103 protein-coding genes (2 of these 103 running past the window's edge) are annotated in these 113,075 nt (G+C 66.7%); 33 read left to right on the plus strand and 70 right to left on the minus strand.

All coding sequences use genetic code 11. From position 1 onward, the window contains the following. From ACSFB7_RS05570 to ACSFB7_RS05600, 7 genes are all read left to right on the plus strand, one after another. Positions 1-185, plus strand: the final stretch of a protein-coding gene (locus ACSFB7_RS05570; protein ID WP_435467834.1) for an IclR family transcriptional regulator domain-containing protein. 601 nt of this gene lie to the left of the window's left edge; only the last 185 of its 786 coding nucleotides appear in the window; its start codon lies beyond the left edge, outside the window; its stop codon occupies positions 183-185. Between the two features lie 97 nt (positions 186-282). Further along, the gene (locus tag ACSFB7_RS05575; protein WP_435467835.1) at positions 283-1,290 is read left to right on the plus strand and encodes a Bug family tripartite tricarboxylate transporter substrate binding protein; all 1,008 of its coding nucleotides are present in this window, start codon (positions 283-285) and stop codon (positions 1,288-1,290) included. 25 nt (positions 1,291-1,315) lie between these two features. Continuing rightward, positions 1,316-1,981, plus strand: coding sequence for a response regulator (locus tag ACSFB7_RS05580; RefSeq protein WP_435467837.1), 666 nt, complete (start codon positions 1,316-1,318; stop codon positions 1,979-1,981). Next, entirely contained in the window at positions 1,982-3,400 is a 1,419-nt protein-coding gene (locus tag ACSFB7_RS05585) for a sensor histidine kinase (RefSeq protein WP_435467839.1), read from the plus strand. Positions 3,401-3,419: 19 nt separating this feature from the next. Further along, positions 3,420-4,436 carry a Bug family tripartite tricarboxylate transporter substrate binding protein gene (locus tag ACSFB7_RS05590; RefSeq protein WP_435467841.1) on the plus strand — a complete coding sequence of 339 codons (1,017 nt, stop codon included), beginning with the start codon at positions 3,420-3,422 and terminating at the stop codon, positions 4,434-4,436. Between the two features lie 25 nt (positions 4,437-4,461). Next, positions 4,462-4,893: a DUF6194 family protein gene (locus ACSFB7_RS05595; protein ID WP_435467843.1), complete on the plus strand. Its 432-nt coding sequence runs from the start codon at positions 4,462-4,464 to the stop codon at positions 4,891-4,893. A gap of 113 nt (positions 4,894-5,006) precedes the next feature. Next, a complete protein-coding gene (locus ACSFB7_RS05600; RefSeq protein WP_435467845.1) occupies positions 5,007-5,471 on the plus strand; it encodes a DUF2846 domain-containing protein in 465 nt (154 codons plus the stop codon). Between the two features lie 112 nt (positions 5,472-5,583). On the opposite strand, the gene ACSFB7_RS05605 is transcribed toward ACSFB7_RS05600, so the two are convergent. The 4 genes from ACSFB7_RS05605 to ACSFB7_RS05620 are packed head-to-tail and all read right to left on the minus strand — an operon-like array spanning position 5,584 to position 9,598. Further along, complete coding sequence (locus tag ACSFB7_RS05605) at positions 5,584-6,807, minus strand: ROK family transcriptional regulator (RefSeq protein ID WP_435467847.1); 1,224 nt, start codon at positions 6,805-6,807, stop codon at positions 5,584-5,586. Further along, a complete protein-coding gene (locus tag ACSFB7_RS05610; protein WP_435467848.1) occupies positions 6,800-7,597 on the minus strand; it encodes an ATP-binding cassette domain-containing protein in 798 nt (265 codons plus the stop codon). Before ACSFB7_RS05610 ends, ACSFB7_RS05605 begins: the two co-directional genes overlap by 8 nt. Continuing rightward, positions 7,597-8,556, minus strand: coding sequence for an ABC transporter permease (locus ACSFB7_RS05615; RefSeq protein ID WP_435467850.1), 960 nt, complete (start codon positions 8,554-8,556; stop codon positions 7,597-7,599). Before ACSFB7_RS05615 ends, ACSFB7_RS05610 begins: the two co-directional genes overlap by 1 nt. Positions 8,557-8,596: 40 nt before the next feature. After that, positions 8,597-9,598 carry a sugar ABC transporter substrate-binding protein gene (locus ACSFB7_RS05620; protein WP_435467852.1) on the minus strand — a complete coding sequence of 334 codons (1,002 nt, stop codon included), beginning with the start codon at positions 9,596-9,598 and terminating at the stop codon, positions 8,597-8,599. Positions 9,599-10,058: 460 nt separating this feature from the next. Between ACSFB7_RS05620 and aspT (ACSFB7_RS05625) the strand changes: the two genes are divergently transcribed. From aspT (ACSFB7_RS05625) to ACSFB7_RS05635, 3 genes are all read left to right on the plus strand, one after another. Next, positions 10,059-11,747, plus strand: a complete 1,689-nt coding sequence (aspT, locus tag ACSFB7_RS05625) for an aspartate-alanine antiporter (protein ID WP_435467854.1) — start codon at positions 10,059-10,061, stop codon at positions 11,745-11,747. A 161-nt stretch (positions 11,748-11,908) separates the two neighbouring features. Next, positions 11,909-13,597 (plus strand): aspartate-alanine antiporter, encoded by a 1,689-nt coding sequence (aspT, locus tag ACSFB7_RS05630; RefSeq protein WP_435467856.1) that lies wholly within the window; start codon positions 11,909-11,911, stop codon positions 13,595-13,597. Between the two features lie 58 nt (positions 13,598-13,655). After that, positions 13,656-15,308 carry a bifunctional aspartate transaminase/aspartate 4-decarboxylase gene (locus tag ACSFB7_RS05635; protein WP_435467858.1) on the plus strand — a complete coding sequence of 551 codons (1,653 nt, stop codon included), beginning with the start codon at positions 13,656-13,658 and terminating at the stop codon, positions 15,306-15,308. 28 nt (positions 15,309-15,336) lie between these two features. Here the strand turns inward: ACSFB7_RS05635 and ACSFB7_RS05640 are convergent, their stop codons facing one another. The 9 genes from ACSFB7_RS05640 to ACSFB7_RS05680 form a co-directional block, all read right to left on the minus strand. Next, positions 15,337-16,512, minus strand: coding sequence for an MFS transporter (locus ACSFB7_RS05640; protein WP_435467860.1), 1,176 nt, complete (start codon positions 16,510-16,512; stop codon positions 15,337-15,339). A gap of 17 nt (positions 16,513-16,529) precedes the next feature. Next, entirely contained in the window at positions 16,530-17,645 is a 1,116-nt protein-coding gene (gene aroC / locus ACSFB7_RS05645; RefSeq protein ID WP_435467862.1) for a chorismate synthase, read from the minus strand. A 31-nt stretch (positions 17,646-17,676) separates the two neighbouring features. After that, positions 17,677-17,862 (minus strand): hypothetical protein, encoded by a 186-nt coding sequence (locus ACSFB7_RS05650; RefSeq protein ID WP_187109138.1) that lies wholly within the window; start codon positions 17,860-17,862, stop codon positions 17,677-17,679. A 51-nt stretch (positions 17,863-17,913) separates the two neighbouring features. Next, positions 17,914-19,497, minus strand: a complete 1,584-nt coding sequence (locus tag ACSFB7_RS05655) for an MFS transporter (RefSeq protein WP_435467864.1) — start codon at positions 19,495-19,497, stop codon at positions 17,914-17,916. After that, positions 19,494-19,862 (minus strand): YciI family protein, encoded by a 369-nt coding sequence (locus ACSFB7_RS05660; protein WP_435467866.1) that lies wholly within the window; start codon positions 19,860-19,862, stop codon positions 19,494-19,496. Before ACSFB7_RS05660 ends, ACSFB7_RS05655 begins: the two co-directional genes overlap by 4 nt. Beyond that, the gene (locus ACSFB7_RS05665; RefSeq protein WP_435467868.1) at positions 19,859-20,230 is read right to left on the minus strand and encodes a YciI family protein; all 372 of its coding nucleotides are present in this window, start codon (positions 20,228-20,230) and stop codon (positions 19,859-19,861) included. The genes ACSFB7_RS05660 and ACSFB7_RS05665 overlap by 4 nt, the downstream gene beginning before the upstream one ends. A 93-nt stretch (positions 20,231-20,323) precedes the next feature. Next, entirely contained in the window at positions 20,324-21,568 is a 1,245-nt protein-coding gene (locus ACSFB7_RS05670) for an RNA polymerase sigma factor (protein ID WP_435467870.1), read from the minus strand. After that, a complete protein-coding gene (locus tag ACSFB7_RS05675; RefSeq protein WP_435467872.1) occupies positions 21,565-22,041 on the minus strand; it encodes an SRPBCC family protein in 477 nt (158 codons plus the stop codon). The genes ACSFB7_RS05670 and ACSFB7_RS05675 overlap by 4 nt, the downstream gene beginning before the upstream one ends. Further along, positions 21,924-22,388, minus strand: a complete 465-nt coding sequence (locus tag ACSFB7_RS05680) for an ArsR/SmtB family transcription factor (RefSeq protein WP_435467874.1) — start codon at positions 22,386-22,388, stop codon at positions 21,924-21,926. The genes ACSFB7_RS05675 and ACSFB7_RS05680 overlap by 118 nt, the downstream gene beginning before the upstream one ends. Positions 22,389-22,492: 104 nt before the next feature. Between ACSFB7_RS05680 and ACSFB7_RS05685 the strand changes: the two genes are divergently transcribed. The 4 genes from ACSFB7_RS05685 to ACSFB7_RS05700 all read left to right on the plus strand — a co-directional run bounded on the left by ACSFB7_RS05685 (position 22,493) and on the right by ACSFB7_RS05700 (position 27,364). Further along, complete coding sequence (locus ACSFB7_RS05685) at positions 22,493-22,915, plus strand: cupin domain-containing protein (protein WP_435467876.1); 423 nt, start codon at positions 22,493-22,495, stop codon at positions 22,913-22,915. 223 nt (positions 22,916-23,138) lie between these two features. Further along, complete coding sequence (locus tag ACSFB7_RS05690) at positions 23,139-25,436, plus strand: TonB-dependent receptor (protein ID WP_435467878.1); 2,298 nt, start codon at positions 23,139-23,141, stop codon at positions 25,434-25,436. A 27-nt stretch (positions 25,437-25,463) separates the two neighbouring features. Beyond that, on the plus strand, positions 25,464-26,150 hold the full coding sequence (locus ACSFB7_RS05695) for a Fe2+-dependent dioxygenase (protein ID WP_435467880.1): 687 nt from the start codon (positions 25,464-25,466) through the stop codon (positions 26,148-26,150). Between the two features lie 176 nt (positions 26,151-26,326). Further along, complete coding sequence (locus ACSFB7_RS05700) at positions 26,327-27,364, plus strand: DUF2167 domain-containing protein (protein WP_435467882.1); 1,038 nt, start codon at positions 26,327-26,329, stop codon at positions 27,362-27,364. 6 nt (positions 27,365-27,370) lie between these two features. Here the strand turns inward: ACSFB7_RS05700 and ACSFB7_RS05705 are convergent, their stop codons facing one another. The 6 genes from ACSFB7_RS05705 to ACSFB7_RS05730 form a co-directional block, all read right to left on the minus strand. Continuing rightward, positions 27,371-28,159, minus strand: coding sequence for an enoyl-CoA hydratase-related protein (locus ACSFB7_RS05705; protein WP_435467884.1), 789 nt, complete (start codon positions 28,157-28,159; stop codon positions 27,371-27,373). Between the two features lie 326 nt (positions 28,160-28,485). Next, a complete protein-coding gene (locus ACSFB7_RS05710) occupies positions 28,486-29,316 on the minus strand; it encodes an SDR family NAD(P)-dependent oxidoreductase (protein WP_435467886.1) in 831 nt (276 codons plus the stop codon). Positions 29,317-29,356: 40 nt separating this feature from the next. Continuing rightward, positions 29,357-29,779, minus strand: a complete 423-nt coding sequence (locus tag ACSFB7_RS05715) for a MaoC family dehydratase (protein ID WP_435467888.1) — start codon at positions 29,777-29,779, stop codon at positions 29,357-29,359. Between the two features lie 19 nt (positions 29,780-29,798). After that, on the minus strand, positions 29,799-30,239 hold the full coding sequence (locus ACSFB7_RS05720) for a MaoC family dehydratase N-terminal domain-containing protein (RefSeq protein ID WP_435467890.1): 441 nt from the start codon (positions 30,237-30,239) through the stop codon (positions 29,799-29,801). Positions 30,240-30,250: 11 nt separating this feature from the next. Further along, the gene (locus tag ACSFB7_RS05725) at positions 30,251-31,435 is read right to left on the minus strand and encodes a lipid-transfer protein (RefSeq protein WP_435467892.1); all 1,185 of its coding nucleotides are present in this window, start codon (positions 31,433-31,435) and stop codon (positions 30,251-30,253) included. 44 nt (positions 31,436-31,479) lie between these two features. Further along, positions 31,480-33,039, minus strand: coding sequence for a long-chain-fatty-acid--CoA ligase (locus ACSFB7_RS05730; protein WP_435467894.1), 1,560 nt, complete (start codon positions 33,037-33,039; stop codon positions 31,480-31,482). A 137-nt stretch (positions 33,040-33,176) separates the two neighbouring features. On the opposite strand from ACSFB7_RS05730, the gene ACSFB7_RS05735 reads away from it, so the two are divergent. Then, entirely contained in the window at positions 33,177-34,214 is a 1,038-nt protein-coding gene (locus tag ACSFB7_RS05735; protein ID WP_435467896.1) for an AraC family transcriptional regulator, read from the plus strand. 50 nt (positions 34,215-34,264) lie between these two features. Further along, entirely contained in the window at positions 34,265-34,849 is a 585-nt protein-coding gene (locus ACSFB7_RS05740; RefSeq protein WP_435467898.1) for a GbsR/MarR family transcriptional regulator, read from the plus strand. Positions 34,850-35,162: 313 nt separating this feature from the next. Here ACSFB7_RS05740 and cydX read toward each other — a convergent pair whose 3' ends face one another. The 12 genes from cydX to ACSFB7_RS05800 all read right to left on the minus strand — a co-directional run bounded on the left by cydX (position 35,163) and on the right by ACSFB7_RS05800 (position 49,871). Next, positions 35,163-35,312 (minus strand): cytochrome bd-I oxidase subunit CydX, encoded by a 150-nt coding sequence (gene cydX, locus ACSFB7_RS05745; RefSeq protein ID WP_187109120.1) that lies wholly within the window; start codon positions 35,310-35,312, stop codon positions 35,163-35,165. Positions 35,313-35,327: 15 nt separating this feature from the next. Beyond that, the gene (cydB, locus tag ACSFB7_RS05750; RefSeq protein WP_435467901.1) at positions 35,328-36,482 is read right to left on the minus strand and encodes a cytochrome d ubiquinol oxidase subunit II; all 1,155 of its coding nucleotides are present in this window, start codon (positions 36,480-36,482) and stop codon (positions 35,328-35,330) included. Continuing rightward, positions 36,479-38,095 (minus strand): cytochrome ubiquinol oxidase subunit I, encoded by a 1,617-nt coding sequence (locus ACSFB7_RS05755; protein WP_435467903.1) that lies wholly within the window; start codon positions 38,093-38,095, stop codon positions 36,479-36,481. Before ACSFB7_RS05755 ends, cydB begins: the two co-directional genes overlap by 4 nt. 45 nt (positions 38,096-38,140) lie before the next feature. Beyond that, complete coding sequence (cydC, locus tag ACSFB7_RS05760) at positions 38,141-39,850, minus strand: thiol reductant ABC exporter subunit CydC (protein ID WP_435467905.1); 1,710 nt, start codon at positions 39,848-39,850, stop codon at positions 38,141-38,143. Beyond that, positions 39,847-41,541 (minus strand): thiol reductant ABC exporter subunit CydD, encoded by a 1,695-nt coding sequence (cydD, locus tag ACSFB7_RS05765; RefSeq protein WP_435467907.1) that lies wholly within the window; start codon positions 41,539-41,541, stop codon positions 39,847-39,849. The genes cydC and cydD overlap by 4 nt, the downstream gene beginning before the upstream one ends. A gap of 155 nt (positions 41,542-41,696) precedes the next feature. Next, positions 41,697-42,806 (minus strand): acyltransferase family protein, encoded by a 1,110-nt coding sequence (locus ACSFB7_RS05770; protein WP_435468092.1) that lies wholly within the window; start codon positions 42,804-42,806, stop codon positions 41,697-41,699. A 62-nt stretch (positions 42,807-42,868) separates the two neighbouring features. After that, complete coding sequence (locus tag ACSFB7_RS05775) at positions 42,869-43,831, minus strand: NAD(P)H-dependent flavin oxidoreductase (protein WP_435467909.1); 963 nt, start codon at positions 43,829-43,831, stop codon at positions 42,869-42,871. Between the two features lie 79 nt (positions 43,832-43,910). Beyond that, the gene (locus ACSFB7_RS05780; protein WP_435467911.1) at positions 43,911-45,701 is read right to left on the minus strand and encodes an acyl-CoA dehydrogenase; all 1,791 of its coding nucleotides are present in this window, start codon (positions 45,699-45,701) and stop codon (positions 43,911-43,913) included. Positions 45,702-45,776: 75 nt separating this feature from the next. Continuing rightward, positions 45,777-46,709 carry an electron transfer flavoprotein subunit alpha/FixB family protein gene (locus ACSFB7_RS05785; RefSeq protein ID WP_435467913.1) on the minus strand — a complete coding sequence of 311 codons (933 nt, stop codon included), beginning with the start codon at positions 46,707-46,709 and terminating at the stop codon, positions 45,777-45,779. A gap of 2 nt (positions 46,710-46,711) precedes the next feature. After that, the gene (locus ACSFB7_RS05790; protein WP_097200196.1) at positions 46,712-47,461 is read right to left on the minus strand and encodes an electron transfer flavoprotein subunit beta/FixA family protein; all 750 of its coding nucleotides are present in this window, start codon (positions 47,459-47,461) and stop codon (positions 46,712-46,714) included. Positions 47,462-47,597: 136 nt separating this feature from the next. Beyond that, on the minus strand, positions 47,598-48,878 hold the full coding sequence (locus ACSFB7_RS05795; protein WP_435468094.1) for a mechanosensitive ion channel family protein: 1,281 nt from the start codon (positions 48,876-48,878) through the stop codon (positions 47,598-47,600). Positions 48,879-48,917: 39 nt separating this feature from the next. Continuing rightward, on the minus strand, positions 48,918-49,871 hold the full coding sequence (locus tag ACSFB7_RS05800) for a histone deacetylase family protein (RefSeq protein ID WP_435467915.1): 954 nt from the start codon (positions 49,869-49,871) through the stop codon (positions 48,918-48,920). A 75-nt stretch (positions 49,872-49,946) separates the two neighbouring features. Between ACSFB7_RS05800 and ACSFB7_RS05805 the strand changes: the two genes are divergently transcribed. The 5 genes from ACSFB7_RS05805 to ACSFB7_RS05825 are packed head-to-tail and all read left to right on the plus strand — an operon-like array spanning position 49,947 to position 55,637. Further along, complete coding sequence (locus tag ACSFB7_RS05805; RefSeq protein ID WP_435467917.1) at positions 49,947-50,867, plus strand: AAA family ATPase; 921 nt, start codon at positions 49,947-49,949, stop codon at positions 50,865-50,867. Beyond that, positions 50,864-51,841, plus strand: a complete 978-nt coding sequence (locus tag ACSFB7_RS05810) for a DUF58 domain-containing protein (protein ID WP_435467919.1) — start codon at positions 50,864-50,866, stop codon at positions 51,839-51,841. Before ACSFB7_RS05805 ends, ACSFB7_RS05810 begins: the two co-directional genes overlap by 4 nt. Continuing rightward, a complete protein-coding gene (locus ACSFB7_RS05815) occupies positions 51,835-53,859 on the plus strand; it encodes a transglutaminase TgpA family protein (RefSeq protein ID WP_435467921.1) in 2,025 nt (674 codons plus the stop codon). The genes ACSFB7_RS05810 and ACSFB7_RS05815 overlap by 7 nt, the downstream gene beginning before the upstream one ends. Positions 53,860-53,913: 54 nt before the next feature. Next, positions 53,914-55,011 carry a lytic murein transglycosylase B gene (gene mltB, locus ACSFB7_RS05820; RefSeq protein ID WP_435467923.1) on the plus strand — a complete coding sequence of 366 codons (1,098 nt, stop codon included), beginning with the start codon at positions 53,914-53,916 and terminating at the stop codon, positions 55,009-55,011. A 5-nt stretch (positions 55,012-55,016) separates the two neighbouring features. Continuing rightward, entirely contained in the window at positions 55,017-55,637 is a 621-nt protein-coding gene (locus ACSFB7_RS05825; RefSeq protein WP_435467925.1) for an HD domain-containing protein, read from the plus strand. 3 nt (positions 55,638-55,640) lie between these two features. On the opposite strand, the gene ACSFB7_RS05830 is transcribed toward ACSFB7_RS05825, so the two are convergent. The 9 genes from ACSFB7_RS05830 to ACSFB7_RS05870 form a co-directional block, all read right to left on the minus strand. Next, positions 55,641-56,144, minus strand: coding sequence for a hypothetical protein (locus tag ACSFB7_RS05830; protein WP_435467927.1), 504 nt, complete (start codon positions 56,142-56,144; stop codon positions 55,641-55,643). Then, complete coding sequence (locus ACSFB7_RS05835; RefSeq protein WP_435467929.1) at positions 56,141-57,214, minus strand: beta-ketoacyl synthase N-terminal-like domain-containing protein; 1,074 nt, start codon at positions 57,212-57,214, stop codon at positions 56,141-56,143. Before ACSFB7_RS05835 ends, ACSFB7_RS05830 begins: the two co-directional genes overlap by 4 nt. After that, the gene (locus tag ACSFB7_RS05840) at positions 57,211-57,483 is read right to left on the minus strand and encodes an acyl carrier protein (protein WP_435467931.1); all 273 of its coding nucleotides are present in this window, start codon (positions 57,481-57,483) and stop codon (positions 57,211-57,213) included. Before ACSFB7_RS05840 ends, ACSFB7_RS05835 begins: the two co-directional genes overlap by 4 nt. Continuing rightward, the gene (locus tag ACSFB7_RS05845) at positions 57,480-58,640 is read right to left on the minus strand and encodes an ABC transporter permease (protein WP_435467933.1); all 1,161 of its coding nucleotides are present in this window, start codon (positions 58,638-58,640) and stop codon (positions 57,480-57,482) included. The genes ACSFB7_RS05840 and ACSFB7_RS05845 overlap by 4 nt, the downstream gene beginning before the upstream one ends. A gap of 16 nt (positions 58,641-58,656) precedes the next feature. Continuing rightward, positions 58,657-59,565 carry an ABC transporter ATP-binding protein gene (locus ACSFB7_RS05850; protein WP_435467935.1) on the minus strand — a complete coding sequence of 303 codons (909 nt, stop codon included), beginning with the start codon at positions 59,563-59,565 and terminating at the stop codon, positions 58,657-58,659. 336 nt (positions 59,566-59,901) lie between these two features. Next, positions 59,902-60,882 carry a BtrH-related acyltransferase DarH gene (gene darH, locus ACSFB7_RS05855; RefSeq protein WP_435467937.1) on the minus strand — a complete coding sequence of 327 codons (981 nt, stop codon included), beginning with the start codon at positions 60,880-60,882 and terminating at the stop codon, positions 59,902-59,904. Then, positions 60,879-61,274, minus strand: coding sequence for a DarG family dialkylresorcinol biosynthesis protein (locus ACSFB7_RS05860; protein WP_435467939.1), 396 nt, complete (start codon positions 61,272-61,274; stop codon positions 60,879-60,881). Before ACSFB7_RS05860 ends, darH begins: the two co-directional genes overlap by 4 nt. Before the next feature lie 2 nt (positions 61,275-61,276). Further along, positions 61,277-62,413, minus strand: coding sequence for a beta-ketoacyl-ACP synthase III (locus ACSFB7_RS05865; RefSeq protein WP_435467941.1), 1,137 nt, complete (start codon positions 62,411-62,413; stop codon positions 61,277-61,279). Continuing rightward, on the minus strand, positions 62,403-63,401 hold the full coding sequence (locus ACSFB7_RS05870; RefSeq protein ID WP_475545393.1) for a dialkylrecorsinol condensing enzyme: 999 nt from the start codon (positions 63,399-63,401) through the stop codon (positions 62,403-62,405). The genes ACSFB7_RS05865 and ACSFB7_RS05870 overlap by 11 nt, the downstream gene beginning before the upstream one ends. A gap of 128 nt (positions 63,402-63,529) precedes the next feature. Between ACSFB7_RS05870 and ACSFB7_RS05875 the strand changes: the two genes are divergently transcribed. After that, entirely contained in the window at positions 63,530-64,282 is a 753-nt protein-coding gene (locus ACSFB7_RS05875) for a tetratricopeptide repeat protein (RefSeq protein WP_435467945.1), read from the plus strand. Between the two features lie 19 nt (positions 64,283-64,301). Here the strand turns inward: ACSFB7_RS05875 and ACSFB7_RS05880 are convergent, their stop codons facing one another. The 8 genes from ACSFB7_RS05880 to glpD all read right to left on the minus strand — a co-directional run bounded on the left by ACSFB7_RS05880 (position 64,302) and on the right by glpD (position 73,107). Further along, entirely contained in the window at positions 64,302-65,009 is a 708-nt protein-coding gene (locus ACSFB7_RS05880; protein ID WP_435467946.1) for a hypothetical protein, read from the minus strand. A 194-nt stretch (positions 65,010-65,203) separates the two neighbouring features. After that, entirely contained in the window at positions 65,204-66,934 is a 1,731-nt protein-coding gene (locus ACSFB7_RS05885; RefSeq protein WP_435467948.1) for an ABC transporter substrate-binding protein, read from the minus strand. A 91-nt stretch (positions 66,935-67,025) separates the two neighbouring features. Next, a complete protein-coding gene (locus ACSFB7_RS05890) occupies positions 67,026-67,334 on the minus strand; it encodes a DUF2160 domain-containing protein (RefSeq protein WP_435467950.1) in 309 nt (102 codons plus the stop codon). 15 nt (positions 67,335-67,349) lie between these two features. Next, a complete protein-coding gene (locus ACSFB7_RS05895; RefSeq protein ID WP_435467952.1) occupies positions 67,350-68,162 on the minus strand; it encodes a carbohydrate ABC transporter permease in 813 nt (270 codons plus the stop codon). 72 nt (positions 68,163-68,234) lie between these two features. Then, positions 68,235-69,125, minus strand: a complete 891-nt coding sequence (locus tag ACSFB7_RS05900) for a carbohydrate ABC transporter permease (RefSeq protein ID WP_435467954.1) — start codon at positions 69,123-69,125, stop codon at positions 68,235-68,237. A gap of 148 nt (positions 69,126-69,273) precedes the next feature. Continuing rightward, positions 69,274-70,344, minus strand: a complete 1,071-nt coding sequence (locus ACSFB7_RS05905) for an ABC transporter ATP-binding protein (protein WP_435467956.1) — start codon at positions 70,342-70,344, stop codon at positions 69,274-69,276. A gap of 2 nt (positions 70,345-70,346) precedes the next feature. Then, positions 70,347-71,420, minus strand: a complete 1,074-nt coding sequence (locus ACSFB7_RS05910) for an ABC transporter ATP-binding protein (RefSeq protein ID WP_435467958.1) — start codon at positions 71,418-71,420, stop codon at positions 70,347-70,349. Between the two features lie 25 nt (positions 71,421-71,445). After that, positions 71,446-73,107, minus strand: coding sequence for a glycerol-3-phosphate dehydrogenase (glpD, locus tag ACSFB7_RS05915; protein WP_435467960.1), 1,662 nt, complete (start codon positions 73,105-73,107; stop codon positions 71,446-71,448). 122 nt (positions 73,108-73,229) lie between these two features. Here glpD and ACSFB7_RS05920 point away from each other — a divergent pair, with 122 nt between their 5' ends. The 3 genes from ACSFB7_RS05920 (at position 73,230) to ACSFB7_RS05930 (ending at position 77,674) form a co-directional block, all read left to right on the plus strand. Further along, entirely contained in the window at positions 73,230-73,997 is a 768-nt protein-coding gene (locus ACSFB7_RS05920) for a DeoR/GlpR family DNA-binding transcription regulator (RefSeq protein ID WP_435467962.1), read from the plus strand. 397 nt (positions 73,998-74,394) lie between these two features. Then, a complete protein-coding gene (glpK, locus tag ACSFB7_RS05925) occupies positions 74,395-75,888 on the plus strand; it encodes a glycerol kinase GlpK (RefSeq protein WP_435467964.1) in 1,494 nt (497 codons plus the stop codon). A gap of 265 nt (positions 75,889-76,153) precedes the next feature. Beyond that, complete coding sequence (locus ACSFB7_RS05930; RefSeq protein ID WP_435468096.1) at positions 76,154-77,674, plus strand: sulfatase-like hydrolase/transferase; 1,521 nt, start codon at positions 76,154-76,156, stop codon at positions 77,672-77,674. A gap of 54 nt (positions 77,675-77,728) precedes the next feature. Here ACSFB7_RS05930 and ACSFB7_RS05935 read toward each other — a convergent pair whose 3' ends face one another. The 4 genes from ACSFB7_RS05935 to ACSFB7_RS05950 all read right to left on the minus strand — a co-directional run bounded on the left by ACSFB7_RS05935 (position 77,729) and on the right by ACSFB7_RS05950 (position 83,741). Then, a complete protein-coding gene (locus ACSFB7_RS05935; protein WP_124457147.1) occupies positions 77,729-78,685 on the minus strand; it encodes an alpha-E domain-containing protein in 957 nt (318 codons plus the stop codon). A 14-nt stretch (positions 78,686-78,699) separates the two neighbouring features. Beyond that, positions 78,700-80,193: a circularly permuted type 2 ATP-grasp protein gene (locus ACSFB7_RS05940; protein ID WP_435467966.1), complete on the minus strand. Its 1,494-nt coding sequence runs from the start codon at positions 80,191-80,193 to the stop codon at positions 78,700-78,702. A 96-nt stretch (positions 80,194-80,289) separates the two neighbouring features. After that, positions 80,290-81,135 (minus strand): oxepin-CoA hydrolase, alternative type, encoded by an 846-nt coding sequence (locus tag ACSFB7_RS05945; RefSeq protein WP_435467968.1) that lies wholly within the window; start codon positions 81,133-81,135, stop codon positions 80,290-80,292. 197 nt (positions 81,136-81,332) lie between these two features. Beyond that, positions 81,333-83,741, minus strand: a complete 2,409-nt coding sequence (locus tag ACSFB7_RS05950) for a DNA internalization-related competence protein ComEC/Rec2 (RefSeq protein ID WP_435468098.1) — start codon at positions 83,739-83,741, stop codon at positions 81,333-81,335. Positions 83,742-83,939: 198 nt separating this feature from the next. On the opposite strand from ACSFB7_RS05950, the gene ACSFB7_RS05955 reads away from it, so the two are divergent. The 6 genes from ACSFB7_RS05955 (at position 83,940) to ACSFB7_RS05980 (ending at position 93,282) form a co-directional block, all read left to right on the plus strand. After that, the gene (locus tag ACSFB7_RS05955) at positions 83,940-87,470 is read left to right on the plus strand and encodes a transglutaminase family protein (protein WP_435467970.1); all 3,531 of its coding nucleotides are present in this window, start codon (positions 83,940-83,942) and stop codon (positions 87,468-87,470) included. Between the two features lie 62 nt (positions 87,471-87,532). Then, on the plus strand, positions 87,533-90,289 hold the full coding sequence (locus ACSFB7_RS05960) for a circularly permuted type 2 ATP-grasp protein (RefSeq protein ID WP_435467972.1): 2,757 nt from the start codon (positions 87,533-87,535) through the stop codon (positions 90,287-90,289). A gap of 32 nt (positions 90,290-90,321) precedes the next feature. Next, on the plus strand, positions 90,322-91,143 hold the full coding sequence (locus ACSFB7_RS05965) for a basic amino acid ABC transporter substrate-binding protein (protein ID WP_435467974.1): 822 nt from the start codon (positions 90,322-90,324) through the stop codon (positions 91,141-91,143). Between the two features lie 36 nt (positions 91,144-91,179). Then, positions 91,180-92,154, plus strand: coding sequence for a transglutaminase family protein (locus ACSFB7_RS05970; protein WP_435467976.1), 975 nt, complete (start codon positions 91,180-91,182; stop codon positions 92,152-92,154). Beyond that, the gene (locus ACSFB7_RS05975; protein ID WP_435467978.1) at positions 92,151-92,609 is read left to right on the plus strand and encodes a RidA family protein; all 459 of its coding nucleotides are present in this window, start codon (positions 92,151-92,153) and stop codon (positions 92,607-92,609) included. Before ACSFB7_RS05970 ends, ACSFB7_RS05975 begins: the two co-directional genes overlap by 4 nt. Before the next feature lie 76 nt (positions 92,610-92,685). Then, positions 92,686-93,282, plus strand: coding sequence for a nucleotidyltransferase family protein (locus ACSFB7_RS05980; RefSeq protein WP_435467980.1), 597 nt, complete (start codon positions 92,686-92,688; stop codon positions 93,280-93,282). Here ACSFB7_RS05980 and ACSFB7_RS05985 read toward each other — a convergent pair. The 6 genes from ACSFB7_RS05985 to ACSFB7_RS06010 all read right to left on the minus strand — a co-directional run bounded on the left by ACSFB7_RS05985 (position 93,254) and on the right by ACSFB7_RS06010 (position 100,047). Next, positions 93,254-94,267, minus strand: coding sequence for a hypothetical protein (locus ACSFB7_RS05985; RefSeq protein WP_435467982.1), 1,014 nt, complete (start codon positions 94,265-94,267; stop codon positions 93,254-93,256). The genes ACSFB7_RS05980 and ACSFB7_RS05985 overlap by 29 nt on opposite strands. Next, the gene (locus ACSFB7_RS05990; protein WP_435467984.1) at positions 94,264-95,187 is read right to left on the minus strand and encodes a hypothetical protein; all 924 of its coding nucleotides are present in this window, start codon (positions 95,185-95,187) and stop codon (positions 94,264-94,266) included. Before ACSFB7_RS05990 ends, ACSFB7_RS05985 begins: the two co-directional genes overlap by 4 nt. 106 nt (positions 95,188-95,293) lie before the next feature. After that, positions 95,294-96,640 (minus strand): MFS transporter, encoded by a 1,347-nt coding sequence (locus ACSFB7_RS05995; protein ID WP_435467986.1) that lies wholly within the window; start codon positions 96,638-96,640, stop codon positions 95,294-95,296. A 76-nt stretch (positions 96,641-96,716) separates the two neighbouring features. After that, positions 96,717-97,373 (minus strand): aspartate/glutamate racemase family protein, encoded by a 657-nt coding sequence (locus ACSFB7_RS06000; protein WP_435467988.1) that lies wholly within the window; start codon positions 97,371-97,373, stop codon positions 96,717-96,719. Between the two features lie 20 nt (positions 97,374-97,393). Then, positions 97,394-98,848, minus strand: a complete 1,455-nt coding sequence (locus tag ACSFB7_RS06005; RefSeq protein WP_435467990.1) for an MFS transporter — start codon at positions 98,846-98,848, stop codon at positions 97,394-97,396. A 356-nt stretch (positions 98,849-99,204) separates the two neighbouring features. Then, on the minus strand, positions 99,205-100,047 hold the full coding sequence (locus tag ACSFB7_RS06010) for a MurR/RpiR family transcriptional regulator (RefSeq protein WP_435467992.1): 843 nt from the start codon (positions 100,045-100,047) through the stop codon (positions 99,205-99,207). Here ACSFB7_RS06010 and ACSFB7_RS06015 point away from each other — a divergent pair. After that, positions 100,040-100,546: a hypothetical protein gene (locus ACSFB7_RS06015; RefSeq protein ID WP_435467994.1), complete on the plus strand. Its 507-nt coding sequence runs from the start codon at positions 100,040-100,042 to the stop codon at positions 100,544-100,546. The genes ACSFB7_RS06010 and ACSFB7_RS06015 overlap by 8 nt on opposite strands. A gap of 30 nt (positions 100,547-100,576) precedes the next feature. Here the strand turns inward: ACSFB7_RS06015 and ACSFB7_RS06020 are convergent, their stop codons facing one another. The 10 genes from ACSFB7_RS06020 to ACSFB7_RS06065 form a co-directional block, all read right to left on the minus strand. Further along, entirely contained in the window at positions 100,577-101,341 is a 765-nt protein-coding gene (locus ACSFB7_RS06020; RefSeq protein ID WP_435467996.1) for a sulfite exporter TauE/SafE family protein, read from the minus strand. Between the two features lie 67 nt (positions 101,342-101,408). Continuing rightward, entirely contained in the window at positions 101,409-102,320 is a 912-nt protein-coding gene (locus tag ACSFB7_RS06025) for a LysR family transcriptional regulator (RefSeq protein ID WP_435467998.1), read from the minus strand. A gap of 64 nt (positions 102,321-102,384) precedes the next feature. Then, positions 102,385-103,299, minus strand: a complete 915-nt coding sequence (locus ACSFB7_RS06030) for a LysR family transcriptional regulator (protein WP_435468000.1) — start codon at positions 103,297-103,299, stop codon at positions 102,385-102,387. A 39-nt stretch (positions 103,300-103,338) separates the two neighbouring features. Further along, positions 103,339-103,668, minus strand: coding sequence for a ferredoxin (fdxA, locus tag ACSFB7_RS06035; protein WP_435468002.1), 330 nt, complete (start codon positions 103,666-103,668; stop codon positions 103,339-103,341). An 18-nt stretch (positions 103,669-103,686) separates the two neighbouring features. Further along, positions 103,687-104,463: an enoyl-CoA hydratase-related protein gene (locus ACSFB7_RS06040; RefSeq protein WP_435468004.1), complete on the minus strand. Its 777-nt coding sequence runs from the start codon at positions 104,461-104,463 to the stop codon at positions 103,687-103,689. Further along, entirely contained in the window at positions 104,460-105,629 is a 1,170-nt protein-coding gene (locus ACSFB7_RS06045) for a CaiB/BaiF CoA transferase family protein (RefSeq protein ID WP_435468006.1), read from the minus strand. Before ACSFB7_RS06045 ends, ACSFB7_RS06040 begins: the two co-directional genes overlap by 4 nt. Next, positions 105,626-107,008: an FAD-dependent oxidoreductase gene (locus ACSFB7_RS06050; RefSeq protein WP_435468008.1), complete on the minus strand. Its 1,383-nt coding sequence runs from the start codon at positions 107,006-107,008 to the stop codon at positions 105,626-105,628. The genes ACSFB7_RS06045 and ACSFB7_RS06050 overlap by 4 nt, the downstream gene beginning before the upstream one ends. Before the next feature lie 52 nt (positions 107,009-107,060). Beyond that, a complete protein-coding gene (locus ACSFB7_RS06055; RefSeq protein WP_394476622.1) occupies positions 107,061-107,909 on the minus strand; it encodes an ABC transporter permease in 849 nt (282 codons plus the stop codon). Between the two features lie 10 nt (positions 107,910-107,919). Continuing rightward, a complete protein-coding gene (locus ACSFB7_RS06060) occupies positions 107,920-108,702 on the minus strand; it encodes an ABC transporter ATP-binding protein (protein WP_435468010.1) in 783 nt (260 codons plus the stop codon). 4 nt (positions 108,703-108,706) lie between these two features. Further along, positions 108,707-109,738 (minus strand): ABC transporter substrate-binding protein, encoded by a 1,032-nt coding sequence (locus ACSFB7_RS06065; protein WP_435468012.1) that lies wholly within the window; start codon positions 109,736-109,738, stop codon positions 108,707-108,709. A gap of 473 nt (positions 109,739-110,211) precedes the next feature. On the opposite strand from ACSFB7_RS06065, the gene ACSFB7_RS06070 reads away from it, so the two are divergent. Further along, positions 110,212-111,288 carry a response regulator gene (locus ACSFB7_RS06070; RefSeq protein WP_435468014.1) on the plus strand — a complete coding sequence of 359 codons (1,077 nt, stop codon included), beginning with the start codon at positions 110,212-110,214 and terminating at the stop codon, positions 111,286-111,288. Here the strand turns inward: ACSFB7_RS06070 and ACSFB7_RS06075 are convergent. Both ACSFB7_RS06075 and ACSFB7_RS06080 read right to left on the minus strand, forming a co-directional pair. Then, positions 111,260-111,793, minus strand: coding sequence for a hypothetical protein (locus tag ACSFB7_RS06075; protein ID WP_435468016.1), 534 nt, complete (start codon positions 111,791-111,793; stop codon positions 111,260-111,262). The two genes, ACSFB7_RS06070 and ACSFB7_RS06075, sit on opposite strands and share 29 nt — an antisense overlap. A gap of 181 nt (positions 111,794-111,974) precedes the next feature. Next, on the minus strand, positions 111,975-113,075 hold the 3' portion of the coding sequence (locus tag ACSFB7_RS06080; RefSeq protein ID WP_435468018.1) for a WD40/YVTN/BNR-like repeat-containing protein. The gene runs 1,098 nt beyond the window's last position; the window shows 1,101 of its 2,199 coding nt (coding positions 1,099-2,199); its start codon lies off the right edge, out of view; it ends in the stop codon at positions 111,975-111,977.

Consider the following 113,075-nt stretch of genomic DNA (forward strand, 5'->3'; position numbering starts at 1 on the left):
TGTCGGAGCAGCAACTCGACCTGAACTCGCGCGGCATCGCGGTGCCGCTGCGCGACCGGCACGGCGCGCTGGTGGGTGCGCTGAACATCACGATGCCGATGGGGCATGAAAGCTCCGAAGACGCGGTGGCGCGCGTGCTGCCGGTGCTGCGCGAGACGGCGCAGGCGATGCGCAACCTGATCTGAGAGCGCTGAAAGCTCAAAAGGCCGACTGACAGCATTCCGACAGCATCCGCCGGGCAGGATGCGCGCTTTCAATCAAAAGCGCTGGAGACAAAGCCCCATGTCCGACCTCTTTTCGAACGACACCGCAATGAACCGCCGCCACTGGCTGCAAGCCGGCGGCGCCCTCTCCCTGGGCGGCCTGCTGCCTTCCATCGCTTCAGCGCAAGACACCTGGCCGAGCAAGTCGATCCGCTTCGTCGTGCCTTTCGCGCCGGGCGGCAGCTCGGAGATCGTCGCGCGCTCCACGGCCGCAGAACTCTCGCGCACGCTGGGCCAGAGCGTGTTCGTCGACAACAAGCCGGGCGCGGCCGGCAACATCGCGATGAGCGAAGTGGCGCGCAGCACCGACCAGCACACGATCATCCTCGGCCACATCGGCACGCTGGCGGTCAACCCGTACATCTTTGCCAAGCTGCCCTACGACGCCAACAAGGACTTCAAGCCCGTGAGCCTGCTGGCCAAGGTGCCCAGCCTGTACGTGGTGCACCCTGATGTGCCAGCGAAGAACCTCAAGGAATTCATCGCGTACGCCAAGTCGAAGCCGGGCAAGCTGAGCTACGGCTCCGCCGGCAACGGCAGCGCCGGCCACCTGGCTTTCGAGTACCTGAAGATGACGGCCGACGTGTTCATGCTGCACGTGCCCTACCGCGGCACCGGCCCGATGGTGACCGACCTGCTCTCGGGCCGGCTCGATGCCTCGGCCATCGGCGCGGCCGCCATCATTCCCTTCATCAAGGCGGGCAAGGTGCGCTGCATCGCCACCGGTTCGACCAAGCGGCTGCCGCAATTGCCCGACGTGCCGACAGTGGCCGAGCAAGGTTTTCCCGGCTTCGAGATGACGCAGTGGTACGGCATGCTGGCACCGGCCAATTTCACGCCGGCCAACCTGGCCAAGCTCTCGGCCGAGACGATGAAGGCGGTGAAGTCGCCCGACTCGATGCAGCGGCTCACGGCCGATGCGGCCGAAGCTGTCGGCAGCACGCCCGAGCAGTTCGCACAGTTCATCGCGGCGGAGCAGGCGCGCTGGCAAAAGGTGATCGCAAGGGCAAACATCAAGCCTGATTGAGCGTTTCACGCTCTAGCATCGCGCCATGCGCATCCTGCTGGCCGAAGACGAACACACCCTGGGCACCTGGCTCTGCAAGGCGCTGGAGCATGCGGGCATCCAGGTCGAATGGGTGGACGACGGACGCCTGGCCGACCGCGCGCTGCAGCAGCGCGAACACGATGCGCTGGTGCTCGACCTGGGCCTGCCCGGCATGGACGGCCACATGGTGCTGCAACGCCTGCGCGAGCGCGACCAGCGGCTGCCGGCGCTGATTCTCACGGCACGCGATTCGGTGAACGAGCGCGTCGCCTCGCTCAACGCCGGTGCCGACGATTTCCTGGCCAAGCCCTTCGCGCTGGCCGAGCTGGAGGCGCGCCTGCATGCGCTGGTACGCCGCGCGCGCGGTGTCGAACATCCGCGCCTGGCTTGCGGCCCGCTGGTGTACGACGGCGCGCGGCGGCACTTCACGCTGAACGGCGAAGCACTCGCGCTGTCGCCACGCGAGCTGGCGGTGCTGCGCGTGCTGGTGCAGCGCAGTGGCGAGCCGCTGTCGAAGCAGCAGATCCTGGAGCGGGTGTTTTCCGACGACGAAGAAGTGCACCCCGAGGCGGTCGAGGTTTTCGTCTACCGGTTGCGCAAGCGGCTGGACGGCAGCGGCGTGCGCATCGTCACGCTGCGCGGGCTCGGCTATGTGCTGGAAGCCGACTGAGTGAGCGTCTTGCCGCGCCTGCGTGAACGGCTGCGACGCGCGAGCCTGTGGCAGCGGCTTGCGCTGCTGCTGTTCCCTGCCCTGCTGGTGGTGACGGGCCTCGAACTGTGGATGACGCGGCACGACGCACTGGCAGCCGCCAACGCGGCCTACGACCGCTCGCTGCTGGGCGCGCTCAAATCCATCGACGCCAACATCTCGACCGCCTCGGGCGGCCTCTCGGTCGAGCTGCCGTACACGATGTTCGAGTTCTTCGAGCTGACGGCCAGCGGCCAGGTGTTCTTTCGGGTCGCGACCTCCGACGGGCTGGTCGAACTGGGCAGCGCGGACCTGCCCGCACCGCCCGTCGAACTGGCGATGGGCGTGCCGGCCTTCTACGACGCCACCTACTTCGGCGAAGCCGTGCGGCTGGCCGCCTACCGGCGCGACCTCGACCGCGCACCGGCCGGCAGCGCGGGCCGCAGCGTGCTGATCCAGGTGGGCGAGAGCACGCGCTCGCGGCAGGAGTTCAGCGCGCGCTTCGTGCGCAGCGCGGCGCTGCGCGACGGGCTGGTGCTGGCGATGCTGCTGTGCGGCACCGCATTCGCGCTGGCAGCGGCGTTGCGCCCGCTGTCGCGGCTGGCGCGCGAGGTGCAGGCGCGCACGCCCGATGACCTGACGCGCATCGCCGAGGCCGATCTGCCAGCCGAGGTGCGCCCGCTGGTGGCGGCGGTCAACCAGCAGATGTCGCGCACGCAAGACCTGGTGACGCAGCAGCGCCAGTTTTTGGACGATGCATCGCATCAGTTGCGCACGCACCTGACCACGCTGCAGATGCAGGCCGACTACGCCCGGCGCGAACAAGACCCGGCGCAGGTGCAGGTCGCGCTCGATGCGCTGGGCACCGAGATCGGCCGCGCAACGCGCAGCGCGCAGCAACTGCTGGCGCTCGGGCGCAGCGACACGGTGTCCATCGAGCCCGCCGAAACCGATCTTGCGGCGCTGCTGCGCGAAGTGGCGGTCGACCTGCTGCCGCTGGCGCGTGCCAAGCGCATCGACCTGGGCATTCATTCGCCCACGCCGGAATTTCAGGCCGTCGCCGACCGGGGGCTCATGCGCGAGGCATTGAGCAACCTGGTGACGAACGCCATCGCCTACACGCCCATCGAGGGAACGATCACGCTCTTCGCCGCGGGCGATGCGGCCGGCTGGAGCCTCAATGTCGAAGACGACGGGCCCGGCCTGAGCGACGAAGAACGCGCCGCGCTGGGCCAGCGCTTCCGGCGCGGCGCGCGTGCGGGCAAGGGCGGCTTCGGGCTCGGGCTGGCCATTGCGCGGTCCATCGCGCAGCGGCACCAGGGCGAATTGCGGCTCGAATCCCGCGAGGCCGGCACGGGCCTGCATGCGATCATCTGGTGGCCTCGCCCCGCCGCTGCCTGAGCGGCATGCCGCAACACCCATGCAGCCCATCCCCGCCACCCGCCGCCATGCCCTTCGCGTGCTGTCCGCGCTGCTGATGCCGTGCTTCGGCCTGCGCGCAATGGCGGCGGACGATCCCTCGCAAGGCCCCGCCGAATGCGTGATTCCAGCCAAGGCCGGCGGCGGTTTCGCATTGACCTGCGCACTCGCGCGCGATGCATTGCAGGCCGTGCGCCCCGCCCGCCCGCCGCTGGAGCAACGCTATCTGCCGGGTGGCATCGGCGCCGTCGCCTTCGACCGCATCGCCACCGGGCGCCTCGGCGGGCCGGGCACGCTGGTGGCGTTTTCGAGCGGCTCGCTGCTCAACCTCGCGCAAGGCCGCTTCGGTCCGCATCCGCCATCGGCCGTGCGCTGGATCGCCACCCTGGGCACCGACTACGGCGTGATCGCGGTGCACCGCGACTCGCCCTACAAGCGCTTGCAGGACCTGGTCGCTGCGCTGCGGCAGGAGCCGTCGCGCATCGCCTTCGGCGCGGGCGGCACCGTCGGCAGCCAGGACTGGGTGAAGGCCGCGCTGCTGGTGCGCGCCGCGGGGCGCGACCACAAGGCCATGCGCTTCGTGTCCTTCGAGGGCGGCGGCGATGCGCTGGGCGCGATGCAAGGCAAGCACGTCGACGTGTTCCCCGGCGATGCGGCCGAAGCCCTGCAGGCCATCGAAGGCGGCGCGGCGGTGCGCCTGCTGGCCGTGCTGTCCGACAAGCGGCTGGGCGGCGCGCTCACCGGCGTGCCGACCGCGCGCGAGCAAGGCGTGGACCTGGTGTGGCCGACCGTTCGCGGCCTCTACCTGAGCGCGGACGTGCCCGAAGCCGCTGTGCGCGCCTGGACCGCAGCCTTTCGCGAAGCGAGCGCCGCGCCCGGTTATGCCGCGTTGCGCGAGCGGCACGGGCTCTATCCCTTCGACCTGACCGGCCCCGCGCTCGACGACTACGTGCAGGCGCAGATCAAGACCTACCGCCAGCTCGCGGACGAACTGGGCCTTCGGCGCTGGCATCCCTGAACGGAACGCAGGCAAGATCGCGTCCATGACCGAAGACGCCATCACCGAACACTTCATCGACCTTCTGCCCGGCGGCCACTTTCAGGTGGCCGACGACAACACCTTCTTCTTCCACAACGCGGACAACAGGTTTCCCTTTGCCACCATCGTGACGAAGGACAGCGAATTCGACAGCGCCTCGAAGCTGGACCGCCCTGGGGTGTTCCGCCTGAATATCGGCGTGGGCAAGGAGACCTTTCGCGCGCTGTTCGGCGAGCCGGATGCCGCTGCTGGCGTGGACTACGCCGCGTTGGACAAGCTGATGCCGCATCCGGTGTACGCAAAGATGTACTGGGTCTGCGTCATCAATCCGAGTGCGAAGACCTTTGCGGTGGTGAAGCCGCTGATCGTGGAAGCCCGCAGCCTTGCGGTCGCGAGATTCCAGGAACCCCAACTTCGACGCGAATCCGAGGTCTGACTTCAGCTTACGCATTGAAACAAAAAGCATAATGCCCCCGCTCGCGACAGCACTGCCGCGAGCGGCCGGGTCGAGGGAGTACCCGGTCTTCTGTACTCAACCGAAATCAAAAAATGAAGATCAATCACAAGAGCAGCATCGTCGTCCTGTCGGCGCTGCTGATGACAGGCTGCGCCTCCGTCAACATGGCCAGCAAGGAAGAGAGCGACAAGGCCAAGCAATTCAGTGCGCCGGCCGAAGGGAAATCCGGCCTCTATGTTTATCGCAACAGCTTCGTGGGCAAGGCCTTGAAGAAGGACATCTGGGTCAACGGCAAATGCCTGGGCGAGAGTGCATCCGACGTGTTCTTCTACACGCAGGTCGACGGCGGCAAGAAGAACAAGATCGAAACGGAATCGGAGTTCTCGCCCAATTCCATGGAGGTGTTCATGGACGCCGGCAAGAACTACTTCGTGCGGCAGTTCATCAAGATGGGCGCTTTCGTGGGCGGCGCCGACCTGGAGCAGATTCCGGAAGAGCAAGGCAAGGCCGATGTGGCCAAGCTCGGCCTGGCGCAGTCGGGCACCTGCAGCAAGTAAGCAGTGTCCCTGGGGACGTCGCCGTCCCCAGGCACTTTCCACGCCGGCCTTCGCCCAAGGAATGGGCGGCCACCAGGGCGTGCATGAGGTGCGTTGCGACGTCGGCGGCCTCTCAGGCAGCCTTCAGGAACACATCGTGATCCGGCGCGAAGTTCGCATGCAACGGCAACATCGCTCCGCCTAACGCACAAGCCTGTGCACCCGCCCTGCCCCCATGCAACTGCGGGCACCACAGCCCCTCCCAATTGCATTGCGCGAGTGCTTCGCGCGTCTGCTCCAGCAGGGCATGGAGCAATGCGCGCGACATGGAACCGTCCATCACCACGTCGGCCAGATCGAGCACCGCGGTGCTGCTGACGATGGCATGCGCCAGTGCCAGCGAGGCGGAGCCGAGCCAGGCCTGCGTCGCGGCGGCAAACGGCGGTTGCAACGCACGGTCGTCATAGGCGGCCGTCGGGTCCAGTCCTTCGTCCTGCAGCCGCTGCTCCAGCTCCCACAGCGAGGCCTCGGCCATCACCTGCGGCGGCAGTGCGCCATCGGCGCGCGCCGATTGCATCGGCAACGAAGCCAACGCCCCGGCGTTGCTGTGTGCGCCCGTGTGCAGGTGCGAGTTGATGACCAACCCACCGCCGACGAATGTGTCGACGAAGATGTACAGAAAGCTCTTCAGGTCGTGCCCGCGTCCGCCGACCAGTTCGGCCACGCAGGCGGCCACCGTGTCGCGCGCAAAGCTCACCGGCACCTCGGTGCGCGCCCGCACTTCGGCCAGCAGATCCATCTGGTTCCACTCGTCCGACTGCGCTTTGGAAAGACCCAGCGTGCGGTGCCAGCCACCCAGCAGGAACGGCGCAGCCAGGCCCACGCCGACGTTGCGCGCGGCCAGCGAACCAAGCCCGTCGCGCAGCCGGTGGATGTGCTGCGCGATGGCGGGCAGCAGCGCATTTGCATCCGGGAAGTCGTAGCTCATCGCATGGCGCTCTCGCACCTGCGCCGTGAAGTCGATCAGCAGCCATTCGGCGCCGCGCCGCCCGACCTTGATGCCGATGGCAAAGGCACCATCAGGGTTGAGTGCAAGCGGCACGGAAGGCTGCCCGATGCGCCCGCGCACGCGGCTCTGCTTGACGATCAACTGGTCTTCTTCGAGCCGCGCGGTGATGAGCCCGATGGTCTGCGCGCTCAGCCCGGTGAGCCGTGCGAGGTCGGCCTTGGGCAGGCTCGTGTGAACGCGCAGTGCCTGCAGCACCACGCGCTCGTTGAACTGGCGCATGCCGACCTGGTTGGAGCCGCGCGGGCGCAGCAGGTCGGGTGGGCGCGCAGTGGCTTCTGCATCAGGCATGCGCCTCCGCGGGCAACTGGTCGGCGGTCATGGCGCCGGTCATCACGGCCACCGTGTCGCTCATGCTGATCTTCTTGGGGTTGAGCACGGCCGCGCGCTTGCCCAGGCGCGCCACGTGGATGCGGTCGGCCACCTCGAACACATGCGGCATGTTGTGGCTGATGAGCACCACGGGCAGGCCGCGATCGCGCACGCGGCGGATCAGCTCCAGCACCATGTTGCCTTCTTTCACGCCGAGCGCGGCGGTGGGCTCGTCCATGATGACGACGTGCCGCGCGAAGGCCGCGCTGCGCGCCACCGCCACGCACTGGCGCTGCCCGCCCGAAAGCGTTTCGACCGCCTGCGTCATGGACTGGATGCCGACCTTCAGGTCGGACATGCGCGCCATGCTTTCCTGCAGCATCTTCTTCTTGTCGAGCATGCGCAGCACGTTGCCCAGGAAACCGGGGCGGCGCAGTTCGCGGCCCAAGAACAGGTTTTCGTAGATGGTCATGGCGGGTGCCACGGCCAGGTCTTGATAGACCGTCTCGATGCCGGCGCGGCGCGCATCGAGCGGATTGCGAAAGTGCACGGGCGCACCGTCGAGCAGGATCTCACCCTGGTCGGGCACGACCGCGCCCGACAGCGCCTTGATGAGTGACGACTTGCCCGCGCCGTTGTCGCCGATCACCGCGAGAATTTCTCCTTCGCGCAGTTCGAAGTCGACGCCGTCGAGTGCGGTGACTTGTCCGTAGCGCTTCACCAGGCCCTTGGCCTGCATCACGAGTTTGGGGTTGGCGACTGTGTTCATCAGCGAGCCCCCTTGCGCGAGAGTTGATCGGCTGCCACCGCAAGAATCACGAGCACGCCCGTCACCAGCACCTGGTAGATCGACGACACGCCCATCAACGTGAGCCCGTTGCGGAACACACCCACGATCAGCACGCCGATCAACGAGCCCAGCACGATGCCGCGTCCGCCGAACAGGCTGGTGCCGCCGAGCACCACCGCCGTGATGGCGTCCAGGTTTTCGGTCTGGCCCGCATTCGGGTCACCCACGCCGGTGCGCGCCACCGACAGCAGCGAGGCAATGCCGTAGAGCACGCCCGCCGCCACATACACGCCGAGCAGCACGCGCTGCGTCGGAATGCCGACCAGCCGCGTGGCTTCTGCGTTGTTGCCCACTGCGTAGATATGGCGCCCCGCCGCCGTCTCGCGCAGCACGAACCAAGCAAGCGCATAGAGCGCCACCATCAGCACCGAGCCCCACGCCACTTCAGCGCTGCCGATGGCGAAGGTGGTGCCCAGCCCCGTGAGGCCGGTGGGCAGGTCGGTGATGGTCTGCGACGACGAGTACAGCTGCGTGATCGCGAAGGCGATGTTCAGCGTGCCCAGCGTCACGATGAAAGGCGGCAGCTTGATGCGCGTGACCAGCAGGCCGTTGAGCAAACCGAACAGCGTGGTCACGCCGATGCCGCAAAGAATGGCCACCGGCACCGGCATGCCCAGCTCGGTCGCGAACTTGGTCATGATGATCCCGCCCAGCGCCATCACCATGCCGCACGACAGGTCGATGCCGGCCGTGAGGATGATCAGCGTCTGGCCGATGGCGATGACGCCGACCACCATCACCTGCTGCAGGATCAGCGAGAGGTTGCCGCCCGTCAGAAAGCGGTCGGACTGGGTCGCAAAGAAGATGCATGCGCCAAGAAGGGCCAGCCACGGCCCCAGGGCGCCCCACGGAATGTGGTGCGTTGCGGATTTCGCCATCGATGTGTTCTCCCTGGGGCTCTCTGTTCTGTTCGCTGGTTTACTTCTTGCCCCAGCACAGCTCGGCGCCGGTCTTGGTGTCCTTGCTCTCGACGCCCGCCACGCTCTTGCCGGCGATCAGCGTCACGCCGGTGTCGACATAGCCCGTGGCCTTCTTGCCGGTCTTGGCGAACTCGACGCCTGCGGCCACGCCCATGGCTGCCATCTTCAGCGGGTACTGCTGCGAGGTCGCGGCGATGATGCCGGCGTTGGTGTCCTTGATGCCCTGGCAGCCGCCGTCGACCGAGACGATCATCACGCCCTTCTCTTTGCCCGCGCGCTTCAGTGCGTTGTAGGCACCGGCCGCGGCGGGTTCGTTGATGGTGTAGACGAGGTTCACGTCGGGCGCCTTCTGCAGGCAGTTTTCCATCACTGTCTGGGCCTTGGCCTGGTCGCCGTAGCTGTCGGCCATGCAGACGATTTCTGGCGCCTTCGACAACTCGTTCGACTTGGCCTCGTTCGCCGGCAGGCCGAAGCCCTTCATGAAACCGTTGTGGCGTTGCGCGCCCACCGGGTGGCCCGGCAGCAGGTCGAGCGCGACGATCTTGGGCGTCTTGCCGGCCATCGCGGCCTTGGCGTATTCGCCGATCAGCACGCCGGCGGTGTAGTTGTTGGTGGCGAAGAGCGCATCGGTCGCGTCCGGTGGATCGGCCGGGCTGTCGAGTGCGATCACCATGATGCCCTTGTCGCGCGCCTTCTTGATGGCGGGCACGATGGCCTTGGCATCGCTCGGCGTGATGAGGATGGTCTTGGCGCCGGCCGCGATCATGTTTTCCATCGCAGTGATCTGGCCCGCGTTGTCGCCGTCGGCCTTGCCCGCACCCGACAGCAGCTTGGCGCCGAGCTTCTTGGCTTCTTCCTGCGCGCCCTCTTTCATCTTCACGAAGAAGGGATTGGTCTCGGTCTTGGTGACCAGGCCGATGATGGGCTGGTCGGCCGCGAAGGCGGCGGATGCGGCCAAGGACATGGCCGCCATGGCCAGGATGGAACGGGAGCTGAACATGGTTTGTCTCCGTAGGCAGGCGGCCATGCGCCTGCGGTCTGTTGAACCGGATGCGTGCCCTGCAAGAAGGCGCGGCATCCGAACGCAGGAGGACTATCGGTCAGCGAGGCGACTAAATCAAGCGGCTTTAGTTATCGGAAACCCGGAGGTCGTACGGGCCACATTGCCAATCCGAATCACCTTTCGGATCAGCGCGAGAAGCGCTGATCGACGATGGCGCCGGATGCTTTGCCTGGCAAGAGCCCGTATGAAAACAGGCGGCGCATCACATCGGTTGAATTGGCCATATCGATGGCGTCAGAACAAAGTTCGCCCTCTTCCACCCGATGCAAGACAACCGATGTACATGGGCCTCACACCGGCATTTAACCTTTGCGAAACGGTCTTGCGCATTGTCCGAATCCCGACAGAATGGTCTGACCAATTCGGTAATTGCCATTTGCAACGAGAGGAACGGCGGGTGATCGGTGAGCTGACCGGAATACTTAGAAGCCAGCCCGAAATAGCACTCTTCCTCGTGCTCGCCATCGGCTATGCAGTGGGCCAGATCCGCTTCGGCCCGATCCAGCTCGGCGGCATCTGCGGCACGCTGATTGCCGCGCTCGTTGTCGGCCAGCTGGGCATCACGCTCGACGACAGCGTGAAGAACGTGTTCTTCATGCTGTTCATCTTCGCGCTCGGCTACGCAGGCGGCCCGCAGTTCTTTGCCAACCTCGATGCCAAGGGCTTGCGGCTCGGCTTGCTGTGCCTGGTCGAAGTTGTCGTGGTGCTCGCGCTGGTGCTGGGCGCCACGCTCCTGCTGTCTCTCGACCAGGGCACGGCCGCAGGTTTGATGGCCGGGGCCGCGACCGAATCGGCGGTGGTGGGCACGGCGACTGATGCCATCTCCAAGCTCGCCCTGCCGCTCGCGGACATCCAGCAGTTGCAGGCCAATGTGGTCACGGCTTATTCGATCACCTACGTGTTCGGACTGATCGCGATCGTGGTTGCCACGAGCCAGATTTTTCCGCTGCTGCTGCGTGTCGATCTGCGCGCCGAAGCCGACAAGCTCTGGAAGACGATGGGCGGTGGCGGCGACGACCCCGACGCTGCAAGTGCCACGCCCGAAATGGTCGGCCGCGTGTTCAAGGTCACGGTGGGCCAGGGCCGCACAGTCGGCGAACTGACGGCCATCTTCGGCGGGCAGGCCCACATCGAGCGCGTGATGCGACGTGGCCAGAGCCTGACCGTCGAACCCACGCTGCGACTGCAGGCCTTCGACCAGGTGCTGGCCATCGGGCGCCGCGCCGCGCTGGTCAACGTGGCCGAGTTGCTGGGCCGCGAGTTCGCGGACACCACGGCCTTCGATGCGGTGGTGGAGACCACAGAGGTCGTGGTCAACCAGCGCGAATGGTTCGGCCGCGAACTGCGCGCGCTCGATGCGGCCTTGCCGCCCGCCGTGCAGATCGTGGGGCTGGCACGCGACGGCCATGTCATGCCGCTGCTGCACGACGTGAAGCTGCAGCGCGGCGACGTGCTCAAGCTCTATGCACCCGTGGCGGACATGAACAAGGCGCTGCCGCTGGTCGGCGACCGCGTGGTGGTTTCCACGCGCAGCAACATCAGCTTCGCGGCCATGGGCATCCTGCTCGGCGTGTTCATCGGTGGCTTCAGCGTCAAGCTCGGCGGCATTCCGTTCTCGCTCGGCACCGGCGGCGGCGCGCTGCTCACCGGGCTGGCCTTCGGCTGGTACCAGGCGAAGAACCCGCATCGCCTGAGCGTGCCGCCCGATGCGCTCGCGCTGATGAAAGACCTGGGCTTGGCAACTTTCATCGCCTGCGTCGGCCTGGCCTCGGGGCCGCAGGCGCTGACGTTGATCAAGAAGTTCGGCATCGCGCTGCCGCTGGTCGGCGTGGCCGTTGCGGTGGTGCCGGCAACCATTTCGCTGTTCGTCGGCCACCGGCTGCTCAAGCTCGAAGCGCCCGTGCTGCTCGGCGCCATTGCCGGCCAGCAATGCAGCACGCCCGCGCTGAGTGCCGTGCAGAACGCTGCCGGCAATGCCACGCCGCTGCTGGGCTACACGATCACCTATGCCATCTCGAACGTGGTGCTGCCCTTGATGGGCCCGTTGATCGTGGCCCTGGCGGGGGTGGTGCATGCGGCGAAGTGAGGTATTGGTATTGGCTCCTTCCCCTTCCGGGGGAAGGCTGGGATGGGGGCAAGCGGCGCTTGTGCAACACGGCTGCGTCCGAGCGATGGCCGTCGTGCCCCCACCCCAACCCTCCCCCGAAAGGGGAGGAAGAAACACAGGAACCTGAAAGGACTTGACCCATGGAATGGCTGCATGAACTCTTCAAGAAGTCGCCGGAGATGGCGCTCTTTCTCTCGCTGGCGGTCGGCTACTGGATAGGCAAGATCAAGTTCGGCAAGTTCCAGCTCGGCGGCGTGGCGGGCTCGCTGCTGGTGGCCGTCATCGTGAGCCAGGTGGGTGTGCAGATCGACGGCGGCGTGAAGGCGGTGCTGTTCGCGCTGTTCATCTACGCGGTGGGCTTCGAGAGCGGGCCGCAGTTCTTCAGCTCGCTCGGCAGGCAGTCGGTGAAAGAGATCATCCTGGCGGCGGTGATGGCGGCCACGGGTCTTGCGACGGTGGTGATCATGGCCAAGCTGTTCGGGCTCGACAAAGGCCTGGCCGCAGGCGTGGCAGCCGGTGGCCTCACGCAGTCGGCCATCATCGGCACGGCCAGCGATGCCATCGGCAAGCTCGGGCTCGCGGCGGCCGAGACGGCGCGGCTGCAGAGCAACGTGGCCATCGGCTATGCGGTGACCTACGTGTTCGGCTCCTTCGGCGCCATCATCGTGTGCGTCAACATCCTACCCAAGCTGATGGGCCGCACCATCCGCGACGACGCCATCGCCGCCGAAACGGCCATGCAGGCCGGCGTGAAGGTGCTGGGCCCTGACCAGGAAGAAGCGGCGCCCTCGCTGGTCGGCCGCATCTACGAGTTGACGAGCGAACCAAAGCGCACGGTGGCCGACATCGAGAACGCGAATCCGGCGACCACCATCACCATCGAGCGGGTGAAGCGCGGCGGCAAGTTCATCGAGGTCAGCCCCGAACTGATGCTGCACCAAGGCGACATCGTGCTCGCGGTCGGCCGGCGCGATGCGGTGGTGAGCAGCGCCCCGCTATTGGGCAAGGAGGTCTACGCAGTCGACGGCATGGAACTCACCCTGCAAAAGCGCGAGATCGTGCTGACCAACAAGCAGTTCGACGGCAAGACGGTCGACGAGATCCGCAAGGCCACCGCCGGCGGCGTGCGCCACGGCATCTTCGTGACGGAGTTGAGCCGCATGGGCAAGGTGCTGCCGATGCAGCCCGACACCGTGGTGCAGACCGGCGACCTGGTGTCGATCTTCGGCGCCGAGCAGGATGTGAAGCGCGTGGCCGCCATCGTCGGCGACGTGATCGTGCCCAGCGCCAAGACCGACTTCGTGTACCTCGGTGCGGGCCTGGTGGTGGGGCTGCTGGTCGGCCTGTTGAGCGTGAAGGTCGGCAACATTCCGCTGACGCTGGGTGCCGGTGGCGGCGCGCTGCTGTCGGGCCTGCTGTTCGGCTGGTACCGCGCCAAGCGCCAGACCTTCGGCGCACTGCCGCCGAGCGCGGTGCAGTTGCTGAAAGACCTGGGCCTTGCGGGCTTCGTGGTGGTGGTGGGCCTGTCTTCGGGCCTGCAAGCGGTGGAGACGATCAAGCAATTGGGCCTGACCATCTTCGGCGTGGGCGTGGTCGTGACCATCGTGCCGATGCTGCTGACCATGCTGTTCGGCCGCTACGTGCTGCGCTACAGCAACACGGCCATCTTCGCGGGCGCATTGAGCGGCTCGCGCAGCGCCAACCCGGCCTTCGGCGAAGTGCTCGACAAGGCGGAGAACACCACGCCCACCGTGCCGTTTGCCATCACCTATGCGCTGGCGAACGTGTTCCTTACCTTGCTCGGCCCGCTGATCGTGGCGCTCGTCTGAGCGCGGCACGCGGCCACCTTTTTTCTTCTTTCGTTTTCTCTCAACCAGGAGCTTTGCAATGGATTTCAGCGACGTGAAAAAACTCGGTGGCCTGAGCCCCTTCGAACTGAAGGATGCCCTGATCCAGGTCGCCAAGCAGAGCGACCGCCTCATGCTCAATGCGGGGCGCGGCAACCCGAACTTTCTGGCGACCACGCCGCGCCACGGCTTCTTCCAGTTCGGACTGTTCGCGATGACCGAGAGCGAGCGCTCGTTCATCTACATGGAAGGCGTGGGCGGCTTTCCGCAGCGCGAAGGCATTGAGTCGCGCTTCGAGATTTTTGCCAAGTCGCACGCGGGCGAACCGGGCACGCGCTTCATCGAGGCAGCGGTTTCGTATGTGCGCGACCAACTCGGCCTGTCGGCCGGCGACTTCATCTACGAGATGTGCGAGGCCATCCTCGGCTGCAACTACCCGGTGCCCGACCGCATGCTGCGCCTGTCCGAGATCATCGTGGGCCAGTACATCCACAAGGAGATGATCGGCACGCACCCGTTCGTGGGCAAGTTCGACATGTACGCGGTCGAGGGCGGTACCGCCGCCATGACCTACCTGTTCAACAGCCTGCGCGAAAACCACCTGCTGCAACCCGGCGACACCATCGCGCTGGGCATGCCGATCTTCACGCCGTACATCGAGATTCCGCACCTCAACGACTACCAGCTGATCGAGGCGCTGATCGACGCACCGCCCGAGAACAACTGGCAGTTCACCAAGAAGGAGCTGCAGAAGCTGCTCGACCCGAAGGTCAAGGCCTTCTTCCTGTGCAACCCGAGCAACCCGCCCTCGGTGAAGATCAACGACGAGGTGCTGGGCTACATCGCCGACATCGTGAAGCAGCGGCCCGACCTCATCATCCTCACCGATGACGTGTACGGCACCTTCGCGGACAACTTCCGCTCGCTGTTCGCGATCTGTCCGCACAACACCATCCTGGTGTATTCGTTCTCCAAGTACTTCGGCGCCACCGGTTGGCGCATGGGCGTGGTGGCCACGCACGAGGACAACATCCTCGACCGCCAGATCGCGGCGCTGTCCGAAGCCAAGCTGGGGGAACTCGACGCGCGCTACAGCTCCATCACCACCGAGCCGCGCAAGCTGAAGTTCATCGACCGGCTGGTGGCCGACAGCCGCACCGTGGCGCTCAACCACACGGCCGGGCTCTCGACGCCGGTGCAGGCGCAAATGGTGATGTTCTCGCTGTTCTGCCTGATGGACGAACCGGACGCGTACAAGAAGTCGATGAAGCACATCGTGCTGCGCCGCAAGGAGGCGCTGTACCGCGAGCTGGGCCTGCCGCTGGAGCTCGACCCGAACTCGGTGAGCTACTACCACCTGCTCGACCTGCAGGACATCGCCACGCAGATGCATGGCGAGCGTTTTGGCAAATGGATCGTGACCAAGCTGCAGCCGAACGAGGCACTGTTCCGCATCGCCGAAGAAACCAGCATCGTGCTGCTGCCGGGCCGCGGCTTCGGCGGCAAGCACGCGTCGGGCCGCGTGTCGCTGGCCAACCTGAACGAATACGACTACGCGAACATCGGGCGCTCGCTGCGCAAGCTGGCGTCGGAGTACTTTGCGGTGTTCGAGAAGGAGAACGGGGGTGGGCGCACGGCCAAGGGCGGCGGTGCAGCCAAGAGCAAGAAGCCAGGCAAGGCCGGGAAGAAATAGATCTGTACGCCGGGGCAACCGCCTGCGGTCAGCCCCGGCTTTCGCGCTCCTGCCTGTCCAGCGTCACCACCCGCCAGGCGCACAGGCTACCCACCACCGCGAGCAGCGCCGCCAGCGCAAACATCGTCCGGTAGCCGAACTCCTGCGCCACAGCCCCGCCGAGCAGCACACCCAGCACCCCGCCGAAGCCATAGCCGATCACAGTGAACAGCGCCTGCCCTCGCCCGCGCAACTGGCCGGGGAAGCGGCGCGACACGACGGCGATGCAGGTCGTATGGTGCGCCGCGAAGCTCAATGCGTGAAGCCACTGGGCCACGATCAGCGCAGCGATGAAGCCGCCCAGCCCGGCCGTGAGGCCCAGCCGCGCGACGGCGGCAACGCCGCACAGCAGCATCCAGCGCGGCATCGGCAGCAGGCCGATGAGGCGGCCCTGCAGGAAGAACCAGACGATCTCCGCCACCACCGACAGCGCCCACAGCAAGCCGATGGTGCTCTTGCTGTACCCGATCGAGTCGAGGTAGAGCGAGAAGAAGGCGTACACCGAGAAGTGCGACATCACCTGGAAGAACAGGGCCGCGAAAAACCACCGCACCACCGGGTTGCGCATCACCGGTCCGATGGGCATCTTGACGGCATCGTGCGCCGCCGGCGGCTCGCGCAGGTCGGGCAGCTTCATCGTCGCGACCAGCACGATGGCCAATGTGCCGGCGGCCCAGAACGGAAAGTGCTTCATGCCGAAGCGCTCGAACCATTCGCCCGCGACGAACACCGTGACCAAAAAACCGGCCGAGCCGCACAGCCGGATGCGCCCGTAGCGGCCCCAGTCGCCGGCCACCAGTTGCGCCATGGCCGCTTCGGTGAGCGACATCATCGAGCTGGTGTGGGTGAACATCACGAGCAGCACCAGTGCGAGCCACCATGCACCGCCGTGCCACCACAGGCCGAAGGAGCTGGCCAGCGCCACCGCCGCGCTGAAGCGCAGCAGCTTCACGCGCTGCCCGGTGTGGTCGCTCAGCGCGCCCCAGGCATAGGGCGCGAACACCCGCGTGATCGACTGCATCGAAGCCAGCAGGCTGATGGTGAAGATCGGCATCCCCAGGTCCTTGAGCCACAACGGCAGGTAGGGATTGAAGAAACCGATGTGCGCGAAATAGCTGGCCGACAGGCCAGCGAATGCCAGCAGATGACCGCGCCCGGCGGCCACGGACGCCGGCGCGGACACTACAGGAAGGACGCTTGTGGCGACGTGGCTTCGGTCTTCTCGCCGCCGGCTGGCGACGGGTCGCCGCACTGCGCGCGGTTGCGCAGCACGTGTTCGATGACCACCAGCGCCAGCATGGCCTCGGCGATGGGCGTGGCACGGATGCCGACGCACGGATCGTGGCGGCCCTTGGTGACCACCTCGACCGGGTTGTTGTGGATGTCGATGGACTGGCGCGGGCTGATGATCGAGCTGGTGGGCTTGATCGCGATGCTTACCTCGAGGTCTTGCCCCGAGCTGATGCCGCCCAGGATGCCGCCGGCGTTGTTGGTGACGAAGCCGGTCGGCGTGATCGAGTCGCCGTGCGTGGTGCCGCGCTGCGTGACGCTGTCCCAGCCGGCGCCGATCTCGACCGCCTTCACTGCGTTGATGCCCATCATCGCGTAGGCGATTTCGGCGTCGAGCTTGTCGAACAGCGGCTCGCCCAGGCCCACGGGCACGTTCGTCGCGGTGACGCGGATGCGCGCGCCGCACGAATCGCCGGCCTTGCGCAGGCGGTCCATGTAGGCCTCGAGTTCGCTCACATCGGCGATGGGGGCGAAGAAGGGGTTGTTGGGCACGTGGTCCCAGCTCTCGAAGGGAATGGTGACCTCGCCGATCTGGGTCATGCAGCCGCGAAACACCATGCCGTATTTTTCGGCCAGCCATTTCTTGGCGACCGCGCCGGCCGCCACCATGGGCGCCGTGAGGCGGGCCGAAGAACGGCCGCCGCCGCGTGGATCGCGGATGCCGTATTTCTTCCAGTAGGTGAAGTCGGCGTGGCCGGGGCGGAACTGCTGGGCGATCTGCCCGTAGTCCTTGCTGCGCTGGTCGGTGTTCTGGATCAGCAGCGCGATGGGGGTGCCGGTGGTCTTGCCCTCGTACACGCCGGACAGGATCTGCACCGCATCGGGCTCCTGGCGCTGGGTGACGTGGCGGCTGGTGCCGGGGCGCCGGCGGTCCAGGTCGCCCTGGATGTCGGCCTCGCTCAGGGCCATGCCCGGGGGGCAGCCGTCGATGACGCAGCCGATGGCCGGGCCATGCGACTCGCCGAAATTGGTGACTGCGAAGAGTGTTCCGAAGGTGTTGCCGCTCATGGCGGGATTATCCCCACAAAGCGGCGGCCACTCAGTCCGTCGTGTTTTCCATGCGCCGGGTGAGCGTGCCCAGTTGCAGCTCGATGGAGAACAGCCGCTCGTTCAGCACGGCCGTCTGCAGCCGGATCGCCTCGATGATGGCCTTGGTCTGCGGGTCGGTGGTTTTCTCGGACAGCTCCGCCAGGTCGTGCAGCTTCTTGCGCAGTTCGTTGCTCATGGAAGGCTCCGGTGATCTATCGCGTCGTGGGAGCCCCAGTATGGGGTTTCGTCAGCGCTCCGGCAATGCGGTGGCACCCGGTGCCACGGGCGCCGCCTCCCCGCTGGCGCCGGTCCCGCGCAGGCGGACGGCCACCAGCCCTCCCACGAACAGCAGCACCGCCGCGCAGATGCCGGCGGTGAGGCGCAGGCCGTGCATCAAGGCGCCACGGGCCGTGTCGAGCAGTTCCGTGCCCGCACCGCCGCCGAGCTGCCCCGCCAGCGCGACCGCACCGCCGAGCGTGCTGCGCGCCGCCTCGATTTCGGCCGTGCCGGCCAGCCCCGCCGGAATGGCGTCGGCCATGGTGCCGCGGTAGATGGCCGCGCCGATGCTGCCGAGGATCGCGATGCCCAGCGCACCACCGAATTCGGAACTGGTCTCGGAGATCGCCGAGGCCACGCCCGCCCGCTCCGGCGGCGCGCTGCCCACCACGAGGTCGGTGGCCAGCGTGAACACCGGCGCCAGGCCGAGCGAGGAAATGACCGCGCTCGTCACCATCCACGCCAGCCCGTCCTGCGCCGGGAGCACGACGAGCATGCCGAAGCCCAGCGCCGCCACCGCCAGCCCGCCGCCCATCACGAAGGCCGGGCGCATGCGCCGCGCCAGTGCCGGCACGACCATCGAGCCGACGATGAAGCCCCCCGCGCTGGGCATGCTCCACAGGCCGGCATGCAGCGGCGACAGGCCGAGCACCAGCTGCAGGTACTGGGCGTTGTAGAGAAAGATGCCGAACATCACGAAGCAGGCCAGCATGTAGGCGCCGAGCGAAACGCTGAAGGCCGGCAGGCTGAACAGCCGCAGGTCGATCATCGGGTTCGGCAGCCGCTTCTGCCTGCGGATGAACACCCAGCCGAGCACCGCGCCCACCGCGATCGACAGCAGCGACACCACATCGGGCCCATGTTCCGCCGTCTGCTTGATGCCGTAGATGACGGTCAGCACCGCAGCCAGCGACAGCGCCACGCTGAGCAGGTCGAGCCGCGCCGCGTCGGGGTCGCGGTACTCGGGCAGCAGCATCGGGCCGAGCACCAGCAGCAGCACCATCACCGGCACGCCGATCAGGAACACCGAGCCCCATGGAAAGAACTGCAGCAGCACGCCGCCGATCACCGGGCCGATGACGGCACCCGCCGAAAAGCTGGAGATCCACACGCCGATGGCCACGGTGCGCTGCGCCGGGTCGAGAAACATGTTGCGGATCAGCGAGAGCGTGGACGGCGCCAGCGTCGCCCCCGCCACGCCGAGCAGCGCGCGGGTGGCGATGAGCATGTTGGCGTTGGTGGAAAACGCCGCCAGCATCGAGGCCACGCCGAAAGCCGCCGCGCCGATCAGCAGCAGGCGGCGCCGGCCGATGCGGTCGCCCAGCGTGCCCATGGTGACCAGCAGGCCGGCCACGAAGAAGCCGTAGATGTCGACGATCCACAGCAGTTGCGAGGCCGTGGGTTTCAGCTCTTCGCTGATCGCCGGAATCGCGAGGTTCAGGACCGTGAGGTCCATCGAATAGAGCATGCACGGCAGCGCGATGACGGCCAGGCCGGTCCATTCGCGCGCGGTGGCGCGGGCGGGAGGCGATGCAGCAGCCTTGGCAACGTTCATCGACCTCCCTCGCTGGGCGCGAACGACTTGACCGGCCGCACCTCGATGCTGCTGAAGCGCGCCGATGGAATGCCGGCCGCGAGCTGCAGCGCTTCTTCTTCGCTGTCGGCCTCGACCAGATAGAAGCCGCCGAGCTGCTCGCTGATTTCGGCGAAGGGGCCGTCGGTGACCGACAGTTGGTTGCGGCGCATGCGCACGGTGGTCGCCGTGTTGGCGCTCTGCAATGCTTCGGATACGACGAGCTTGCCGCGCTCGTGCAACTGCGCGTCGTAGTCGATGTGTTCGTTGATGTACATGTCCATTTCTGCAGGCGAGAGGTGGCTCGTCTGGTCTTCGGTTCCGTAGATCAGGCAAAGGTATCTCATGCGGCATTCCCCTCTGTATTTCCCATGATTTCGATGGGCCGGACTTCGATGGCGCCGTAGCGCGCCATCGGGATGTGGCCGGCGATCTGGATCGCTGCGTTCAGGTCGCGGGCCTCGATCAGGATGAAGCCGCCGAGCTGCTCGCGCGCCTCCGCGTACGGGCCGTCGACATGCGAGCGCTTGCCGTTTCGCACCTGCACGACCTTCGCGGACTTGACCGACCCCAGCGCTTCGGCGGCAATGAAGTGCCCGCTCTTTTCAAGCTCGCGGTCGTAAGCCATGGATTGTTCGTTCAGCGCCCTGAGTTCGTCGGGCGGCATCGTGCGGAACACCGCTTCGTCGCAATGAACGAGGCAGAGGTATTTCATGCGGACTCTCCTTGCAGATTGAATGTGGACACCAGTGGTCGATTGGCAATCGCCGGAATCGACAAGTCAGCGCGGCGGGCGTAGAAAAAATTTCTAGGCCGGCAACGACGCGAGTTGCCGCTCCAGGAATTGCCGCTCGGGCAGTTGGCGGGCCAGCGACAGGGCGCGCCCGTAGGCGGCGCGCGCGTCGTCGATGTGGCCGAGGCGGCGGCACAGTTCGGCACGCGCGCCATGCGCCAGGTGGTAGCCGGCGAGTTCGCCGCGCGCGAGCAGCGCGTCGATCAGCGCCAGCCCGGCCGCCGGGCCGTCGCGCATGGCGATGGCGGCTGCGCGGTTCAGCTCGGCCACGGGCGATGGGTCGAGCCGCAGCAGCACGTCGTAAAGCCCGACGATCTGCGGCCAGTCGGTGGCATCGGGGCTACCGGCTTCGGCATGCACGGCGGCAATGGCGGCCTGCAGCGTGTAGGGGCCGAAGCGGCGGGACAGCAGTGCGCGCTCGACCAGCGCCGCGCCCTCCTCGATCTGGCCGCGATGCCAGAGACTGCGGTCTTGCGCATCGAGCAGCACGATGTCGCCTTCGGGTGAAGTGCGCGCGGCGCGGCGCGAGTCGTGCAGCAGCATCAGAGCGAGCAGGCCCAGCGCTTCGGGGTCGGGCAGCAGGTCGACCAGCAGGCGGCCCAGACGGATCGCTTCCACCGACAGGTCGGCGCGCGTGAGGCTGTCGCCCGACGAGGCCGCGTAGCCCTCGTTGAACACGAGGTAGACCACGCGCAGCACCGCATCGAGCCGCTCGGGCAACTCGGCCAGCGCGGGCACCTGGTACGGGATGCGGGCATCGCGGATGCGTGCCTTGGCGCGCACGATGCGCTGCGCGACGGTGGGCGCCGGCACGAGAAAAGCGCGAGCGATTTCCTCGGTGGCCAGGCCGCAGACCTCGCGCAGCGTGAGCGCAACCTGTGCATCGGGCGCGAGTGCCGGGTGGCAGCAAGTGAAGACCAGGCGCAGGCGATCGTCTTCCAGGTCTTCGGTGTCGTCGTCCCATGCGGGTGCGGGGTCGGCCAGCGCGGCCGTGTGCTCGGCCGCGTCGTCCCAGGCCGTGAAGCGCGCCTGCCGCCGGATGCCGTCGATGGACTTGAAGCGCCCGGCCGACACCAGCCAGGCGCGCGGGTTCGCGGGCACGCCGTCGCGCGGCCATTGCTCCAGCGCACTGCGAAAGGCGTCGTGCAGCGCTTCTTCGGCCAGATCGAAATCGCCGAGCAGGCGCACCAGCGTGGCGAAGATGCGGCGCGACTCGGCGCGGTAGATCGCATCGACGGTGTCAGCGACAGATGACGTCATGCAGCCCCGTTGCCTTGGCCGAGCCAGCCTTCGAGCTTGACGAGGGCACCGGTCCAGCCGTGGTTGTGCGCGTCGCGCGCGGCCGCGTCGAAGAACTGCTCGTGCATCAGCACCAGCTCGCAGCCTTCGGCGTCAGGCTCGATCCGCACCGTGACGCGCGACTCGCGCTCCGGCGTGCTGCGCCAGGCCCAACTGAAGACCAGCTTGCGGTTGGGCACAAGCTCCAGGTAGATGCCGCTCACGTCATGCGTTTCGCCATCGGCCGCGCGCATGACCACGCGAAAGCGCCCGCCGACGCGCAGGTCGACTTCGGCCAGCGGCACCGAGACGATTTCATCGGGGCCGAACCAGAGCTTCAGCGCTTGCGGGTCGGTCCACGCGCGCCAGACCTTGTCGGGCGAGACGCGGTAGTGCCGGCGGAGGGTGAGCGAGGGGCGCTCTTGTTCGGCTCCTCTGTGGGCAGGGTTCGCCATTCGGTCTCCTCTTGGTGATAGAGAAAGCGCGCCAGCGCATCGAGGCGGCCGGTCCAGAATTTCTCGTAGCGCGACAACCACACGGCGGCCTCCTGCATGGGCCGCGCCGACAGTTCGCAGCGCACGACGCGGCCCTCTTTCGTGCGCGAAATGAGTCCCGCGTCTTCGAGCACGCGCAGATGCTTCATGAAGCCGGTGAGCGACATGCCATGCGGCTGGGCCAGCTCGGTCACGCTGAGGCTGCGCTCGCCCAGGGTTTCGAGCACCGTGCGGCGCGTGGAGTCGGAGAGCGCGGCGAAGACGGCGTCGAGGGAGGCCACATCGGCCGGGGCTTCTGGGTGAACCATGCGGTTGAGTATCTGGAGGCGAGGTGGAGGCGTCAAGCGATCTCGGGAACGCTTTATGCGTGCTGCAACGCAGCACACAACCACCACCTGAAAAGGAGCCGCCCATGCTGGACCGTACCGCCACACAGTTCTCCCACGTGAAGCCCGGCGACACCGAATTCGTCTCAGGCGGCCTGCGCGACTTTTTCCTGTACCGCGATCTCGGGATTGCGGAGGCCACCAACGGCAAGGTCATCGCGCATCTGGTCAAGGCCAACATGGCACCGGAAACGGGCACCGGCTGGCACCGCCACGAGGCGGACTTCCAGATCGTGATCATGATCAAGGGCTGGGCGCGCTTCATGTACGAGGACAAGGAAACGCTGGTCGAGGCCGGCGATGTGGTGCACCAGCGGCCGGGCATCCGGCACTTCCTGTTCGACTACTCGCCCGACATGGAGTACCTGGAGATCGTCTCGCCGGCGGACTTCAAGAGCATCGACGTCGAGCCGGTGTGCGAGATTCCGCCGCCGACGCCCTGGAAGTGATTCAGGGGCTCCAGGCGCACATCCGGCCACACGGACAAATCGAAATCTGTCTTCCACCTGACTTGTAAGGTAAAGATGAAGCGCTGTCTCTGAAGCCAGACAGCGCGTCGGCAGGCACTTCAAATAAGAGCGATTCGCAGTCAGAATTTCCGCCAGTGGTGCTTTTGTTTGCACTGCATGACCGGGCGCCGTCGCCCGTGCCCCCTTCCGGAAAGCCTGCTCCATGACCCGCCCCTACCGCCCGATGCGCCGCCGCACGCCCGTTGCCCTGGCCCTCGTCGGCTTCTTTTCCTCATTGCCCGCCGCATTTGCACAGCAGGCCGTGCAGCCCACGGCGCCCAGCGCGGCATCGGCGCCCTCGCCCGCTGCCGGCACCTCGGTGCCGGGCACGCTGCGTGAAGTGCAGGTCCAGGGAGCGCAAGACAAATCCAGCTTCGGCGCCAACCCATCGTCGCTGAGCCGCCTGCCCGCGGACCTGCGCGATGCGCCGCAATCCATCACCGTCATCAACCAGGCCGTGATGCAGTCGCAGGGTGCGACCTCGCTGGCCAGTGCGTTGCGCAACGTGCCCGGCCTCACGATCGGCGGCGCAGAAGGCGGCCAGATCGGCACCAACATCAACCTCAACGGTTTCTCGGCACGTACCGACATCTTTCTCGATGGCGCACGCGACCGCGCCCAGTACTACCGCGACACCTTCGCACTCGAATCGGTCGAAGTGCTCATGGGCCCGTCGTCGATGCTGTTCGGCCGGGGCTCCACCGGCGGCGTGATCAACCAGGTCACCAAGAAGCCGTCGCTCACGCCCGCCGGCGAGGTCTCGGTGTCGGCCAGCACGACCGGCCTTGTACGCTCGACCGTCGACATCAACCGGCCGATGTCAGACACCTCGGCCTTCCGCATCGCGGCGATGGGCCAGCAAGGCGATGCGAGCACGCGCGACCAGACCAAGCTGAAAGACTTCGGCCTCGACGCCTCGGTCAAGTTCGGCATCAACACGCCGACGCAGGTCACGCTCTCGGCGCTTGTGCAGCACAACCGCGACATGCCCGACTACGGCGTCTCGCCGCTCAACGGCCGTCCGGTGAAGGTCGATCGCGACACGGCCTACGGCTTCAACGACGACCGCACGATCTCCGACATCCAGGCCTACAGCGCCGTGGTGCTGCACAAGCTCACGCCCGACACCTCGATCCGCAACCAGACCCAGTACAACGACGTCACCACCGACGCACGCGAGACCGCGCCGCAAAGCATCGGCACGCTGTCGGCCAAGGGCGTGTTCACGCCCTTCTCCACCGGCACCACCGCCGTGCCGGCCGCCGCGTTCAGCACGCTGCCGCTTCAAAGCCTGTGGGTGCGCCAGCAAAGCCATGACCGCACGATCCACGACAAGTCGCTCTTCAACCTGACCGAACTCAACACCAAGTTCGAGACGGGTTCCATCAAGCACACGCTGCTGGTGGGCCTGGAACTGGGCCACGACACCTACAGCAACCAGGCCTACTACCGCAACGGCACCTGCGGCGGCGTGGCGCTGAACCCGGCGGGCGGCACCAGCGGTTATGCGGCCTGCACGCCGCTGCTCTCGCCGTTCCAGAGCAACACGCCGATCACCGCGCCGTCGCTGCCCGGCAACCTGGCCACGGCCAGCGCCAACACGGTGGCCGGCTACTTCAACGACACGCTGGAGCTGAGCCCGCAGTGGAAGCTGGTCGGCGGCCTGCGGCAGGACCACTACAGCGCGAACATCCAGAACACGATTTCGACCGCGACCACGCTCGCAAGCGAAAGCCAGACCGTCAACTTCACCAGCGTGCGTGCCGGCGCCATCTGGCAGCCGACACCCGAGCAGTCGTACTACGTGTCGTACAGCACCTCGTTCAACCCTTCGCTCGAACAACTGGTCGCCACCACCGGCAGCACGCAACCGCTGCCGCCGCAGAAGAACAAGGCCTACGAGTTCGGCGGCAAGTGGGACATGAACGACGGCAACCTCTCGCTGACGGCGGCCGCGTTCCAGATCACGCAGACCAACGCGCGCTCGCAGAACAGCGACGGCACCTACAGCGCCACCGGCACCGTGCGCGTGAACGGCGCACGCGCAGGCATCGCGGGCCGCGTGACCGACAAGCTGCAACTGTTCGGCGCCTACACGCACCTGGACGCCTCCATCATCGAAGGCATCGCGCCCGGCACGCTCGGCAAGACGCCCGCCAACACGCCGAAGGACGCGGCCAGCCTGTGGGCCACGTATGCCATCACGCCCGAGTGGGAAATCGGCGGCGGCACCACCTACAGCGCGAAGCGTTTCGCCAACAATACCGACCTGGTTCAGGTCGGCGGCTATGCGCGGCTGGACGCGATGGTGGCTTACCATCAGCCCAAGTACGACATCCGCCTGAACGTGTTCAACCTGGCCAACCGCCATTACTACGACGCGCTGATTCCATCGGATGGCGGTCGCGCGGTACCGGGTTCGGGCCGCGCCGCCACAGTGTCGTTCACCTACCACCTCTGAGCCTGCGGGCGGGAAGATCGATTCGCCATGCTGGTGTGCATTCCCGGTGTTCTGGATCGCGAGGCGCTCGCGGCGGTGCGTGCGCGCCTCGATGCGGCCGGCGATGCGTGGGTCGATGGCCGCGTCACCGCGGGCCATCAGGGCGCGCCGGTCAAGTTCAACCAGCAGATCGATGAAGGCTCGACGGTGGCGCACGAATGCCAGGCCATCGTGGCCAGTGCGCTCGAACGCCACCCGACCTTCATCAGCGCGGCGCTGCCGAACCTGCTGTATCCGCCGATGTTCAATCGCTACAGCGAAGGCATGCGCTTCGGCCTGCACGTGGACGGCGGCGTGCGCATCGACCCGCGCACCGGCCGCAAGCTGCGCACCGACCTGTCGGCCACGCTCTTCCTGTCGGATGCCGACAGCTACGACGGCGGCGAACTGCAGATGGAAGACACGCACGGCATGCAGACCGTGAAGCTCGCGGCTGGCGACATGGTGCTCTACCCGGCCACCAGCGTGCATCAAGTCACGCCCATCACGCGCGGCGTGCGCGTTGCCTGCTTCTTCTGGGTGCAAAGCCTGGTGCGCGATGCCGGCGACCGCGCGCTGCTGTTCGACATGGACAACGCGATCCAGCGGCTCAACCAGAGCAATGCTGACGAACCGGCACGTCGCACGCTGGTGGGCACGTATCACAACCTGCTGCGCAAGTGGAGCGACACCTGACAAGGCGTGAATAAACCTACTGCGCGCCCCGATCTCGCACCTGCGGTCCTCACCGTACAAAGTACGGCTCCGGTCCTCGATGCAAGCTCGGCGCGCTCGCTACGGTTTCTTCACACCTTGTGCGCTAGATAAACTCTCTCCGCTCGAAAAATCGATAACAACCGAGGAGAGAGAACTTGCGTATTCACACTGCCCGCCTTACGGCCGGCTTGCTGCTTGCGTGCGCCGCTTTTGTGGCCCACACCGTCCATGCCGCATCGCCGTCCGACAGCACTTCAACCACCACAGCAGCCGCTTCCGCAGCCAGCACGCTGGAAGCCGAACAAGAGGCCGCCTTCAAGGCCGCAAAGGCCGTGCAGAAAATCGGCCCCGCCGAAATCGCCCTGCGCGACCAGGCCCATCTGCACCTGCCGGCCGGCTACGTCTGGGTGCCGATGCCCGCCGCCGCGCAGTTGATGCGCAGCATGGGCAACCGCACCGACGACACCTTCATCGGCGTGATCTTCCCCGCCGACGACGCCGACTGGATGGCCGTGGTGAAGTTCGTCAAAGAGGGCTACATCAAGGACGACGACGCCAAGGACTGGAACGCCGACGACCTGCTCAAGAGCCTGAAGGAAGGCACCGAGGCCGCGAACGAAGAGCGTGCCAAGCGCGGCATTCCAAGCATCGAGGTCACGGGCTGGGCGCAGAAGCCGCAGTACGAAGCCGAGACGCACCGCCTCGTGTGGTCGGCCCTGTCGAAGCAAAAGGGCGGCACCGACAGCAACCAGGGCGTGAACTACAACACCTACGCGCTGGGCCGCGACGGCTACCTGAGCCTGAACCTCATCACCAACGCGAAGGACCTCGACAAGTACAAGCCCGACGCCGCCAAGCTGCTCGGCGCGCTGCAGTACGACGACGGCAAGAAGTACGCGGACTTCAACTCGTCCACCGACAAGGTCGCGGCCTATGGACTGGCTGCGCTGGTGGCGGGCGTGGCGGTGAAGAAGCTGGGCCTGTTCGCACTGGTGCTGGCCTTCTTCGCCAAGTTCGCGAAGCTCGCCATCGTGGCGGTCGGCGCAGCGCTGTGGGGCATTGCGAAGGTGTTCAAGAAGAAGGAACCCGCTGTCGTCGCCACGGCGCCTGTGGACGACAACTTCAACGCCACAAGCACGAGCGCTGGCACCAGCGGCATCAACAACGAGCCCCCGAAGCCGCCGACCGCCTGATCCGCTTCAGCGGCCGGTGAAGCGTGGCGCCCGTTTGGCAACGAACGCCGCCACGCCTTCTCGTGCATCCGCGCTGCCCGCACGTTCGTGCAGCAGCTTCTGCTCCATCGCGAAGTGCGCCTCGATCGGCCGGCCCGGCGCACCGGCGCACAGTGCCTTGATGCCCGCGAACGAGGCACTCGCGCCATTCGCCAGCCGCATCACCAGCGCTTCGGCTGCCGCTGCGAGTTCAGTATCTGGATGGACCGCATCGACGATGCCCCATTCAAGGCAACGCCGGCTGTCGATGGCGTCGCTGAGCATCAGCAGTTGTTGCGCCCGCACCGGCCCGGCACGTCGCGCGAGAAAGTAGGAAGCCCCCGCATCGGGTGACAGCCCGATGGCCGCATACCCCGTGCGCAGCTTCATCGACTCCGCCGCCAGCACGAAGTCGCCGCACAGCGCCAACCCCACGCCTGCGCCGCCCGCAGCCCCGTTCACGGCGACGACCAGCGGTGCCGGGTTCGATGCCAGGCGCAGCAATGCGGGATGCAGCCCGTCCAGGATGTCGTTCACCAGCTCGGGCAATTTCTCGCCCGCGGCAACGAACTCATCGATGTCGCCGCCTGCGCAGAACACGCGGCCCTCGCCGGTCAGCAGGATGGCGCGCGGCTTGTGTGCCAGTACCTCGTCGACCGCGCGCACCAGCGCACGGGCGCTCGGTGACGACAGTGCGTTCGCGCGCTCGGGCCGCTTCAGCACGATGCGGCCGATGTCGTCTTGCACGCTCCAGGCGATGCCTTCGCTCAGATTCATCTTGGTTGCTCCGCTGTGGATTGGGTTGCTTGGTTTGCTTGTTTTAAGGCTTTTATTCGGGGCGAGTGCGAATGACACCAGGTGCTCCCCTCCGCGAATGTCCCCCGCTTCGCTCCTCCTTTATTTCGCTGCGGGGAGCACCTGGTGTCATTCGCACAGGGACAGACCGTGCGTTTGCGGCCGATCAACCAGTGCTCTGAGCGCTCGCGCCGATACGGGGCTCTTTTTCGCGAAATAAAGGAGGAGCGAAGCGGGGGACATTCGCGAAAAAGAGCACCGTGTCGGCGTGAGTGTCGCCCTGAAGAACAGCAGCCCTTGAAAAACCCTCAGATACCAGTAAGCCCCCCGGTACACATCAAAGTCTGCCCACTCACATAGTCCGACTCAGGCGTACACAGCAGATACACGGCCCCAGCCGCTTCCTCAGGCGTACCGCCACGCCCCAGGGGAATGGACTGCTCCATCATCGCCAAGAGCCCAGGGTTGATACCAACCTTGATCTCACGCCCCTCGATGTTCGCAGTCGACGCTTCAGCCGCGCTCGCAGTCAGCCGCGTCTGGATGAAGCCGAAGGCCACGCAGTTGACCGTGACGTTCATGCGTCCCCACTCCTTGGCCAGCGTCTGCGTCATGCCGACGATGCCGGCCTTCGCCGCCGAATAGTTGGTCTGCCCCGCATTGCCGAACAGCCCCGCCACCGACGAGATATTGACCACCTTGCGCACCACGCGCTGGCCCGCCTCGGTCTCGGTCTTCGACAGCGCACGGATCACCGGCTGCGCCGCGCGCAGGATGCGGAACGGCGCCGTCAGGTGCACGTCGATCATGGCGTACCACTGCTCGTCGGTCATCTTCTGCAGCACGCTGTCCCAGGTGTAGCCGGCGTTGTTGACGATGATGTCGAGGCCCTTGTATTCGCTGACCGCCGTGCCCACGAATCGCTCCGCGAAGTCCGGCGCCGCCACGCTGCCGACGCAGGCCACGGCCTGTCCGCCGGCGGCGCGAATGGCCTGCACGGTTTCTTCGGCCGGTGCGGCGTCGAGGTCGTTGACGACGATGCGTGCGCCTTCCGATGCGAGCTTGAGTGCGATCGAGCGGCCGATGCCACGGCCCGATCCGGTGATGAGTGCGACCTTGCCGTCGAGCTTGGTTGTCATGTCCTGGTTTCCTTTACTTCTTCTCTTCTGCTTGAATGGATCAGCGCAGCGCCACCAGCGCTTCGCCGGCGATGCGGACCTGGCCGTACTGGTTGGCGCTTTGCACTTCGACGCGCACGCAGCGCTCTCCGTTGTGCTCCAGCTTCTCGACCACGCGGCCGGTGCATTGCACCGCGTGGCCCAGGTGGGTGATGCCCTGGAAGCGCACGTCGAAGCGGCGCAGTTGCGACTGCGGCGCCCACTGCGTGAGCAGCCGCCCGAGCCAGGCCATACCCAGCATGCCCTGCGCGAACACGTCGGGCATGCCGGCCTTGCGCGCGAAGTCGGTGTCGATGTGGATGGGGTTGTGGTCGCCCGAGGCGCCCGCGAACAGTGCGAGCGTGGTGCGGTTGACCGCTGGCAACTGCAGCGCGGGCAGTTCGTCGCCGATCTTGACGGCGTCGTAGGTGGTGATGGCGTTCATGGCATTTGCGTTCTCTTTGTCAGTGCCGGCAGACGATCACCGTGCGCAGCTCGGCCACGAGTTCGTCGCGCTGGTTGGTGGCGCGTGAAGTCTTGACGACGAATTCGAGCGCGCCGTTCTTCTTGTCGTAGATGTCGCTGATGGTGGAGCGCACCGTCACCGTGTCGCCCACGCAGGCGGGGCGGTGGTAGCTGAAGCTCTGCTCGCCGTGCAGCAGCTTCGACAGCGGTATCTGCAGGTCGGTGAGCAACCGGTCCGAAGCGCCGGAGTCCAGCTCCGCCGCAAACAGGAAGGTGGGCGGCGCGGGCAGGTCGGGGTAGCCAGCGTCGCGTGCGGCGGCGGCATCGGTGTAGACCGGGTCGGTCTCGCCGATGGCCTTGGCGAAGAACTGCAACCGGGTGCGCTCGATGGGGAGCACCGATGCGGGCAGCGCGTGGCCGATCCATTTCTTGTCGATCATGGGTTCCGGCCTCAGACGCGTTCGTACAGCGTGACCACACAGGCGCCGCCCAACCCGAGGTTGTGCTGCAGTGCCATGCGCGCGCCTTCGACCTGCCGCTTGTCCGCTGTGCCGCGCAGTTGCTGGACCAGCTCCGTGCATTGCGCGAGCCCCGTGGCGCCGAGCGGATGCCCCTTGGACAGCAGGCCGCCCGAAGGATTGGTGACCACCTTGCCGCCATAGGTGTTGTCGCCATCGACCACGAACTTCTCCGCACCGCCCACCGGGCACAGGCCCAGCGCCTCGTAGCTGATCAGTTCGTTGTGCGCAAAGCAGTCGTGCAGCTCGACCACGTCGATGTCCTGCGGGCCGACACCCGCTGCGTCGTACACCTTCTGCGCGGCTTCCTGCGCCATGCTGAAGCCGACCACCTCGCGCATGTCGCGGCTCTCGAAGGTGGTGGCGCGATCGGTGGTCATGGCCTGGGCCTTGATGCGCACGCTGCGGTCCAGCCCGTGGCGCTCCGCGAAACGGGCCGAGCAGATGATGGCGGCGGCCGCGCCGCAGGTGGGCGGGCAGGCCATCAGCCGCGTCATCACGCCGGGCCACATGACGGGCGCGGCCATCACCTCGTCTTCGGTGACGACGGTGCGGAACAGCGCCAGCGGGTTGTTCGACGCATGGCGGCTGGCCTTGGCGCGGATCTTCGCGAAGGTGGACATCTGCGTGCCGTACTGCTGCATGTGGGCCAACCCCGCGCCGCCGAAGTAGCGCAGCGCGAGCGGCACCTGCTCGTTGCCGACCAGCTCGTCGGTGATGCTCTCGAAGTGGTCGAAGGGACTCGGCCGGTCGTTGAATATCGCGCCCAGTGCGCCGGGGCTCATGTGCTCGAAGCCAAGCGCGAGCACGCAGTCGGCCGCGCCGCTGGCCACGGCCTGGCGCGCGAGGAACAGCGCGGTCGAGCCGGTCGAGCAGTTGTTGTTGACGTTGACGACCGGAATGCCCGTCATGCCCACCTCGTACAGCGCGCGCTGGCCGGCGGTGGAGTCGCCGTACACGTAGCCCACGTAGGCCTGCTGAATCAATTCATAGCCGATGCCGGCGTCCTTCAGCGCGGCGTTGGTGGCATGCGCGGCCATCTGCGGATAGGGCTGGTTGGCGCCGGGCTTGGTGAAGGGGATCATGCCGACCCCGACGACGTGGACGTCTTGGCTCATGGAGGACTCCTGGAAGTTGAATGGATGGAAAAAGAAGAAAGGCCTCAGGCGACGCTGCGCTGACGGCCCTGCCAGAAAGGTTCGCGCAGCTTGGTCTTCAGCACCTTGCCGGCACCCGACAGCGGCAGCGCATCGAGCACCGCCACGCTGCGCGGGCATTTGTAGTTGGCGATCAATGTCTTGCAGTGGGCGATGAGTTCTTCGGGCCGGATGCCCTGCCCCGGCTTGAGCACCAGCGCGGCGTGCACCGCCTCGCCCCACTCCTCGCTCGGAATGCCGATCACCGCGCAGGCGGCCACGGCCGGGTGCTGGGTGATGGCGTTCTCGACTTCGGCCGAATAGATGTTCTCGCCGCCGCTGATGATCATGTCCTTGAGCCGGTCGACCACGAAGATGTAGCCGTCGTCGTCCATGTACGCGCCGTCGCCGGTGTGCATCCAGCCGTCGCGCACGGCGGCGGCCGTCTGCTCGGGCTTGTTCCAGTAGCCTTGCATCACGTTGGGGCCGCGCACGGCCACTTCGCCCACGGTGCCGCGCGGCACTTCGGCGCCGTCCGCATCGACGATGCGCACCTCCATGCAATAACTCGCGCGCCCGGCCGAGCGCAGCTTGCCCAACTTGCGGCCCTGCGCCGTGTGGTTGCGCGCCGGATTGATGGTGGCCAGCGGCGACAGCTCGGTCATGCCGTAGGCCTGCACGAAGTCCACGCCCGGAAAAGCGTCGATCGCGCGGTTCAGCACCGCCTCCGAGATCGGCGAAGCGCCGTAGGTGATGCACTTCAGGCTGCTCAGGTCGCGCGGCTGGCGCATCGCGGGGTGGTCGACCAGCATCTGGATCATCGTGGGCACCAGCAGCACGTGGGTCACGCGGTCGCTCTCGATGGCGTTCAGCACAGCTTCGGGGCTGAACGCCGGCACGATCGAATGCGTGTTGCCCTCGAACCAGTGCGGCATGGCGAGCCCCATGTCGGCCAGGTGGAACATGGGCGCGGCATGCAGGTAGCCGCCGTCGGGTGGCGCCAGGTGCTCGGCATGCAGCGCCAGCCCCGAGCTGCACATGTTGGTGTGGCTCAGCATCACGCCCTTGGGAAAACCGGTGGTGCCGCCCGTGTAGAAGATGCCGGCCAGGTCTTCGTCGCGGCGCACGACATCGGGCACCGGCACGGCCTCATCGATCAGCCGCTCGTAGCCGAGCATGCCGGGCGGCAGCGCACCGTCGCCGCAATAGATCACTTCGCGCAGGCTCGTCGCCTGCCCGCGCATCTGCTCGACCATGCCCTTGAAGGCCTCGTCGACCAGCAGGATGGAAGAGCCCGAGTCTTCCAGTGAATAGAGAATTTCCGCGGCCGACCAGCGGATGTTGCAGGGGTTGAGCACACCGCCGCCCCAGGGCACGGCCATCTGGTATTCCAGGTAGCGGTCGGAGTTGAGCGACAGCATCGCGACACGGTCGCCCGCCTGCATGCCTAGCTGCTGGAGCGCACCCGCCAGGCGCGCCACCCGGTCGACGTATTCGTGAAAGCTGCGAGCGCGGCCGGCAAAACGCACGGCCACCTTGTCGGGATGCTGCTGCACGCTGCGGTGCAGGGCCTGGGTCATGTACATGGTTTGTCTCCGTCTCTTTTTTTCTGTTGCCGAATGGTAGGAACCAGGTTCCGGCCCGGCGATTGCGCTTCGCTTCGTTCGCATTGCAGAAAACGTCAATCGACACGGTGGCATGCTTGGGGTCTGATCGCTGCGCCATGCTGCAACCGCCCACCACCATTCCGATCGCCTTCGTGCAGGGCATGCTCTCGGGCATCCGCGCCCGGGGCGGCGCCGCGCCCATCGACGTCGATGCCGCGCTGGAAGACGCCGGCGTTGCGCCGGCGCTGCTCGAAGAAATGGGATCGCGTGTCACCGCCGAGCAGTACGTCGCCCTGTTCGCGCTGCTGATGGACCGGCTGGACGACGAAGCCCTGTGCCTCCTCACGCGCCGCCTGCGCCGCGGCAGCTTCGCGCTGATGACGCGTGCCACGCTGGGCGCGCCCACCTTCGAGGTAGCGCTGCGCCGCGTGGCCCACACCTTCAGCCTGCTGCAGGACGACCTGACGCTGGTGCTGCTGCGGGAAGGGCCGCTCGCGGGTTTCGGCCTGCAGCTCAACGACCCGACCGCCACGCACCAGAACTTCCTGCACGAGCTGATGCTGCGCGTGTACTGGCGGCTGTTCGCCTGGCTGCACGGTGGCCGGCTGGCGGCACGGCGTTTCGATTTCGGCTTCGAGCTGCCGCACTACGCCGACGGCTATGCGAAGGTGTTTCCCGGACAACTGCAGTTCGGGCAGCCCTGCTCGGCTGTGTGGTTCGACAGCAGCGCGCTCGACACGCCGGTGCTTCGCGACACGCAGGCGATGAATGCGTTCCTGGCGGCGGCGCCGGCCAATGTGATCCTGCCCCGGCTGGCGGAACAGGCGGTGAGCGCGCGCGTGCGCTCGGTGCTGCAGCAGAACCGGCCCGCCTGGGCCGATCTGGCAACGACCGCGAAGGGACTGAACATGTCGGTCAGCACTCTGCAGCGCCACCTGGCGACGGAAGGCACCTCGTTCCAGTCGCTGAAGGACCAGTTGCGGCGCGACCTGGCCATCGTGCGGCTCAACACCAGCACCGTGCCGCTCGCGGCGCTGGCTGAAGAGCTGGGTTTTGCGGACAGCGCGGCTTTCCAGCGAGCCTTCAAGACGTGGACGGGCGGCGCGCCGGGGTCGTACCGGCGGCGCTCGCCGCACGGCTCGCCGACGGATTGAGTTTTCGGAAACTTCCGAACTTCCAGCAATCCGGCGCGACAATCCGGCGCATGCCCAACTCCTCCGACCTCCCTTCCCTCAACCGCCAGTTCGTCGCGCACTTCGGCGAGATGGGCAGCAAATGGGGCATCAACCGCACCGTCGGGCAGATCTACGCGCTGATCTTTTTGTCCGAGCGCGCGCTCAATGCCGACGAGATCGCAGAGCTGCTGGAGTTCTCACGCTCGAACGTGAGCATGGGTTTGAAGGAGCTTCAGGCCTGGCGCCTGGTGCATCTGCGGCATCACCCGGGCGATCGCCGCGAGTACTTCGAGGCGCCTACGGACGTGTGGGAAATCTTCCGTGTGCTGGCCGAGGAGCGCCGCCGCCGCGAGATCGAGCCCACGCTGTCGATGCTGCGCAATGCGCTGCTCGAATCGCCCACGAGCGACGCCGAACGTCACGCGCAGGAGCGCATGCGCGAGATGCACGAGCTGATCGACCGGCTCATGAAATGGTTCGACGACGTGCAGCGGCTGTCGCCCGAAACCGTCATGAAGCTGATGGGCATGGGCGCGACCGTGACGCGGGTGCTGACGCTCAAGGACCGCCTGAGCGGCGGTGCTTCGAAGAAGAAAACGCCCGCTGCTGATTGATTCTTCGGGCCCGGGGGAGCGTTCACGTTTTGGGGCTTGCTGTTCAGGGCGACGCTCCCGCCGACACGGTGCTCTTTTTCGCGAATGTCCCCCGCTTCGCTCCTCCTTTATTTCGCGAAAAAGAGCCCCGTATCGACGTGAGCGTTGGACAGAGCGGTCGTTGATCGGCGAAGCACCAGCAGCGTGTCCATGTGCGAATGACACCAGGTGCTCCCCGCAGCGAAATAAAGGAGGAGCGAAGCGGGGGACATTCGCGGAGGGGAGCTCCTGGTGTCATTCGCACTCGCCCTGAACAAAAGCCTTGAAAAAAACCTCAGAGCCGCTCTTGCCCTTCAGATGATTCAGGCATGCCGAGCTTTTCCTTGCGGATGGCGTCGTCGTCCATGAGTTCGTACCACATGGCGTTGAGTACGGCGAAGGCTGCTGCCAGCGGCAGGCCGAGGATCCAGGCGAAGTACCACATGTTTTTTTCCTCCGTTCAGTAGGCGTGACCGCTGTCGTCGCGGATGGCCTTTTCATCGACCTTGCCCCACAGCACGTGATAGACCCAGGTCGTGTAGGCCACGATCAGGGGAATGAAGAAGGCCGTGACCACCAGCATGATGAACAGCGTGAGATGGCTCGACGATGAATCCCACACCGTGAGGCTGGCGCGCGGATCGATCGACGACGGCAGGATGAACGGGAACATCGACGCGCCCACGCTCAGGATGATGCCGGCGATGCCCAACGCCGCCGTCAGCAGCGCCAGCACCGGGCGGCGCAGCACCAAACCGAGCAGCGCACCCAGCGCACCGACAAAGCCGACAACAGGCGCTGCGAGCGTCCACGGATGCGAGGCGTAGTTGGCAGTCCATGCCCCCGCATGCAGCTCGACAGTCTTCAGCAGCGGGTTCGATGGCCCGACCGTATCGACCACGCTGCTGATGCGATAGCCGCCGATGCTCGTGGCGAGCAGCACGCCCGCCAGCGCATACAGCGCAATCGTGAGCACCGACGCGACGATGCCGTAGGTGCGCGCGCGCTCGGCCACCGGCCCTTCCGTCTTGAGCAACAGCCATGCCGCACCGTGCATCACGAGCATGGCCACCGACACCAGCCCGCACAGAATGGCGAACGGATTCAGCAGGCCGAAGAAACCACCGTCGTAGAAGATGTGCATGTCGGTGCCGAAGCGGAACGGCACGCCCTGCAGCACATTGCCCACGGCCACGCCGCAGATCAGCGCGGGTACGAAGCCGCTGAAGAACAACACCCAGTCCCAGCGCGCGCGCCACTGCGGCGACTCGCGCTTGCTGCGGAACTTGAAGGCCACGGGCCGCAGGATCAGCGCCGTGAGAATCACGAACATCGCCAGGTAGAAGCCCGAGAACGACACGGCATACAACTGCGGCCAGGCCGCGAAGATCGCGCCGCCGCCCAGGATCAGCCACACCTGGTTGCCTTCCCACACGGGGCCGACGCTGTTGATGACGACGCGGCGTTCGATGTCGTTGCGCGCCGCGAACGGCAGCAGCATGCCGCTGCCCAGGTCGAAGCCGTCGGTCACGGCGAAGCCCACCAGCAGCACGCCGATCAGCAGCCACCAGATGAAGCGCAGGGTGTCGTAGTCGAGGAGTGTGTGAAGAATCATGCGGCGCTCCCGGAAGAAGACGAAGAAGCAATGGCGGCGTGCGCCGGCGGAACGTGCGAGCGTGCGTCGCCCTCATCGGGCGAGTGCTCGGCCTCAGGCCCCTTGCGGATGGCCTTGAGCATCAGCTTCATCTCGATGATGAGCAGCGTGGTGTAGATCGCGATGAAGCCCGCGAGCGTGAGCAGGAGCGTCTTCACGCCCAGGTTCGACACCGCCACCGCCGTCGGCAGGACGCCTTCGATCACCCAGGGCTGGCGGCCGAACTCCGCCACCAGCCAGCCGGACTCGATGGCAATCCACGGCAGCGGAATCGCGAACACCGCGACCTTGAGCAGCCACCGGTAGCGGTCGAGCATGCGGCGCGCCGAGAGCACGAAGAAGGTGCCGGTCAGCAGGATCAGCAGCATGCCGATGCCGACCATCACGCGGAACAGCCAGAACAGCGGCGCCACCTGCGGCACGGTGTCCCATGCGGCCTTGCTGATCTGTTCGTCGGTGGCGGTACGCGGATCGTCCACGTAGCGCTTGAGCAGCAACGCATAGCCCATGTTGATACCGTTGTCCTCGAAGTCGCCGCGCACGCCCTGCGTGACCTTGCTGGGGCCGCCGGCCTCGCGGATCTTCTGCAGTGCGTCGTAGGCCTTCAAGCCTTCGCGGATGCGGGCCTCAGCGCGCTTCACCAGTTCGTCGATGCCGGGCATCACGGTGTTGAGCGAGCGCGTACCGATCAGGCCCATCACGGCGGGAATGTGGATCGCGTAGTGCGTCTCGCGTGCCTCCTGGTCGGGGAAGCCGAGCACGGTGAAGGCCGCGGGTGCGGGTTGCGTTTCCCACATGGCTTCGATGGCGGCCAGCTTCATCTTCTGGTGCTCGCCCGACAGGTAGCCGCTTTCGTCGCCGAGCACGGCAACCGACAGCGCGGCGGCCAGGCCGAACGAAGCGGCCACGGTCATCGAGCGCTTGGCCAGCGCGATGTGGCGGCCCTTGAGCAGGTACCACGCCGACACGCCGAGCACGAACACGGCCGCGCACACATAGCCCGCCGACACGGTGTGCACGAACTTGGCTTGCGCCACCGGATTGGTCAGCACCGCGGCGAAGTCGGTCACTTCCATGCGCATGGTCTGCGGATTGAAGGCCGCGCCCACGGGGTTCTGCATCCAGCCGTTGGCAATCAGGATCCACAGCGCCGAGAAGTTGGAGCCGATGGCCACCGCCCAGGTGGCCGTCAGGTGGCCCACCTTCGAGAGCTTGTCCCAGCCGAAGAAGAACAAGCCCACGAAGGTCGCTTCCATGAAGAAGGCCATGAGCCCTTCGATGGCCAGCGGCGCGCCGAAGATGTCGCCGACGTAGTGGCTGTAGTAGCTCCAGTTCATGCCGAACTGGAACTCCATCACGATGCCGGTGGCCACGCCCATCGCGAAGTTGATGCCGAAGAGCACGCCCCAGAATTTCGTCATGTCGCGCCAGATCACGCGGCCGGTCATGACGTAGACCGTCTCCATGATGGCAAGGATGATCGAGAGCCCGAGCGTGAGCGGCACGAACAGGAAGTGATACAGCGCCGTGACGGCAAACTGCAGGCGCGATAGCGCAACGATGTCGAGGTCCATGGGTGGTTTTCCTTTTTGTTCCCTGTTCTGTTTTCTGATCCGGATTCAATCGGGGCGCAGGCTGCGCAATGCGGCATCGAAGGCCTCGCTGCCGCGTGGCAGCTCGCAGACGATGCGACCCTGCGCCATGCACACGAGGCGGTCGGCGAGCGCGGCCTCGCGGCGCAGGTGCGTGGCGATCAGCACGGTGCGCGGGCCGGCCTGTTCGGCAAGGCGATGCAGCACGTCGTGGGCAGTGGGCGCATCGAGCGCTTCGGTGGGTTCATCGAGCAGCCAGAGCGGCGTGGGGCGCAGAAGCAGTCGTGCGAGTGCGAGCCGGCGCGACTGGCCGCCCGAGAGACCGAGGCCGCCTTCGCCCAGGCGTGTGTCCAGTCCTGTGGCGAGCGCGCGCACGTCGCGATCGAGGCCGGCGGCTTGCAGCACGGCCCACAACTGCGCGTCCGTGGCACTGGGGTCGGCGAGCCGCAGGTTGTCGCGCAGGCTGTCCTGGAAGAGTTCGGTGCGCTGGGTCAGCAGACACGATGGTTGCGCATGCACGCTGCCCGACCGTGGCGTGATTTCGCCAGCGATGGCGGCGAGCAGCGTGGACTTGCCGGTGCCGCTGGCACCGATCAACGCTACGCGCTCGCCCGCATGGAGGGTCAGCGAGACATTGCTCAAGACCTGGGTGTGGCTGCCGGGGTGCGCGACGTGGATGTCGATCAAGCGCAGTGCGACTTGCGGATCGTGTTCGGCCGGTGCGGCCTCTTCATCGTCTTCTTCTGACGCCATGCGCGGTGCCAGACGGCGAACGGCCAGCCATGTGCGGCCCGCGTCGAGCGCACCGCGGCGCAAGGCGGCGAAAGGTTCGGTGGCGGTGAGCGCGATCAGCAGGGCCAACGCAGCAGCCGGTGCGCCGATCAGGCCCTCGTTCACCAACGCACCCACGGCCAGAAGCACGCCTACCAAGGTCAAGCTGCCTGCGCTGCCATAGGCAAAGCCGGCGGCGGCTTCGAGCCGGTTCAAGGCCAGATCGGCCTTGGCGAGATGCATGTCGGCGTTCATCAATGCCTCGCGCTGCGCGTCGATGCGGCCCGCCATCACGAGGTCTGTTTGCCCCGCGACCAGATCGACGGCACGTGCGCGCAATGCCTCGATGGCATGTGCACGCTGCACAGCCGGCCGCCGCGCACGCCTGGCCACCAGCAACGCCATGCCCCAACCGACGACCACCAGCCAAAGCCCGAGCGCCAGCCCCATGCCCACATGCATGAAGCCGAGCACGACGCCTGCGAGCAATGCAGCACCCAGCGCGGCCGCTGCGGGCACGAGCAGCCGCAGGTAGAGCGATTCGAGCGCGTCGATGTCGGACGTCAGGCGAAACAGCAGCCGCGCCGGGCGCATCAACAGTTCGCGCGCGGCCTCGGCCTTGGCCCAGCCACGGAACAGGCGCACGCGCAGCGAGGCCAGCACCGAGAAGGTCGCGTCATGGGTCACGAGCCGCTCGCCATAACGCGATGCCGTGCGGCCCAGCGCCAGCAGGCGAATGCCGGCCGATGGCATGAACACATCGAACGTGAAGGCCGTGGCCGTGTGCAGGCCAGCCAATGCGGTCGCGGTGATGAACCAGCCGGAAAGGCCCAGCAGCGCCATGCCCGCGAGCACGGTGATCGCCGCGAGCAGGCCACCGAGCAGCAGCGCGCGCGGCTGTGCGGCGAAGAAGGGGCGCAGCACCAGGCGCAGATCGCGCCAATGGGTGGAGGGCTGGCTTCTCATGCGGCCTTCTCCATCGTTTCGGCGCCGAGGCTCACCACGCGGTCCATGCGCGCTGCGAGCACTGGGTCATGGGTTGCGACGAGGAGGGTCTTGCCTCGCGCCAGGGCCACCAGCGCATCGGCCACGCGCTCGGCTGTCTCGGTGTCCAGATGCGCCGTAGGCTCGTCAATCAGCAGCAGGTCGGCATGCGGATGCACCGCGATGCGCGCCAGCGCGAGCCGCACGGCCTCGCCGCCCGACAGGCCGTTGCCGCCCTCGCCCAACGTCACACCGGGGTGCGCCTGCGCGACGTCTTCGAGCGAGGCGAAGTGCATGGCTGCGGCGACTTGCGGCGTGTCGATGCCTGTGCGTCCCAAGGCGACGTTGGTTTCGACCGAGCCGGCGAACACGTGGGGCGACTGTCCCATCCACGCCATCCGCTGGTGCAATGCGGCCACGGTGTGGTCGGTGAGCGTCACGCCGCCGATCGATATGTCGCCGCTGCCTGCGGGCACCAGTCCTGCGAGCAGCGACAGCAAGGCCGTCTTGCCCGAGCCGCTGGGGCCCGTCAGCGCGACGTGCTCGCCGGGCGCGATGCGAAGTTCGTAGCCGTCAAAGACTTCCTGCGACTCGCCCGGCCAGGAGAAGTGCAGGCCGTGGACGGCGATGGCGGGTGCGGAACCGGCACTTGCCGAGCCCGTCGCGGCGCGTGTCACTGCGGCATTCGCACCGGGCAGCGGCAGTTGATTGCGCTGCAATTGATCGAGCGCCTGCAAGGCCGCCTCTCCCGCTGCCCGGTCGTGCCAGACCGCAGAGAGTTCGCGCAACGGCTCGAAGAAGGCCGGCGCAAGCAGCAGGATGAACAGCCCCTCGCCCAGGCTCAGTTGCCGGCCCCACGCGCCGAAGTTGAGTGAACCCAGCAGATAGAAACCGACGTACGCCGCCACCATCGCGACGCCCAATGCAGAGAACAACTCCAGCACGGCCGAAGAAAGGAACGCGATGCGCAGCACGGCCATCGTCCGCCTGCGCAGCGACTGCGCGGCGTCGCCCAGGCGCTGTGCCGTGGCGTCCACCGCGCCGAGCGCGCGCAATGTGGCCAGGCCGCGCAGGCGATCGAGCAGGAAGGCGTTCATGCCACCCATCTCGACCATCTGCGCCTCGCTGGCGGCCTTGGCGCGCCAGCCGACGATGGCCATGAAGATGGGAATGAGCGGTGCCGCGAACAGCAGCACCAGCGCAGCCACCCACGAAAGGCTCGCCACGGCGCAAAGGATGAAGATGGGCACGACCATCACGCGCCAGCGCGCGGGCTGGTAGCGCACGAGGTACGGCACCAGCGCCTCGGCCTGCTCGGCGAGCACGCTGGCCACCTGTCCTGAAGGCGCACGGCCGCGGTCCATTGGCGAGCCGCCAGCCAATGCGGCAACCGTTTGCGCGCGCAAGGCCGAGAGTTGCGCCCTGGCACGGCCGAAGGTCCGGCGTGCGCCCCAGGCCTCGCAGCCTGCCCGCAGCAGCCCCAGCGCCAGGATTAGGCCGGCCGGCCACAGCACGGCTGCCATGCCCTGCCCCGATGCAAGCCCCTGAACCGCCATCGCCAGCAAGGCCGCCTGCGGCAGCCACAAGAGCGCGGCGGCGCCTTGCACCACGCTGCCGATGTCAGGCGACGCGACGGCCCGTACTGGCGATCGTGGTGGCGAGTGCTTGGTCATTCCTTGGTTTCGTGTATTTTCAGTATTTACTGAAATTTCCACAATCATACCGAAGACGGAGGCAACTGACGAAACCGGAGCCTGCCCGCTCCGGGCCGCCAGCGCAACCCGTTCAAGAAGATTCGACCAAGGCGCCTACGCTGGCGCCGGGCTCGTTAATGAGAAACGACTATTCCGCTGACCAGCAATGCGGCAAACAGCGTGAAGACCGCGCGCCAGGACGCGGGACGCACTTCCACCCAGCGGTGCAGCAGCGCCGCGGCCGCCACCGAGAGCCCGAAGGTCACCACCAGCCCGGCCGCGTCGAACCACGCGCCGTGCGGCCCGGCATTCGCGACCAGCGCATTCATCGCGAGCAGCACCGGAAAGTGAATGAGGAACAGCGAATAGGACATGCGCCCCAGCCGCTGCAGCGGCACCGCCGCCATCGGCCAATGCGCCGGCGAGAGCCAGTGCCGGCGCTGGGCGATGGCGATGAGCAGCGCGGTGACAAGCGCGATGGCGATGCGGCTGCGCCAGTCGATGGCGAGTGCACCCGCCCCCACCAGCGCCAGCAACGCGACCGCGCTCTGCCAGGTGCTGAAGCGCGTTGCGCGCCCGATCCAGAACACCAGCATGCCCAGGCCATAGGTGCCGAAGAAATAGAACGCGGTGTCGTCCAGCCCCGCGTTGCGATTGAAGAGCGCGAGCGAAGCCACGGCCAGCCCCAGCACCAGCGCCACCGGCAGCCAGCGCGCCCGCGCATTCACCGCCGCCGAACCGGAACGCTGCAGCATCGCGGGCAGGCCGACCAGCGTCAGCGCCAGCGCAAAGAGCTGGAAGTCGATGGCCACGTACCAGACGCCGGTGGACAGCGACTCGTAGCCCAGCAAGTCCTGCAGCAGCAGCCCATGCGCGATCAACTGCCCCATGGTGGGTGCCGCGGGCACCACTTCTTCGTCGAGCCACGGCCGCACCAGCGCCGCGACCAACACGCACACCGTGAGCGCCGCCAGATACGGCATCACCAGCCGGCCATAGCGCTGCAGGATGCGGGCAACAGGACGGTCGCCGCGCAGCAGGCCGTCCGGCGCCAGGCTGGACGCCGCGAGAAAACCTGCAATCACCAGGAACACCTGCACCGCCAGCCGCCCTTCGTTCGCCAGCCAGGCGAAGAAATCGGGCGCGAGCGCATACGCGCCGGCCGGCATCGGGCCGTAGCGCGACAAGTGATGGCCGACGATCACCGCGCAAGCGATGCCCTTTGCCGCGTCGAGCAACGGCATGCGCCCCAGCGAAGATGAAGACGCGGACCTGCTGGCAGGCAGCAGGTCGCCTGCTAGCGTGGTCAAAGCGCCAGCCGTTGCCTTGCTTCCTCGTATTCGCGCTTGAGCTTCTCGATGAAGGCTGCGGCGCTGGCCACCTCGGTCACGGCACCGATGCCCTGGCCTGAGCCCCAGATATCTTTCCAGGCCTTGGCCTTGCTGCCTTCGCCGCCGCCGAAGTTCATGGTCTTCACGTCGCCTTCAGGCAGGTTCGCCGGGTCCATGCCGGCCTTGACGATGCTGGGCGCGAGGTAGTTGCCGTGCACGCCGGTGAACAGGCTCGAATAGACGATGTCGTCCGAGCTGCCATCGACGATGGCTTGCTTGTAGTCGTCGCTGGCGCGTGCTTCTTCGGTCGCGATGAAGGCCGTGCCGATGTAGGCGAAGTCGGCGCCCATGGCCTGTGCGGCAAGCACCGCGCCGCCGGTGGCGATGGAGCCCGACAGCGCGATCGGGCCATCGAACCACTGGCGAATCTCCTGCACCAGCGCGAAGGGGCTCTTCACGCCCGCATGGCCGCCGGCACCGGCCGCCACGGCGATGATGCCGTCGGCGCCCTTCTCGATCGCCTTCTGCGCGAACTTGTTGTTGATGATGTCGTGCAGCGTCACGCCGCCGTAGCTGTGCACCGCGTCGTTCACGTCGGTGCGCGCGCCCAGCGAGGTGATGACGATCGGCACCTTGTACTTGACGACCATTTCCATGTCGTGATCGAGCCGGTCATTGCTCTTGTGCACGATCTGGTTGATGGCGAACGGCGCGGCGGGCTTGTCGGGGTTGGCCTTGTTGTAGGCGGCCAGCTCTTCAGTGATCTCGATCAGCCACTCTTCGAGCTGCGCCGCGGGGCGCGCGTTGAGCGCCGGCATCGAGCCGACCACGCCGGCCTTGCATTGCGCAATCACGAGCTTGGGGTTGCTGATGATGAACAGCGGCGAGCCGATGATCGGCAGCGGCAGGTTCGCGAGGACGGGGGGCAGCTTGGACATGTTGTCTCCGGAAATGGGTTTCGGTTTTATAAGAGAGCAAGGCCTCTGTCGCCCGTCAGATGGGCGACAGGGAGGCGGCTCAGAACGCGTCGAGCGCCAGGGCCGTGACGCTCTCGGCGCCGTCCACGATGCTGTCGCGGATGCCCGGCACCTTGTTCAGGATGTGCTCGGCGTAGAAACGCGCGGTGGCGATCTTGGCGAGCATGAAGTCGGTGTCGAAGCTGCGCGAAGCCAGGTCCTGCGCAATGATCAGCGAACGCGCGAGCTGCCAGCCGGCCACGAGGTTGCCCGCGAGCATCAGGTACGGCACGCTGCCCGAGAACACGGCGTTCGGCGATGCCTTGGTTTGTCCTGCGACGAAATCGACCACGTCGATGAAAGCCAGGCGCGCGGCCGTCAGGCGCTTGAGCACGGCAGCAGCAGCCGGGTGATCGCTCTTTGCCAGCTCGGCTTCGGTCTTCTCGATCTGCGCGGCGATGGCCTTGGCGGTCTGGCCGCCGTCGCGCGCGGTCTTGCGGCCCACGAGGTCGTTGGCCTGGATCGCGGTGGTGCCTTCGTAGATCGTGAGGATCTTGGCGTCGCGGTAGTACTGCGCCGCGCCCGTCTCTTCGATGAAGCCCATGCCGCCGTGCACCTGCACGCCGAGCGAGGTCACTTCGAGGCTCATCTCGGTGCTGTAGCCCTTGACCAGCGGCACCATGAATTCGTAGAAGGCCTGGTTCTGCTTGCGCGCATCGGCATCGGGATGGTGATGCGCGGCATCGTAAGCGGCGGCAGCCACCGAGGCCATCGCGCGGCAGCCTTCGGTGTAGGCACGCATCGTCATCAGCATGCGCTTGACGTCGGGGTGATGAATGATGGGCGCGCTGGCGTTGATCGAGCCATCGACCGGGCGGCTCTGCACGCGGTCCTTGGCGTAGGCCACGGCGTGCTGGTAGGAGCGCTCGGCAATCGCGATGCCCTGCATGCCCACGGCGTAGCGGGCCGAGTTCATCATGATGAACATGTACTCGAGGCCGCGGTTCTCCTGGCCCACGAGGTAGCCGATGGCACCGCCGTTGTCACCGTACTGCAGCACGGCTGTCGGCGAGGCCTTGATGCCCATCTTGTGCTCGATGCTCACGCAGTGCACGTCGTTGCGCTCGCCCAGCGAACCATCCTTGCCGACCATGAACTTCGGCACCACGAACAGGCTGATGCCCTTCACGCCTTCAGGCGCGCCGCTCACGCGGGCCAGCACGAGGTGCACGATGTTCTCGGCCATGTCGTGCTCACCGTAGGTGATGAAGATCTTGGTGCCGAACACCTTGTAGGTGCCGTCGGGCTGCGGCTCGGCGCGGCTGCGCACCATGGCCAGGTCGCTGCCGGCCTGCGGCTCGGTGAGGTTCATCGTGCCGGTCCACTGGCCGCTCACGAGCTTTTCGAGGTACACGGCCTTCAGCTCGTCGGAGCCGGCGGTGAGCAGCGCCTCGATGGCGCCATCGCTCAGCAGCGGGCACAGCGCGAAGCTCATGTTGGCCGAGTTGAGCATTTCGCCGCAGGCCGCGCCAATGGTCTTGGGCAGGCCCTGGCCGCCGAAGTCGGTCGGATGCTGCAGGCCTTGCCAGCCACCTGACACGTACTGCGCGAACGCTTCCTTGAAACCCGGCGTGGTGGTGACGGCACCGCCTTTGAACGACGAGGGGTTGCGGTCGCCTTCGATGTTCAGCGGCGCCACCACGTCCTGGTTGAAACGCGCGCACTCCTCGAGAACGGCCTGCGCGGTTTCGAGGCCGGCGTCTTCGAAGCCGGGCAGCTTGGCGATCTCGCCGATGTTGGCCAGGTGCTCGATGTCGAACAGCATGTCCTTGAGGGGTGCGGTGTAGCTCATGGTCTTGTCTCCAGATACAGCAGATGTAGAAAGGGCATCGCGAACGATGCCCTCTGGCTCATTGCGTCGATACGGTCAAAGCGCCTTGACCAGTTCGGGCACGGCCACGAACAGGTCGGCCACGAGGCCGTAGTCGGCCACCGAGAAGATCGGCGCTTCTTCGTCCTTGTTGATCGCCACGATCACCTTGGAGTCCTTCATGCCGGCCAAGTGCTGGATCGCGCCCGAGATGCCGGCTGCGATGTACAGCTGCGGCGCGACGATCTTGCCCGTCTGGCCCACTTGCCAGTCGTTCGGGGCGTAGCCCGCGTCGACGGCTGCGCGGCTGGCGCCGAGGCCCGCGTTGAGCTTGTCGGCCAGCGGCGCCATCACTTCGGTGAACTTCTCGGCGCTGCCCAATGCACGGCCACCGGAGACGATGATCTTGGCTGCGGTCAGTTCGGGGCGTTCGCTCTTGGTGACTTCACGGCCTACGAAGCTGCTCTTGCCGCTGTCTGCGACGCCTTCAGCGGTTTCAACGGTGGCGTTGCCACCGGTCGCTGCTGCAGCGTCGAAGCCGGTCGTGCGAACCGTGATCACCTTGGTCGCATCGCTGCTCTGCACCGTGGCAATCGCGTTGCCGGCGTAGATCGGGCGCTCGAAGGTGTCAGGGCTGTCCACCTTGGTGATGTCGCTGATCTGAGCGACGTCCAGCTTGGCGGCCACGCGCGGTGCGACGTTCTTGCCGTTGGCGGTCGAGGGGAACAGGATGTGGCTGTAGTTGCCGGCGATGGCCAGCACTTGAGCTGCAACGTTCTCTGCGAGGTTTTCAGCCAAGCTCGGGCTGTCGGCGGCGATGACCTTGGACACGCCAACGATCTGCGCGGCGGCCTTCGCTGCTTCCGCCGCGTTGGCACCAGCCACGAGCACGTGGACATCGCCACCGCAGGCGATGGCTGCGGTCACGGTATTGAGGGTGGCCGGCTTGATGCTGGCGTGGTCGTGTTCGGCAATAACAAGTGCGGTCATGTTCAGATCACCTTCGCTTCGTTCTTCAGTTTGTCCACCAGCGTTGCAACGTCAGGCACCTTGATGCCGGCACCACGCTTGGGCGGCTCGCTGACCTTCAGGGTCTTCAGGCGCGGCTTGACGTCCACACCCAGGTCTTCAGGCTTGAAGACGTCGAGCGTCTTCTTCTTGGCCTTCATGATGTTGGGCAGCGTGACGTAGCGCGGCTCGTTCAGGCGCAGGTCGGTCGTGATGACGGCCGGCAGCGTGAGGGAAATGGTCTCCAGGCCGCCGTCGACTTCGCGCGTGACGGTGGCCTTGTCGCCTGCGACTTCGACCTTGGAGGCGAAGGTGGCTTGCGGCAGGTCGGCCAGCGCAGCCAGCATCTGGCCGGTTTGATTCGCGTCGTCATCGATGGCTTGCTTGCCCAGGATGATGAGCGAGGGCTGTTCCTTGTCCACCAGCGCCTTGAGCAGCTTGGCCACAGCCAGCGGCTGCAGCTCTTCGGTGGTTTCAACGAGGATGCCGCGGTCGGCGCCGATGGCCATGGCGGTGCGCAGGGTTTCCTGGCATTTCGCATCGCCACACGAAACAGCGATGACTTCAGTGACCACGCCCTTTTCCTTCAGGCGAACCGCTTCCTCGACAGCGATCTCGTCGAAGGGGTTCATGCTCATCTTGACGTTGGCAATGTCCACCCCGGTGCCGTCGCTCTTGACGCGCACCTTCACGTTGTAATCGACGACCCGTTTGACAGGCACAAGAACCTTCATTGACTTGACTCCATTGGATTGCAAAAAGGGGGCTTCGAGGGCAACCGGCCATTCTAGGACGCGACCTTGCAGCCTCTCCATTCTTCTCGTCGGCATTGGCTGCCGATAGAAAAAGAACGATCGTGCTTTTCCTCGATTATAAAACAGCGTCGGGCGCTGGCGCGACTCCCGGCGGCAAAGATGCCACGTGCAGCACCCGCTGCGGGTAGGGAATGTCGATGCCGGCGCCACGCAGGCCTTCGAGAATGGCGACGTTGATGGCCGAGCGCACGTTGTCCTTGCCCTTGTCAGGGTCTGCGACCCAGAAATTCAGGGTGAACTCCAGGCCATCGGGCGCGAAATTGAGGAGATAGGCAACCGGCGCCGGGTCGGTCATGACGCGCGGCTGCGCCTTGGCGGCCTCGCACAAGATGGACTGCACCTGCGCCACATCGCTCTCGTAGCCCACCGCGATGCTGGTCGTGATGTTGAACTTGCGGTCGGCCAGCGACAGGTTTTCCACCCGGCTGGTGATGAGCGACTCGTTCGGCACGATGGCCTCGCGCCCATTGCCTGCCCGAATGAGCGTGTAGCGCGTCTTGATGTCCGTGATACGGCCTTCGAAGGTGTCGACCTTCACGTTGTCGCCGATGCGGATCGAGCGCTCCAGCAGGATCACGAAGCCGCTCACGTAGTTGGCCGCCAGCTTCTGCAGGCCGAAGCCCAGGCCCACGCCGAGCGCGCCGCCGAGCACCGACAGCGCCGTCAGGTCCACGCCCACCGCCGACAGCGCGAACAGCAAGCCGACCAGCAGCAGGAACGCACGCACCGCGTTCGACGCCACCTTGCGCATCGAAAGATCGGTGACGGCCTCGCGCAGGATGCGCTTTTCGATGGTGCTGGAAATCCACAGCGCAATCACCATCACCAGCCCCGCCGACAGCACGCCCTGGAAGATCGTCTGCAAACTCACGCGTGTCTTGCCGAAGGCCAGCGTGATGTTGTCGAGTTCGGCCAGCACCGGCGGCAGCAGCCCGACGATCCACAGCACGGCCGCGATCCACGCCAGCCAGGAGATCGTGCGCTCGATCAGCCGCACCAGGTTCGACGCGGGAAACACCGCGCGCAGCACCCGCGCGAACAGTCGGATCACCACGAGCGACAGGAACACCGACACCGCGATGCGCAGCACCAGCACGGGCTGCAATTCGATCACCGCGCGCCGCGCCAGGTCGGTCAGCACCAGCGACAGCAGCGGGAACAGCAGGCCGTCGAAGGTGCGCTCGCCGAACCAGATCGAGTCCTTGGGCTGGTCGCGCCCGAACCATTTGCAGACGGCCCAGGCCAGCGCCACGCAGGCCACCAGTGCGGCAAGTTCGATCGAAAGGCCGCGCGCATCGACCTGGCTCAATCGTTGGGTGAAGTCGTTGAAGTTCATCGATTGGGAAAACATGGCGCGCGAATGACGCCGACTGCGTTACAGGTCCGCGAGAACGCGAATGTGGGCTTCGACGCTGCGCGCCAGCGCATCGAGGTTGTAGCCGCCTTCGAGCATCGACACGATGCGCCCGCGCGCATGGCGCTTGGCCACATCGTGCACGCGGCCGGTGATCCAGGCGAAGTCGTTTTCGTTGAGGCCGAGCTGGCCCAGGTCGTCTTCGCGATGAGCATCGAAACCGGCGCTGATGAAGAGCATCTGCGGCTTGAATTCCTCAAGACGCGGCATCCAGACCGCCTCGATCATCTCCCGCACGTCCATGCCCCTGGTGTAGGCCGGGATCGGCATGTTCAGCATGTTCGAGGCCGGGTGCTCGGTGCCGCTGTACGGATAGAACGGATGCTGGAAGAAGCCGACCATCAGCACGCGCGGGTCGCCCGAGAGAATGTTCTCGGTGCCGTTGCCATGGTGCACGTCGAAATCGACGATGGCCACGCGGTCCAGGCCATGCACATCCAGCGCATGCCGCGCCGCGATGGCGATGTTGTTGAAGAAGCAGAAACCCATCGCCTGCTCGCGGCAGGCATGGTGGCCCGGCGGGCGCACCGAGCAGAACGCGTTTTCTATATCGCCGGCCATCACCGCGTCGGTCGCGGCAATGGCGGCGCCGGCGGCGCGGCGCGCGGCCAGCAGGGTGAAGCGGGTCAGAACGGTGTCGGGGTCGACCTGCGCATGGTCGGGGCCGCCGGCGGGCTCGTCGGCCACCAGGCGCTGGTGCAGCTCTTCGAGGTGCTCGACGTGCGCCGTACTGTGCGCCCGGGTGAGCTGCTCAAGGGTGGCCAGCGGCACGTCGCACTGTTCGAGCGCATCGCCCACGCCGGTCAGCAGCAGGCGGTCTTCGATGGCATCCAGTCGACCGGGGCACTCGGGGTGCCCGTTGCCCATGTCGTGCTTCCAGAAGTCGCGGTGTGTGAAGTAGCCTGTCTTGCCCATGTCTCTGTCGCGTCTAGACCTCACGCGGCATGGGGCCGCAAGGTCTTACGGTATCGTTTGCATATGGATACAAATATGGACGTTGCTGCGAAGCTAGCCACTTTGCTGAGTCAGCTTAACACGGTGATCGTGGGCAAAGAGGCGCAGGTGCGCGACTGTGTAGCCTGCCTGCTGGCGGGTGGACACCTGCTGATCGAGGACGTTCCGGGGGTCGGCAAGACCACCCTCGCCCATGCGCTGTCGCACACCTTCGGTTTACATTTTTCGCGGGTGCAGTTCACGGCCGACCTGATGCCGGGCGACCTGTCGGGCGTGGCGATCTACGACCGCGGGCAGCAGGCCTTCGTATTCCACCCCGGGCCGATCTTTGCCCAGGTGCTGCTGGCCGACGAAATCAACCGCGCCAGCCCCAAGACCCAGAGCGCGCTGCTCGAAGCGATGGAAGAAAAGCAGGTCACCATCGAAGGCGAGACGCGCCCGCTGCCCACGCCCTTCTTCGTGATCGCCACGCAGAACCCGCAGGACCAGCTCGGCACCTTCGCGTTGCCCGAATCCCAGCTCGACCGCTTCCTGATGCGGATCTCGCTCGGCTACCCCGACCGCGCCGCCGAGCGCCAGTTGCTCTCGGGCATCGACCGCCGCGAAATGCTGGCCGGCCTGCCCGCCCTGCTGACGGCCGGCGAGCTGATGGCCATTCAGCAGCGCGTGCAGCAGGTGCATGCGGCCGAGCCGCTGCTCAATTACGTGCAGGACCTGATCGCGGCCACGCGTTCGGGCCGCTGGTTTTTGCAAGGCCTGTCGCCGCGCGCCGGCATTGCCGTGCTGCGCGCCGCCAAGGCGCAGGCACTGCTGGCCAACCGCAACTACGTCGCGCCCGACGACGTGCAGGCCGTGCTGCCGCAGACGATCGCGCACCGCCTCACGCCCGTGGGCGATGCCGGCCGGGGCGCCGTCGAGCAGGTGCGCGCGATGATCGCGGCCGTGCCCTTGCCGTGAGCCGTGCAGGCGCTCTCCGCTCGCGCATCGACGGCTGGTTCCTGTCGCGGCGTCCGCCCTCGGACACGCTGGAGTTGACGCAGCGCAACGTCTACATCGTGCCCACGCGCGCCGGCTGGACGCTGGCCGCCACCCTGCTCGTGCTGCTGGTCGCCTCGATCAACTACCAGCTCAACCTGGGCTACCTGCTCACATTCCTTCTGGCCGGCAGCGTGGCCGTGGGCATGCATGTGTGCCACGGCACGCTGCGCGGCCTGGCCATGCACATGGTGCCGCCCGACGCGCACTACGCAGGCGCCGCAGCCGTCTTCCGGGTGGTGCTGCACAACGCGCGGCGCAGCGTGCGCTACGGCATCGGCATGGCCGTGCGCGGCAGCGGGCAATGGGCCTGGACCGATGTGCCGGCCGAAGGCACGTCCACCGTCGAGATCGCGTTCCGGCCCGAGCGACGCGGCCTGCACCCCGTGCCGCCGCTGACAGCCGAGACCCGCTTTCCGCTCGGCACCTTCCGTGTGTGGACCGTGTGGCGGCCAGCGGCGCAGATGCTGGTCTACCCCGCACCAGAGGCGCATCCACCGCCCTTGCCACCGGGCGAGCCGCTGTCGGGGCCGGCGGCGCTGTCCGCCGCACAGCGCGCGCACGGGGCCGGTGAATATGACGGCGTTCGCGCCTACCGGCGCGGCGATCCGCTGAAGCTGGTGGTCTGGAAGAAGGCCGCGCGGGCACAGGCGACCGGCTCGGAAGACCTCGTCAGCCGCGACACGCAACAGACGCAACGCGAAGAGCTGTGGCTCGACGCGCAGGTCACCGGGCTGGCGGATGGCGAAGCACGGATTTCGCGGCTCTGTGCCTGGGTGCTGATGGCCGACCGGTTGGGCGTGGACTATGGCGTGCGCGTGGCAGGCCGGGTCGTGAAGCCTTCGCAAGGGGAAGCGCACCGAAGGGCTTGCCTGGAGGCGCTGGCGCTATGTTGAAGAAGCTCCTGCAACAGCTCGCGGCCCTCCCCAGGGATGCCAGGGACACGCTCTTCCTGCTGGCCGTCATCGCGCTGATCGTTCTTCCGCAGGCAGAAAACCTGCCCTGGTGGTGCACGGCCATCACCGCCATGGTCCTGCTCTGGCGCGGCAGCCTCGCGGTGCAGGCGCGCCCGCTGCCCAGCAGATGGTGGCGGGTCGCCCTGCTCGCGCTGACGCTCGCAGCCACCTACGCCACCCACCGCACGCTGCTGGGCCGCGATGCCGGCGTCACGCTCGTCGTCATCCTGCTGGCCCTCAAGACGCTGGAGCTGCGCGCCAGAAGAGACGCCTTCGTCATCTTCTTCCTGGGCTTCTTCGCGATGCTTACGAACTTCTTCTATTCGCAGTCGCTGCTGACCGCTTTCACCATGCTGCTCGCGCTGCTCGGCCTGCTCACCGCGCTGGTCAACGCGCACATGCCGGTAGGCCGCCCCCCGCTGATGCAGGCCGCGCGCACCGCCGGATGGATGGCCCTGGCCGGCGCGCCGATCATGCTCGCGCTGTTTCTCTTGTTCCCGCGCTTCGCGCCGCTCTGGGGCACGCCCAGCGACGCCATGGCCGGCCGCACGGGGCTGTCGAACACCATGCGCGTCGGCACCATCGCCGAACTCGCGCTCGACGACAGCATCGCCGCACGCGTGAAGTTCGAAGACAACCGCGCGCCGCCGCAAAGCCAGCTCTACTTTCGCGGCCCGGTGCTCGCGCAGTTCGACGGCCGCGAGTGGACCGCCCTGCCCTCGTGGATGCGCGGCGCCCAGTGGTCCTCCAACCTGCGCGTGAGCGGCGAGCCGGTCCGCTACGAAGTCACCCTCGAGGCCAACAACCGCCCCTGGCTGCTGACACTCGATGCCGCGCTGCGTGCGCCCGAAGCGGCGGGTATCGAGGTCACGGGCACACCCGATCTGCAATGGTTCGCGAACCGGCCGATCAACGACCTGGTCCGCTACAAGGCCGAGAGCTACACGCAGTTCCGGAGCGGCCCGATCAAGCGCACCGGTGGCCAGTTGCAGGCCTACCTGTCGCTGCCGCCCGGCACCAACCCGCGCACCGCCGCGCTGGCCGCCGAGATGCGCAACGACCCGGCGCTGCACGAGGCCACCATGCAGGCCTTCGTGCAGGCGGCGCTGAAACGCCTGCGCACCGGCGGCTATACCTACACGTTGGAGCCGGGCGTCTATGGCAACGACACGGCCGACGAGTTCTGGTTCGACCGCAAGGAAGGCTTCTGCGAGCACATCGCCTCGGCCTTCGTCGTGCTGATGCGCAACCTGCAGATACCGGCGCGCATCGTGACCGGCTACCAGGGCGGCGAACTCAACAGCGTCGACAAGTACTGGATCGTTCGCCAGAGCGATGCGCATGCCTGGGCTGAAGTCTGGCAAGAAGGCGCGGGCTGGGTGCGCGTCGACCCGACCGCGTCGGTGGCACCGGGCCGCATCGGGCAGATGCAGCGGCTGGTGCAGCAACCGGGCCTGTTCGCCGGCGTCATCGGCGCGATGAGCCCCACGCTCGCGCAGAACATCCGCGCCGCGTGGGAGGCTGTGAACAACGGCTGGAACCAGTGGGTGCTCAACTACACGCAGAGCCGGCAGCTCAACCTGTTGAAGAACATCGGCTTCGAAGCCCCCAGCCTCGAAGACCTGGCCTATGTGCTGCTCTACCTGCTGATCGGCGCCAGCCTTGCCGGCGCGGCCTGGACGCTGTGGGAGCGCAGCCGGCACGACCCGTGGCTGCGCCTGCTGGGCCAGGCGCGCGCACGCCTGGCCAAGTCGGGCCTGCGGCTGCCCGAGACAACCCCGCCTCGCCAGATGGCGCAAGAGGCCGATGCCCGCTTCGGCCCCGCCGCGCAAGCCGTTCGCGACTGGCTGCTGAAGCTCGAAGCCCAGCGCTATGCCAAGGCCACGCCAGAGACACTCTCGGCCTTGCGCCGCGAGTTCCGCCGCCTCAGCTGGCCTGCCGCAAACCCGCGCGGCTGAAACCACATGTGTCTCTGAAGAGAGGCCGCGCACACGAACGGCACAATCAGGCCCATGCGATTTTTTCTCTCCACGCCGTCCCGCTCTCTCGCGGCAGTCGCCCTTCTCGCCGCCTGCTGCGCTTGGTCCACAGCGGCTGTAGCCCAGAAGTCCTCCAATGGCCGCGTGGCGAGCAATGCCGTGCGCGGCACCATCCCCTACGCCACGCGCGACGACGCGATGCGCTTCGCCGACGAAGTGGCCGAGCGCCGCGGCCTCGACCGCGACTGGGTGCGCGCCACCATCGGCAACGCGCGCTTTCTGCCGAATGTGCCGCGCCTCATGCTGCCGGGCCCGGTCGGCACGGTGAAGAACTGGCAGACCTACCGCAGCCGCTTCATCGACCCGGTGCGCATCGCGGCCGGCGTGCGCTTCTGGCGCGCCAATGCCGACACGCTGGCACGGGCCGAGCAGGTGTATGGCGTGCCGGCGGAAATCATCGTCGGCATCATCGGCGTGGAAACGATCTACGGCCGCAACATGGGCAACTTCCGCGTGATCGACGCGCTGGCCACGCTGTCCTTCGACTTCCCGCAGGGCCATCCGCGCGCGGCCGAGCGCGAGGCCTTCTTTCGCGGCGAACTCGAAAGCTTCCTGAGCACCGAGAGCCGCACCTCCGACGACCCGCTCACACCGCTGGGCAGCTACGCCGGCGCCATGGGCATGCCGCAGTTCATGCCCAGCAGCATCGCCAAGTACGCGGTCGACTTCGACGGCGACAGCCGCATCGATCTCGTCAACAACCCGGCCGACGTGATCGGCTCGGTCGCCAACTACTTCAAGGCCTTCGGCTGGAAGCCGGGCATGCCCGCGATCTACCCGGTGCACTTCGACGAAGCGCGGCTGCAGAAGGCGCTGCTGCTGGCGCCCGACATCCTGCCGACCTTCAGCGCCGACAGCTTCGTGGCCGCGGGCGCGGTGCCCGAGGGCGACGGCATCCGGCACAAGGGCCTGCTCGCGCTGGTCGAGCTGCAGAACGGCGCCGACGCACCGCCGACCTACGTGGCTGGTACGCGCAACTTCTACGTCATCACGCGCTACAACTGGAGCAGCTACTACGCGATGTCGGTCCTTGACCTCGGGCAAGAGGTCAAGGCCGCGATGGAACAGTAAGCGCCATGACGCCCGAGGCGCTGCACGCAAACTGGACCGAGGCCTGGCAGGCGCTCGGCGTCGCGTCCCCCGGCGATGCGCTGTGCACCGAGCTGCAACAGCGCTACAGCGAGCCGCAGCGCCACTATCACACGATGCAGCACCTGGGCGAGTGCCTCGCGTGGTTCGAGCGCGAGAAGGCCAATGCCGAGCGCCCCGGCGAAGTGGCACTCGCGCTCTGGTTCCACGATGCCATCTACGACGTGCACGCACACGACAACGAAGCGCGCAGTGCCGACTGGGCGCATCGCGCCTTGACCGATGCGGGCGCGAACGAAGCAACCGCCGCACGCGTGCACGCCCTCGTCATGGCCACGCGCCACGACGCGGTGCCCGAAGGCCGCGATGCGGAACTGCTGATCGACATCGACCTGTCGATCCTCGGCGCCGACCGCGCGCGCTTCGACGAATACGAACGCCAGGTGCATGCCGAGTACGCCTTCGTGCCCGAAGACGTGCGCCTGCCGCGCCGCCGCGCGATCCTTCAGCGCTTTCTGGATCGCAAGGCCATCTACGCCACGCCACGCATGCATGCGCAGCTCGAAGCGCAGGCACGGCTCAATCTGCAGCGCTCCATCGCGGGCTGAAGCTCAGGCGGGCACCAGCCGCCACCATTCGGAGCGCGGCAACTCGCCATTGCGCTCTTCTTCCACGATGCCGAACAGCAGGCCGCTGTTCGACGCGCCCAGCTTCGACAACTGCAACAGGCGCTGCGGATCGCGGCACAGCATGAAGCTCGCATCGCCCTGCCATTCGAGGCAACGGCCCACCTCGGCCAGCATCAACGCGGGCTGACTCTGCATGAAGGTGAACGGCATCGGCAGGCCCGCGTCGAGCTGCGCCAGCCCCGCGTGCGTGGCACCCCAGGCACCGCGCAGGCTGGCCACGCGCAAGCGCGCGTCGATGGGCAAGGCGGCCTCGCCTGCCGCATCGAGACAGCAGCGCGCGCCATACATCGCAAGCTCGGTCCACAGGCCGACACGGCGCGGGCGGCGGCCGATGCGCCTTGCCAGATCGTCACGCCAGTCCGCAGTCGGCGGATGCGCTACGAAATGCGCGACGGTGCGCCAGTTGGTTGCGGTGCCGGTGGTCATGCGTTGTCGCAATCCCTTAGCACCAGCGAGGCATGTCCGCCGCCAAAGCCGACCACATCGAGCAGGATGTTGCGCAGCGCCCGCGGTGGCTGTTCGCTCAACGTGATGCCCAGTGCCTCATCCAACGGATAGTCGATCGTCGGCCAGACGCCGCCTTCGATGCAGCCCACCAACAGGGCCAGTTCCGCCGCCCCCGCCGCGCCGAGCGTGTGCCCGATCGCCGCCTTGAGCGACACCAGCGGCGGCAGCGGATCGAATACCTGCTTCAGCGCCTCCACCTCGATCGCATCGTTGATGGGGCTGCCCGCAGCCTGCACCTTGATGAGGTCGACGTCTTCAGGCCGCAACCCACTTTGCGCCAACGCGCCACGGCACATCGCATGCATCGCGCTGGCTTCCGTGCCCGAAGGGTTGCGCCCGTCGACCACGTTGGCGCCACCCGCAAGCAGCCAGCGCGCCGGCTTTGCACGCAGGCGCAGGGCCGCCACGGCCTCGCCCAGCACCAGCCCCTTGCGCCCGGCGCCGAAAGGCTGCGCGCTGTCGGACGCCAGCAGTTGCATTGCGCCGAAACCGGCGACCGTGAAACGGTTGTCGGCTTCGACGCCGATCACCAGTGCTTCGTCTGCATCGCCGCTACGAATGAGATCGCAAGCCGCCAGCACAGCGTTGAGCGCCGAGGTGCAGGCCGTCGAGACGGTGAACACCGGCCCCTGCCAATCGATCGCGGCCGCCACGACCTCGGCAAAGTCCTGCAGGTCGCCGCCAAGCCGCAGGTCTTGCACGGCGTGCTCCATGAAGCCGATGTCGAGCGAGGACGAGGCCACGAACAGCGGCGCGCCGCGGGCACCCCATTCGCCGGTCTGCGCGACCACGCTGCGCAGGGTGTTGCGCAGCCGCTGTGTCCAATCGCCCTCTTGTGCCGGCAGTGTGTAGACCGGCCAATGAATGCCCTCGGCGACAAGCACCGACGTGGGCGGCACGCCGCCGCGCCGCAGCGCATCGAGTGCGCTCGGCATGTCGCGGCCCAGCACACAGGCCAGGCCCACGCCGGCCAGGTAGACATCGCTCATGCCTTGCCCGCTTGCGCGAGGTGTTCGGCCAGATGGGCGATGGACGTCATGGCCCGGCGCGTTTCCTTGCTGTCGGGCATGCGCACGCCGAAGCGCTGCTGGATCGTCATCGACACCTGCAGCGCATCGAGCGAATCGAGGTCCAGCCGGGCCTCGGGCCCGAACAACGGCTCGTCGTCGGCAAGGCCACCGGGCGGCGCCTCTTTCTCGACAGCTTCGAGCACCATCGTCTTGAGGCTGGCAATGAACTCGGCGGAAACGGTGCTCATGAAGAAGTGCGCCTGCGAAACAGAAAGACAGCCAAAAGGAACATCAGCGCCGCGAACACGACCAGCCGGCCGATCTGCGGCAGCGCATCGGCCACGCCGCCGCCACGCAGCAGCACGGTCAGCAGGGCTTCGAGCCCCCAGTTCATCGGCGAGACCTCGACCAGCCGCTGCATGAAGCCCGGCATGACGAACTTCGGCACCATGATGCCGCCCGCCGCGGCCATCAGCACATTGACCATCGGCCCGATGGTCGCGGCCTGTGCGTGCGTGCGCACCGCGCAGGCCAGCACCAGTGACAGGCTCACCGCCGCCAGGCTCACGGCCGCGAGCGACAGCAGCAGCGCGCCCCAATGAATGCCCACTAGCGACAGCGCATCGCCACCGATCAGCGGCATGAACCAGATGCCCGCCGCCAGCATCAGCACCGCCTGCAGCGCGTTCACGCCCAGGTAAGGCAGCGCCTTCGAGGCCAGCAGCATGAAGCGCGACACGCCCAGGCTCTGCAGCCGCCCCAGCGCGCCCGAACTGCGTTCCTGCACGAACAGGCTGGACAGCGAAGCCACCACGAAGAACATGCCGAAGACCAGCCACGCCGGCACGTTCTGCTGCACCGAGGTCGGCCGTGGTCCGGTGGTGGAAAAGCGCTCGGCATGCACCATCGCCTGGATGGACGCATCGGGCGCGGGACCGGCCGTGCCGGGCACTGCCAATGCAAGCCGCGCCTTGAGTTCACCCGAAGCGCCGATGAGTTCGGCGCGCAGCGCGTTGAACAGGTTCGCATCGATGCCCGGCTCTGTCAGCAACTGGATGCGCGCCTCGGTCGACAGCGCCGCCGATTCCAGCTCTTGCGACAGGCCCGGCTCCATCACGATCACGTACTTGAGCGAGCCGTTGCGCAGCCGCGCCTGCCAGTCGGTGCCCAGCGGTTGCGGTGCGCCGTGGTTGCGCTGCCAGAGCTGCTGCAGCCACTTGGCGGGCGTGGCGGTGTCGCGCATGTCGATCGCGTAGCTCAGCTCGGCCAGCGGCGGACGGTAGATGTCCTTGAGCGTGAGCGACATCAGCACGATGAAGACCATCGGCATCAGGAACAGCGCCGCCAGCCCGTGCATGTCGCGCACGAGGGCGAGCAGTTCTTTCTTGATGAGCGCGAAGAGCATGTGCGTGTGGGATCGGTCAGTCGCGCAGCGAGCGGTGGGTGAGCGCCATGAAGAGCTGCTCCAGGTCATGCCGGCCGAACTCGGCGTGTCGCACCGCGATGCCTTCGGCTTCGAGCTTGGCCAGCACCGGGCCGGGCCCGATGCCTTCGTTCAGGTGAATGCGCCAGTGCACGCCGCCCTGCTCCACTGTGCCAAAGCGCGAGATCATTTCCACGCTGAGCCCGTCGGCGGCCAGCGTGAGCAGCATCGCGCTCTTGGACAGCAGTTCGTCGAGCGAGCCTTCGCGCAGCACGCGGCCACGGTCGAGAATGGCCACGCGATCGGCGATGGCCTCGATTTCTTCCATGTAGTGCGAGGCATAGATCACCGCCGCACCCGCCTGCGCAAGGCTCTTGATGGCATCGAGGATGAACGCGCGCGACTGCGGATCGACGCCCACGGTGGGCTCGTCGAACAGCATCAGCTCGGGTTCGGGCAGCAAGGCGATGGCGAGATTGAGCCGTCGCTTGAGGCCGCCAGACAGCCGCTCCGCGCGTACGTCCGCGAACTGTTCCAACTGCGAAAAGTGCGTGCAGGTTTCGATGCGCGCTTTCTTCCGTGCGCCCGACAGGCCGCCAGCCGCTGCAAAGCACGCGAGGTTTTCGGCCACGGTGAGCATCGGATAGAAAGCCTGGTCCTGCGGTGCCACCGCGATGCGTGTGGGCGTCTTCGCGCGCACTTGCTTCAGCGGTTGGCCGTCGATACTGATCTCACCCGACTGCACCGCGAGCGCACCCGACAGATGCGAGATCAGCGTGGTCTTGCCGGCGCCGTTGGGGCCAAGCAGGCCCAGCACGCAGCCCTTCGGTACCGTCAGCGACACCTCGGCCAGTGCGGCTGCATCGGCGTGTGGATAGCGGTAGCTGAGGTTCTTCAGCTCTAGCATCGGGGCGCCATTCGGTTGCTGTTCTGGGCGCTGCTGTTTCGGGGCTTGTGCGAATGACACCAGGTGCTCCCCTCCGCGAATGTCCCCCGCTTCGCTCCTCCTTTATTTCGCTGCGGGGAGCACCTGGTGTCATTCGCACAGGGACACGCGGCTGGTGAACCGCTGATCAACGACCGCTCTGTCCAGCGCTCGCGCCGATACGGGGCTCTTTTTCGCGAAATAAAGGAGGAGCGAAGCGGGGTACATTCGCGAAAAAGAGCACCGTGTCGGCGTGAGTGTCGCCCTGAACAACGCACGTCAAACACAACGCGACGAACGAAACAACAGGACGCCATCTCAGGCAACAGCAGCCTTGAGATCACGGAAAAAGCTTTCTTCCTGCTGCGCCTGCTCGCGCAACTTCGCGGCCAGCGCAGCAGGGTCAACCGCCTCGCGCCCCTTCACCATGCGCGCCGCCTTCAACGCAAAGGCACGCCAGCCGTCGCCAATCGCAGTGAGCCGGTCAGACATCTGCAGCAGTTGCGGCTTGTCGAGCAGTTGCGCTGCTTCCTGCAGGAAGCCCGCGTAGATGAAGCGAAAGCCAGCGCCGCCCGTGCCGATCTCTTCCTGCATGCGGACCAGATGGCCGATGAAGTCGACGCTGCGCGGGTCGGTGGCCGACAGGCGCTGCATCCGGTTGGCCAAGGTGCGCATGCCGCGCACGCCGACGATGGGAATGGGTGCGAGCATGTTGCGCACCGTCTTGCGGATGGCCTTGGTCACCGAGGCCGCATCGACCGCCTTGCGTTCGATGGCCTGCGGGTAATACATGAGGCCCTTCGGCGCGAGCACGCCCTTGGCGAAGCGGGCGCGCGAGAGGTCGCTGCTCGGGCAACGCACCGGCTCTTCGAACACCGGGTCGCTGATCAGGTAGTCGTCGCCGTCCTTGCCGTACACCAGCAGGTTGTGCGCGTTGAAGTGAAAGCGCATGTTCGGCGGAAAGTACGGCAGCCAGTAGACCGAGGTCTGCAGGCCGACGATCTTCCCGCTTGCCAACAACGCATCGAGGCGCTGTTGTCCGGCTTCGGGGCTGCGGAAGGTCTCGAAGCTGAAGCGGGCGGCCATCGGCGCCAGCAGGCCCTTGATGATCGCCTTGGGCGGCATGCGATACGAAATGAGCGGCAGGCCCGACAGCTTGATGAATGGCAGGTACGCAAACGACAACGCCGACGACAAGCCCAGCGCCATGCTCTCGGTCATCGGCGCGCCGTGGTGGCGCATCAGGCTGGAAATGACGCCGCTCTCGCAGTGCGCCGCCTGTTGGTGTTGGAAGTTCACGGCAGGCCTTGCAAGGTGGAAACGGGCAGGCCCAATGCGTCGCCGTAGCGCGCGAGTTGGACCTGCGACAGTGCGGCGAAGTGGCGCGGCTGCAGATGACGACGCACGCGCCATTGCCAGAAGCCGCTGGTCTGCGACAGCAGCGCCACGTCCATGCGGCGCTCGTACATCCAGTATTCGAGTGGCGAGGCGACGCCGGCTTTCACGCGCTGCTTCGCGGCTTGCGCTTGTTCGACGAGCACATCGACTGCGTGGCTGGTCACGATCTCTTCCGCCTCCCAGCCGCGCGACGTGGTGGTGACGACGCGGCCCTGCGCGTCGCGCGCGTACATCAGCTTGGAATGGCCGTCGAGGGTTGCATTGCCCTCTTGCGGAACTGCATCGATGTCCATGGCTACACCGCCTCCATGTAGATGAAACCGCTGGAGAAGCGGCCGCTTTCGGGCACGAACATCAGCAGCTTCTGGCCCCGCTGGATGCGGCCCGAACGGAACAGCTCGTCGAGCATGATGTAAGGCGATGCCGACCCTGTGTTGCCCTTGCTCGCGAGGTTGCTGAACCAGCGCTCGCGCGGAATGTGCAGCCCCAGCGATTCGAGGCACTGGCTCACCGGCTCGACAAAATAGTGTGATGAGAGATGCGGCAAGAACCAGTCGATGTCCTTCGACTTCAACCCACGCCGTTCGATCACGGCCGCAAGCGGCTCGCCCAGCGTGGCGCGCACGATGTTCTCGTTGAGCAGGCGCACGTCCTGCTTGACGGCAAAGGTCGATTCGCGCTGCCAGTCCGAAGGCGCGAAGCGCGCCCAACCGTCGAGTCCGCCTTCGGCATTCTTTTCGGCACCTGCGTACATGCACACCGGCAGTTCGTGCGCGGCAGACGACAGATCGATCCATTCAACGCGCAGCGACAGCGGCCCGCGCGGCTCGCGCTCCAGCAGCACGGCGCCGGCACCATCGGACAGCATCCAGCGCAAAAAATCTTTCTCGAAAGCCAACTCGGGCCGCGCCTCTAGCGCTTCGAGCTTGTGTTCGAGTTCTGCTTCGAAGTTGGCGCCGCGCATCACGGCCGATGCCAGTTCGGAACCGGTGGCGACCGCGCGCCGCGCATCGCCCGCGCGCACCGACAGCCACGCGTGCTTGAACGCGGCGGTGCCGGCCAGGCAGATGCCCGCGCAAGCCACCACTTCGAGCCGGGGCCAGCCGAGTTCGCCGTGCACCATCACCGCGTGGTTGGGCATGAGCTGGTCGGGCAATGAGGTGCCGGTGGCCAGGCAATCGACCGGGCCGATGTCGTCGCCCAGCGCGCGAATGGCCGACGCGGTGAGCTGCGCATTGGTCATGGCCAGTTGGCCGGTGGCGCGGTCGATGGCGTAGTGGCGCGACTGGATGCCGTTGCTGCGAAGAATCAACCGCCGTGCACGCGAGGCCTTGCCGCCGATGCGGCCCAGGACGTCTTCGATCTCTTCATTGCTGACCGGGGCAAAGGGCAGGAAGGCGGCAGTGCGGGTCAGGAAGACATCAGTCGTCATAGAGGTGGGAGCGGTCCGTGGCAGAGCCCGACGGGCACTCGAATTGGGCTGTCATTTTAGTCAGCCACCCTCTGAGAAAAGGTCTAAAGATCGCCTGAAGCGTCAGGCTGACCGGAACCACCGTCACGATCAGTACCAGCAAAAAGAGCACGTACAGCAGCAACAGCGGTTTGCGCGGCCACGCGCCGGGCCCGCCGGCCGCCATGATGAGCTTGCCCCACAGGTAGAAGCTGCGGGTGCCGGCCTTCTCGCTGATCAACAGTCGCGCATTGGCCTGCACCGCGCCCAGGCCGGCCAGCAGCGGCTGCGTGCCGCGCTCCAGACTGTTGTGCAGCGCATCACGCAGCGCACGGCCGAAACGGCCGGTACTGCGGATTTGTCCGGTACTGAGCCCTGCATCGGGCATGCCCCAGAAACCGCGCTTGCGGCCCCAGATCAGCCAGGCCGGCGTGGTGAAGAAGGTGGCGAGCGTGGGGCCGGGGTCGGTCAGCACCACGTTGTCGATCAGCCGTGCGCCCACGTCGTCGAGCATGCCCTTGAGTTTTTCATGGGCCAGCAGCCACATGTTGCGGCAGGCGATGACCGTCACCACCGGCTTGCCCTTGAGCAGGCGCGCCGCCACGGGGTGCTTCAGAAAGGCGGTGACGGGCTGCGACGGCGCAAGAAACCACACCTGGTAGGGCAGGATGACGAGATCGAAGTCTTCTTCGCCCGTGAGCGACAGCGGCGCCAGCGGCGGCGGCTTCATGTGGGCCGATTCCGGAAAAGCGTCGAAGAAGGTCAGGAAGGGCCACGGGAAAGGAAAGGGCTTGTGCAGCCGCAGCGTTTCCTCGTGCACGTGGATCGACGGGTCGGCGCGCAGCGGCGCGACGATCTGCTCTGCCACGCTGCCAAGCTGGCCCGACTGCGAGTAGTGAATGACCAGGACACGCTTGGCGCGCGGGGCGCTGTCGGCGGAGGCGGAAGGGCTGGGGGAGCTTGAAATCACGTGCGGTGGCGGTTCGAGGGCCGTCGAATGTAAGCCAAGCTTTCCAACAGCGCATCTGCCATTGGTCATGTCGTCGCATCAATCAGACGGTCGACATCCGCCGGCCGGCGCACGAAACGCTACATTCGGTGGCCCGCCTCACACCGATGTCCACCACGCCACCCGCCTCCGTCGAACAACTGCTCGAGCTTGCGATCCGTCTTGTGAACGCAGGCGATGCGTCGCGTGCGCGACAGCTTTGCGAGCATGCGAAGGCCACGCAGGCGCCCCACCCCGCCGTGCTTCAGTTGCTGGCCCGCCTGCAAATGGAAGCGGGCGACCTTGCGATGGCGCAGGCGTCCATCACCGAAAGCCTTGCGCTGCGCGCCGACCACGGCCCCTCGCTGCTGGTGGCGGGTGATGTGGCGCGGGCCAGTGGTGACTTTGCGCAAGCTCTGCGACATCACGAGCGCGCGGTGGCGCTGCTGCCCGGACGCGAGCAGACACTGCACGCACTGGGCCTGACGCTCAGGGCTACTGGCCGATGGACCGATGCCGCACAGGCGCTGCGGCATGTCACCGCGCTGGCGCCCACGCATGCTGCGGCATGGTTCGAGCTGTCGCTGGTGTTGCAGGACCTGCGCGACTTCGACGGCGCGGCCGATGCGCTGCGGCAGGTGCTTCGTGTCTCGCCGCCACGCGCCGAGGTGGAAGTCAACCTGGGCATCGTGCTGCAGGAAGCCGGCCGGATGGATGAAGCGATGCAGGCCTATGGCCGCGCCTGGCGCCTGCACGAGAACACCTTCGGGCGCATCGCGCATGCGCTCTCGACGGCACCCAATGGGCGCCTGTGGCTCGACCTGGACGATCTGCGCGCGGCGCTGCGGGCCACGGCGGGCTGACTGAACGCGCGCCCGGCTTTCAGCCCGCGCCGCGCTTGCTGCGAAACGACTTCCGGTAGACGCCCGGCCCGGCCATGATCTTTTCGGCGAGTTGCTCGTAGCCCTTCACCTGCGCCGCGTTCATGGGTTCGCAAGACAAGGCGAGCGGCTCGCGTGGCACCGGATAGCACTGCGCCACCGGCGTGCCGCGCGCAAGCACGCCCTTGAACTCAGGATCGATCCAGACCGCAGGGAAGTTGATGCCGACCTCGTTGAAGCGGTCCGCATCGACCAGCCCCGTGACCAGCCTGAACGGCAGGTCGTCGCGGTTGATGGGGTGAACGGCCATGAGCGACCAGCCCTCGTCGATCTCCACCGTCCAGAAGCTGTTGAACTTGATGGCCGAGCGCATGCCATGCGCCAGCGGCGAACCGGCGATCTGCTCGGGCACGTGGAAGCTCAGCGGTGCGCGTGGATGGCCGGGCACGGACAGCGCGGGCAGCGGCCAGTCCCAACTGAACTGCCCCGCCTCGACGCTCACGTCGCAGGGCAGCAGGAACATGAAGCCGTGCGTCATCGCATCGACGAACGGCGGGCATTGCTTGACGGTGCGAATGCTGCGCTGGTGCACCGGCGAAGGCGCCCTGGGTGCCATCCGGCGCAGCCAGTCGGGCAGCGCGGCCTTGGCCGGCACCGGGCGCGGCAGCAGGTCGAACAGCGCGGGGTCGCAACGGAATTGGATGTTCATGGGGCAGCGGAAAAAAGCCAGGGAGTCCGCGCCATTGTCTTTGCTCCTTCCCCCTTTGGGGGAAGGTTGGGATGGGGGCAAGCGGCGTTAAGCAGGCCGGCGGCAATCGATACGCCGCCGTGCCCCCACCCCAGCCCTCCCCCAGAGGGGGAGGGAGAAAGAAAGAAAAAAGGAAGGCGCGAGCCTTCCTTTTCTTACCTGACGCGGCCTTCCTTCCAGGCGGTCAGCAGCTTGTCGTAAGCCACCGTCTCACCCTTCGGCTTCTCGTTGGCCAGCTTCTTCCACGGTGCGTGGTCGCTGCTCAGCCACTTGTTCGGATCGCCCTTGGCATTGAGCTTGGGCGCGCAGTTGGCCATGCCCGCGCGTTGCAGGCGGCCCATCACGTCGTCCATCTCGTTGGCCAGGTTGTCCATGGCAGCCTGCGGTGTCTTCTCGCCGGTCACGGCCACGGCCACGTTCTTCCACCAGAGCTGCGCGAGCTTGGGGTAGTCGGGCACGTTGTTGCCGGTCGGCGTCCACGCCACGCGCGCGGGGCTGCGGTAAAACTCGATCAGGCCGCCGTACTTGGCTGCGTTCTTCGTGAAGTAGTCCGAACGGATGTCGCTGTCGCGAATGAAGGTGAGACCCACGATCGACTTCTTCAGCGAGGTCGTCTTCGAAGTCACGAACTGCGCATACAGCCACGCAGCAGCCGCACGGTCAGGGTCGTTGGACTTCAGGAAGGTCCAGGAACCCACGTCCTGGTAGCCGTTCTGCATGCCGTCTTTCCAGTACGGGCCATGCGGGCCGGGTGCCATGCGCCACTTCGGCGTACCGTCGGCATTCACCACCGGCAGGCCCTGCTTGATCATGTCGGCGGTGAAGGCCGTGTACCAGAACACCTGCTGCGCGATCTGCCCTTGCGCGGGCACCGGGCCCGACTCGCCGAAGGTCATGCCCATGGCTTCCTTGGGCGCGTACTTCTTCATCCAGTCGATGTACTTCGTGAGCGCATAGACCGCAGCCGGCGAGTTGGTCGCACCGCCGCGCGACACGGCCGCGCCCACGGGCGTGCACTTGTCGTCGGCCACGCGGATGCCCCATTCGTCGATCGGCAGGCCGTTGGGAATGCCCTTGTCGGCGGCACCGGCCATCGACAGCCATGCGTCGGTGAAGCGCCAGCCCAGCGACGGGTCTTTCTTGCCGTAGTCCATGTGGCCATAGATCGGCTTGCCGTCGATGGTCTTCACGTCTTCGCTGAAGAAGGCGGCGATGTCTTCATAGGCCGACCAGTTGATCGGCACGCCCAGGTCGTAGCCGTACTTGGCCTTGAACTTGTCCTGCAGGTCCTTGCGCGCGAACAGGTCGGCGCGGAACCAGTACAGGTTGGCGAACTGCTGGTCGGGCAGCTGGTACATCTTCTTGTCGGGCGCCGTGGTGAAGCTGGTGCCGATGAAATCCTTCAGGTCGAGGCCGGGGTTGGTGTAGTCCTTCCACGCGCCCGTCATCTGGTCGGTCAGCGCCAATGCGGTGCCGTAGCGGTAGTGCGTGCCGATGTGGTCGGAGTCGTTGATCCAGCCGTCGTAGATCGACTTGCCCGATTGCATCGAGGTCTGCAGCTTCTCGACCACGTCACCCTCCTGGATGATGTCGTGCTTGACCTTGATGCCGGTGATTTCCTCGAAGGCCTTGGCCAGCGTCTTCGATTCGTACTCGTGCACGGTCAGCGTTTCCGACACGACCGCGATTTCCTTCACCCCCTTGCCCTGCAGCTTCTTGGCCGCTTCCATGAACCACTTCATTTCCTCCATCTGCTTGTCTTTCGACAAGGTCGATGGCTGGAATTCGGTGTCAATCCATTTTTTGGCTTCGGCCTCGCCAGCCCAAGCGCCGTGCGTGGCGAACATCGCCGCCGCCAGTGCCAGTGCCGTGTAGCGCATCTTCATGACTGTGTCTCCTCGGTTGGTGCTTCCCCGGTGTGTCTGATCGCGGCTCCGGGGAGGCGGAGAGCCGGACGCCTGTCGAAAACCGGTGGGGTCAGCCCTTGCGCATCACCAGAGCAAGGACTGCCATCGAAATCACGAAGCTGATCCAGATCGAAGGCTCGACCTCCAGGCTCATCCATTCCTGGAGCTTGCCGGCCAGCCCGATAAAGGCCAGGTTGATATAGGCGGCGGCCAGCAGGCCGATGAAGAGCCGGTCGCCGCGCGTGGTTTCGATCGGCAGCCAGCCGCGCCGCATCGTGGTGGGCGACTTGATCTCCCACACGGTCATGCCGACCAGCATCAGCGCGATGCAGGTGAAGAACACGGCCACCGGGGTGGTCCATACCATCCAGTTGAACATTCGGTGCTCCTTGACTTAAACGCGACCCATCGCGAAACCCTTGGCGATGTAGTGGCGGACAAACCAGATGACGATGGCGCCAGGCACGATGGTCAGCACGCCAGCCGCGGCCAGCGTGGCCCAGTCCATGCCCGACGCGCTCACGGTGCGCGTCATCGTGGCCACGATGGGCTTGGCGTTCACGCTGGTGAGCGTGCGCGCCAGCAGCAGCTCGACCCAGCTGAACATGAAGCAGAAGAACGCCGCCACACCCACGCCGGCCTTGATGAGCGGCAGGAAGATGGTGACGAAGAAGCGCGGGAACGAGTAGCCGTCGATGTAGGCCGTCTCGTCGATCTCGCGCGGGATGCCGCTCATGAAGCCTTCGAGAATCCACACCGCGAGCGGCACGTTGAACAGCAGGTGCGCCAGCGCCACGCCCAGGTGGGTGTCCATCAGGCCGACGGTGGTGTAGAGCTGGAAGAACGGCAGCAGGAACACCGCGGGCGGCGTCATGCGGTTGGTGAGCAACCAGAAGAACACATGCTTGTCGCCCAGGAACGAGTAGCGCGAGAACGCATAGGCGGCAGGCAGCGCCACGGTGAGCGAAATCACCGTGTTGATCGCCACGTAGATCAGGCTGTTGATGTAGCCCGAGTACCACGACTCGTCGGTGAAGATGCGCGCGTAGTTGGCCCAGGTCAGGTGCTGCGGGAAGAACGAGAAATGCGAAAGGATTTCCTCGTTCGTCTTGAAGCTCATGTTGATCATCCAGTAGATGGGCAACAGGGCGAACAGGATGTACAGCACCAGGAAGATGCTGCGCTTGTGGAAGCGTTTTTCAGTCATGTTGACTCCCTTGGCGCTGCGCGCCGTCCCCCCGAGGGGGAGCATCCGCCTTGAGGCGGCTCGGCGACGGATTCATTGTTCTTTCTCCACTTCTTGCGTACCGACCCGCTGCATCCAGTTGTAGAGGATGAAGCACAGCAGCAGGATGATCAGGAAATAGATCAGCGAGAACGCAGCCGCCGGCCCCAGGTCGAACTGCCCCACGGCCTTCTGCGTGAGGTACTGGCTCAAGAAGGTGGTGGCATTGCCAGGACCGCCGCCCGTCAGCACGAAGGGCTCGGTGTAGATCATGAAGCTGTCCATGAAGCGCAACAGCACCGCGATCATCAGCACGCCGCGCATCTTGGGCAACTGGATGTAGCGGAACACCGCGAACTTGCTGGCGCCGTCGATGCGCGCGGCCTGGTAGTAGGCATCGGGTATCGAGCGCAGGCCCGCATAGCAGAGCAAGGCCACCAGCGGCGTCCAGTGCCACACGTCCATCACCAGCACCGTGAGCCATGCATGGGTGGCGTTGCCGGTGTAGTTGTAGTCGATGCCCAGGGTCTGCAGCGCATGGCCCAGCAGGCCGATGTCGGCGCGGCCGTAGATCTGCCAGATGGTGCCGACCACGTTCCATGGAATCAGCAAAGAGAGCGCCACCACCACCAGCACCGCCGACGACTTCCAGCCCTTGGCCGGCATCGACAGCGCAAGCATGATGCCCAGCGGAATCTCGACCAGCAGCACCGAGAACGAGAAGCCGAGTTGGCGCAGCAGCGCTTCGTGCAGTTCGTCGTCGCGCATCACCGAGGCGAACCATTCGGTGCCCACGAACACGCGGCGGTCGGGCGAGATGATGTCCTGCACCGAATAGTTGACCACCGTCATCAGCGGCACGATGGCCGAGAAGGCGACGCAGATCAGCACGGGCAGCACCAGCCACCATGCTTTTTGGTTGATGGGTTTGTTGGTTGCGTTCATGGTGTTGCTCCTTCCCCCTTTGGGGGAAGGTTGGGATGGGGGCGGGCAGAGCGCGCGATGGATGCGCCGCTTGCCCCCACCCCGGCCCTCCCCCGGGAGGGGAGGGAGAAAGACAGGAAGAGCGCCGGGCAGGTAGCGATCGAAATGCTCATGCCACCAGTTCCTCATTGAAGTAGTAGCAGGTGTGCGTGTCCAGCACGCGCAGCCACACGGTGTCGCCCACCGCCGGCGGCTGTTCGTCCGAATGCAGCCGCACCTTGATGACGCTGCCGTCCGCTTCAGCACTCAGCATCGCGTGCGTGCCGACGTCCTGCACCTGCTTGACCACCGCCGGCACGGCACCGGCGGCTCCGGCGTTCGACAGGCGCAGGTACTCGGGGCGAATGCCGATCTTCAGCGGGCCTTGCGGCAGGTCGCGCGTCGGCACCAGCGGCGTGCCTGCCACTTCGAGCGCACCGTTCGTGCTGTTGGCCGACAGGAAGTTCATGCCCGGCGAACCGATGAAATGACCGACGAAGGTATGGGCCGGCCGTTCGAACAGCGCTTCGGCACTGCCCACCTGCACCGCCTTGCCGCGCGTCATGACCACCACCTCTTCGGCGAAGGTGAGCGCCTCGACCTGGTCGTGCGTGACGTAGATCAGCGTGAGCTTCAGTTCGCGGTGGATCTGCTTGAGCTTGCGGCGCAGTTGCCACTTCAGGTGCGGGTCGATCACCGTCAGCGGCTCGTCGAACAGCACGGCCGACACGTCGCTGCGCACCAGCCCGCGACCCAGCGAAATCTTCTGCTTGGCATCGGCCGCAAGGCCCGCCGCGCGCTGGTTGAGCTGGCCGCTCATGTCGAGCATTTCGGCGATCTCGCCCACGCGCTTCTTGATCTGGTCTTCGGGCACCTTGCGGTTGCGCAGCGGAAACGCAAGGTTCTCGGCCACCGTCATGGTGTCGTAGATCACCGGGAACTGGAACACCTGCGCGATGTTGCGTTCTTGCGGCGTGGCACGCGTCATGTCGCGGCCGTCGAACTTCACCGTGCCCTGCGAAGGCACGAGCAGGCCCGAGATGATGTTGAGCATGGTCGTCTTGCCGCAGCCCGAGGGGCCGAGCAAGGCGTAGGCGCCGCCGTCGCGAAAGCTCATCTGCAGCGGCAGCAAGGCGTAGTCGCTGTCCTGCGTGGGGTTGGCGCGGTAGGCGTGGGCCAGGTCGAGGTCGATGCGTGCCATGACTAGTCTCCTTTGCGCCATGCCGGCGCGCGCGCCAGCTTTTCGCTGGCATCGAACACATAGGCCTGCGCCGCGCTGAAGTACAGCGTGATCGCGGCGCCCAGCTCGAAGCGGTGCACACCGGTGAGCTGGGCCACCAGTTCGCCGACCGCCGTTTCGACGTGCACGAAGGTGTCGGAGCCCGAGATTTCGGCCAGCTCCACCTTTCCGGGCAGGGCGATGTCGCCCTCCCCCGCGCCGACATTGAGCGCACTCGCGCGCAAGCCGACAGTGACCGCGCCCGACACAGCTTCGGGCAAGGCCAGCGCCAGGGCCGGACCACCGGCCAGTCGCACCTGGCCGGCCGCGGCGGTGGCGGCCAGCAGGTTCATCGGCGGATCGCTGAAGGCGCGCGCCACGCGCAGCGACTGCGGCGCATGGAACACCTCGGCGGTCGGGCCGTACTGCAGCAGTTCGCCGGCGTCCATGACGGCCGTGTAGCCGCCGAGCAGCAGCGCTTCGCCAGGCTCGGTGGTGGCGTAGATCACGGTCGAGTCGCCGGAGGAAAAGAGCTGCGTGAGTTCTTCACGCAGGCCTTCGCGCAGCTTGTAGTCGAGGTTGACCAGCGGCTCGTCGAGCAGCATCAGCGGCGCGTTCTTGGCCAGGGCGCGCGCCAGCGCCACGCGCTGCTGCTGCCCGCCCGACAGCTCGGCCGGCAGGCGGTCGAGGAACATGCCGATGTGCAGCTTGTCGGCCAGCGCCTTCACGCGCGCATCGATGTTCTTTTCGCCGCGCAGCTTGAGCGGCGAGGCGATGTTGTCGAAGACCTTGAGCGAGGGATAGTTGATGAACTGCTGGTAGACCATTGCCACGTTGCGTTCGCGCACGGGCATGCCGGTGACGTCCTTGCCGTCGACCAGCACCTTGCCGGTGGTCGGCGCGTCGAGCCCCGCCATCAGGCGCATCAGGCTGGTCTTGCCGGCCTGCGTCGCGCCCAGCAGCACCGTGACGGCGCCGCTTCGCGGAGCAATGCTCTGCTCGTAGAGCCATGTCTGCGCGCCGACCTTCTTGGTGACGCGCTCCAGAGTCAGTTGCATGGGCCTGCCTCGCCTTTTTTTGGATTCAAGTGTTCTTCGCGTGAGCCTGCAGCCAGATCGCCACCTGCTCGCGTTGTTCGGGCGTGTAGTGCAGCCCCAGCTTCGACCGGCGCCAGAGCACGTCTTCCGCGCTCACCGCCCATTCGTGGTCTTGCAGGAAGCGCAGTTCGCGTTCATGCAGGCCGGGTGCCACTTCGGCGCCCATGTCGGCCATCGATTGCGCATCGCCGATCAGTTCCGCCACGCGGGCGCCGTAGCCACGGGCCAGCCGGCGCGCGAGCCTGGCAGAGAGCCAGGTGTACTTTTCGCGCACGGCCGCCACGAAGCGCTCGAAATCGTCGTCGGGCCTTGTCGCGGCGCCGATCCAGGCCGACAGGTTGCCGCCCGCGAGAAAGGCGCCGTCGGTCCAGGCCGGGCGCTGTGCGGACGACTGGCCCAGCATCTTGCCGACCTCGTCGGCCGCGTCTTCCGCCAGCTTGCGGAAGGTGGTGATCTTGCCGCCCCACACCGACAGCAGCGGCGCGGCGGTGGTGTTCGACTCCAGCATGTAGTCGCGCGTGACGGCGGACGGGTCGCCCGATGCGTCGTCCAGCAGCGGGCGCACGCCCGAGTAGGTCCACACCACGTCGGCCGGCACGATGGGCTTTTCGAAGTAGCGGCTGGCCTGGGTGCAGAGGTAGTCGATCTCTTCCTGTGCAATGCGCGCGGCACCGGGGTCGTCGCCGTTCAGTTCGATGTCGGTGGTGCCGATCAGCGTGAACTCTTCCTGGTAGGGAATGGCGAAGATGATCCGCTTGTCGGGGTTCTGGAAGATGTAGGCATGGTCGTGCTCGAACAGGCGCGGCACCACGATGTGGCTGCCCTTCACGAGCCGCAGGCTCTTGGTGGCCAGCGCCTCGCCCTTGGCCGACTGCGCCACGCCGCGCAGGAACGATTCGGCCCACGGCCCCGCGGCATTGACCACGGCGCGGGCACGCACGGTGCGGTGCGCGCCGTTCGCCGCTTCGAGCGTGGCGACCCAGCCGTCGCTGCCGCGCTGCGCATGCACGCAGCGGGTGCGCGTGAGGATCTCGGCGCCGCGCGCCTGGGCATCCAGCGCATTCAGCACCACGAGCCGTGCGTCGTCGACCCAGCCGTCCGAATAGATGAAGCCGCGCTTGTACTGGTTCTTGAGTGGCTTGCCGGCCGCATGCTGGCGCAGGTCGACGCTGCGCGAACCCGGCAGCACCTCGCGCTTGGCCAGGTGGTCGTACATGAACAGGCCGATGCGGATCATCCAGGCCGGCCGCATCGACGGGTCGTGCGGCATCACGAAGCGCAGCGGCCACATGATGTGCGGCGCGCTCTTGAGCAGCACTTCGCGCTCTTGCAGCGCCTTGCGCACCAGCGAGAACTCGTAGTACTCCAGGTAGCGCAGGCCGCCGTGGATCAGCTTGGTGGAAGAAGAAGAGGTGTGCGAGGCAAGGTCGTCCTTCTCGCACAGCACCACGCGCCAGCCGCGGCCCGCGAGATCGCGTGCGATGCCGCAGCCGTTGATGCCGCCGCCGACGATCAGAACGTCGCAGTCGAAGGCCGAATCGGGCGCTTGAGAGGTGAAATCGCTCACAGGAATAAGGTCCGCAGAAGGGTCCGCAGGAATGTGACTTTCGTCACCAACGGCGGCCATTGTATTTTCGAGTTTTTTCATTTAGGTTCCTTTTAGCGCGATTTTCCTCCGAGTTTTCCCTTAGATGGATTCGTTTTCTTTCGTTTTACAGTGGCCAGCGCTGTACCCTTCCCCGCAGTCTTCCTGCCTTCCACGACGCCCCTGTGAACTCCAACCCGCGCCAGATCAACCTTTTGGACACCGTGCGCACGCGCGGCTCCGTCACCGTCGAGCAGCTCGCCGACATGCTCGGCGTGACCCTGCAGACCGTTCGCCGCGACGTGCAGCGGCTGGCCGACCAGGGGTTGCTGACGCGTTTTCACGGCGGCGTGCGCGTGCCCAGTTCCACCACCGAGAACATCGGCTACCAGCAGCGCGAAACCCTGAACGCCGAAGGCAAGGCGCGCATTGCCCGCCGCGTGGCCGAGCTGGTGCCGAACGACTGTTCGCTGATCCTGAACATCGGCACCACCACCGAGGCCATTGCCAAGGCGCTGCTGCATCACACGGGGCTGCGTGTGATCACGAACAACCTGAATGTGGCGACCATCCTGAGCGGCAACACCTCGTGCGAGGTGATCGTGGCGGGTGGTTCGGTGCGCCCGCGCGACCGCGCGATCGTGGGCGAGGCGACCATCGATTTCATTCGCCAGTTCAAGGTCGACATAGCACTGATCGGCGTGTCGAGCATCGAGGTCGATGGCTCGCTGCGCGACTTCGACCTGCGCGAGGTGAAAGTGGCGCAAACCATCATCGCCCAGGCGCGTGAGGTGTGGCTGGCAGCGGATGCGAGCAAGTTCAACCGGCCGGCGATGATCCAGCTCGGTACGTTGTCGCAGATCGACCGGCTGTTCACTGATGCAGAGCCGCCTGCGCCGTTTGCCGATCTGCTGCACGACGCGCAGGTACGGCTTGAGATTGCGCGCGACTGAATGGGAATGGAACCGTGTTCTTTTGTTCGTCGCGTTGTACGTTTTGAGCGCTGCTGTTCAGGGCGGCACTCACGCCGACACGGTGCTCTTTTTCGCGAATGTCCCCCGCTTCGCTCCTCCTTTATTTCGCGAAAAAGAGCCCCGTATCGACGTGAGCGTTGGACAGAGCGGTTGTTGATCGCGAGATCAATAGCAGCGTGCCCCTGTGCGAATGACACCAGGTGCTCCCCGCAGCGAAATAAAGGAGGAGCGAAGCGGGGGACATTCGCGGAGGGGAGCTCCTGGTGTCATTCGCACTCGCCCCGAATGAACCCGAACCCGATCCCGCCCCGAACAGCAGCGCTCCAAACGACAGCACAAAGAATCGCACGATCAGATTCCGAGGAACATTGACCCCATGACCTACCTGCTCGCCCTCGATCAAGGCACCTCCAGCTCCCGCAGCATCGTGTTCGACCGCGAAGGCCACATCGTCGCCATCGCGCAAAAGGAACTCACCCAGATCTACCCGCAGCCGGGCTGGGTCGAACACGACCCCATGGAAATCTGGCGCAGCCAGCTCGCCACCGCGCGCGAAGTGCTCGTGAAGGCCAAGCTGCAAGCCAGCGACATCCACGCCATCGGCATCACCAACCAGCGCGAGACCACCGTGTTGTGGAACCGCACCACTGGCCAGCCCGTGCACCACGCGATCGTCTGGCAAGACCGCCGCGCCGAGCCGCTGTGCGCGCAACTGCGCGACGAAGGCATGAGTGACACCATCCGCGAGAAGACCGGGCTGGTGATCGACGCGTATTTTTCCGGTACCAAGCTGCGCTGGCTGCTCGACAACGTGCCCGGCGCACGCGCACAGGCCGAGCGCGGCGAACTGGCCTTCGGCACGATCGACAGTTGGCTCATGTGGCAACTCACCGGCGGGAAGGCACATGTGACCGACGTGAGCAATGCCTCGCGCACGATGCTCTTCAACGTGCACAAGAACGAATGGGATGCCGACCTGCTCGCGGCCCTGAAGATCCCCGCCGCGCTGCTGCCCAAGGTGCAGCCCTCGAGTTCGCACTTCGCCGACACCGACGCCGCATTGCTCGGCCGCGCGCTACCCATCGGCGGCGTCGCGGGCGACCAGCAGAGCGCCCTGTTCGGCCAGGCCTGCTTCGAGGCCGGCATGGCCAAGAACACCTACGGCACCGGCTGCTTCCTGCTGATGCACACCGGCGCCGCCTTCCAGCCTTCGCACAACGGCCTGCTGGTGACCAGCGCCGCACAGACCGACACGACGCCGCAGTACGCCATGGAAGGCAGCGTGTTCGTCGGCGGCGCCGTGGTGCAGTGGCTGCGCGACGGCCTGAAAGCTATCAAGGGCAGCGCCGAAGTGCAGTCGCTCGCCGAGAGCGTGCCCGATGCGGGCGGCGTGATGATGGTGCCGGCCTTCACCGGCCTGGGCGCGCCCTACTGGGACGCGGATGCACGCGGCACCATCACCGGCCTGACGCGCGGCACCACCGTCGCGCACATCGCACGCGCCGCCCTCGAAAGCATCGCCTACCAGAGCGCCGCCTTGCTGCAGGCCATGAGCCGCGACGCGGTGGCGGCTGGTGGCAAGCCGGTGGCCGAGCTGCGCGTGGACGGCGGCGCCAGCGTCAACGACCTGCTGATGCAGTTCCAGGCCGACCTGCTGGGCATTCCCGTGGTGCGGCCCGAAGTGATCGAGACCACCGCACTCGGCGCCGCCTACCTCGCGGGACTGTCGACCGGTGTCTACAGCGACGCGCGCCAGTTGTCGAAGCTGTGGAAGATCGAGCGGCGCTTCATGCCCACCATGGGCCGCGCGCAGGCCGAAGAATCGATGGCGCGCTGGGAGCGCGCGGTGCGACAGGCCACCGCCACCTGATCCTTCGACCCATCGATCCCTTGTCCTCAAAGACCCCGCGACCGCCGGGGCACTGGGGCCTTCGGCACATGCAGCGGGGCAAAATCCGGCCGCCCCTACCTGCAGTGCCGCACTTTTGACTTCCCCCTTCAACGAAGCGACCGTTCCCCGGAACGCGTCCGGCAAGAGCGCCCTGCTCGCTTGCGGCGTGGTCGGCGCCACATTGCTGGCGTTGATCGCCCTGGGCCACGACGGCCGCCGCATCGCCCAGCTTGCGGTGCTCGCCATGCCCCTGGTGCTGTGGCTCGCATGGCCCCTGCGCAGCGCACGCATGCGGCAAGTGCGCACGGTGACGGTCTGGCTCTGGGTCATGGGCTTTGCGCTGGACGGCGTGGTGCGCGCCTACCTGCTCGACACCTACCAGGCCGCACCTGATGGCGCCATGGTGCTGGGCGCAGCGGCCAACACCAATGCGCGCGAAAGCGGCGAGTACCTGCAGATGCACTGGCGCTCCGCCGTCATCTGGTCGGGCGCACTCGCCATCGCGGGCGTGCTGGTGGGCGTGTTCGCGCGGCGCGGCGCCGTGGCCGAGGCGCCCGCTTCTTCTTCCGTGCGTTCGCGCCTGCCGTTCTGGACCAAGTCGCTCGTGCTGGTGCTGTTGCTGATCGCGTGCGTGGCCTACGCGAGCAAGCCGTGGCGCCGATTGCATCCGGCGATCTTCTGGGCCAACTGGTCGCACTCGGTGCAGACCTTGCGCGCCGCCTGGGCCGACCAGCAAGAGGTGCGCGAGCGTTCGATGGCACAGGCCAAGGCCATCGCGCCCGTCATCACGCAAGCAGGGCCCTCCACGGTCGTGCTGGTCATCACCGACAGCATCAACCGCGACAACATGGCGCTCTACGGCTACGGCCGCCCGACCACGCCGCGCCTGCTGGCGCACAAGGCGCAGGCAGGCGACCAGATGGCGGTGCTGCAAAACGCATGGTCGGTGGACGCCAGCACGCTGCCCGCGTTGCGCAACATGTTTCACTTCGGCATGCCCGAGAGCGAAAACCCGCCGCACGTACTGGCCCTGGCGCGCGCGGCCGGCTACAAGGTCTGGTGGATCAGCAACCACGACGACCTGGCCATCGAGCAGCAGCATGCGCGCTTTGCCGACGTGGTGGACATGGTCAATCGCACGCCCGGCCGCGCCAGCGCCTCGCTGGACGGCGAGATCCTCGATTGCGTGCAAGAGGCGTTGGCAGACACGAGCACCGACCGCAAGCTGATCGTGGTCCACCTCATGGGCGCGCACCCGCACTACAGCCTGCGCTTTCCCGAGAATGCCAACCCCTTCGACGACAACGTCGATGCGGTGGAAACCGGGCTGGTGAACAACGGTCGCTCGGCCTGGGTGCGGCGCTTTCGCCAGGAGTACGACGCGGCGCTGCTGTACCACGACTTCGTGGTGTCGGAGCTTCTGCAGCAGACGCGCAGCAGCGCCGGCAAACCCGGCGACTACCGCGCATGGATGTACCTGTCGGACCACGGGCAGGAAGTGGGCCACGGCAGCGACCGTGCGGGCCACAGTCCGTCGACCGCATCGGGCTATCGCATTCCGGCCGTGGTCTGGCGCAACCGCGAGGCGCTGCCGGCTCGCGCTGCAACACAGCAACCCTTTCGCGCGGACTGGACCGGCTGGACCTTGATGGACCTGCTCCACATCCAGTGGAACGGGCAAAGGCCCGAGCGCGATGTGCTGGCGGAAGGCTATCGCTGGGAGGCGCCGAAGATTCCCGTGACGGTGGAGTCGTTCTCGCGCTGAAGCCCTCGCGGCCTTGAAGACTGAATCTTCAGGCCGGCGTGCCACGCCCTGTTTTCAGTGCGCGGGGACCAGGAAGTCCTGGCTGATGCGCCCGCCCAATTCGTTCACGCGGTCGAGGAACTGCGTAAGGTAGGCGTGCAGCCCCGTTGCCAGGATTTCATCGACACGCGCGTACTGCAGGTCGGCCAGCAGCTTGCCGGCGCGGCGTTGCGTTTCAGCGCTCTGCTCGTTCTGCACCTTCGCGAGGTTGTTCACCACCTCGACCAGGCTTGCATGCAGCGAGCGTGGCATGTCGGCGCGAAGAATCAGCAGCTCGGCCACGCGCTCGGGCTTGATCACGTCGCGGTACACCTTGCGGTAGACCTCGAAGGCCGAGACGCTGCGCAGGATCGCGCTCCAGTGATAGAAGTCGTACTCCTGGTCTTCCTCGGTGGCGGCGCCGAAGAACTCGCTGTTCAGCGCATGGAACTTCACGTCCACCAGACGCGCCGTGTTGTCGGCGCGCTCGAGGAAAGTGCCCAGGCGCGAGAAGTAGAAGGCCTCGTCCTGCAGCATCGTGCCCAGCGTGACGCCGCGCGACAGGTGCGAGCGGAACTTGACCCACTCGAAGAACTGGCCGGGGTCGCGCTCGAAGTCGCCGGCGCGCAGCATGCGGTTGACTTCGAGCCAGGTGGTGTTCTGCGTTTCCCACGCTTCAGTGGTGAGCGCGCCGCGCACGGCACGCGCGTTCTCGCGCGCGGCCTTCAGGCACGACACGATCGACGAGGCGTTGCTCTCGTCCTTGACCATGAACTCCATCACCTCGGTCGGCGCGATCTGCTCGTACTTCTTGTTGTACAGCGGCAGCAGTTCGCTGATGGACAGCACGCCCTGCCAGCCGTACTTGGCGACTTCGGCGGACTGCGGCAGCAGCGAGGTCTGGTAGTTGACGTCGAGCATGCGCGCGGTGTTCTCGGCACGCTCGGTGTAGCGGGACATCCAGTAGAGATGGTCGGCGGTGCGGGACAGCATCGTGGGGGCTCCTACTACGATTGGCTTTGCGACTGAGTGGGTGCCTTGGGCTTGGGCGTGCGGTCGGCTTCGAGAATCCAGGTGTCCTTGGTGCCGCCACCTTGCGACGAATTGACCACCAGCGAACCTTCTTTCAGCGCCACGCGCGTGAGGCCGCCGGGCACCATCTGCACCTCGCTGCCCGAGAGCACGAAGGGGCGCAGGTCGATGTGGCGCGGCGCGATGCCGGCGTCGACAAAAGTGGGCGAGCTTGACAGGCTCAGCGTGGGCTGGGCGATGTAGCCGTCGGGCTTGGCGATCACGGCCTTCTTGAAGTCTTCGATCTCGGCCTGCGTGGCGGCCGGGCCGATGAGCATGCCGTAGCCGCCCGCCCCGTGCACTTCCTTGACGACCAGGTCCTTCATGTTGTCGAGCGTGTACTGCAGCTCGTCCTTGTTGCGGCACATGTAGGTCGGCACGTTCTTCAGGATCGGCTTTTCGCCGAGGTAGAACTCGATCATCTTGGGCACGTAGGGGTAGATCGACTTGTCGTCGGCCACGCCGGTGCCCACCGCATTGCAGATCACGACGTTGCCCGCGCGGTAGGCGCGCATCAGGCCGGCGGTGCCGAGCGTGGAGGTCGAGCGGAACACGTCGGGGTCGAGGAAGTCGTCGTCGACGCGGCGGTAGATGACGTCGACGCGCTTCGGGCCGCGCGTGGTGCGCATGTAGACGAAGTCGTCCTTGACGAACAGGTCCTGCCCCTCGACCAGCTCGATGCCCATCTGCTGCGCGAGGAACGCATGCTCGAAGTAGGCGCTGTTGTACATGCCGGGCGTGAGCACCACCACCGTGGGCTCGGCCGTGGCGGCCGGCGCGCTGGCGCGCAGGGTTTCGAGCAGCAGGTCGGGGTAGTGGGCGACGGGCGCGATGCGGTTCTGGTTGAACAGCTCGGGAAAGAGCCGCATCATCATCTTGCGGTTTTCCAGCATGTAGCTCACGCCGCTGGGCACGCGCAGGTTGTCTTCGAGCACGTAGTACTCGCCGTTGCCGTCGGCATCGGGGGCGCGCACGATGTCGATGCCCGAGATGTTGGAGTAGACGTTGTGCGGCACGGTCACGCCCATCATCTCGGGGCGGAACTGGGCGTTGTTCAGGATCTGCTCGGCCGGAATGATGCCGGCCTTGATGATGTCCTGGTCGTGGTAGACGTCATGCAGGAAGCGGTTGAGCGCCGTCACGCGCTGCACCAGCCCCTTTTCCATGCTGTCCCACTCGTGGGCGGGAATGATGCGGGGCAGCAGGTCGAACGGAATGAGCCGCTCGGTGCCGGAGCCGTCTTCATCCTTGGCGCCATACACCGCGAAGGTGATGCCGACCCGGCGGAAAATCATTTCCGCCTCTTCACGCCGCGAACGCATCACCTCAACGGGTTGCTTCGCGAGCCATTGGTCGTAGCGCTTGTAGTGCTGTCGGATTGCAGCCCCTGCGTAGGGCAACTGCTCATACATCTCATCGAATTTGTGCATGGAACGACCAATCTCCTTGAGCCATAGCTTAGCAAGTTCAGGGCCAGTGAAACCCCTAATCTGCTGGCCGGAGACGGGCCGCGAGACTTTTTCTCGCTACTGCGTGGAGCCTTCGTCCAGCGCCCGCTTCTTGCGGGGCGACAGGAATTCCTTGATGCGCTCCCCGCTTTCGTCGCTGTAAAGACTGGCCACGAAGGACTCGCGCTCGGCGTCGAGCTGCTCGCGCCGGCTGCGCCCGCGCGCCGAGTGCACCAGTTGCTTGATGCGCGCCTGGACCTCGAACGGCCCGCGCGCGAGCTGCTGCGCCCATTCCAGCGCCACGGCGCTGGCGCTGCCGTGCGGCACGATCTTGTTGACCACGCCCCAGTCGTAGAGCCGGCCGGCGGTGCACGGCGTGCCGTCGAGCAGCATTTCGAGCGCGGCCTGCGGCGGCAATGCGCGCACCAGCGAATCGGTGCCGCCGCCGTCGGGCGTCAAACCGACGTTGACATAGGACATGGCGAACTTCGCGTCTTCGGCCGCGACGATCAGGTCGCAGGCCAGGCACAGCGAAAAGCCGCCGCCCATGGCCGCGCCTTCGACCGCGGCGATGACGGGCTGGGGCGCTTCCTCGATGGCCATGATCCATTCATGCAGCGCCTCGATATGGCCTTGCTGCTCGGCGGCCGGCAACCTGCGCTGGCGGGCCAGCCGCCGCAGGTCGCCGCCGCCGCTGAAATGCTCGCCCTCCCCGCACAGCACGATGGCGCGCACGGTGCGAAAGCCCGAGGTGGCCCGTATCGCCTTGGCCGCCGCACGGTAGACCGAAGGGTTGAGCGCATTGCGCGCGGCTGGGTTGCTGAGCGTGAGGATCAGCACCGGGCCTTCGCGGTGCATCTTGAGCCTGGCCCCCAACGCGGCTGCCGCGCTGGCGCTGGTGATGGCGGGAACGGCGGCCGTCATGGCGTCCGCCCGAAAAGCTGCCTTTGCCGTTGGCCGTTGTCATTGCGCATCACGTCCCCTTGTGTTTTATGTCCGAGCTCTTCAACGGATCGGACTCTTCATTGCAAGACTCGGCAACTACTTTTTCGCCGATCTTTTGACAATTAATTCACATTTCCAAGGATTGTCAGCCGATCCCGGCTTCGCCCGATGACGACTCAGGGCACGGCGTGATGCCAGTAACGTGCCCGGCGCTCGCGCTCGCAGGCCACGTCGCCGGGCTGGGCGCTGCGCCAGAGGGCGGCCCCGCACCGGACGCTGTCGGCCACCCGCACGCCACGCGCCGCATAGCGCGCCATCACCTGCGCCGCCGGATGCCCGAACCGGTTGCGGTAGCCCGCCTGGACCAGCGCGATGCGCGGGCGCACCGCATCGAGCAGCCACTCGCTCGACGAAGATTTGCTGCCGTGATGCGGCACCAGCAGCACATCGGCCGCGAGTGCCGGATTCCGCTGCACCAACGCCCTTTCCTGGTCACGTTCGATGTCGCCGACCAGCAGCGCCGTCGCGCGTCCGTTGCCGATGCGCAAGACGCAGGAGATCGCGTTCGGCTTGGCGCCGGCCCGGTAGTCCGAGGCGAGCGGATGCAGGATCTCGAAATGCACGCCGTCCCAGTCCCATTGCTGGCCGGCCTCACAGGGCGGCCCGAAGCGCAACGACCGCAGCGGGTGCGCGGGCTCGATGGAACTCAGCAACGCGGCCTGCGGTTGCATCGCCAGCACGGCGGACGCACCGCCGGTGTGGTCGGCATCGCGGTGGCTCAGCAGCAGCATGTCCAGCCGCTCACCATGAGCGCGCAGCAGCGGCACGAGCACGCGATGGCCGGCATCGCTTTCGAGGCTGTAGCGCGGTCCCGCGTCGTAGAGCAGGCTGTGCGTCGCGGTGCGCACCAGCACCGCGTTGCCCTGCCCGACGTCGGCCGCGAGCAGTTCGAATTCACCAGCGGCAGGTCGTGGCGGCTGCCACAGCAGCACCGGCAGCAGAAGCGGCAAGCCGAGGGTGCGCAGCGACCACGGCAGCGACATCGCCAGCAGCACGCCGCCCGCCACGCCGCAAGCCGCCATCCACCCCGGCGGCGCGGCCATCGACAACGTGGCATGCGGCAGACCGGCGCACCATTGAAGCAGCACGACAAGCGCGTGCACGGCCCAGCCCGCCAGGTCCCACAAGGGCGCCACCACCGCACCCAACATGGCCAACGGCGTCACTACCAACGTGACCCATGGAATGGCAATCGCATTGGCCAGCAAGCCGATCAGCGACACCTGCTGGAACAGCAGCAGGCTCAACGGCGTGATCGCCAACGTGATCACCCATTGCTCGCGAAAGAGCTGGAACAGATGCGCGCGAAAGCCCTTCTTCGCCTCGCCGGGTGCTGCCACGTCGGTGGCGAACAGCACGCCCACCGCCACGAAGCTGAGCCAGAAGCCGGCCTGCATCAGGGCCCAGGGATCGAGCGCCACCACCACCGCCGCGGTCAGCAGCCACACATGCGGCCAGGGCCAGCGCCGCCCCGAAAGGCGCAGCAGCGCGACCGTCGCCAGCATCCAGACCGTGCGCTGCGACGGCACGCCCCAGCCGCTGAACAGCGCATAGAGCGTGGCCAGCAGCACGCCGCCGACCAGCGCGGCCTGCTGTGCCGGCAGCCACAGCATCAGCCGCGCGCTGCGCCGCCACAGCAGGCCGACGATGTGCCCGGCCAACCAAGCGAACATGGTCACGTGCAGACCCGAGATCGACATCAGGTGCGCCACGCCGGTCGCGCGAAAGACGTCCCAGCCAGCGCGGTCGATGGCGCCCTGGTCGCCGGTGACCAGTGCGGCGATCACGCCGGCCTGCCTGCGTTCGGTCACGCGCTCGAACACCCTGTCGCGCACGGCCTCGCGTGCGCGCTCGATCGGATGCCACCACGTGATGGTCACGAGCGCGGGTGCCGCATCGCGCGCACCGGTTCGCACATAGCCGTTGGCATGCACGCCCTGCTCCCACATCCACAGCTCGCTGTCGAAGCCATGGGGATTGACGTTGCCATGCGGCGCCTTGAGCCGCACGGTCATGCGCCATCGCTCGCCGGCATGCAGCGAGCCCACTGTGCTGGCGGAAGGTGTCCGCTCCTCGGAAGAGCGGCCCCACAGGCCGGTGTTCTCTGCATACCAGCCCAGCGCGATGCGCGACGGCACGATCGGCGGTGCCTCGGTGATTGTTCCGACGCCGGCCCAGCGCGCCGACTCGACATCGAGTCGAAAGCGCGTGGCGACCTCGCCGCGCTGCGGCATCTCCGACACCACGCCGGTGACCTGCAGGTCTCGCCCTTCGAGCGCCGGGTCCAAGGCGCCGCCCGCATGGACCACGGCACGCCAGCCCGCCTGCCCCGCGCCGGCCAGTGCTCCGCACATCAGCGCAATGACCAGAAGCACCCAGCCCGGACTGCGCCGCACCAGCGAAGACGGCCACCATGACCACCACATGACAACCAACGCCGTGAGCAAAAGCGTGACATAAGCCCACACATGCCAAAGCGCCGGCTGCCGCAATTGCAAGGCCGCGCCCAGCACCGAACCGCCCATCACGGCGAAGGCCCAGGACCCGGCCATGGCGTTGCCGGGCGCGCGCGACGGCGTCACCGAAGAACCTCGGAACACATGATGCAAACCCTCCCCGAACCCACGCTCAGTGGCGCGTTAATTGCTTGGCTTCTGGGCTAGTATGCGTCTCACCAGAGACATCTTTTCGATGCAATCTGTCAGTACTGCACACAAAAACGCATGTCAATTCACGCCGCTCTCCACCACGTCACCCACTACAAATACGACCGCCTGGTGCAGTTGGGCCCACAGGTCGTGCGCTTGCGTCCCGCGCCACATTGCCGCAGCAATGTGATCTCGTACTCGCTGCGGGTCGAGCCCGCCGAGCACTTCGTCAACTGGATGCAGGACCCGTTCGCCAACTACCAGGCGCGGCTCGTGTTTCCCGAGAAGACGCGTGAATTCAAGGTCACTGTCGACCTCGTCGTCGAGATGGCGGTCTACAACCCCTTCGACTTCTTCCTCGAACCGCAGGCCGAGAACTTTCCATTTAAGTACACCGCCTCGCAAGCCGAAGAACTCGCGCCCTACCTCGTGGCCGATCCGGTCACGCCGCTGCTGGAGGCCTATCTCGACAAGGTCGACCGCAAGGAGCAGCGCACCATCGACTTCCTGGTCGGCATCAACCAGCAGGTGCAGAAGGACGTCAACTACCTCATCCGCATGGAGCCCGGCGTGCAGACGCCGGAAGAAACGCTCACCAACGGCAGCGGCTCGTGCCGCGACTCGGGCTGGCTGCTGGTGCAACTGCTGCGCCACATGGGCCTGGCCGCGCGATTCGTCTCGGGCTACCTGATCCAGCTCACGCCCGACGTGAAGTCGCTCGACGGCCCCAGCGGCACCACGGTCGACTTCACCGACCTGCACGCCTGGTGCGAAGTGTTCCTGCCGGGCGCAGGCTGGATCGGCCTCGATGCCACCTCGGGCCTGATGGCCGGCGAAGGCCACATTCCACTGGCCTGCACGCCCACGCCGTCGAGCGCGGCACCCATCGAAGGCGGCGTGGACGAGGCCGAGGTCGAGTTCGGCCATGAGATGACCGTCACGCGCATCTACGAATCGCCGCGCGTCACCAAGCCCTATACCGAAGAGCAGTGGTCCGAAGTGCTGGCCCTGGGCGACGTGGTCGATGCGCGCCTGAAAGCGGGCGACGTTCGCCTCACGATGGGCGGCGAGCCGACCTACGTGGCCACCAGCGACCGCGATGCGGCCGAATGGAACACCGATGCGCTGGGCCCCACCAAGCGCGGCTACGCCACCGAACTGGTTCACAAGCTGCGCGCCGAATACGGCAACGGCGGCTTCCTGCACTTCGGCCAGGGCAAGTGGTATCCGGGCGAGCAACTGCCGCGCTGGGCGCTGTCGATCTTCTGGCGCGCAGACGGGCAGCCGCTGTGGCACGACCCCGAGCTGTTCGCCGACGAGCGCGTGCCCACGCACTACACGAGCGAAGACGCGCGCCGCTTCACCACCGTGCTGGCGCACAAGCTCGGCATCACCGAGCGCTACATGCAGGCCGGCTACGAAGACGTCTACTACTACCTCTGGCGCGAACGCCGCCTGCCGGTGAACGTCGACCCCTTCGAGTCGAAGCTCGACGACGAACTGGAGCGCGTGCGCCTGCGCCGCGTGTTCACGCAAAAGCTCGACGCGGTGATCGGCTACATGCTGCCCCTCGAACCCGGCAACGCCGACGGCGACGCCCCCGCGCTCGAAGGCCCGGGCTGGAAGACCGGCCCCTGGTTCCTGCGCGACGACCGCCTGTTCCTGATTCCGGGCGACTCGCCCATGGGCTACCGCCTGCCGCTCGACTCGCAACCGTGGGCCAGCAAGGGCGACTTTCCCTACCTGATCGAGCGCGACCCGACCGCGCCACGGGGCGTATTGCCCAGCGCAACCGACTACCGCTCACGCTATGCCGCAACCTCGGCCGCGCCGACCGAAGGCCTGGGCGCCGTACCCTACACCTTCGGTGCACCGCCCGTGGTGCCCGCGGCTGTGCGCATGCAGGGGCCCGCAAGCGCTGCTGCCGCAGCAGCGGCAACAACTGCATCGGCAGCATCGGCAGCGGCCAACCCCGAAGCCACCGACAACAGCGCCACGCGCCAGCCGCGCCGTGGCGAATCGGCCCACTGGGTCACGCGCACCGCGCTGTGCGTCGAAGTGCGCGATCCGCGCCGCGCCAACGGCCCCTCGGCCGAGAAAAAGGGCAGCGCATCGGGCGTGCTCTATGTCTTCATGCCGCCGCTCGCGCGACTGGAGGACTACCTCGACCTCGTGACCGCTGTCGAAGCCACGGCCAGACAACTGGGCGTGAAGATCGTGATGGAAGGCTATCCGCCGCCGCGCGATCCGCGCCTGAAGATGCTGGCTGTCACGCCCGACCCGGGCGTGATCGAAGTCAACATCCATCCGGCCCACAACTGGAAGGAACTGGTCGAGCACACCGAGTTCCTCTACAACGCCGCGTTCGAAACCCGCCTGTCGGCCGAGAAGTTCATGACCGACGGCCGCCACACCGGCACCGGCGGCGGCAACCACTTCGTGATGGGCGGCGCCACGCCCGCCGACAGCCCCTTCCTGCGCCGGCCCGAGCTGCTGGCCAGCCTGCTGCTGTACTGGCACAACCATCCTTCGCTGAGCTACCTGTTCTCGGGCATGTTCATCGGCCCGACCAGCCAGGCGCCGCGCGTGGACGAAGCGCGCAACGACCAGGTCTACGAACTCGAAATCGCCCTGCAGGAAATCGCGAAGAACCGCGAGATCTACGGCGCCAACATGCCGGCATGGCTGGTCGACCGCACGCTGCGCAACATCCTGATCGACGTGTCGGGCAACACGCACCGCAGCGAGTTCTGCATCGACAAGCTCTATTCGCCCGATTCGAGCACCGGCCGCCTCGGCCTGCTGGAGCTGCGCGCGTTTGAAATGCCGCCGCATGCGCGCATGAGCATTGCGCAGCAACTGCTGATTCGCGCGCTGGTCGCCCGCTTCTGGGACGAGCCCTACAAGGCGCCCGTCACCCGCTGGGGCACCGAGCTGCACGACCGCTTCCTGCTGCCGACCTTCGTCAAGATGGACTTCGACGACGTCATCAGCGAAATGCGCCAGGCCGGCTTCGCGTTCGATCCCGACTGGTTCGCGCCGCACTTCGAGTTCCGCTTCCCGCTCGTGGGCCAGATGCAGGCGATGGGCGTGGAGCTGTCGCTGCGCAACGCGCTCGAACCCTGGCACGTGATGGGCGAGGAAGGCTCGGCCGGCGGCACGGTGCGCTATGTCGATTCTTCGCTGGAGCGCATCGAGGTGCGCGTGACCGGCCTGAACGAAAGCCGCCACGTCGTCACCGTCAACGGCAAGGTGCTGCCGCTGCAGCCCACCGGCACCACCGGCGAGTTCGTCGCGGGTGTGCGCTACAAGGCCTGGAACCCGCCCTCGGCGCTGCACCCCAGCATCGGCGCCCATGCACCGCTGACCTTCGACCTCGTCGACACCTGGATGAAACGCTCGCTGGGCGGCTGCCAGTACTTCGTCGCCCACCCGGGCGGGCGCAACTACGACACCTTCCCGGTCAACGCCTACGAGGCCGAAAGCCGCCGCCACTCGCGCTTCACGCGCATGGGCCACACGCCCGGCCTGCTGCGCACGCCGCCCGCCACCATCGAGCTGCCGGGCAGCCGCGAGTTCCCGTTCACGCTGGATCTGCGGCGCTGAGGGGTTTCCTAGCACACCGCCTGAACGGCCATGCCGTGACGGCGGTGTGACAATCCCCCTCTGTGGAACCCTTGAACGAATCACTGTTCGACGCCCAGGCACTGGAGTTTCCAGCGGCCCTGGCGTCGGCGCTCGCACCGGCCGCCCGGCCCGGACACTACGACGAACTGCGTGGCCAAGCCACGCCGGCCGCCCCTGTGCGGCCAGTTTCGGGTGGTGCGCAGCCGCCGCCCGCGCCGCTGCTCTACGACACGGCGGCTGAGCGCCCGGCGACACCGGCGCCATCGCAGTCTCAATCGCAGTCCCAGTCGTCCTCGCAGCAGTCGCAAACGCAAACCCAGTCCCAATCCAGCGAACAGCCCCCGCTCACGCCCGCCTGGAACGCCTTCTTCGAGCAACTCGGCCCCGGCGGCTTCAACGACCTGCCCCGGCGCGCGGCCAGCCTCGAGCGCCAGATCCGCGACAACGGCGTCACCTACAACGTGTACGCCGACGCCAACGGCCCACAGCGGCCATGGTCGCTCGACCTGTTCCCGCTGATCGTCTCGCCCGAAAGCTGGAGCCAGATCGAGGCCGGCGTGCTGCAGCGCGTGCGCGTGCTCGACCGCGTGATGGCCGACGTCTACGGCCCGCAGCAGTTGCTGGCCGAAGGCCTGCTGCCGCCGGCACTGGTGCGCGGCCACCCAGGCTACCTGCGCGCGCTGCATGGCGTGAAGCCGCCGGGCGACACCTGGCTGCACATCGCCGCCTTCGACCTGGCGCGTGGCCCCGATGGCAACTGGTGGGTGGTGTCGCAGCGCACCCAGGCGCCTTCGGGCCTGGGCTACCTGCTCGAAAACCGCCTGGCCATCACGCGACAGTTTCCGCAGGCCTTCGAGGCCCTGCAGGTGCAGCGCCTGGCCGCCACCTACAGCGCCATGATGGACGGCCTGCAGCGCATGTGCCCGGCCGGCGTGCCGCCGCACATCGCGCTGCTGACACCCGGCCCGTACAACGAAACCTACTTCGAGCACGCCTACCTGGCGCGCTACCTGGGCGTGACGCTGGTCGAGGGCAGCGACCTCACGGTGCGCGACCAGCGCCTCTACCTCAAGACCCTGCAGGGCCTGCGCCCGGTGCACGGCCTCATCAAGCGGCTCGACGACCAGTTCCTCGACCCGCTGGAGCTGCGCCCCGACTCCACGCTCGGCGTGCCCGGGCTGCTGCAGGCGATTCGCGCCGGCAATGTGCTGGTGGCCAACATGCCGGGCTCGGCCTTCCTCGAATCGCCGGCGCTGCTCGGCTTCTTGCCGGGGCTGGCGCGCCGCCTGATCGGCGAAAAGCTCAAGCTGCCCGCGCTGCCCACCTGGTGGTGCGGCGAACGCGCCGCGCTCGAAGCGGTGCTGCCGCAGCTCGGCGACTGCGCCATCAAGCCCACCTACCCCGGCTTCGAGGGCCGCGCCAGTTTCGACGCGGTGCTCGGCAGCCAGCTCAGCCGGCGCGAGCTGGACGAATGGGCCGGCCGCATCGTGCGCGAAGGCGATGTCCATACCGTGCAGGGCTACCAGCCGCTGTCGCAGATGCCCACCTGGGCCAACGACGACATGGGTCCCGGCCACATCGCGCCGCGCGCGGTGCTGTTGCGCGTGTTCGCGGTGAGCGACGGCGCGCAGTCGTGGCGGGTGCTGCCCGGCGGCCTGGCGCGGCTCGCGGGGTCCGATGCGCAGATCGCGTCGATGCAACGCGGCGGCAGCAGTGCCGATGTGTGGGTGCAGACCCACGGCGAAGTCGACCGCACCACGCTGCTGCAGCCGCACGCCACGCCGGCGTCGCTCGCGCGGCACCGTGCGCCGGTCACCAGCCGCGCCGCCGAGAACATGTTCTGGCTGGGCCGCTACACCGAGCGCGCCGAAAACGCGGTGCGGCTGGCGCGCCTCACGCTCAACCTGCTGGGCAGCGAAGACCAGTCGTCGCGCCCGCTGCTCGAATGGCTGCACCGCATGGCGCTGCGCAATTCGCTGGTGTCGGCCGAAGTGCCGAGCGCGCCGCAGTCGCGCCGCGTGTTCGAGCGCGCCCTGGTGGCCGAACTCGGCGACGTCGACAAGGGCGGCAGCGTCGGCTACAGCCTGCGCTGCATTCGCGAGGCCGCTGCCGCGGTGCGCGAGCGGCTGTCGCAGGACAACTGGAACCAGATCGTGCGCGCCGAAGCCGACTTTCTGCGGCGCGCCGCGGAACAGGCCGGCGAAGGCAGCTTTGCCACCAGCGCCGCGCTGCGTGCGCTCGAATCCGCCAGCACCGCGCTGGCCGCCATGACCGGCGCGCAGACCGACCGCATGTCGCGCGACGACGCGTGGCGCCTGCTCTCCATCGGCCGCCACATCGAACGCCTGGGCTTCCTGTCGAACGCACTCGAAGCCGGCTTCGAGAACGGCGCCGTGCATGAAGTGAGCGGCTTCGAGGCCATGGTCGCGCTGTTCGACAGCACCATCACCTTCCACGCGCGCTACCAGCAGCGGCGCGATGTCGCCACGCTGGTCGACCTGCTGGTGCTCGACGCCGAAAACCCGCGCTCGCTCGCATGGGTCACGCAGACGCTGCGCGGGCGCATCGCGCGGCTGGCCGGCAGCGCGCCCGGCAAGCTGACGGCCCTGTCGTACGAGTTGCCCGATCCGGCCACCTGGACGCTGGAGCACCTGTGCGCCACGGGGCCCGACGCGAACTACCCCGCGCTCGTGCAGTTGCTCGCCAACTGCGAGGCCGCGGCCTACCATGTGTCGGACGCCATCGGCACGCGCTACTTCACGCTCACATCCGAATCGCTTCGCTCCGTCGGAGCCTGAACCCAGAACGATATTTCGAAGGAGGCATTTCCATGTCAGGCATCGCCATCAACCGTCGCTTCGCACTCACCGCCGCAGCACTCTTCGCAGCCCTTGCCATTGCCGCCTGCGGCAAGCAGGAGCCAGCGGCACCCGCCGCCGCGCCCGCAGCTCCACCGCCAGCCGCGGCACGCGTGCTGGTGGTCGGCACCGATGCCGCCTACACGCCCTTCGAGTCGCAGAACGAAAAGGGCGATGCCGTAGGCTTCGACATCGACGTGGTCAAGGCCGTCGCGGCCAAGGCCGGCATCGAGGTCAAGTTCGTCAACACGCCGTGGGAAGGCATCTTCAATTCGCTCGACCAGGGCGACCGCGACCTGTTGGTGTCGGCCATCACCATCACCGACGAGCGCCGCCAGACGATGGACTTCTCGCAGCCCTACTTCGACGCCAAGCAACTGATCGCCGTCAAGGCCGACTCGCCCGTCGCGAAGTTCGAGGACATCAAGCCGCTGAAGATCGGCGTGCAGAACGGCACCACCGGCGACGAAGTCGTGGGCAAGCTGCTGGGCAAGTCGAGCACCGCCATCAAGCGCTTCGAATCCACGCCACTCGCGCTGAAGGAACTGGAAGCCGGTGGCGTGCAGGCCGTGGTGGCCGACAACGGCGTGGTGGTGCACTACCTGGCCAACAACGCGGCCGGTGGCTTCAAGACCGTGAGCGACGCGGGCTTCCCGCTCGAGCACTACGGCATCGCGGTCAAGAAGGGCAACGCCGAGCTGCTGGCCAAGATCAACAAGGGCCTGGACGAGATCAAGGCCGACGGCACCTACGCCAAGATCTACGCCTCGTACTTCGGCGCCGAGTCGAAGTAAGCAAGCACAAAGCCTTTTCATCCACCGGCCTGCGCGATGCTGCTTCACGTCACCCACGAAACCCGCTACGAGTACGCGCCGCCGGTCGAGACGGCGCAGCACCTGGCGCACCTGAAGCCGCTGGCCACCGACTCGCAGCGGCTGGTGAGCCACAAGCTCGCGATCGATCCGCCGCCCGCGCAGCGCAGCGAGCTGCCCGACCTGTACGGCAACACGCGCGCCTTCTTCGCGCTCGAAGCCACGCACGACCGGCTGGTGGTCACGGCCGAGAGCGTGGTCGAGACGTCGACGCCGGTGCTGTCGCCGACCGTCGCGCGCGAGCTGCCCTGGGAGGCCGTGCGCGAGCGCTTCCGCTTTCGCAAGGACGCCACCTTCGATGCGGCCTCCGAGTTCGTCTTTCCCTCGCCCTACGTGCCCCGCCACGACGACTTCACCGCCTACGCGCGCGCCAGCTTCGTGCCCGAGCGCCCCACCTTCGACGTGGCGATGGACCTCACCGAACGGATGTACCGCGACTTCGCCTACGACGCCGACAGCACCGAGATCAACACGCCTGCCGTGGAAGCACTGGCGCAGCGCAAGGGCGTGTGCCAGGACTTCGCCCACATCATGATCGCGTGCTTTCGCACCATGGGCCTGCCCGCGCGCTACGTGAGCGGCTACCTGCTGACGCAGCCACCGCCCGGCCAGCCCCGGCTGGTGGGCGCCGACGCCTCGCACGCCTGGGTGTCGGTGTACCTGCCCGGCGAAGATGACGGCGCCGATGGCGCGGGCAGTGCCGGCGGATGGGCCGACTTCGACCCCACCAACGGCCGCCAGCCGGGCGAAGACTACGTCACCCTGGCCATCGGCCGCGACTACTCCGACGTCTCGCCGATGCGCGGCGTACTCCATGGCGGCGCACGCCACACGCTGCGGGTCGGCGTGACCGTGCAGCCAGTGGGGGAAGTGATCGCGGCGCTGCCCCAAACCCGGACACAATCGCAATCCCAAGACAAGGAATCTCCATGAGCGTTTACGACAAACTTTCCAGCCTCGGCATCACCCTGCCGCCCGTCTCCGCCCCCGCGGCCGCCTACGTGCCTTTCGCGCGCACCGGCAACCTCGTGTTTCTGTCGGGCCACATCGCCAAGAAGGACGGCAAGGTCTGGGCCGGCCAGCTCGGCGCCAACATCAGCACCGAAGAAGGCAAGCAGGCCGCACGCGCCATCGCCATCGACCTGCTGGGCACGCTGCACGCAGCCGTGGGCGACCTGAACAAGGTCACGCGCATCGTCAAGGTCATGAGCCTGGTCAACTCGGTCGGCACCTTCACCGAACAGCATCTGGTGACCAACGGCGCGAGTGAACTCTTCGCCGAAGTCTTCGGCGCCGAAAAGGGCGCGCATGCACGCAGCGCCTTCGGCGTGGCGCAGATCCCGATGGGCGCCTGCGTCGAGATCGAACTGATCGCCGAAGTCGGCTGATCCGCTTCCCTCGCACATCCCGCATTCGAGGCCTGACGGCAGTGGTCGTCAGGCCTCTTTGCATTGCATCGACAACATGTCATTGACACCTCCCGGCCTGATCGAGCAGGCCATGCAAGACCCCGTCAACGCCGCGCTGCTTTCACGACTGCCCGGCCTCGGGCTTCGCCAGGGCTTCCTGACCGCCGGCTGCCTCTTCCAGGCGACATGGAACCGCCTTTCAGACAAGCCGCCCGGCTGGGGCGTGAAGGACTACGACGTCTTCTATTTCGACGACTCGGACCTGTCGTGGGACGCCGAAGACGCCATGATCCAGCGCGTGCAGCGCGCGGTGGCTGACCTGGGCGTGAGCGTGGAGGTCAAGAACCAGGCGCGCGTGCACCTCTGGTACGAGCAGCGCTTCAAATCGCCCTACCCCCGGCTCGCATCCGCGCGCGACGGCATCGACCGCTACCTCATCGCATGCACACGCGTCGGCATCGACCTGGCCGACGGCTCGCTCTATGCACCCGATGGGCTGGACGACCTGGCAGCGGGCATCCTGCGCATGAACCCGCTGCTTCCGATGCCCGCGCTCTTTCTCAAGAAGGCGAGCGACTACCAGGCGCGATGGCCGTGGCTGCGGATCGTGCCGCCGCAAGCGGCTACTTGCGCTTCCAGCTCGACACCGTGATGAACACGCCCGTTTCCTTCGCATCGCGCAAGCGGATGCTGTAGCGGCCCGCGCCGTCGATGCCGTTGAACACGGTTTCGCGCCGGCCTTCTTCCATGCTCGCGCCCTTCGCGAGTTCGCGGTAGGTGCCGACCAAGGTGTCGAGATCGGTGTAGCTGCGCAGCGTGACTTCGGCATCGGGCAGTTGCGGCTCATTGCGCTGGGAGCGTTCGTACTCCGTGCGCATCGGCTTGCCGGCAAGGCCCTTGGGCAACACGATCTTGCCGGCGCTCGCCGTGCTGTTCACTTCGGCCGCCTGCAGCAGCAAGGGCCGCAGCGAGACCGGAAAGCCCGCAGGCAATTGCTCGACACGCCAGCCCGCCGCATCCGGCTGGCCGGCGATGTACTCGACGCTTGCGATCTTCTGCGCGTCCACCGCCTTCGCCGGATCGTCGCTGTCGGCCATGGCTGCGAGGAATGCCGGCAGCGTCTTGGCCCACACGATCAGCGGCTCGGCATCCGCCTGCCTAGCGCCAGCGGTGTGAAAGATCGACAGCACAGTCTGCGGCGCGGGGTTGCACACCTTGGGATCGTCGCTGCTTGCGGGTGCGCGGCAATGGCCGTTGACCAACCCCAGCGCCAGCAGCCGGCCTTCGGCGTCGAGCAGCATCGCGGCGCGCTCTTCGCCGTGGTCACCGCCGTTGACGGATGCGATGACCTTCCGGCCATCGGGCCACACGGTGCGCGTGATGTCATGCCTGGAGCGCATGCCTTCGAGCACCTGCTGCGCAATCAACGCGTCGGGCTCGGTGTAGCTGCCGCGCGCGTAGCCGACCATGGCGATCACGGCGCTTCGTATCCGGGGCTGCTCGCTCAGGCGCAGCGGTGGCGCGGGCAGTTCCGTCGTGACGGGACCCGGGGCCGCGACTTGCGTGCCCTGCGCATGAGCGCCCACGGCACACGCGAACAACAGCGACGCGATGGTTTTAGGAATCAGCGCGTTCATTCGGAAATTTCCACTTCGATGTTCGTGATCGCCAGCATGTCCCGCCCGTGCTTCACGCCAACGGAAAAGGCCACGCCCTTGCGGTTGCCCGCGATGTAGCCGGAGCGCGCGTCAAGGTTCGTCTCCATCTCCTCGAGTGGCGGCGACAGCTTCTTGTAGAAGGCCAGCACCTGTTCCATGCTGTCGGTGGTCTGCAGGCGCAGCACGCGTTTGGCCTTGGCGTCGCTCAGCGCGTCCTGCGCGGTGCGGTAGATCACCGACTTCGGGTACAGCGGCACGTCGGCCGAAAAGCCCTTCGGCCGTTCGACGGGGCGTGCGGCCGTGTGCGCGGCATCCAGCGTCACGTACTCGGTCGTCGCGATCTTCTCCGCTTCGCCGACCTGCAGGGATTCGGGCACCTCGCGGCTCCATGCGATCAGCGGCTGCGCCTTCGCGCGATCGAAACCGGGACGCAGGAAAACCGAGAGCACCGCGTGCTGATCGTCCAGGCACCCGGTGGACGACGAGTCCTTGCCACACTGGCGGTGCACCAGCGCCGCGGCCAGCACGTCGCCGCTGCGGCTGTCGATCAGCACGGCCGCGCGCTCGCTGCCGCCATAAGGACGCCGGTACGACGACACCAACTGCAGGCCGCCCGGCAATGCCTGCGCCTTGCGGTCATGGCGCGAGGACAGGCCCTCGATCAGTTGTTCGGCCAGCAGGCCTTCGGGCCAGTAGTAGGAGCCGGACGCCATGCCGGTGAAGCGGGTCACGGCGCGATCGAGGGCGGGGGCCTGGGTGGCTTCCTGCACGCGGTCGGTGTTCAGCGTCAGGACGGCATCGGCGGCGAAGGCGGGAGCCGATGCGCCGAAGGCGGAGAGAAGAAGAGCCAGGAAAGTGGGAGAAGCGGGAACGGCGGAGCGGAGTCGGAAAAAAGGCATGCGGAAAAATGAGATGAACGATGCGCCTGGCCCGGGCTGTGCCGGGCGAGTGCGGGCCTGGATTCTAGGAGGCGCGCACGGCGCAAGCGCTCATCATTTCATCGCGTCATCGCAATGGCGCCGGGCTGCGCGCCTTCTCGCGCGACACGAACAGCACGATCAACACCGTCGCCAGAAACTCCACGAGCGCGATGACCGTCAGGCCCTGCGCGTACTGCCCCGTGCTGGTCTTGAGATAGCCGAGCAACTGCGGTGAAAAGTACCCCGCGAGGTTCGCCACCGAATTGATGAAGGCCAGCCCGACCACCAGCGCGGTGGCCGAGAGATAGCGGCTCGGGATCTGCCAGTAGATCGGAATCGACCCCATCGTTCCGGCCGATGACAGCGCCAGCGACACGATCACGCCGGCCATGTTCTTCTGCCCCAGAAAGTAGGCCGTGAGCAGCAGGCCCAGCGCACCGAGCGCGGCCGCAATGGCCGTGTGCCACTTCACTTCCTTGCGCCGGTCCGACAGGTAGCCGTTGCCGATCATGCCCGCCCAGCCGCAGGCGTAGATGCCGGCCATGATCCAGCCGAGCGTCTTGATGTCGGTCACGCCGACCTCGCGCACGATGCTCGGCCCGTAGTACACCAGCGTGGCGTTGCCCGCGACGATGCAAAAGAAGATCAGCGTCAGCACCCACAACTGGGCGTTGCGCATCGACGCGAAAAAACTGTGCTCGCGGCTGCCCAGGCTCCGGGTTTCCACGGCCAGTTCGCTTTCGACGTGCGCCTTCTGCCGCGCGCTCAACCACCGCGCCTTGGCCGGCGAATCGCTCAGGATGAAGTAGGCCGCGAAGCCCGCCACGATGGACGGGATGCCTTCGAGCACGAACAGCCACTGCCAGCCGCGATAGCCGCCCGCATCGCTCAGCGTCTCCATCAGGTAGGCCGCGATCGGGCTGCCGAACATCAGCGACAACGCCGAGGCCGACAGGAGAACCGCGAGCGCCTTGCCGCGCCGGTGCGCCGGCAGCCAGTACGTCAGGTACAGGATCACGCCGGGCTGCAGGCCCGCCTCGAAAGCCCCCATCAGGAAGCGCAGCACGTAGAACTGCAGCGGCGTTTTCACCCACGCCATCAGCAAGCACACCACGCCCCAGCCGATGGTGATGCGCATGATGGTTTTCTTGGCGCCGAACTTCTGCAGCAGGATGTTGCTGGGCACCTCGAAGAAGAAGTAGCCGATGAAGAACACGCCCGCACCCGCGCCGTAGATCGCGTCGGACCATTGCAGGTCGCTCATCATCGTGAGCTTCGCGAAGCCGACGTTGACCCGGTCGATCCACGCGAGGAACCAGACCAGCGTGAGAAAGGGAATCAGGCGCCAGACGATGCGCCTGAACGTCAGGTCGCGTTCCGCGAGGCTGTCCACGGACATGTCGGACGCCGAAGGCAAGACCACAGTGCTCATTCAATACTCCTTGGACAACAGCAAGCCGCAGCGCACGCAGGCGCTGCATTAAAAACAAAGAGATCGCCCGCGCGAACTACGGCGTGACCGCGAGCCGCGAACACAGCAGTCGCATGGCGGCCGAGATCGGCGCGATCACGGGAACATCGAACCGTGGCGCCAGCGCCAGTGCGGCCTGCCCAAGCGGGCCGCCGCCGATGATCACGGCCTGGGCGCCGTCTTCGTCGATGCAGCGTTGCACGGCCTGCGCCAGCGCTTCTTCCAGCGCTTGCGGATCGGCCGCCAACTCGCGCGGATCACCTTGCGTCAGGCGGATGCCGGTGTAGAGATCGCGCAGCCCCAGCGCAGCCGCGCGGCCCTCGATGGGCGACACCAACTCGGGCGTGACGGTGGCAATGCCGAAGCGGCGGCCGCCTTCGCTGGCCACGAGCATCGATGCCTCGGCGATGCCGACCACCGGCACGCTGGCTTCACCGCGCAACAGCTCGATGCCCGGATCGCCGAAGGCGCTGACGATCACGCCGTCCCATCGCCCGCCCGCGGAACGCCACGCCTTCAGGACCTCCGTGGCGGCCGCATCCAGCTCGTGTTCATTGACGATCATGGACGGCCCGCCGGCCGCGGTCACGCCGGTCACGCGGCAGCCGGCCGGTGCTTCCCTGTTGGCGATCTTCACCATCATCGCGGTGGTCGCCGACGAAGAGTTCGGGTTGATGAGCAGGATTTCTTGCATGCGTGGGACTCTCTGAAAATTCAACCCGGCTGCACGATCTTCGTGGCCGGGGCCGTGCCGTTGCCGGGGCTTTCGCCCGGCAGCGGCAGTGCATCGGGCGACTGGCCGTAGGTCTCGGGCACGCTCTGCACGCTGACCACGAAGACCGCGTACATGCCGGCCGCCAGGCTGAACACACCGACCAGGCCGAAGGCATCGAACAGGCGGCCCGCCACCAGCGGCATCAGCGCGCCCGCCGCCGTGCCGGTGGCAAGAATGAAGGCGGTGCCGAAGGCGCGCACGCGGGTCGGGTACAGCTCGGGCGCAAAAATCCAGATGGTCGTGTTGAGCAGCAGCACGAAGAACTGGAACACCGCACCCGCAATCAACAGCACCACGATGCTCTTGGCCGCGAAGCCGATGGTCAGCGCCGCGAGGCAGGCGCACACGGCACCGGCCGTCAGCACGCGCTTGCGCGGAAAGTGAAAGCCCAGCAACGAGGCCGCGATGGCGCCCAGCAGGCTGCCGCCCTGCATCACCATCGTGAAGAACAGGCTCTTCGACATGCTGTAGCCCAGCGTGACAAGAATGGTCGGCATCAGCGTGAGCACCGATATCTGCGCGCCGTAGGTCATCCAGATCGTGATGCACAGCGGCACGGTGCGCCGCGCCAGCGCACCGCGAAAGATCTCGGTCACGCGCACCTTGACGCGGGCATTGGGCGCAGCCTGTCCGTCGTCGGTGATGTACTGCTTCTGCGGCACGTTCTTCGCCGAGAGCCGGCCCGACGCCAGCCGCGACAACACCGCATTGACCTCCTTCACCTTGCCCTGCGACAGCAGAAAGCGCGGCGTCTCGGGGATGTAGCGGCGATAGAAGGCGCCGAGCAACGCCGGCACCATCAGGCAGGCGAACAGCCAGCGCCATGCGTTGTCGCCCGGGAACATCCAGAACACCAGCAGGCCGAAGCCCGGCGCGAGGAAGTTGCCGAGCCCGCCGGCGCCGACGTTCACCAGCCCGACCGCGGTGCCACGGAACTTGGTCGAGCAGAACTCGGCCAGCATGGTGACGGCAATCGCGATCTCGCCGCCCAGCCCGAAGCCGACGACCGCGCGGCCCAGCGCCATCACCGCAAGGTTGGGCGCCATCGCGCAGATGCCCGCGCCAAGGGTGAACAGCAGCAGGTCGATCGACAGCATCACGCGCCGGCCGTAGCGGTCGGCGATGAAGCCCGAGATGATCCGCCCCACCGCCGCGCAGGCAAAGGTGACGGTGTTCAGCAGGCCGATGTCGGAGGCGCTGAGCCCCCACTGTTCGCGCAGCATCGGCCCCACGATGCCCACCGCGTTCTGCTCGAAGCTGTCGAACAGGCAGCCGATGAGGATCAGAAAGATGATCGTGTGATGCGACCGCGTGACGCCGATCTTGTCGAGCGCCCGATCGAGCTCGGCAACCCGGGGCGAGTCGGGCCCGGAAGAAAGTGCAGGTCCAGCCATTGGAAACCCCTTGGGAAAGGAATGAAGTGCTTTGCTCGGTGCTGTCTGGAATCGCTTCGCATGCTATCGGCGACGCCGGCAGAATGACATATCGATTTCACCTAGTTTGTTTTTGTGAAATCTCAATTTCAGACGGAACAGCCCTATGCAAGCGACATGCCCGATGGCGCGCGACGCACGGAAGCCGTGTGCCGCAGGGGAACTTTTCAGAGGGGAAAGCGTGGAATGACTGTCACGGGCGGCCACATCCGGGACCTGTCGCATCCGTTGCGGGTGCACCTCGAACGGGCAGATGCGCACTGCGGTCGTGCGTCTTTTCAGTGCACACCGGCCCGATCAGGCCGGTCGCTCGCCGCTCAAAGCTCGCCGTTTTCCTCGTGCCCGAGTTCGATCGCGGCCAGCCGCTTGCGCCCGGCGGAGCCCGAAGCCTCGATCACCATGGTGGCGATCAGGTCGCAGATGCCCATCACGGCCGTGTGATTGTCCAGAAGCCCCGGTCCCCGGCAATCGCATTGCAGCGACCAGGTGGCACCGGCGAAATCGGGTGAGGCCTTGTCGCTGATGTAGACGATCTTCGCGCCGGCCTTGCTGGCGCCCGCAAGAAGAATGTCCATCTGCCGCGTCTGCCGGCGCGTGCCGAAGACGATCACGCAGTCGCGCGCGCTCAGCCCCGCCAGGTGCTCGGCCAGCGTCTCGCCGGGCCCCGGAATGGCGGTGACGCGCGGCACCACCTGCACGATCTGCCAGCGCAGGTAGAGCGCGAAGGCATGGCTGCTGCGGCTGCCGAAGATCAGCACCTGCCCCGCGCCGATGATCGCCTTGACGATGCCGGCCATCTGCTTGTCGTTGATCCGGTCGAAGGTGCTGGCCAGGTTGGCCTGCGACTGCTGGAAATGCGTGGCAACCAGATGGCCGCGCTTGGACGCCTCGGTCGCGTTCTGGAACAGCGGCGAGCCGGTCTGCTTTTCCTCGCGGACCTGGCGCCGGGCCTCTTCGTAGTTCTCGTAGCCGATGCGACGGATGAAGCGGCTCACCGTCGACGGCGACACCCCCGCCAGCTCCGCCAGTTCGTTGCCCGCATAGCTGGCCAGCTCGCCCGGAAACTCCAGCACGAAATCGGCAAGCTGGCGCTCTGTTGCCGACAACTGGTCGAGCTGGCTGCGGACGCGGCGGACGAAGGAATCTGCGGACATGGGCATGCGGGTGGGAGAGGCGCACGATGATGCCATGCCCCGCCCGCATCAAAATGCGCCTCTCGCCCCTTCCCTGGAGTTCCCGGCCTTGATCGCAGCAGCATCCCGCACCTTCGTCGCCCTGGTCACCCTGTTCGTTGCAGCGCATGCGATGGAGAGCCATGCGGCCGAACCGACGTGGTTCATCATGAGCCACGAATCGGGTTGCGTGCCGCTCGCGGAATTGCGCGACGTCTTCCCGTCACTGACGGATCGCGCGACGCCGCGCGAGATCTTCGAGGCCTCGCGCAAGCAGCACCCGGACACGCGGCTGCTCACGTTCCGCCAGGCACTCGCCGAAGAGGTGCGGCAGACAGGCAAGCCACTGCCCCCGGAGACGGCCATGGCCTATCGCCTGTTCAACGACAGCAACGCCTTCGTGGTCTCGAGCCAAAAAGCCGGCCGCGACACCGTCCTCCTGACCGAAGCGCTGTGCCGGACCGTCGGCATCCTGGAAGGCAAGTAGCGCAACGCCACCCGAAGTGCGTCGCCCCTTTCAGGCCACGGCATAGCGGTAGATCAGGAACGCGCCCGAGCACAGCACCGCCACGCCCACCACCCGCAGGAACTGCTCGCGCGACAGGCGCAGCGTGATGCGCCGCCCGATGGCGGTACCGACCAGCATGGCCGGAAACAGCAGCACCGCCAGCCAGAGCAGCGAAGCCTGCGCGTACACGCCGGCCAGCAGGAAAAGAATCGCCCGCGTGAGCGTGCTGAGCCCGATCAGCGTGGACTGGGTGACGCGAATCTGCTCCTTGCCGGCGATGCGGCCCGACAGGTAGATCGCATAGATGAAACCGCCGCTGCCGAACATCGCCGAGAAGATGCCGCCCACGAAACCGAACGGCAGCGCCGCGCGTGGCGGCAGTTGCGACACCGGCTTGATGCCGCTGAGCGAATACAGCGCATAGGCCACCGCGAAGATGCCCAGCGCCAGCAGCATCAACTGCGGACGCCCCAGCAGCAGCAAGGCGGCCCCCACGAGGCTGCCCACCGCCATCACCGGCACCAGCCGCCGCAGCTCGGCCGTATCGGCCGAACGCGCGTCGCGGCTCACGTTGGCTACAGCCGCAAAGAAGTCGAGCAGCGCCAGCAAGGGCACCACGCTGGCCACCGGAATGAAGTTGGCCAGCACCGGCCCGGCGATCAGCGCCGTGCCGAAACCCGCGATGCCGAAGATGACGTAGGCCACGACCACGCCCGCACAGACGATCGCAAACTGAAGCGGCGTGACGGGCAAGGCATTGGCGATGGCATCCATGCCCGCGAATCTAGGCACTTCGCCCGCTTCGCGCCAATACAGAATGCGGCGGGCGTCGATCTCGAAATCAGCTAGGTCCAGGGGATGCCGCCCGCATGCCCGCGCGCAGCGAATCGACCAGGTCCTGCGCCAGCTTCGTGCCCCCGGTGCGCCACAGCACCAGCACCGTGGTGCGGCTGTCGTCGCCTTCCAGCGCGAGCAGCCGCACGCCCTCGGGCGCCATCTGCCCCATCGACGCCGGCACGATCGCAATGCCGAACCCCGCCTGCACCAGCGCCAGTTGCGACCACTTGCGCGAACGCACCTGCGCGCCCGTCGGGTGGTAGCCCTGCGCGCGGCACAGCTCGGCCACGCGATGGCTCAGCCCGCCCCGCTCCAGGTGCGGCGTGGCGACGAAGGGTTCGTTGCGCAACTCGGCAATGCCCACGTGCTGCCGGCCCGCCAATGCATGCGTTGCGGGCACGGCGACGACCAGCGGCTCCGAGAAGATCGGCTCGTGCTGCACGCCCGGATAGCGACGCAGCAAGGGCTCGCGCGCCAGGCCGACATCGGCAATGCCCTGCTCGATGTCCAGCGCCTGATGCTCCGAAGCGCGCTGCGATACCTCGATGGACACACCCGGGCAGCGGCGGGCATGGTCCTTCAGGCACGCCAGCAGTGCATGCGTCAGCGGCACCGAACTCGAATGCAGGAGCTGCACCGTGCCCTCGATGCCTCTTTGCGCATGGCGCGCGCCGACGGTGGCGCTTTCGATCGCGGCAAGAATGCGCCGCGCATCGCCATACAGCGAGCGGCCGGCCGGCGTCATCTCCAGGTGCCGCGTGTCGCGCGCGAGCAGTTGCACCTGCAGGTGCAGCTCCATTTCCTTGACCTGCCGGCTCAGGGCCGATTGCGCGATGAACAGGCGCTCGGCCGCCAGGCTGAAGCTGCCCGCGTCGACGATGTCCACGAAGTAGCGAAGCTGTTTGTGAGTGAGCATGAAAAGAAGGCGATGCGAGCGCGCGGGAACGCCAGCTTAGTCCGTCTCGCCCGCGCCATCGCGCTCACACCGCGGCAGCCGCAATCTCCAGTTGCGTCAGGCGCCGCGCCATGCGCCCGACAAAGTTCTGCGTGACATGCGGCAGCACCCGCTGCGACGGCACCACGATGCCCACCTGCAACTGGTCCAGCGCGGGCAGCTCGAAGGGCCGCCAGATCAGGTCACCGCGCTTCAGGTCTTCGATGAAGGCGATCTTGGAGAAGCACGAGATGCCCTTGCCGGCCCTGATCAGCCGCTTGAGCGTCGGCGTCGAATTGCAGGTGGCGGCCGGTTCCATGTCGTCCCAGAATGCGGCGAACTCGGGCGACAGCGCGGCGCTGATGACCGGGTGCGAGCTGGAGCGCAGGAACGGGTAGCGCGCGCATTCCTTCAGCGACACGCTGGCATGGTTCGCCAGCGGATGGCCGGGCGGCATCACCACGCCGATCGGCAGGTTCGCCAGCGCCACGGCGGCCACGCCGCCCGGCAGGCGGCTCACGAAGGTCATGCCCACGTCGACCTGCCCCGACATCACCATCTGCGCCACGTCCATCGGCTGCACGGCGGTGATGGTGTACGTGACGGCCGGGAACACCTGCAGAAAATCTTCCACCGCCGAAGGCAGCAGGTCCTCGAAGAAGGAGTCCATGGCCGCCACCTTCACGTGGCCGGTGCGCTCGCCCTTGAGCGCATCCAGCTCGGTACGCATCACCTGGTATTGGTGCAGCGTTTCCTGCGCGTGCTTGAGCAGCCGCTCGCCAGCCGCATTGAGCCGCAGGCCGTTGGGCATGCGGTCGAACAGCTCCACGCCCAGCTCGTCTTCGAGCTTGTGGATCTGCCGGTTGACGGCACTGGCCGCCACGTAGAGCCGTTCAGAAGCCTTGCGCACCGAGCCGCAACTGGCGACCTCGATGAAGTACTTGAGGATGCTGGCATGCATCAGCCGGCCCTCCCCTCTGGCACCTGCCGATCAACCGGCTCAACCGGCCATTTGCGGCATCGCAGCAATCGCCGGGTGGTCGCAGGCCACGCGCTTCGCATCCGCGCCGCCGGGCGAGCCGAGCCCGCTGATGTGGGCCGAGAAGAACTCGCGGTTGATGGCCGCGAAGTGTTCCATTTCGGGCGGCAGCCGAAGGTCTTCGTAGATGGCCTGCGTGGGGCAGGCGGACACGCAAACGCCGCAGTCGATGCATTCATCCGGGTGAATGTACAGAGTGCGCTCGCCTTCGTAGATGCAATCGACCGGACAGCACTTGACGCAGGCGCCGTCCTTGATGTCGATGCAGGCGCCGGTGATGACGTAGGCCATGGCATGAAGGGCGGGCGCCTAGCGGCCCAGCCACTGCGGCTTGCGCTTTTGCTGGAACGCCAGCACGCCTTCGTTCGCGTCTTCGGACTGCAGCGCCGCCACCAGCGCCGGCAGCCGCATGCGGTGCGCCTCGGCCGGCGACAGCGTGCCGGTGCGGCGCACCACCTGCTTGATGGCCTTGAGCGACAGCGGCGCGCAGGCCAGCATCTGCTGCACCCAGCGGTGCACGGTGGTGTCGAGTTCGGCGCGTGGCACCACCTCGTTGACCAGGCCCATCTCCAGCGCGCGTTGCGCCTTCACGCGCTGGCCGGTGAGCATCATGCCCATGGCCTGGCGGTACGGAATCTGGCGCTGCAGCAGCAGCATGCCGCCGTCCAGCGGCAGGCGGCCCACCAGCGGTTCGGGCAGGCCGAAGCTGGCTTCTTCGCAGGCCACGACGATGTCGCAGCCCAGCACCATCTCGAAGCCGCCGCCCAGCGCGAGGCCGTTGACGCGGGCGATCACCGGCACGTCGAGCGTTTCGCGCAGCGCGATGCCGCCGAAGCCGCCGGTGCGCGCGGCCGCCCAGTACTCGACGCCCTTGAGGTTCGAGGTGTTCTTCAGGTCGGCACCCGCGCAGAACGAGCGCTCGCCCGCACCGGTCAGCACCACCGCGCGGATGTCGTCGCGCGATTCGATGTCGGTCCAGATGCGCTGCAGCTCGGCCTCGGTCGGCAGGTCCACTGCGTTGAGCACCTCGGGCCGGTCGATGGTGACCGTCGCGACATGGTCGATGACTTCGTAGAGAACGCTCATGCATCGGCCTCCTCGATCAGCGCGCGCGCCTCGGCCAGCACTTCTTCGGTGTGCTGCCCCAGCTTGGGCGGCTCGCGCCGCAGGCCGGCCTTGGCGCCCGACATCTGGATCGGGCTGGCAATAAACTTCAACGGCCGGCTCGACGACGAGCCGCCTTCGAGAATCATCGCGTTGTGCAGGGTCTGCGGATCGACCAGCGCCTCGCGCATGTCGCGCACGGGGGCGGAGAGCAGGTCTTGTTCTTCGAGCTTGGTCAGCCAGTGATCGCGCGTGTTGCTTGCAAAGCGCTCGCGGAAGATCGCATGCAATTCGGCCTTGTTCGTGAACTGCGCGGCCATGGTGGCAAAGCGCGCATCGAGCGACAGGTCGTCGATGCCCAACGCCGCGCAGATGTCGCGCAGCGGGTTCGCCTTGAACGCACCCACCAGCACCAGCGGCCCGGTCTGCGTATCGAACACGCCCGACAGCGGCATCGCGGCCCAGTTCACTTCGGAGTCTTCCATCATGACCATGGCCGCTTCCTGCATCTGCATCGCGAGCATGGAGTTGTAGAGCGACACGGCAATCTTCTGGCCCTCGCCCGTGCGCTCGCGCTGCAGCAGCGCCAGCAGGATGCCCTGCACCATGTGCATGCCGGCGGTGTAGTCGGCCAGCGCGGTCGGGTAGATCGACACCGGCACCGAGGCATCGGCGCGGCGCGCCATCACGCCGGTGAGCGCCTGCGCCAGCACGTCCTGCCCGCCCTTGTGGGCATACGGGCCGGTCTCGCCGAAGCCGGTGCCCACCGCGTAGATGATGCGCGGGTTCAGGCGCTTGCAGTCTTCATAGCCCAGACCCAGCCGCTCCATCACGCCGGCGCGGAAGTTGTTGGTGACCACGTCGGCACCGGCGATGAGTGCCTTCACCAGTTCCATCTGCTCCGCATCGCGCAGATCGATTTCCACGCTGCGCTTGTTGCGGTTCAGGCTGCAGAAGATCGGGTTGTCGTTGCCCGCCACCGGCGCGAAGGTCGAGCGGCTCAGGTCGCCCGCGCCCTTGCGCTCGATCTTGATGACGTCGGCGCCGTGGTCGGCCAGCATCTGCGTGCAGACCGGGCCCATCATGACCTGCGTGAAGTCGATCACGCGGATGCCGTCCAGCGGCAATGCATTGGCGGCGCTGCTCATGCGGCCTCCTTCGTGAACGAACGGGCGATGGCGGGCACGTCGGCATTCGGCCCCTTCTGGTCGCCCGGGTCTGCGCCTTGCGCGCGCAGCGTCTTCTGCAGCTTTGCCACATCGACATCGCGCACCGACACGCCCGCGTTCAGCGCCAATGCGGCGGCCGTGCCGGTGGCCTCGCCCATCGCCATGCAGGGCGGAATTTCGCGCGAAATTTTCTGCGCAGCCGAGGTGGCCGAGTAGTGGCGACCGGCCACCAGCAGGTTCTCCACACTGCGCGGCAGCAGCGTGCGGTACGGGTAGTAGTAGTCGCGTCCGCGTGCCACGCTGTCGTCGAAGCGGGTGCGCTGGGCCACGTCTTCCTTGGTCATCACATAGGCGCCTTCGAGCAGGCGCGTCTGGCGGATGCCGGTCTGCGGCGCCATGTCGATCAGCGTGCACTTCGAGAAGCCCGGCAATTTGGCGCGCACGAAATCGATCACCTTGTGGATGGTGGCGCGGCCCTGCACTTCGGCGCGCGTGAGGTCGCTCACCTTCAGGCCATCGAGCCCCGGCATGTGCGGGCAGTTGCACCACACCACGCCGGGCAGCGGCGTCTTGAGCCACCACGCGTCCCATGCGCCGCCGAGCATGTGCTTGATCTCGCGGTCCAGCGCCTGCCAGGCCACGGGCTCTTCGCGCTCGAAGCGCTCGGCTTCGTCGGTGTCCACGCTGCCGAGACGGAACACGGTCGTCACGATGTAGCTGCCGCTGATGTGCGGCGCGCCGGCCGAAGCGGCCACGTCGAGGTCGCCGGTGGTGTCGATCACCACCTTGCCCAGGATGGCTTCGCGCCCGCCCTTGGTTTCGCAGACCACGCCCTTGACCTTGCCGTCTTCCACCAGCGTGCGCGAGAACCACGAGTGCAGGCGTAGTTCGATGCCGGCCTGCTGCACCATTTCGAGCGAGGTTCGCTTCCACGCATCGGGGTCGAACGCGGCGGCGAAGCAGATGGGGTGCGGCTTCTCCTTGCTGTGAAAGTCGTAGGTGCCCCAGCGCTTCCAGCGGCGCACCGAGTCGGGCAGCGTGCCCCAGTCCTGCTGGCGCGGGTACTCGGCCAGGCCCAGCGCCGACATGCGCTCGATCATTTCCAGGCAGATGCCGCGCACCGAAATCTCTTGCTGGTGGCTGTCCCACATGTCGTCCAGCACCAGCACCATGCCGCCCGAAGCAAGGCCGCCCAGGTGGTTGTAGCGCTCCAGCAGCGTCACGCTCGCGCCGTTGCGCGCGGCGGCCAGGGCAGCGGCCTGCCCCGCGGGGCCGCCACCGACCACCACCACGTCCGATTCGGCTGCCACGCGCACGTCGTGCGCGGGCTCCTGCATCCAGTCGCCAATACGGCTCATAGAACTCTCCTGTTGATTTGTTGGGATGTGTGTTTGAAATGCGCCCGGTGCATCAGGGCGCGGCTTCCGGCTGCCAGCGGATGACCCAGCGTTCGACCAGCGTCACCAGCAGGAAGAACAGGCCCGAGAGCGTGGCGCTCATGACGATCGCGGCATAGAGCAGCGGCGAATCGAAGTTGAAGGTGGCCTGCAGAATCATGGCGCCGATGCCCACCGTGGCCCCCACCCACTCGCCCACCACCGCACCGATCACGCACATCGACGCGGCAATGCGCAGGGCCGAGAACAGATAGGGCAACGCGTTCAGCAAACGCAGGCGAAAGAAGATCTCGGTCTTGCTCGCTGACAGCACGCGCATCAGCTCCATCGCCTGCGGGTTGACCGACTCCAGCCCGCGCACCATGTTCACCAGCGTCGGGAAGAAGCAGACCAGCGCGGCAATGGTGATCTTCGGCTCCATGCCGTTGCCCATGATGAGCACCAGCACGGGAGCCTTGGCCACCAGCGGCACGGCGTTGAACATCAGCACCACCGGAAAGAAGATGTCCTGCAGCGTCTTGTTGTGCACGAACACCGTCGCAATCGCGATGGCCGCGAGGTTGCCCAGCACGAAGCCGCCGGCGGCTTCCATCGCGGTGGGCAGCAGGTTGTCGAGCAGCACGTCGCGCTTGGCATACAGCGTCTCCAGCACGGCCCAGGGCGTGGGCGCGATGAAGGGCTTGACGTCGAACACGGCGATCACGGCCCACCACAAAAAGACCAGGCCGACGATGCCGAGCGCCGGCAATATGCGGCGGCGCCACAGGCGTCGCTGGCGCGCGGCGGCCCACGCGATGTATTCGGGGTCGGCCGGTGCGGCGAAGGCGCCGGGCACGGCAGCGTCGAGGGAACGGGTATTCATGGCATCGGCCTCAGCAGGTTTCCAGCACACGGCGCAGATGGCTCGTGAGGCGAACGAACTCGGGGGTCTCGCGCATTTCCAGCGTGCGTTCGCGCGGCAGCTCCACGGGCACGATCTCGCGCACGCGACCCGGGTTGGCGGCGAGCATCAGCACGCGCTGGCCCAGGAAGGCTGCCTCGTGGATGCTGTGGGTGACGAAGAGAATCGTCACGCCGGTCTCGCGCCACACGCGCAGGATCTCTTCGTTGAGCCGGTCGCGCGTGATCTCGTCGAGCGCACCGAAGGGCTCGTCCATCAGCAAAATCTTCGGATCGCTGGCGAGCGCGCGGGCGATCGACACGCGCTGGCGCTGGCCGCCCGACATCTCGTGCGGGAAGGCATTCAGCCGGTCTTTCAGGCCCACCAGTTCGAGCAGCTCCTGCGGCGAACGGCGGCCCTTGCGGCTGGCACCACCGCCGACCTGCAGCGGCAGCTCGACGTTCTGCAACGCCGTGCGCCAGGGCAGCAGCGCCGCGTCCTGAAAAACGAAGCCGATGTCGCGGTTCTTGCGCGCGGCCTGCGGCGTGGACGACAGCACCTCGATGCGGCCACGGCTGGGCTGAAGCAGGTCGGCCACCACGCGCAGGAAGGTCGATTTGCCGCAGCCCGAAGGGCCGAGCAGGGTCAGGAACTCGCCCTGCGCCACGTCGAGGTCGAGGCTGCCGATGGCGGTGACGTCGCGGCGCTCGGTGAAGAAGCGCACGCCGATGTCGCGGCAGGCGATGGCGGGTGGCGCGTTGAGAACGGCGGCCATCGCGTCAGGCCTTCACTGCGCGTGCGGCCGCCGTGGCCTTGAGCGCGTCGAGCGAGATCACGTCCTCGACCTTCGGCGTGCGCGCGGTGAACTGGCCCAGCTCCGAGTAGGTGGTGATCTGCTCCTGCCACACGGCCGGGTCCATCGCGCCCCAGCCTTGGGTCTGCGCGGCACCGCCGAAGGAATAGTCGAGCATCACGTCGACCGCCACGCGCTCGTCCTCGCGCTTGAGGTTGGGGTATTCCTTGACCAGCATGTCCACCGCCTGGTCGCGGTTGGCGCGCACATGCTGCCAGCCCTTGGCGGTGGCGCGCAGAAAGGCTTCGATGATCTTGGGCTGCGTCTCCAGCGTCTTGGTCGATGCGTAGTAAGGCAGCGCATAGAGCCGCACGCCGGCGTCCCACAGCGTCATCTCGACGCGGTCCGGGCCCAGCACCTTGATGGCGGTGGTGCTGGTGAGCCAGCCGGTGACCACATCGACTTGCCCGGTGAGCAGCGGCGTCATGTCGGCACCGACAGAGACCACCTTGACGTCTTTCTCGGCGATCTTGTTTTTTGCGAGCAGCGCGCGCAGCAGGATGCCGGCGGTCGATGGAATGCCCACGCGCTTGCCGATGAGGTCGGTCGGCTTGCGCACCGGATTTTTCGCGAGCGAGAAGTAGGTGTAGGGGTGCTTCTGCGCACCCGCCGCGAAGCACTTGATCGGCAGGCCCTGCGACACCGCCAGCATGATCGACGGGCTCGACGACACCTGCCCCACCTCGTAGCGGCCCGAGGCGATGATCGCCACGCCGTCGATGTTCGGGCCGCCCGGCTGGATCGCGAAGTCGATGCCTTCCTGCTCGTAGAAGCCCATGCGCTTGGCAACCACCTCGCCGATCTGGTTGACCCCGACGATCCAGCCCAGCTGCATGTTGATGCGCGCCTTGCCTTGCGCGAAAGCATCGATGGAAAGCAGGCCACCCGCGGAAAGTCCGCCGGCGATGAGGGACGTCTTGAGGAGACTTCGGCGACCGGGGTCCCGGAGATTGGCCATGGCGGATTCCTTTTCTTCGATGCGTGGAGGTGAAGGCATTCGGCTTGTGCGCCGGCCTGTGGTGCAAGACACCGAAGGCCAGCGAGGCGAATGCTAGGAGTGCGGCGTGAGCGCACCAAGCACCGTTTTTCGCAACGGGTGAACTAAAAAATAGTTCTCCTTGGAGGTCTCCCAATGACGCGGTGGTGCGCGTGGTGCACAGGCGTGCACCAGCATCGGGAAAACGATAGGTCCCGGCGGGTGCGTTCACGGCCGGACTCGCCGGGCGACATTCCAGAGGCCGCGATAGCTTGTGCCCACAGGGCTGCTCATGAAATGAAAGCGCCCGCCCCCGCCTGATGCGGCGCGATGCCCGGCATTGATCGCGCGCGGGCGCATTGGACCAAAGTCCAATGACTTCCCCCGCGCCATGCCTTAACTTGCATGCGCCGCTTGCGGCAATCCCTTCATGCGTTTGCCCACCTTCACCTTCGATGAGTGCCTCCTGCTCGCCGATACCCGCCGACCCCGCCTTCGCCGCGCGCATGGCGGCGCTGCATCGCAACTTTCCGTTGTCGTTGCTCGGCGTGCTGTTCACCGTGGCGCTGGTGATCGTGGCGCTGCACGGCGCGGTGCCGCATGCGCAACTGGCCGCATGGGCCGTGGCGAATGTCTTGTTGACGTCAGGCCGGGCCTGGCATGTCCGGCGCTACCGGCAGGCGATGCAAGCGCAAGACGCCACCGCGTTGCACCGATGGCGGCGCGAGGCCATCGTCGGTGCGGTCGCAGGCGGCCTGCTGTGGGGGCTGCCGCCCGCGTACTGGATGCTGCAGGTGCCGCTGCCCCAGCAGATGTGCATCGTGGCGGCCATGCTGATCATGGGCACCAGCGCGATCTATGCCTACTGCGTCGACTCCTGCCTGTTGTATGCCTTCCAGGTGCCGTACGTCCTGCCCGCGATCCTTGCCATGGCCACCATCGACGATGTGCTGCTGCGCGTGATGTCGGTGGCCGGCGCGCTCTACCTCCTGGTGACGCTGAGCTTCGCGCACCGCATCCGCACGCAGGCCGACGCGTTGCAGTCGCGCTTCGAGAATCTCCACCTGCCGGGCCGGTTCGCGATGCCACCCGCGAACGAGCCACCCGCTGTTGCGATACACGTGCGGCCTGCCCCGTTGCGCTTCGGGTCAGGTGGCCGGCTCGTCCTGGTGGACGATGACGATGCGGAAAGCCGCCGCGGCCTGCAACTGCTGCTCGAAAGCTGGGGCTACAGCGTGGTCGCGACGCAAGGCGGTGCGCAGTTATTGAACGAGGTGACGCAACGGCCCGGCAAGCCCGCGCTCGTCATCAGCGATGACCGGCTGCGCGAAGGCGAAACCGGCGTGGACGTGATCGACCGCGTGCACGAGGAATACAACGACGACGGCATTCCCGCCCTGCTCGTGAGCGGCGACACGAACCCGCAACGCATCAGCGAAGTGGCCGCGCGCGGCTGGCAGATGCTGCACAAGCCCGTGCCACCCGCGCTGCTGCGCGCGGCCCTCACCCGCCTGCTGGCGAACGAAGGCTAGCCGCGGGGCGGGCATTCTGCCGCGCCGAAACACGGGGTGCCGCAGCCGAGCGCTGTCGGCGCAGGCCCGGTGCGCCATGGCCTGCGCGCCCGTGCACCACACGCCCCCGCGCTGCCGTCTGCGGTGCAGGCTGGATCTGGTGCGCTTCGAAACGCGCCTCCTTCTGCTTCAGGTAGTGCATGAGCACGTGCGACACCATGTTCAAGCCGAAAGTGCCGAAGGCCGCCGGAAAGATGTAGACCGCAATCGACAGCTCCGAAGAAAAAACGATGTCGTCCGCCAGCGAGGGCGTGGCCTTGGTCACGATCGCAAGCGCGCGCAGCAGGAAGATGTCCACGCCCGCCAGCAGGATCAGCAACAGCCCGAAGGCCAGCACGGTGACTTTGGAGAACTCGCGCCGCACGAACAGCGTGACGAAGATCGCAGCGGGCAGCACCAGCGAGCAGAGCACCAGTGACCAGAAGCGAAGCTGCGTGAAGATGGTCGCGTCCGAGAGGATGTGCATAGGCAGAACGTTGATTGACGACGGCCGCACGAGTCTGCCCGGCCGATGGCGAATTGAGCCACGACCGGCGCCTTGCAATTTGTCCGGGAAGTGAACCGGGGGTAAAGGCGGAAGGCGAAATCCGGCGCTGATGAAACACCGGGAAACGTCTTCGCGCGCGATGTCATTCGCACGTCATTTTTCAGCGCCACTTCATCACGCCCTGCCCCGGTGATCCCAGCCACAGCGTGCCGTTGGGGGAGACCCTCGCGTAAAGACCGAAGGTATAAGCCAGTCCCTGGTTCTGTGCCGTCCAGCCCGAAGCCCCGTTCGCACTGGTGAGCACGCCCAGGCTGTCCGCCGCATAGCCGCCGGCATGCACCGCGCTCGAACTGCCCAGGTACACGCGCCCGCTGGTCGGGTGCACTGTCACCGTTCTGGCCCAGTTGCTGGCCTGCACGCGGGTCCAGCTCTGGCCGTAGTCGGTCGACTGGTACAGGCCCTTGCCGCTGCCCTTGACGGCGATCCAGACGTTGCCGTCCTTGCTGGCCAGGTCCATGGGGCCGCTGTAGGTCCACGCGTTGTGCAGCCAGTGCGTGCCCTGCGCACTGGTTTCCCAGCCGGCCGTCATGGCGGCGGGCAGCGCAAGCTGCTGCCATGTGTTGACCTGCCCGCCTTGCCACGAGCGATACACGCCGCTTGCCGACAGCGCGAAGACGCCGTTGGTTGCGGTGTAGTACACGCGAAAGCAATCCTTGTTGGGGCAGCTCAGCGCCACCGCCCACGAGTTGCCATCGTCCTGGCTCAGGTAGATGTCGCCGTTGACGGCGGCGTAGACCCACCGATAGTTGACCGCGCTGTCAGGCGCCACCGTGAGCCCTTCGAGGCGCTTGATGGGGTCGGGCAAGCCTTGCGTGATGCGTTGCCAGTTCGCGCCCCGGTCCGCGCTCTTGAGCAGGTACATCGGCTCCGCGCAGGGCGTGCCGCAGTTCTCCAGGTTGCCGCCCAACTGCGCCCACACCACGTTGGCACGGCTCGGGTCTGCCACCACGCTCAGGCTGTTGCCGCCCTTGCCGCTCCAGCCGCCGGTGTATTGCGCGGCATTGAGGCTGGTCCAGCCGGTGCCGCCATCGTCCGAGCGCCACAGGCCGATGTCCATGTAGCCGGCGTAGACCAGGTTGGGGTCCGCGAGGCTTTGCTCGACGACGACCGGCACCACGTTGTCGATGCCACGCGAGCGCCAACTGGCGCCGACCGCCGTGGAGACACCATCGCTCCAGTTCTTCGCGCCATCGCTGCTGGT

The sequence above is a fragment of the Variovorax raffinosi genome, from assembly GCF_051216615.1.
Classification (GTDB): Bacteria; Pseudomonadota; Gammaproteobacteria; order Burkholderiales; family Burkholderiaceae_C; genus Variovorax.

Excerpts from the sequence above, each read along its gene's own strand:
- ACSFB7_RS05575 (WP_435467835.1), top strand. The coding sequence starts at position 283 with ATGTCCGACCTCTTTTCGAACGACACCGCAATGAACCGCCGCCACTGG.
- ACSFB7_RS05580 (WP_435467837.1), top strand. The coding sequence starts at position 1,316 with ATGCGCATCCTGCTGGCCGAAGACGAACACACCCTGGGCACCTGGCTC.
- ACSFB7_RS05590 (WP_435467841.1), top strand. The coding sequence starts at position 3,420 with ATGCAGCCCATCCCCGCCACCCGCCGCCATGCCCTTCGCGTGCTGTCC.
- ACSFB7_RS05595 (WP_435467843.1), top strand. The coding sequence starts at position 4,462 with ATGACCGAAGACGCCATCACCGAACACTTCATCGACCTTCTGCCCGGC.
- ACSFB7_RS05600 (WP_435467845.1), top strand. The coding sequence starts at position 5,007 with ATGAAGATCAATCACAAGAGCAGCATCGTCGTCCTGTCGGCGCTGCTG.
- ACSFB7_RS05605 (WP_435467847.1), bottom strand. The coding sequence starts at position 6,807 with ATGCCTGATGCAGAAGCCACTGCGCGCCCACCCGACCTGCTGCGCCCG.
- ACSFB7_RS05610 (WP_435467848.1), bottom strand. The coding sequence starts at position 7,597 with ATGAACACAGTCGCCAACCCCAAACTCGTGATGCAGGCCAAGGGCCTG.
- ACSFB7_RS05615 (WP_435467850.1), bottom strand. The coding sequence starts at position 8,556 with ATGGCGAAATCCGCAACGCACCACATTCCGTGGGGCGCCCTGGGGCCG.
- ACSFB7_RS05620 (WP_435467852.1), bottom strand. The coding sequence starts at position 9,598 with ATGTTCAGCTCCCGTTCCATCCTGGCCATGGCGGCCATGTCCTTGGCC.
- aspT (WP_435467856.1), top strand. The coding sequence starts at position 11,909 with ATGGAATGGCTGCATGAACTCTTCAAGAAGTCGCCGGAGATGGCGCTC.
- ACSFB7_RS05635 (WP_435467858.1), top strand. The coding sequence starts at position 13,656 with ATGGATTTCAGCGACGTGAAAAAACTCGGTGGCCTGAGCCCCTTCGAA.
- aroC (WP_435467862.1), bottom strand. The coding sequence starts at position 17,645 with ATGAGCGGCAACACCTTCGGAACACTCTTCGCAGTCACCAATTTCGGC.
- ACSFB7_RS05650 (WP_187109138.1), bottom strand. The coding sequence starts at position 17,862 with ATGAGCAACGAACTGCGCAAGAAGCTGCACGACCTGGCGGAGCTGTCC.
- ACSFB7_RS05655 (WP_435467864.1), bottom strand. The coding sequence starts at position 19,497 with ATGAACGTTGCCAAGGCTGCTGCATCGCCTCCCGCCCGCGCCACCGCG.
- ACSFB7_RS05660 (WP_435467866.1), bottom strand. The coding sequence starts at position 19,862 with ATGAGATACCTTTGCCTGATCTACGGAACCGAAGACCAGACGAGCCAC.
- ACSFB7_RS05665 (WP_435467868.1), bottom strand. The coding sequence starts at position 20,230 with ATGAAATACCTCTGCCTCGTTCATTGCGACGAAGCGGTGTTCCGCACG.
- ACSFB7_RS05670 (WP_435467870.1), bottom strand. The coding sequence starts at position 21,568 with ATGACGTCATCTGTCGCTGACACCGTCGATGCGATCTACCGCGCCGAG.
- ACSFB7_RS05675 (WP_435467872.1), bottom strand. The coding sequence starts at position 22,041 with ATGGCGAACCCTGCCCACAGAGGAGCCGAACAAGAGCGCCCCTCGCTC.
- ACSFB7_RS05680 (WP_435467874.1), bottom strand. The coding sequence starts at position 22,388 with ATGGTTCACCCAGAAGCCCCGGCCGATGTGGCCTCCCTCGACGCCGTC.
- ACSFB7_RS05685 (WP_435467876.1), top strand. The coding sequence starts at position 22,493 with ATGCTGGACCGTACCGCCACACAGTTCTCCCACGTGAAGCCCGGCGAC.
- ACSFB7_RS05690 (WP_435467878.1), top strand. The coding sequence starts at position 23,139 with ATGACCCGCCCCTACCGCCCGATGCGCCGCCGCACGCCCGTTGCCCTG.
- ACSFB7_RS05695 (WP_435467880.1), top strand. The coding sequence starts at position 25,464 with ATGCTGGTGTGCATTCCCGGTGTTCTGGATCGCGAGGCGCTCGCGGCG.
- ACSFB7_RS05705 (WP_435467884.1), bottom strand. The coding sequence starts at position 28,159 with ATGAATCTGAGCGAAGGCATCGCCTGGAGCGTGCAAGACGACATCGGC.
- ACSFB7_RS05710 (WP_435467886.1), bottom strand. The coding sequence starts at position 29,316 with ATGACAACCAAGCTCGACGGCAAGGTCGCACTCATCACCGGATCGGGC.
- ACSFB7_RS05715 (WP_435467888.1), bottom strand. The coding sequence starts at position 29,779 with ATGAACGCCATCACCACCTACGACGCCGTCAAGATCGGCGACGAACTG.
- ACSFB7_RS05720 (WP_435467890.1), bottom strand. The coding sequence starts at position 30,239 with ATGATCGACAAGAAATGGATCGGCCACGCGCTGCCCGCATCGGTGCTC.
- ACSFB7_RS05725 (WP_435467892.1), bottom strand. The coding sequence starts at position 31,435 with ATGAGCCAAGACGTCCACGTCGTCGGGGTCGGCATGATCCCCTTCACC.
- ACSFB7_RS05730 (WP_435467894.1), bottom strand. The coding sequence starts at position 33,039 with ATGTACATGACCCAGGCCCTGCACCGCAGCGTGCAGCAGCATCCCGAC.
- ACSFB7_RS05735 (WP_435467896.1), top strand. The coding sequence starts at position 33,177 with ATGCTGCAACCGCCCACCACCATTCCGATCGCCTTCGTGCAGGGCATG.
- ACSFB7_RS05740 (WP_435467898.1), top strand. The coding sequence starts at position 34,265 with ATGCCCAACTCCTCCGACCTCCCTTCCCTCAACCGCCAGTTCGTCGCG.
- cydX (WP_187109120.1), bottom strand. The coding sequence starts at position 35,312 with ATGTGGTACTTCGCCTGGATCCTCGGCCTGCCGCTGGCAGCAGCCTTC.
- cydB (WP_435467901.1), bottom strand. The coding sequence starts at position 36,482 with ATGATTCTTCACACACTCCTCGACTACGACACCCTGCGCTTCATCTGG.
- ACSFB7_RS05755 (WP_435467903.1), bottom strand. The coding sequence starts at position 38,095 with ATGGACCTCGACATCGTTGCGCTATCGCGCCTGCAGTTTGCCGTCACG.
- cydC (WP_435467905.1), bottom strand. The coding sequence starts at position 39,850 with ATGAGAAGCCAGCCCTCCACCCATTGGCGCGATCTGCGCCTGGTGCTG.
- cydD (WP_435467907.1), bottom strand. The coding sequence starts at position 41,541 with ATGACCAAGCACTCGCCACCACGATCGCCAGTACGGGCCGTCGCGTCG.
- ACSFB7_RS05770 (WP_435468092.1), bottom strand. The coding sequence starts at position 42,806 with ATGCCGTTGCTCGACGCGGCAAAGGGCATCGCTTGCGCGGTGATCGTC.
- ACSFB7_RS05775 (WP_435467909.1), bottom strand. The coding sequence starts at position 43,831 with ATGTCCAAGCTGCCCCCCGTCCTCGCGAACCTGCCGCTGCCGATCATC.
- ACSFB7_RS05780 (WP_435467911.1), bottom strand. The coding sequence starts at position 45,701 with ATGAGCTACACCGCACCCCTCAAGGACATGCTGTTCGACATCGAGCAC.
- ACSFB7_RS05785 (WP_435467913.1), bottom strand. The coding sequence starts at position 46,709 with ATGACCGCACTTGTTATTGCCGAACACGACCACGCCAGCATCAAGCCG.
- ACSFB7_RS05790 (WP_097200196.1), bottom strand. The coding sequence starts at position 47,461 with ATGAAGGTTCTTGTGCCTGTCAAACGGGTCGTCGATTACAACGTGAAG.
- ACSFB7_RS05795 (WP_435468094.1), bottom strand. The coding sequence starts at position 48,878 with ATGAACTTCAACGACTTCACCCAACGATTGAGCCAGGTCGATGCGCGC.
- ACSFB7_RS05800 (WP_435467915.1), bottom strand. The coding sequence starts at position 49,871 with ATGGGCAAGACAGGCTACTTCACACACCGCGACTTCTGGAAGCACGAC.
- ACSFB7_RS05805 (WP_435467917.1), top strand. The coding sequence starts at position 49,947 with ATGGACGTTGCTGCGAAGCTAGCCACTTTGCTGAGTCAGCTTAACACG.
- ACSFB7_RS05815 (WP_435467921.1), top strand. The coding sequence starts at position 51,835 with ATGTTGAAGAAGCTCCTGCAACAGCTCGCGGCCCTCCCCAGGGATGCC.
- mltB (WP_435467923.1), top strand. The coding sequence starts at position 53,914 with ATGCGATTTTTTCTCTCCACGCCGTCCCGCTCTCTCGCGGCAGTCGCC.
- ACSFB7_RS05825 (WP_435467925.1), top strand. The coding sequence starts at position 55,017 with ATGACGCCCGAGGCGCTGCACGCAAACTGGACCGAGGCCTGGCAGGCG.
- ACSFB7_RS05830 (WP_435467927.1), bottom strand. The coding sequence starts at position 56,144 with ATGACCACCGGCACCGCAACCAACTGGCGCACCGTCGCGCATTTCGTA.
- ACSFB7_RS05835 (WP_435467929.1), bottom strand. The coding sequence starts at position 57,214 with ATGAGCGATGTCTACCTGGCCGGCGTGGGCCTGGCCTGTGTGCTGGGC.
- ACSFB7_RS05840 (WP_435467931.1), bottom strand. The coding sequence starts at position 57,483 with ATGAGCACCGTTTCCGCCGAGTTCATTGCCAGCCTCAAGACGATGGTG.
- ACSFB7_RS05845 (WP_435467933.1), bottom strand. The coding sequence starts at position 58,640 with ATGCTCTTCGCGCTCATCAAGAAAGAACTGCTCGCCCTCGTGCGCGAC.
- ACSFB7_RS05850 (WP_435467935.1), bottom strand. The coding sequence starts at position 59,565 with ATGCTAGAGCTGAAGAACCTCAGCTACCGCTATCCACACGCCGATGCA.
- ACSFB7_RS05860 (WP_435467939.1), bottom strand. The coding sequence starts at position 61,274 with ATGGACATCGATGCAGTTCCGCAAGAGGGCAATGCAACCCTCGACGGC.
- ACSFB7_RS05865 (WP_435467941.1), bottom strand. The coding sequence starts at position 62,413 with ATGACGACTGATGTCTTCCTGACCCGCACTGCCGCCTTCCTGCCCTTT.
- ACSFB7_RS05880 (WP_435467946.1), bottom strand. The coding sequence starts at position 65,009 with ATGAACATCCAATTCCGTTGCGACCCCGCGCTGTTCGACCTGCTGCCG.
- ACSFB7_RS05885 (WP_435467948.1), bottom strand. The coding sequence starts at position 66,934 with ATGAAGATGCGCTACACGGCACTGGCACTGGCGGCGGCGATGTTCGCC.
- ACSFB7_RS05890 (WP_435467950.1), bottom strand. The coding sequence starts at position 67,334 with ATGTTCAACTGGATGGTATGGACCACCCCGGTGGCCGTGTTCTTCACC.
- ACSFB7_RS05895 (WP_435467952.1), bottom strand. The coding sequence starts at position 68,162 with ATGACTGAAAAACGCTTCCACAAGCGCAGCATCTTCCTGGTGCTGTAC.
- ACSFB7_RS05900 (WP_435467954.1), bottom strand. The coding sequence starts at position 69,125 with ATGAACGCAACCAACAAACCCATCAACCAAAAAGCATGGTGGCTGGTG.
- ACSFB7_RS05905 (WP_435467956.1), bottom strand. The coding sequence starts at position 70,344 with ATGGCACGCATCGACCTCGACCTGGCCCACGCCTACCGCGCCAACCCC.
- ACSFB7_RS05910 (WP_435467958.1), bottom strand. The coding sequence starts at position 71,420 with ATGCAACTGACTCTGGAGCGCGTCACCAAGAAGGTCGGCGCGCAGACA.
- glpD (WP_435467960.1), bottom strand. The coding sequence starts at position 73,107 with ATGAAAAAACTCGAAAATACAATGGCCGCCGTTGGTGACGAAAGTCAC.
- glpK (WP_435467964.1), top strand. The coding sequence starts at position 74,395 with ATGACCTACCTGCTCGCCCTCGATCAAGGCACCTCCAGCTCCCGCAGC.
- ACSFB7_RS05930 (WP_435468096.1), top strand. The coding sequence starts at position 76,154 with ATGCCCCTGGTGCTGTGGCTCGCATGGCCCCTGCGCAGCGCACGCATG.
- ACSFB7_RS05935 (WP_124457147.1), bottom strand. The coding sequence starts at position 78,685 with ATGCTGTCCCGCACCGCCGACCATCTCTACTGGATGTCCCGCTACACC.
- ACSFB7_RS05940 (WP_435467966.1), bottom strand. The coding sequence starts at position 80,193 with ATGCACAAATTCGATGAGATGTATGAGCAGTTGCCCTACGCAGGGGCT.
- ACSFB7_RS05945 (WP_435467968.1), bottom strand. The coding sequence starts at position 81,135 with ATGACGGCCGCCGTTCCCGCCATCACCAGCGCCAGCGCGGCAGCCGCG.
- ACSFB7_RS05950 (WP_435468098.1), bottom strand. The coding sequence starts at position 83,741 with ATGGGCGGTTCGGTGCTGGGCGCGGCCTTGCAATTGCGGCAGCCGGCG.
- ACSFB7_RS05955 (WP_435467970.1), top strand. The coding sequence starts at position 83,940 with ATGTCAATTCACGCCGCTCTCCACCACGTCACCCACTACAAATACGAC.
- ACSFB7_RS05965 (WP_435467974.1), top strand. The coding sequence starts at position 90,322 with ATGTCAGGCATCGCCATCAACCGTCGCTTCGCACTCACCGCCGCAGCA.
- ACSFB7_RS05970 (WP_435467976.1), top strand. The coding sequence starts at position 91,180 with ATGCTGCTTCACGTCACCCACGAAACCCGCTACGAGTACGCGCCGCCG.
- ACSFB7_RS05975 (WP_435467978.1), top strand. The coding sequence starts at position 92,151 with ATGAGCGTTTACGACAAACTTTCCAGCCTCGGCATCACCCTGCCGCCC.
- ACSFB7_RS05980 (WP_435467980.1), top strand. The coding sequence starts at position 92,686 with ATGTCATTGACACCTCCCGGCCTGATCGAGCAGGCCATGCAAGACCCC.
- ACSFB7_RS05985 (WP_435467982.1), bottom strand. The coding sequence starts at position 94,267 with ATGAACGCGCTGATTCCTAAAACCATCGCGTCGCTGTTGTTCGCGTGT.
- ACSFB7_RS05990 (WP_435467984.1), bottom strand. The coding sequence starts at position 95,187 with ATGCCTTTTTTCCGACTCCGCTCCGCCGTTCCCGCTTCTCCCACTTTC.
- ACSFB7_RS05995 (WP_435467986.1), bottom strand. The coding sequence starts at position 96,640 with ATGAGCACTGTGGTCTTGCCTTCGGCGTCCGACATGTCCGTGGACAGC.
- ACSFB7_RS06000 (WP_435467988.1), bottom strand. The coding sequence starts at position 97,373 with ATGCAAGAAATCCTGCTCATCAACCCGAACTCTTCGTCGGCGACCACC.
- ACSFB7_RS06005 (WP_435467990.1), bottom strand. The coding sequence starts at position 98,848 with ATGGCTGGACCTGCACTTTCTTCCGGGCCCGACTCGCCCCGGGTTGCC.
- ACSFB7_RS06015 (WP_435467994.1), top strand. The coding sequence starts at position 100,040 with ATGGGCATGCGGGTGGGAGAGGCGCACGATGATGCCATGCCCCGCCCG.
- ACSFB7_RS06010 (WP_435467992.1), bottom strand. The coding sequence starts at position 100,047 with ATGCCCATGTCCGCAGATTCCTTCGTCCGCCGCGTCCGCAGCCAGCTC.
- ACSFB7_RS06020 (WP_435467996.1), bottom strand. The coding sequence starts at position 101,341 with ATGGATGCCATCGCCAATGCCTTGCCCGTCACGCCGCTTCAGTTTGCG.
- ACSFB7_RS06025 (WP_435467998.1), bottom strand. The coding sequence starts at position 102,320 with ATGCTCACTCACAAACAGCTTCGCTACTTCGTGGACATCGTCGACGCG.
- ACSFB7_RS06030 (WP_435468000.1), bottom strand. The coding sequence starts at position 103,299 with ATGCATGCCAGCATCCTCAAGTACTTCATCGAGGTCGCCAGTTGCGGC.
- fdxA (WP_435468002.1), bottom strand. The coding sequence starts at position 103,668 with ATGGCCTACGTCATCACCGGCGCCTGCATCGACATCAAGGACGGCGCC.
- ACSFB7_RS06040 (WP_435468004.1), bottom strand. The coding sequence starts at position 104,463 with ATGAGCGTTCTCTACGAAGTCATCGACCATGTCGCGACGGTCACCATC.
- ACSFB7_RS06045 (WP_435468006.1), bottom strand. The coding sequence starts at position 105,629 with ATGAGCAGCGCCGCCAATGCATTGCCGCTGGACGGCATCCGCGTGATC.
- ACSFB7_RS06050 (WP_435468008.1), bottom strand. The coding sequence starts at position 107,008 with ATGAGCCGTATTGGCGACTGGATGCAGGAGCCCGCGCACGACGTGCGC.
- ACSFB7_RS06055 (WP_394476622.1), bottom strand. The coding sequence starts at position 107,909 with ATGAATACCCGTTCCCTCGACGCTGCCGTGCCCGGCGCCTTCGCCGCA.
- ACSFB7_RS06060 (WP_435468010.1), bottom strand. The coding sequence starts at position 108,702 with ATGGCCGCCGTTCTCAACGCGCCACCCGCCATCGCCTGCCGCGACATC.
- ACSFB7_RS06065 (WP_435468012.1), bottom strand. The coding sequence starts at position 109,738 with ATGGCCAATCTCCGGGACCCCGGTCGCCGAAGTCTCCTCAAGACGTCC.
- ACSFB7_RS06070 (WP_435468014.1), top strand. The coding sequence starts at position 110,212 with ATGAGTGCCTCCTGCTCGCCGATACCCGCCGACCCCGCCTTCGCCGCG.
- ACSFB7_RS06075 (WP_435468016.1), bottom strand. The coding sequence starts at position 111,793 with ATGCACATCCTCTCGGACGCGACCATCTTCACGCAGCTTCGCTTCTGG.